Origin of the sequence: Paracraurococcus ruber (assembly GCF_004353985.1) — a bacterium.
Classification (GTDB): domain Bacteria; phylum Pseudomonadota; class Alphaproteobacteria; order Acetobacterales; family Acetobacteraceae; genus Paracraurococcus; species Paracraurococcus ruber.
Map to the genome: position 1 here is coordinate 1 of NZ_SMOA01000002.1, position 109917 is coordinate 109917.

At 72.5% G+C, this 109917-nt stretch carries 113 protein-coding genes and 1 tRNA gene (1 of these 114 only partly in view); 61 read left to right on the top strand and 53 right to left on the bottom strand.

Going from position 1 to position 109917, the window contains the following annotated elements; translation table 11 throughout:
• The 4 genes from E2C05_RS00800 to E2C05_RS00815 all read right to left on the bottom strand — a co-directional run.
• A partial coding sequence (locus E2C05_RS00800) for an NAD(P)/FAD-dependent oxidoreductase (RefSeq protein ID WP_133217695.1) occupies positions 1-594 on the bottom strand: 594 nt, incomplete at its 3' end.
• On the bottom strand, positions 591-854 hold the full coding sequence (locus E2C05_RS00805; protein WP_408901608.1) for a 2Fe-2S iron-sulfur cluster-binding protein: 264 nt from the start codon (positions 852-854) through the stop codon (positions 591-593). The genes E2C05_RS00805 and E2C05_RS00800, both read right to left, overlap by 4 nt.
• 46 nt (positions 855-900) lie before the next feature.
• Entirely contained in the window at positions 901-2022 is a 1122-nt protein-coding gene (locus E2C05_RS00810; protein WP_133217697.1) for an NAD(P)/FAD-dependent oxidoreductase, read from the bottom strand.
• 177 nt (positions 2023-2199) lie between these two features.
• Positions 2200-2799, bottom strand: a complete 600-nt coding sequence (locus E2C05_RS00815; protein WP_133217698.1) for a DNA-3-methyladenine glycosylase I — start codon at positions 2797-2799, stop codon at positions 2200-2202.
• Between the two features lie 85 nt (positions 2800-2884).
• Between E2C05_RS00815 and E2C05_RS00820 the strand changes: the two genes are divergently transcribed.
• On the top strand, positions 2885-4216 hold the full coding sequence (locus E2C05_RS00820) for an aspartate aminotransferase family protein (protein ID WP_133217699.1): 1332 nt from the start codon (positions 2885-2887) through the stop codon (positions 4214-4216).
• 148 nt (positions 4217-4364) lie between these two features.
• On the top strand, positions 4365-5144 hold the full coding sequence (locus E2C05_RS00825) for an SDR family NAD(P)-dependent oxidoreductase (protein ID WP_133217700.1): 780 nt from the start codon (positions 4365-4367) through the stop codon (positions 5142-5144).
• 71 nt (positions 5145-5215) lie between these two features.
• Here the strand turns inward: E2C05_RS00825 and E2C05_RS00830 are convergent, their stop codons facing one another.
• Positions 5216-5953 carry an SDR family oxidoreductase gene (locus E2C05_RS00830; protein WP_133217701.1) on the bottom strand — a complete coding sequence of 246 codons (738 nt, stop codon included), beginning with the start codon at positions 5951-5953 and terminating at the stop codon, positions 5216-5218.
• Between the two features lie 61 nt (positions 5954-6014).
• On the opposite strand from E2C05_RS00830, the gene E2C05_RS00835 reads away from it, so the two are divergent.
• From E2C05_RS00835 to E2C05_RS00845, 3 genes are all read left to right on the top strand, one after another.
• The gene (locus E2C05_RS00835; RefSeq protein WP_133217702.1) at positions 6015-6878 is read left to right on the top strand and encodes an SDR family oxidoreductase; all 864 of its coding nucleotides are present in this window, start codon (positions 6015-6017) and stop codon (positions 6876-6878) included.
• Between the two features lie 236 nt (positions 6879-7114).
• Entirely contained in the window at positions 7115-8260 is a 1146-nt protein-coding gene (locus tag E2C05_RS00840) for an iron-containing alcohol dehydrogenase (RefSeq protein WP_158291856.1), read from the top strand.
• 247 nt (positions 8261-8507) lie between these two features.
• The gene (locus E2C05_RS00845) at positions 8508-9623 is read left to right on the top strand and encodes an LLM class flavin-dependent oxidoreductase (protein ID WP_133217704.1); all 1116 of its coding nucleotides are present in this window, start codon (positions 8508-8510) and stop codon (positions 9621-9623) included.
• A 112-nt stretch (positions 9624-9735) separates the two neighbouring features.
• On the opposite strand, the gene E2C05_RS00850 is transcribed toward E2C05_RS00845, so the two are convergent.
• Positions 9736-10236 carry a DUF4188 domain-containing protein gene (locus E2C05_RS00850; RefSeq protein ID WP_133217705.1) on the bottom strand — a complete coding sequence of 167 codons (501 nt, stop codon included), beginning with the start codon at positions 10234-10236 and terminating at the stop codon, positions 9736-9738.
• Positions 10237-10422: 186 nt separating this feature from the next.
• Between E2C05_RS00850 and E2C05_RS00855 the strand changes: the two genes are divergently transcribed.
• On the top strand, positions 10423-10623 hold the full coding sequence (locus E2C05_RS00855; protein ID WP_133217706.1) for a hypothetical protein: 201 nt from the start codon (positions 10423-10425) through the stop codon (positions 10621-10623).
• Positions 10624-10741: 118 nt separating this feature from the next.
• On the opposite strand, the gene E2C05_RS00860 is transcribed toward E2C05_RS00855, so the two are convergent.
• On the bottom strand, positions 10742-12049 hold the full coding sequence (locus E2C05_RS00860; RefSeq protein ID WP_133217707.1) for an NAD(P)/FAD-dependent oxidoreductase: 1308 nt from the start codon (positions 12047-12049) through the stop codon (positions 10742-10744).
• Entirely contained in the window at positions 12007-12972 is a 966-nt protein-coding gene (locus E2C05_RS00865) for a Bug family tripartite tricarboxylate transporter substrate binding protein (protein WP_133217708.1), read from the bottom strand. Before E2C05_RS00865 ends, E2C05_RS00860 begins: the two co-directional genes overlap by 43 nt.
• Before the next feature lie 107 nt (positions 12973-13079).
• On the opposite strand from E2C05_RS00865, the gene E2C05_RS00870 reads away from it, so the two are divergent.
• The 4 genes from E2C05_RS00870 (at position 13080) to E2C05_RS00885 (ending at position 17136) form a co-directional block, all read left to right on the top strand.
• Complete coding sequence (locus E2C05_RS00870) at positions 13080-13961, top strand: TauD/TfdA dioxygenase family protein (RefSeq protein ID WP_133217709.1); 882 nt, start codon at positions 13080-13082, stop codon at positions 13959-13961.
• 1 nt (position 13962) lies between these two features.
• Positions 13963-14874, top strand: coding sequence for a fumarylacetoacetate hydrolase family protein (locus E2C05_RS00875; RefSeq protein ID WP_133217710.1), 912 nt, complete (start codon positions 13963-13965; stop codon positions 14872-14874).
• Complete coding sequence (locus tag E2C05_RS00880; protein WP_133217711.1) at positions 14871-15851, top strand: Bug family tripartite tricarboxylate transporter substrate binding protein; 981 nt, start codon at positions 14871-14873, stop codon at positions 15849-15851. Before E2C05_RS00875 ends, E2C05_RS00880 begins: the two co-directional genes overlap by 4 nt.
• A gap of 169 nt (positions 15852-16020) precedes the next feature.
• The gene (locus E2C05_RS00885) at positions 16021-17136 is read left to right on the top strand and encodes an Ldh family oxidoreductase (protein WP_133217712.1); all 1116 of its coding nucleotides are present in this window, start codon (positions 16021-16023) and stop codon (positions 17134-17136) included.
• Positions 17137-17152: 16 nt separating this feature from the next.
• On the opposite strand, the gene E2C05_RS00890 is transcribed toward E2C05_RS00885, so the two are convergent.
• From E2C05_RS00890 to E2C05_RS00910, 5 genes are all read right to left on the bottom strand, one after another.
• On the bottom strand, positions 17153-18751 hold the full coding sequence (locus E2C05_RS00890; RefSeq protein ID WP_133217713.1) for an ABC transporter substrate-binding protein: 1599 nt from the start codon (positions 18749-18751) through the stop codon (positions 17153-17155).
• Between the two features lie 89 nt (positions 18752-18840).
• Positions 18841-20499: a flavin-containing monooxygenase gene (locus E2C05_RS00895; protein ID WP_133217714.1), complete on the bottom strand. Its 1659-nt coding sequence runs from the start codon at positions 20497-20499 to the stop codon at positions 18841-18843.
• 90 nt (positions 20500-20589) lie between these two features.
• Positions 20590-21336, bottom strand: coding sequence for an SDR family NAD(P)-dependent oxidoreductase (locus E2C05_RS00900; RefSeq protein WP_133217715.1), 747 nt, complete (start codon positions 21334-21336; stop codon positions 20590-20592).
• Positions 21333-22304 carry a Bug family tripartite tricarboxylate transporter substrate binding protein gene (locus E2C05_RS00905; RefSeq protein ID WP_158291857.1) on the bottom strand — a complete coding sequence of 324 codons (972 nt, stop codon included), beginning with the start codon at positions 22302-22304 and terminating at the stop codon, positions 21333-21335. The genes E2C05_RS00900 and E2C05_RS00905 overlap by 4 nt, the downstream gene beginning before the upstream one ends.
• Entirely contained in the window at positions 22301-23086 is a 786-nt protein-coding gene (locus E2C05_RS00910) for an alpha/beta fold hydrolase (RefSeq protein ID WP_158291858.1), read from the bottom strand. The genes E2C05_RS00905 and E2C05_RS00910 overlap by 4 nt, the downstream gene beginning before the upstream one ends.
• A 182-nt stretch (positions 23087-23268) precedes the next feature.
• Between E2C05_RS00910 and E2C05_RS00915 the strand changes: the two genes are divergently transcribed.
• Both E2C05_RS00915 and E2C05_RS00920 read left to right on the top strand, forming a co-directional pair.
• Positions 23269-24258 (top strand): LLM class flavin-dependent oxidoreductase, encoded by a 990-nt coding sequence (locus tag E2C05_RS00915; protein ID WP_133217718.1) that lies wholly within the window; start codon positions 23269-23271, stop codon positions 24256-24258.
• Between the two features lie 71 nt (positions 24259-24329).
• Positions 24330-24878 carry a carboxymuconolactone decarboxylase family protein gene (locus tag E2C05_RS00920; protein ID WP_133217719.1) on the top strand — a complete coding sequence of 183 codons (549 nt, stop codon included), beginning with the start codon at positions 24330-24332 and terminating at the stop codon, positions 24876-24878.
• A 9-nt stretch (positions 24879-24887) separates the two neighbouring features.
• On the opposite strand, the gene trhA is transcribed toward E2C05_RS00920, so the two are convergent.
• The 3 genes from trhA to E2C05_RS00935 all read right to left on the bottom strand — a co-directional run bounded on the left by trhA (position 24888) and on the right by E2C05_RS00935 (position 27033).
• Positions 24888-25601: a PAQR family membrane homeostasis protein TrhA gene (gene trhA, locus E2C05_RS00925; protein ID WP_240046500.1), complete on the bottom strand. Its 714-nt coding sequence runs from the start codon at positions 25599-25601 to the stop codon at positions 24888-24890.
• A gap of 264 nt (positions 25602-25865) precedes the next feature.
• Positions 25866-26780 carry an alpha/beta fold hydrolase gene (locus tag E2C05_RS00930; RefSeq protein ID WP_240046501.1) on the bottom strand — a complete coding sequence of 305 codons (915 nt, stop codon included), beginning with the start codon at positions 26778-26780 and terminating at the stop codon, positions 25866-25868.
• Between the two features lie 177 nt (positions 26781-26957).
• A tRNA-Ile gene (locus E2C05_RS00935) sits at positions 26958-27033 on the bottom strand.
• A 164-nt stretch (positions 27034-27197) separates the two neighbouring features.
• Between E2C05_RS00935 and E2C05_RS00940 the strand changes: the two genes are divergently transcribed.
• From E2C05_RS00940 to E2C05_RS00970, 7 genes are all read left to right on the top strand, one after another.
• Positions 27198-27944, top strand: a complete 747-nt coding sequence (locus tag E2C05_RS00940; protein WP_133217721.1) for a maleate cis-trans isomerase family protein — start codon at positions 27198-27200, stop codon at positions 27942-27944.
• Positions 27945-28002: 58 nt separating this feature from the next.
• Positions 28003-28422, top strand: a complete 420-nt coding sequence (locus E2C05_RS00945) for a CoA-binding protein (protein WP_133217722.1) — start codon at positions 28003-28005, stop codon at positions 28420-28422.
• Between the two features lie 129 nt (positions 28423-28551).
• Positions 28552-29328 carry a DUF2076 domain-containing protein gene (locus E2C05_RS00950; protein WP_133217723.1) on the top strand — a complete coding sequence of 259 codons (777 nt, stop codon included), beginning with the start codon at positions 28552-28554 and terminating at the stop codon, positions 29326-29328.
• A gap of 70 nt (positions 29329-29398) precedes the next feature.
• Positions 29399-30268: a LysR family transcriptional regulator gene (locus tag E2C05_RS00955; RefSeq protein WP_133217724.1), complete on the top strand. Its 870-nt coding sequence runs from the start codon at positions 29399-29401 to the stop codon at positions 30266-30268.
• A 125-nt stretch (positions 30269-30393) separates the two neighbouring features.
• Positions 30394-30648 (top strand): DUF29 family protein, encoded by a 255-nt coding sequence (locus tag E2C05_RS00960; RefSeq protein ID WP_133217725.1) that lies wholly within the window; start codon positions 30394-30396, stop codon positions 30646-30648.
• Between the two features lie 263 nt (positions 30649-30911).
• Complete coding sequence (locus E2C05_RS00965) at positions 30912-32102, top strand: MFS transporter (protein WP_240046502.1); 1191 nt, start codon at positions 30912-30914, stop codon at positions 32100-32102.
• A gap of 31 nt (positions 32103-32133) precedes the next feature.
• Positions 32134-32775 (top strand): trimeric intracellular cation channel family protein, encoded by a 642-nt coding sequence (locus E2C05_RS00970; RefSeq protein WP_133217727.1) that lies wholly within the window; start codon positions 32134-32136, stop codon positions 32773-32775.
• 73 nt (positions 32776-32848) lie between these two features.
• Here E2C05_RS00970 and E2C05_RS00975 read toward each other — a convergent pair whose 3' ends face one another.
• Together E2C05_RS00975 and E2C05_RS00980 are read right to left on the bottom strand one after the other, a co-directional pair.
• Positions 32849-34240 carry an aminotransferase gene (locus E2C05_RS00975; protein ID WP_133217728.1) on the bottom strand — a complete coding sequence of 464 codons (1392 nt, stop codon included), beginning with the start codon at positions 34238-34240 and terminating at the stop codon, positions 32849-32851.
• Positions 34241-34290: 50 nt separating this feature from the next.
• Positions 34291-35700: an amidase gene (locus tag E2C05_RS00980; RefSeq protein ID WP_133217729.1), complete on the bottom strand. Its 1410-nt coding sequence runs from the start codon at positions 35698-35700 to the stop codon at positions 34291-34293.
• 254 nt (positions 35701-35954) lie between these two features.
• Between E2C05_RS00980 and E2C05_RS00985 the strand changes: the two genes are divergently transcribed.
• The 4 genes from E2C05_RS00985 (at position 35955) to E2C05_RS01000 (ending at position 40397) form a co-directional block, all read left to right on the top strand.
• A complete protein-coding gene (locus tag E2C05_RS00985) occupies positions 35955-36956 on the top strand; it encodes a tripartite tricarboxylate transporter substrate binding protein (RefSeq protein ID WP_158291859.1) in 1002 nt (333 codons plus the stop codon).
• Positions 36957-37154: 198 nt separating this feature from the next.
• Positions 37155-38135: a Bug family tripartite tricarboxylate transporter substrate binding protein gene (locus E2C05_RS00990; protein WP_205082671.1), complete on the top strand. Its 981-nt coding sequence runs from the start codon at positions 37155-37157 to the stop codon at positions 38133-38135.
• Between the two features lie 113 nt (positions 38136-38248).
• Positions 38249-39232, top strand: a complete 984-nt coding sequence (locus tag E2C05_RS00995; RefSeq protein WP_133217732.1) for a Bug family tripartite tricarboxylate transporter substrate binding protein — start codon at positions 38249-38251, stop codon at positions 39230-39232.
• A gap of 196 nt (positions 39233-39428) precedes the next feature.
• The gene (locus E2C05_RS01000) at positions 39429-40397 is read left to right on the top strand and encodes a Bug family tripartite tricarboxylate transporter substrate binding protein (protein ID WP_133217733.1); all 969 of its coding nucleotides are present in this window, start codon (positions 39429-39431) and stop codon (positions 40395-40397) included.
• A gap of 317 nt (positions 40398-40714) precedes the next feature.
• On the opposite strand, the gene E2C05_RS01005 is transcribed toward E2C05_RS01000, so the two are convergent.
• From E2C05_RS01005 to E2C05_RS01015, 3 genes are read right to left on the bottom strand one after another with little or no spacing between them, the layout of a single operon-like run.
• Entirely contained in the window at positions 40715-41554 is an 840-nt protein-coding gene (locus E2C05_RS01005; protein WP_133217734.1) for a heterodisulfide reductase-related iron-sulfur binding cluster, read from the bottom strand.
• Positions 41545-41952 carry a hypothetical protein gene (locus tag E2C05_RS01010; RefSeq protein ID WP_133217735.1) on the bottom strand — a complete coding sequence of 136 codons (408 nt, stop codon included), beginning with the start codon at positions 41950-41952 and terminating at the stop codon, positions 41545-41547. The genes E2C05_RS01005 and E2C05_RS01010 overlap by 10 nt, the downstream gene beginning before the upstream one ends.
• Positions 41953-41960: 8 nt before the next feature.
• Positions 41961-42338 carry a RidA family protein gene (locus E2C05_RS01015; protein ID WP_158291861.1) on the bottom strand — a complete coding sequence of 126 codons (378 nt, stop codon included), beginning with the start codon at positions 42336-42338 and terminating at the stop codon, positions 41961-41963.
• Between the two features lie 123 nt (positions 42339-42461).
• On the opposite strand from E2C05_RS01015, the gene E2C05_RS01020 reads away from it, so the two are divergent.
• Entirely contained in the window at positions 42462-42827 is a 366-nt protein-coding gene (locus tag E2C05_RS01020) for a GFA family protein (RefSeq protein WP_338118892.1), read from the top strand.
• 73 nt (positions 42828-42900) lie between these two features.
• Here E2C05_RS01020 and E2C05_RS01025 read toward each other — a convergent pair whose 3' ends face one another.
• From E2C05_RS01025 to E2C05_RS01040, 4 genes are all read right to left on the bottom strand, one after another.
• The gene (locus E2C05_RS01025) at positions 42901-44208 is read right to left on the bottom strand and encodes a dicarboxylate/amino acid:cation symporter (protein WP_133217738.1); all 1308 of its coding nucleotides are present in this window, start codon (positions 44206-44208) and stop codon (positions 42901-42903) included.
• Positions 44209-44288: 80 nt separating this feature from the next.
• Entirely contained in the window at positions 44289-45395 is a 1107-nt protein-coding gene (locus E2C05_RS01030) for an alanine racemase (RefSeq protein ID WP_133217739.1), read from the bottom strand.
• A complete protein-coding gene (locus E2C05_RS01035) occupies positions 45382-46914 on the bottom strand; it encodes a M81 family metallopeptidase (RefSeq protein ID WP_133217740.1) in 1533 nt (510 codons plus the stop codon). Before E2C05_RS01035 ends, E2C05_RS01030 begins: the two co-directional genes overlap by 14 nt.
• Positions 46911-48035 carry a threonine synthase gene (locus tag E2C05_RS01040; protein ID WP_133217741.1) on the bottom strand — a complete coding sequence of 375 codons (1125 nt, stop codon included), beginning with the start codon at positions 48033-48035 and terminating at the stop codon, positions 46911-46913. Before E2C05_RS01040 ends, E2C05_RS01035 begins: the two co-directional genes overlap by 4 nt.
• Before the next feature lie 47 nt (positions 48036-48082).
• Here E2C05_RS01040 and E2C05_RS01045 point away from each other — a divergent pair, with 47 nt between their 5' ends.
• Positions 48083-49183, top strand: coding sequence for a M20/M25/M40 family metallo-hydrolase (locus E2C05_RS01045; protein ID WP_133217742.1), 1101 nt, complete (start codon positions 48083-48085; stop codon positions 49181-49183).
• Between the two features lie 116 nt (positions 49184-49299).
• On the top strand, positions 49300-49890 hold the full coding sequence (locus tag E2C05_RS01050) for a glycine zipper family protein (RefSeq protein ID WP_133217743.1): 591 nt from the start codon (positions 49300-49302) through the stop codon (positions 49888-49890).
• Between the two features lie 18 nt (positions 49891-49908).
• Here the strand turns inward: E2C05_RS01050 and E2C05_RS01055 are convergent, their stop codons facing one another.
• Together E2C05_RS01055 and E2C05_RS01060 are read right to left on the bottom strand one after the other, a co-directional pair.
• Positions 49909-50916 carry a Bug family tripartite tricarboxylate transporter substrate binding protein gene (locus tag E2C05_RS01055; RefSeq protein ID WP_158291862.1) on the bottom strand — a complete coding sequence of 336 codons (1008 nt, stop codon included), beginning with the start codon at positions 50914-50916 and terminating at the stop codon, positions 49909-49911.
• Between the two features lie 79 nt (positions 50917-50995).
• A complete protein-coding gene (locus tag E2C05_RS01060; RefSeq protein ID WP_133217745.1) occupies positions 50996-51727 on the bottom strand; it encodes an SDR family NAD(P)-dependent oxidoreductase in 732 nt (243 codons plus the stop codon).
• A 187-nt stretch (positions 51728-51914) separates the two neighbouring features.
• On the opposite strand from E2C05_RS01060, the gene E2C05_RS01065 reads away from it, so the two are divergent.
• The 6 genes from E2C05_RS01065 (at position 51915) to E2C05_RS01090 (ending at position 55497) form a co-directional block, all read left to right on the top strand.
• A complete protein-coding gene (locus E2C05_RS01065) occupies positions 51915-52247 on the top strand; it encodes a c-type cytochrome (RefSeq protein WP_133217746.1) in 333 nt (110 codons plus the stop codon).
• Positions 52248-52518: 271 nt separating this feature from the next.
• Positions 52519-53241: an acetoacetyl-CoA reductase gene (phbB, locus tag E2C05_RS01070; RefSeq protein ID WP_133217747.1), complete on the top strand. Its 723-nt coding sequence runs from the start codon at positions 52519-52521 to the stop codon at positions 53239-53241.
• Positions 53242-53384: 143 nt separating this feature from the next.
• Positions 53385-53771 (top strand): hypothetical protein, encoded by a 387-nt coding sequence (locus E2C05_RS01075; RefSeq protein ID WP_133217748.1) that lies wholly within the window; start codon positions 53385-53387, stop codon positions 53769-53771.
• A gap of 81 nt (positions 53772-53852) precedes the next feature.
• Positions 53853-54503 (top strand): YciI family protein, encoded by a 651-nt coding sequence (locus tag E2C05_RS01080; protein ID WP_158291863.1) that lies wholly within the window; start codon positions 53853-53855, stop codon positions 54501-54503.
• Positions 54503-54892 carry a carboxymuconolactone decarboxylase family protein gene (locus tag E2C05_RS01085; protein WP_192912402.1) on the top strand — a complete coding sequence of 130 codons (390 nt, stop codon included), beginning with the start codon at positions 54503-54505 and terminating at the stop codon, positions 54890-54892. Before E2C05_RS01080 ends, E2C05_RS01085 begins: the two co-directional genes overlap by 1 nt.
• A complete protein-coding gene (locus tag E2C05_RS01090; RefSeq protein ID WP_133217750.1) occupies positions 54889-55497 on the top strand; it encodes a GDSL-type esterase/lipase family protein in 609 nt (202 codons plus the stop codon). Before E2C05_RS01085 ends, E2C05_RS01090 begins: the two co-directional genes overlap by 4 nt.
• A 67-nt stretch (positions 55498-55564) precedes the next feature.
• Here E2C05_RS01090 and E2C05_RS01095 read toward each other — a convergent pair whose 3' ends face one another.
• The gene (locus tag E2C05_RS01095; RefSeq protein ID WP_133217751.1) at positions 55565-55912 is read right to left on the bottom strand and encodes a phage holin family protein; all 348 of its coding nucleotides are present in this window, start codon (positions 55910-55912) and stop codon (positions 55565-55567) included.
• Between the two features lie 68 nt (positions 55913-55980).
• Between E2C05_RS01095 and E2C05_RS01100 the strand changes: the two genes are divergently transcribed.
• A complete protein-coding gene (locus E2C05_RS01100; protein ID WP_133217752.1) occupies positions 55981-56829 on the top strand; it encodes an EamA family transporter in 849 nt (282 codons plus the stop codon).
• A 155-nt stretch (positions 56830-56984) separates the two neighbouring features.
• Here the strand turns inward: E2C05_RS01100 and E2C05_RS01105 are convergent, their stop codons facing one another.
• The 4 genes from E2C05_RS01105 to E2C05_RS01120 form a co-directional block, all read right to left on the bottom strand.
• Positions 56985-57416 carry a DoxX family protein gene (locus tag E2C05_RS01105; protein WP_240046503.1) on the bottom strand — a complete coding sequence of 144 codons (432 nt, stop codon included), beginning with the start codon at positions 57414-57416 and terminating at the stop codon, positions 56985-56987.
• Between the two features lie 420 nt (positions 57417-57836).
• The gene (locus E2C05_RS01110; protein WP_133217754.1) at positions 57837-58130 is read right to left on the bottom strand and encodes a hypothetical protein; all 294 of its coding nucleotides are present in this window, start codon (positions 58128-58130) and stop codon (positions 57837-57839) included.
• A 100-nt stretch (positions 58131-58230) separates the two neighbouring features.
• Positions 58231-59520 (bottom strand): adenylosuccinate synthase, encoded by a 1290-nt coding sequence (locus E2C05_RS01115; protein WP_133217755.1) that lies wholly within the window; start codon positions 59518-59520, stop codon positions 58231-58233.
• Positions 59521-59524: 4 nt separating this feature from the next.
• A complete protein-coding gene (locus E2C05_RS01120; protein ID WP_133217756.1) occupies positions 59525-60742 on the bottom strand; it encodes an ATP phosphoribosyltransferase regulatory subunit in 1218 nt (405 codons plus the stop codon).
• A gap of 122 nt (positions 60743-60864) precedes the next feature.
• On the opposite strand from E2C05_RS01120, the gene E2C05_RS01125 reads away from it, so the two are divergent.
• Complete coding sequence (locus E2C05_RS01125) at positions 60865-61491, top strand: HAD hydrolase-like protein (RefSeq protein ID WP_240046504.1); 627 nt, start codon at positions 60865-60867, stop codon at positions 61489-61491.
• 230 nt (positions 61492-61721) lie between these two features.
• On the opposite strand, the gene E2C05_RS01130 is transcribed toward E2C05_RS01125, so the two are convergent.
• Positions 61722-62432, bottom strand: a complete 711-nt coding sequence (locus E2C05_RS01130) for a DUF1194 domain-containing protein (RefSeq protein WP_133217758.1) — start codon at positions 62430-62432, stop codon at positions 61722-61724.
• Positions 62433-62546: 114 nt separating this feature from the next.
• Between E2C05_RS01130 and E2C05_RS01135 the strand changes: the two genes are divergently transcribed.
• The 4 genes from E2C05_RS01135 to E2C05_RS01150 all read left to right on the top strand — a co-directional run bounded on the left by E2C05_RS01135 (position 62547) and on the right by E2C05_RS01150 (position 66772).
• Complete coding sequence (locus E2C05_RS01135) at positions 62547-63350, top strand: alpha/beta fold hydrolase (RefSeq protein WP_133217759.1); 804 nt, start codon at positions 62547-62549, stop codon at positions 63348-63350.
• Between the two features lie 81 nt (positions 63351-63431).
• On the top strand, positions 63432-65498 hold the full coding sequence (locus tag E2C05_RS01140) for a carbon starvation CstA family protein (RefSeq protein WP_133217760.1): 2067 nt from the start codon (positions 63432-63434) through the stop codon (positions 65496-65498).
• Between the two features lie 53 nt (positions 65499-65551).
• Positions 65552-65740, top strand: coding sequence for a YbdD/YjiX family protein (locus tag E2C05_RS01145; protein ID WP_133217761.1), 189 nt, complete (start codon positions 65552-65554; stop codon positions 65738-65740).
• Positions 65741-65926: 186 nt separating this feature from the next.
• On the top strand, positions 65927-66772 hold the full coding sequence (locus E2C05_RS01150; RefSeq protein ID WP_158291864.1) for an SDR family NAD(P)-dependent oxidoreductase: 846 nt from the start codon (positions 65927-65929) through the stop codon (positions 66770-66772).
• Between the two features lie 166 nt (positions 66773-66938).
• Here the strand turns inward: E2C05_RS01150 and E2C05_RS01155 are convergent, their stop codons facing one another.
• From E2C05_RS01155 to E2C05_RS01170, 4 genes are all read right to left on the bottom strand, one after another.
• Positions 66939-67907 (bottom strand): Bug family tripartite tricarboxylate transporter substrate binding protein, encoded by a 969-nt coding sequence (locus tag E2C05_RS01155; protein WP_133217763.1) that lies wholly within the window; start codon positions 67905-67907, stop codon positions 66939-66941.
• Between the two features lie 132 nt (positions 67908-68039).
• Positions 68040-68792 (bottom strand): choice-of-anchor W domain-containing protein, encoded by a 753-nt coding sequence (locus tag E2C05_RS01160; protein WP_133217764.1) that lies wholly within the window; start codon positions 68790-68792, stop codon positions 68040-68042.
• 458 nt (positions 68793-69250) lie between these two features.
• Entirely contained in the window at positions 69251-69847 is a 597-nt protein-coding gene (locus E2C05_RS01165; RefSeq protein WP_133217765.1) for a glutathione S-transferase N-terminal domain-containing protein, read from the bottom strand.
• A gap of 79 nt (positions 69848-69926) precedes the next feature.
• Entirely contained in the window at positions 69927-71642 is a 1716-nt protein-coding gene (locus tag E2C05_RS01170) for an N-acyl-D-amino-acid deacylase family protein (RefSeq protein WP_133217766.1), read from the bottom strand.
• A 190-nt stretch (positions 71643-71832) separates the two neighbouring features.
• On the opposite strand from E2C05_RS01170, the gene E2C05_RS01175 reads away from it, so the two are divergent.
• Positions 71833-72486: a DUF924 family protein gene (locus tag E2C05_RS01175; protein WP_158291865.1), complete on the top strand. Its 654-nt coding sequence runs from the start codon at positions 71833-71835 to the stop codon at positions 72484-72486.
• Here E2C05_RS01175 and E2C05_RS01180 read toward each other — a convergent pair.
• Positions 72468-74168 carry a gamma-glutamyltransferase family protein gene (locus E2C05_RS01180; RefSeq protein ID WP_133217768.1) on the bottom strand — a complete coding sequence of 567 codons (1701 nt, stop codon included), beginning with the start codon at positions 74166-74168 and terminating at the stop codon, positions 72468-72470. The two genes, E2C05_RS01175 and E2C05_RS01180, sit on opposite strands and share 19 nt — an antisense overlap.
• A gap of 99 nt (positions 74169-74267) precedes the next feature.
• Here E2C05_RS01180 and E2C05_RS01185 point away from each other — a divergent pair, with 99 nt between their 5' ends.
• The 7 genes from E2C05_RS01185 to phoB all read left to right on the top strand — a co-directional run bounded on the left by E2C05_RS01185 (position 74268) and on the right by phoB (position 80708).
• A complete protein-coding gene (locus E2C05_RS01185) occupies positions 74268-75080 on the top strand; it encodes an enoyl-CoA hydratase-related protein (RefSeq protein ID WP_133217769.1) in 813 nt (270 codons plus the stop codon).
• Positions 75081-75283: 203 nt separating this feature from the next.
• Positions 75284-76339, top strand: coding sequence for a phosphate ABC transporter substrate-binding protein PstS (pstS, locus tag E2C05_RS01190; protein WP_133217770.1), 1056 nt, complete (start codon positions 75284-75286; stop codon positions 76337-76339).
• Positions 76340-76503: 164 nt separating this feature from the next.
• Positions 76504-77466, top strand: a complete 963-nt coding sequence (gene pstC / locus E2C05_RS01195; protein WP_133217771.1) for a phosphate ABC transporter permease subunit PstC — start codon at positions 76504-76506, stop codon at positions 77464-77466.
• 4 nt (positions 77467-77470) lie between these two features.
• A complete protein-coding gene (gene pstA / locus E2C05_RS01200) occupies positions 77471-78376 on the top strand; it encodes a phosphate ABC transporter permease PstA (protein WP_200305722.1) in 906 nt (301 codons plus the stop codon).
• 74 nt (positions 78377-78450) lie between these two features.
• Positions 78451-79236, top strand: a complete 786-nt coding sequence (pstB, locus tag E2C05_RS01205) for a phosphate ABC transporter ATP-binding protein PstB (protein ID WP_133217808.1) — start codon at positions 78451-78453, stop codon at positions 79234-79236.
• A gap of 16 nt (positions 79237-79252) precedes the next feature.
• On the top strand, positions 79253-79972 hold the full coding sequence (gene phoU, locus E2C05_RS01210) for a phosphate signaling complex protein PhoU (RefSeq protein ID WP_133217772.1): 720 nt from the start codon (positions 79253-79255) through the stop codon (positions 79970-79972).
• Between the two features lie 19 nt (positions 79973-79991).
• Positions 79992-80708 carry a phosphate regulon transcriptional regulator PhoB gene (gene phoB, locus E2C05_RS01215; protein WP_133217773.1) on the top strand — a complete coding sequence of 239 codons (717 nt, stop codon included), beginning with the start codon at positions 79992-79994 and terminating at the stop codon, positions 80706-80708.
• Here phoB and E2C05_RS01220 read toward each other — a convergent pair.
• Positions 80681-81274 carry a nucleoside 2-deoxyribosyltransferase gene (locus E2C05_RS01220; RefSeq protein ID WP_133217774.1) on the bottom strand — a complete coding sequence of 198 codons (594 nt, stop codon included), beginning with the start codon at positions 81272-81274 and terminating at the stop codon, positions 80681-80683. The two genes, phoB and E2C05_RS01220, sit on opposite strands and share 28 nt — an antisense overlap.
• Positions 81275-81387: 113 nt before the next feature.
• On the opposite strand from E2C05_RS01220, the gene E2C05_RS01225 reads away from it, so the two are divergent.
• The 7 genes from E2C05_RS01225 (at position 81388) to E2C05_RS01255 (ending at position 87292) form a co-directional block, all read left to right on the top strand.
• Positions 81388-82197 (top strand): alpha/beta hydrolase, encoded by an 810-nt coding sequence (locus E2C05_RS01225; protein WP_133217775.1) that lies wholly within the window; start codon positions 81388-81390, stop codon positions 82195-82197.
• Positions 82198-82243: 46 nt separating this feature from the next.
• Positions 82244-83422 carry an ABC transporter substrate-binding protein gene (locus E2C05_RS01230; protein ID WP_133217776.1) on the top strand — a complete coding sequence of 393 codons (1179 nt, stop codon included), beginning with the start codon at positions 82244-82246 and terminating at the stop codon, positions 83420-83422.
• 7 nt (positions 83423-83429) lie between these two features.
• Positions 83430-84353, top strand: coding sequence for a branched-chain amino acid ABC transporter permease (locus E2C05_RS01235; RefSeq protein WP_133217777.1), 924 nt, complete (start codon positions 83430-83432; stop codon positions 84351-84353).
• Between the two features lie 2 nt (positions 84354-84355).
• Complete coding sequence (locus tag E2C05_RS01240; protein WP_133217778.1) at positions 84356-85300, top strand: branched-chain amino acid ABC transporter permease; 945 nt, start codon at positions 84356-84358, stop codon at positions 85298-85300.
• Positions 85293-86045, top strand: a complete 753-nt coding sequence (locus tag E2C05_RS01245) for an ABC transporter ATP-binding protein (RefSeq protein ID WP_133217779.1) — start codon at positions 85293-85295, stop codon at positions 86043-86045. The genes E2C05_RS01240 and E2C05_RS01245 overlap by 8 nt, the downstream gene beginning before the upstream one ends.
• Positions 86045-86761, top strand: coding sequence for an ABC transporter ATP-binding protein (locus E2C05_RS01250; protein ID WP_133217780.1), 717 nt, complete (start codon positions 86045-86047; stop codon positions 86759-86761). The genes E2C05_RS01245 and E2C05_RS01250 overlap by 1 nt, the downstream gene beginning before the upstream one ends.
• A gap of 78 nt (positions 86762-86839) precedes the next feature.
• Positions 86840-87292, top strand: coding sequence for a cupin domain-containing protein (locus E2C05_RS01255; protein ID WP_133217781.1), 453 nt, complete (start codon positions 86840-86842; stop codon positions 87290-87292).
• A gap of 46 nt (positions 87293-87338) precedes the next feature.
• On the opposite strand, the gene E2C05_RS01260 is transcribed toward E2C05_RS01255, so the two are convergent.
• Both E2C05_RS01260 and E2C05_RS01265 read right to left on the bottom strand, forming a co-directional pair.
• A complete protein-coding gene (locus E2C05_RS01260) occupies positions 87339-88574 on the bottom strand; it encodes a flavin-dependent oxidoreductase (protein ID WP_133217782.1) in 1236 nt (411 codons plus the stop codon).
• Positions 88575-88609: 35 nt separating this feature from the next.
• The gene (locus E2C05_RS01265) at positions 88610-90946 is read right to left on the bottom strand and encodes a bifunctional salicylyl-CoA 5-hydroxylase/oxidoreductase (RefSeq protein WP_133217783.1); all 2337 of its coding nucleotides are present in this window, start codon (positions 90944-90946) and stop codon (positions 88610-88612) included.
• A gap of 116 nt (positions 90947-91062) precedes the next feature.
• Here E2C05_RS01265 and E2C05_RS01270 point away from each other — a divergent pair, with 116 nt between their 5' ends.
• The 5 genes from E2C05_RS01270 to E2C05_RS01290 are packed head-to-tail and all read left to right on the top strand — an operon-like array spanning position 91063 to position 95235.
• A complete protein-coding gene (locus tag E2C05_RS01270) occupies positions 91063-91827 on the top strand; it encodes an SDR family NAD(P)-dependent oxidoreductase (protein WP_240046505.1) in 765 nt (254 codons plus the stop codon).
• On the top strand, positions 91827-92336 hold the full coding sequence (locus E2C05_RS01275; RefSeq protein WP_133217784.1) for a MarR family winged helix-turn-helix transcriptional regulator: 510 nt from the start codon (positions 91827-91829) through the stop codon (positions 92334-92336). Before E2C05_RS01270 ends, E2C05_RS01275 begins: the two co-directional genes overlap by 1 nt.
• Entirely contained in the window at positions 92333-93154 is an 822-nt protein-coding gene (locus E2C05_RS01280) for an enoyl-CoA hydratase family protein (protein ID WP_133217785.1), read from the top strand. The genes E2C05_RS01275 and E2C05_RS01280 overlap by 4 nt, the downstream gene beginning before the upstream one ends.
• 39 nt (positions 93155-93193) lie before the next feature.
• Positions 93194-94843, top strand: coding sequence for a benzoate-CoA ligase family protein (locus tag E2C05_RS01285; RefSeq protein WP_133217786.1), 1650 nt, complete (start codon positions 93194-93196; stop codon positions 94841-94843).
• Positions 94840-95235: a RidA family protein gene (locus tag E2C05_RS01290; RefSeq protein ID WP_133217787.1), complete on the top strand. Its 396-nt coding sequence runs from the start codon at positions 94840-94842 to the stop codon at positions 95233-95235. The genes E2C05_RS01285 and E2C05_RS01290 overlap by 4 nt, the downstream gene beginning before the upstream one ends.
• A 42-nt stretch (positions 95236-95277) precedes the next feature.
• On the opposite strand, the gene E2C05_RS01295 is transcribed toward E2C05_RS01290, so the two are convergent.
• Positions 95278-96669, bottom strand: coding sequence for a cytochrome P450 (locus tag E2C05_RS01295; RefSeq protein WP_158291867.1), 1392 nt, complete (start codon positions 96667-96669; stop codon positions 95278-95280).
• Between the two features lie 158 nt (positions 96670-96827).
• Between E2C05_RS01295 and E2C05_RS01300 the strand changes: the two genes are divergently transcribed.
• Positions 96828-97253, top strand: coding sequence for a septal ring lytic transglycosylase RlpA family protein (locus E2C05_RS01300; RefSeq protein WP_133217789.1), 426 nt, complete (start codon positions 96828-96830; stop codon positions 97251-97253).
• A gap of 121 nt (positions 97254-97374) precedes the next feature.
• On the opposite strand, the gene bfr is transcribed toward E2C05_RS01300, so the two are convergent.
• The 11 genes from bfr to E2C05_RS01360 all read right to left on the bottom strand — a co-directional run bounded on the left by bfr (position 97375) and on the right by E2C05_RS01360 (position 106803).
• Positions 97375-97881: a bacterioferritin gene (gene bfr / locus E2C05_RS01305; protein WP_133217790.1), complete on the bottom strand. Its 507-nt coding sequence runs from the start codon at positions 97879-97881 to the stop codon at positions 97375-97377.
• A 67-nt stretch (positions 97882-97948) separates the two neighbouring features.
• Positions 97949-98143, bottom strand: a complete 195-nt coding sequence (locus E2C05_RS01310; RefSeq protein WP_240046506.1) for a (2Fe-2S)-binding protein — start codon at positions 98141-98143, stop codon at positions 97949-97951.
• Positions 98144-98162: 19 nt separating this feature from the next.
• Complete coding sequence (locus E2C05_RS01315; RefSeq protein WP_133217792.1) at positions 98163-99203, bottom strand: extracellular solute-binding protein; 1041 nt, start codon at positions 99201-99203, stop codon at positions 98163-98165.
• A 520-nt stretch (positions 99204-99723) separates the two neighbouring features.
• Positions 99724-101292, bottom strand: a complete 1569-nt coding sequence (locus E2C05_RS01325) for a GMC family oxidoreductase (protein ID WP_133217793.1) — start codon at positions 101290-101292, stop codon at positions 99724-99726.
• 4 nt (positions 101293-101296) lie between these two features.
• Positions 101297-101848 (bottom strand): gluconate 2-dehydrogenase subunit 3 family protein, encoded by a 552-nt coding sequence (locus E2C05_RS01330; RefSeq protein ID WP_133217794.1) that lies wholly within the window; start codon positions 101846-101848, stop codon positions 101297-101299.
• Positions 101849-101877: 29 nt separating this feature from the next.
• Positions 101878-102273, bottom strand: a complete 396-nt coding sequence (locus E2C05_RS01335; RefSeq protein WP_133217795.1) for a VOC family protein — start codon at positions 102271-102273, stop codon at positions 101878-101880.
• A gap of 80 nt (positions 102274-102353) precedes the next feature.
• On the bottom strand, positions 102354-102659 hold the full coding sequence (locus E2C05_RS01340; protein ID WP_133217796.1) for a ribbon-helix-helix domain-containing protein: 306 nt from the start codon (positions 102657-102659) through the stop codon (positions 102354-102356).
• 66 nt (positions 102660-102725) lie between these two features.
• Positions 102726-103517 (bottom strand): HpcH/HpaI aldolase family protein, encoded by a 792-nt coding sequence (locus E2C05_RS01345; protein ID WP_133217797.1) that lies wholly within the window; start codon positions 103515-103517, stop codon positions 102726-102728.
• Positions 103518-103574: 57 nt separating this feature from the next.
• A complete protein-coding gene (locus E2C05_RS01350) occupies positions 103575-103937 on the bottom strand; it encodes a hypothetical protein (protein ID WP_133217798.1) in 363 nt (120 codons plus the stop codon).
• 74 nt (positions 103938-104011) lie between these two features.
• Complete coding sequence (locus E2C05_RS01355; protein ID WP_133217799.1) at positions 104012-105688, bottom strand: cisplatin damage response ATP-dependent DNA ligase; 1677 nt, start codon at positions 105686-105688, stop codon at positions 104012-104014.
• Positions 105685-106803: a ligase-associated DNA damage response exonuclease gene (locus E2C05_RS01360; protein WP_133217800.1), complete on the bottom strand. Its 1119-nt coding sequence runs from the start codon at positions 106801-106803 to the stop codon at positions 105685-105687. The genes E2C05_RS01355 and E2C05_RS01360 overlap by 4 nt, the downstream gene beginning before the upstream one ends.
• Positions 106804-106977: 174 nt before the next feature.
• On the opposite strand from E2C05_RS01360, the gene E2C05_RS32700 reads away from it, so the two are divergent.
• On the top strand, positions 106978-107982 hold the full coding sequence (locus tag E2C05_RS32700) for a sensor histidine kinase (protein WP_200305822.1): 1005 nt from the start codon (positions 106978-106980) through the stop codon (positions 107980-107982).
• Between the two features lie 132 nt (positions 107983-108114).
• A protein-coding gene (locus tag E2C05_RS01370) for a ligase-associated DNA damage response DEXH box helicase (RefSeq protein WP_133217801.1) crosses the window boundary here: on the top strand, positions 108115-109917 show its 5' portion. It continues 753 nt past the right edge of the window; only the first 1803 of its 2556 coding nucleotides appear in the window; it begins with the start codon at positions 108115-108117; its stop codon lies off the right edge, out of view.

Genomic DNA, 109917 nt, shown 5'->3' on the forward strand with positions numbered 1-109917 from the left:
CGGCGCGCCGGCCAGCAGGCCGCCCGCCCGCAGCGCCGCGCGCCGCCGGCCGCGCGGCGTCGTCTCCAGGATCAACGCCGGCGGCGCCCCGGCGCGGCGCAACTGCGCCGCCAGCAGCCAAAGCAGCGGCCCCTGCCCCGCCAGCACCACCCGCCCGCGTGGCACCGCATCCGCGGTCTTCAGCAGGATCTGCGCCGCACCCGCCGTCATCACGCCGGGCAGCGTCCAGCCGGGGATCGGCACCGGCCGTTCCTGCGCCCCGGTCGCCAGCAGCACGCGCTGCGCCCGCAATTCGGCGGTACGGCCGCCGGCCGCGAGGGACAGCGCCCCCTCCTCCGGGTCCAGGTGCCAGAGCGTGGTCGCCGGCCGCCAGTCCAGCCGCGCGGCGCGGAAGGCGCGGGCCAGCGGCAGGCCGGCGGCGTAGTCGGTGCCGAAGACGGGATCGTGCCCGGCGCGCTCCACCGCGCGGAAGACCTGGCCGCCCGGCGCCGGGTTCTCGTCCACCACCGCGACCGAGAGGCCGAGATCCACCGCCTCCACCGCCGCCGCCATCCCGGCCGGGCCGGCGCCGATGATCGCCAAGTCCACGCTCATCCCGCGAAGGCCACCCGGGCGCCACGCTGCGTGGCGATGCGCATGCCGGGCACGACCTGCACCAGGCAGGCCTGGCGGTTGGCGACTCCGTCGATCTCCGCCAGGCAGTCGAAGCAGATGCCCATCAGGCAATAGGGCAGGCGCGGCGCGCCGGAGGCCGGCGTCTCCCGGATCAGCGCCGCGCCGGCCAGCAGCACCGCCGCGGCGGCGGAGGCGCCTTCGGGCACGCGCAGCGCGACGTCATCGACGAAGACCTCCACGCGCGCCGCGGGCGCCGCCTGCCGCCGCGCCCCGCGGCCGGTGCGATCAGGACGCGGCGCGAACATCGAAGCGGCCGGCGGTGAAGCGGTCGAGCATCGGGTCCAGCCGGCCGGCGGCGATCATCGGCGCCAGCAGCCGGGCATGCGCGCCGGCCAGCGTCACGCCGGAATGGCAATTGGCGGTGAACGCGCCCGGGAAACGGGCGGATTCGTCGTACACCGGCAGCCCGTCCGGCGCCATGACACGCAGCGCCGACCAGGCGCGGACGATGGCAAGCCGGCCGATCCAGGGGAAGCATCGCACGGCGCGCCCGGCGATCTGCCGCATCACGTCCGGCGTCTGGCGGATGTCGAACCCCACCTCCTCCATGCTGTCGCCCAGCATCAGGCTGCCTTCCTGGGTCTGGCGGATGGTGGTTGTGGGCATCGGCAGCACCTCCGCCGCGCGCTCCGTCACCAGCACCTGGCCGCGCTGCGGCCGCACCGGCGCCGAGAGGCCGAAGCGCGGCGCCAGATCCGCATTGCCCAGCCCGGCCGCCAGCACGATGCGCGGCGCGGCGAAGCGCCGGCCGCCGGCGGTGACGGCGAAGTCGCGCGGCGCCGCCTGTCCCTCGCCCACCCGCGCCTCCGGCACATAGGTGCCGCCGGCGCCGGCGAAGGCCGTGTGCAGGGCATGCAGCAGGCGCAGCGGGTTGGCATGCCCGTCATAAGGGGTCCAGGACGCACCCACGACCTCCGGGCCGAGGCCGGGCAGCATCTGCCGCAGCTCCGGCGCCGCGATCATCCGGTACTCGTAGGGCTGGTTGCCCGCCTCCTGCCGCATTCGCGCCATCCGGGCCTCGCGGTCCGCCATCTCCCGGTCGGAGAGGCAGAGATGCACACCGCCCGGCTGCCGCAGCCCCAAATCCTCCCCGGTGCGGGCGCCAAGCTCCGCGGCGAGGGCCGGCCATTCGGCGGCGGAGGCGCGGGTCCAGCGCTGGTACCACGGCGCACCCAGCCCCTTCGACTGCACCCAGACCAGGCCGAAATTGCCGCGGCTGGCGCGGAAGGCGGTGTCGCCCTCGTCCAGCAGCACCGTGGCGAGGCCCTGCCGCTGCAGTCCCCAGGCGATGGCGGCGCCGACCAGGCCGCCGCCCACCACGATCGCGTCGAAGGGTTCGGAGCGCATGCGAGCAAGAGGACGGCGTCGCGGCGATGGCGTCAAGGAAGCGGCGGGGAGGGGGCGTCCTCCCCGCACCCCAGCTCTGTTTCCGGGGGTCTCGCACCCGCCGCGCGGCGGCGGCCGACTCCCGGAAAGCAATGCAGGGGTTTGGGGAGGAAATGCCTTTTCCTCCCCAACCTTCTTTCACCCCGGCCGCCGGAACGCCGCCCGCGCCGCCATGGCCTCGGCCCGGATGGCGCAGCCCTCGGCATGGTCGTTGATCAGCCCCATGGCCTGCAGGAAGGCATGCATGGTGGTCGGGCCGACGAAGCCCCAGCCGCGCCGCTTGAGGTCCTTCGACAGGGCGATGGAGGTCTCGGAGGTCGCGGCGCCCGCGGGCGGCGGCGCCGCGGGCTCGTGCCGCCAGACATAGGCCGCCAGCGAGCCTTCCTCCCGCACCAGAGCCTGGGCGCGGCGGGCATTGTTGATCACGGCCTCGATCTTGCCCCGGTGGCGCACGATGCCGGCATCGCCCAGCAGCCGCTGCACATCCGCCGCGTCGAAGGCGGCGACGCGGTCGATGGCGAAGCCGTGGAAGGCGCCGCGGAAATTCTCCCGCTTCGCCAGGATGGTCCGCCAGCTCAGGCCGGACTGGAAGCCTTCCAGGCACAGCTTCTCGAACAGCCTGGTGTCGTCGGCGACCGGGAAGCCCCATTCGCGGTCGTGATAGGCGACGTAGTCCGCCGTCGCCACGCACCAGTGGCAGCGCGGGCGGCCATCCGGGCCGGGCAGCGTCCTGCTCATCGCCTGTCCTTTCCCTGCACCGGGCGTGTTGACCCCGCCCCCCCGGCCGCGCGAGCCTCGGCCGCCCCCCGGGAAGGATCGTTGCATGAGCCCGCTGGATACCGCCGCCACCCTGCCGCGCAACAGCGATATCGAGGCCGCGCTGGCCGAGGCGCGGGAGGCCTATGCCGCCGCGCGCCCGCGCAGCGCCGCCCTGCACGCGAAGGCGCGGGAGGTGATGCCGGGCGGCAATACCCGCACCGTGCTGTTCTACACCCCCTTCCCCACCGCCATGGTGCGCGGCGAGGGCTGCCGGCTCTGGGATGCCGATGGCCGGGAATATCTCGACCTGCTGGGCGAGTACTCCGCCGGCCTGTTCGGCCATTCTGAGCAGCGGATCCTGGCGGCGGTGAAGGCGGCGCTCGATGCCGGCATCAACCTGGCCGCGGTGGGGGAGAAGGAGGGGCAGCTCGCCCATCTGATCGCCGGCCGCTTCCCCTCCATCGAGATGGTGCGCTTCACCAACAGCGGCACCGAGGCGAACCTGATGGCGCTGGCTGCCGCCCGCGGCTTCACCGGCCGGGTGAAGACCATGGTGATGCGCGGCGGCTACCATGGCGGCGTGCTGACCTTCGGCACCGAGCACAGCGCGGTGAACGTGCCCATTCCGCTGGCCTTCACCGACTACAACGACCCGGCGGCCGCGACACGCGACATCCTGGCGGAAGGCGAGCAGCTCGCCGCCGTGCTCGTGGAGCCGATGCTGGGCTCCGGCGGCTGCATCCCGGCGAGCGTCGAATTCCTCCAGGCGCTGCGCGACGCCACCCGCAAGACCGGCGCGGTGCTGATCTTCGACGAGGTGATGACCAGCCGCCACGGTCCCGGCGGCCTGCAGCAGATGACCGGCGTGACGCCCGACATGACCACGCTGGGCAAGTACATGGCGGGCGGGATGAGCTTCGGCGCCTTCGGCGGCCGCGCCGACATCATGGCGGTGTTCGACGGCCACAGGCCCGGCACGCTGCCGCATGCCGGCACCTTCAACAACAATGTCTGGTCCATGGCCGCCGGCTGCGTCGCCATGGGCGAGATCTTCGATGCGGCGGCGGCCGAGGCGCTCTATGCCCGGGGCGAAGGACTGCGCGAGGCGCTGAACGCCGCCTGCGCCCGGGCGGGCGTCGCCATGCAGTTCACCGGCCGCGGCTCCATGCTCAGCGTGCATTTCCGCCCCGGCCCGGTGACCGCGCCCTACAAGCCCGGCCCGGCCGAGGAGAAGCTGCGCGAGCTGTTCTTCTTCGACATGCTGGCCGCCGGGATCTACATCGCCCGGCGCGGGATGGTCGCCCTCTCCCTCCCCGTCACCGAGGCGGATTGTGGCCGGTACGTTGCGGCAGTGGAGGAGTTCATCGCCGCGCGGCGTCCGCTGCTGGCAGTCTGAGCCCGGGGGGGCTAGCCTTGCCGCCACCGGCCCGAGGGCGTGCCCGCGGCGGGTCCCGGCCAGGCGGCTTCGCCCGGGGTGGGCCCGCCCGGTCGCGCGGCCACCCGCCGCCCCCGTCGCCGACCCGCCGAAGCCCCAGGAGAGCACCATGCCCACGTCCAATGCCGGGGATCGCCGCCTGTCCAACCAGGCGCGCCGGGTCATGCTGCTCACCGGCGCCTCGCGCGGGATCGGCCATGCGACCGTGAAGGTCTTCTCCGCCGCCGGCTGGCGCGTGCTGACCATCTCCCGCCAGTCCTTCCCGGAGGAATGCCCCTGGGCGATGGGGCCGGAGGACCATGTGCAGTGCGACCTGTCCTCGCCCGAGGACACGCTGCGCGGCATCGGGGAGATCCGCCAGCGGCTGGAGGCGGAGGGCGGCAGGCTGGACGCGCTGGTGAACAATGCCGGCATCTCGCCGAAAGGCCCGGGCGGGGCACGCATGGGCGCGATCCAGACCTCGCTCGAGGACTGGCTCTGGGTGTTCCAGGTGAACCTCTTCTCCTCCATCATGCTGGCGCGCGGGCTGATCGAGGAGTTGCAGCGCGCCCAGGGCGCGGTGGTGAACGTGACCTCCATCGCCGGCAGCCGGGTGCATCCCTTCGCCGGGGCCGCCTATGCGACCTCCAAGGCGGCGCTGATGGCGCTGACGCGGGAGATGGCGCATGACTTCGGCCCGCTCGGCATCCGGGTGAACGCGATCTCGCCCGGGGAGATCGACACCTCCATCCTCTCCCCGGGGACGGAGAAGATCGTCGAGGAGCAGATCCCGATGCGCCGCCTGGGCAAGCCGGCCGAGGTGGCGAAGGCGATCTACTTCCTCTGCACCGACGCCTCATCCTACGTGAACGGGGCGGAGATCCATGTGAACGGCGGCCAGCACGTGTAGCCGGCCATCCAGGGGGATGCCGCCCGCCTGCCCTGGGCCAAAGGGGCCCCGGGCTCCTCGGGTACGCCGCCTCAGCGGCCGCCGCTGACCGGCAGCAGCGCGCCGGTGACATAGCTGGCGGCATCCGAGAGCAGCCAGAGCACCGCCTCCGCCGCTTCCTCCGGCTGGCCGCCGCGCGCCATGGGGATGCTGCCGACAAGCCGCGACAACCGGTCCGGCATGCCGGCGGCCGCATGCAATTCCGTCTCGATCAGGCCCGGGTTCACCGCGTTGACGCGCACGCCCTGCGCCGCCGCCTCCTTCGCCAGGCCGATGGTCAGCGTATCCACCGCGCCCTTGCTGGCGGCGTAATGCACCCATTCGCCGGCGCCGCCGATCGCCGCCGCGCGGGAGGACACGTTCACGATCGCCCCGCCCGGCGGCAGCACCGCCAGCGCCGCCCGGCAGCAGGCCGCGAGGCCGAAGACATTGGTGCGGAACACCGTCTCCCACATCGCATCCGTGCTCTCGCGCAGCGTCGATGTGGGGCCGGTGATGCCGGCATTGTTCACCAGCGCATCGAGCCGCCCGAAGCGGTCCCGCACCTGCGCGAAGGTGGCGGCGACCGCCTGCGGGTCGCCGACATCGGCCTGGATCGCCAGCGCCCGGGCGCCGGCCGCCTCGGCCGCCGCCGCCGTCTCCGCCGCCCGCGCGGCATTGCCGGCATAGGTGAGTACCACGTCCCAGCCGCGCGCCGCCGCCAGCCGCACCACCGCCGCGCCGATGCCGCGCCCGCCGCCGGTCACCAGCAACACCTTGCGATCCGCCATGGCCCTCCCCCTCCATCCGCTTTGCCGGCAGCATAGGCCGGGAGACGTCAGGGAGGGAGCGATGTTCAGGCCAGATCTGTTCGCCGGCCAGCGCGTGCTGATCACCGGCGGCGGCAGCGGCCTCGGCCGGATGATGGCGGAACGCCTGGTCGGCCTCGGCGCCGCCGTGGAACTCTGGGGCCGCCGCGGGCCGGTGCTGGCCGAAGCGGCGGCAGCGCTGGGCGCGCAGGCCACCTGGCAGGTGGTGGACATCAAGGACGCGGAGGCGGTGGAGCGCGCGGCGGACGCGATGTGGCAGGCGGGGCGCCCCGCCACCCACCTGATCAACAACGCCGCCGGCAATTTCGTCAGCCGCACGGAGGATCTCTCGCCCCGCGGCATCCGCGCCATCACCGACATCGTCTTCCACGGCACGCTGCAGGTGACGCAGGCGCTTGGCAAGCGCTGGATCGCGGCGGGGAAAGGCGGTCATGCGGTGCTGTCCATCACCACCACCTGGGGGCGGACCGGCGCGCCCTTCGTCATCCCCTCGGCGATGTCGAAGGCGGCGGTGGATGCGATGACGAAGTCGCTGGCGGTGGAATGGGGCCGCTACGGCATCCGGCTGAACGCCATCGCCCCCGGCACCATCCCGACCGACGGGATGTATGCCCGGCTCCGCCCCGGCGACAACGACCCGACCGCGAAGGCGGCGGCCGCGAACCCCATGCGGCGGGTCGGCACGGCCGGGGATATCGGCGACCTCGCCGCCTTCCTTCTCGCCCCGTCCTGGATCAATGGCGAGACGATCGCCCTCGATGGCGGCAACTGGATGCAGAGCGGCGGCGGCTTCAAGGATTTCTTCGCCTGGGGCGACGCCGAATGGGCCGAGGCGCGGGACCGCATCCGCGCCCGCAACGCCGCCGACAAGGCGCAGCGGGGATAGGGCGGATCGCGCCGGGCGACTCCGCGCGCCGGGCGGGAGGCTGCGACCAAGCCGCGTCCCGGCCCGGCACGCGAAACGCGGCGGCTCGACGACGGATGGGCGCCGGGGCTGACCGGCCCCGCGCCGCCGGGCATCCGCCCGCCGCCGCGATCGCGGCCGGGCCAGGGCCGATTTCCCGCCCCGTCGCGGCGCCGGGATGCCATGCTGCAGCGGGGAGAGAGACGGAGCTTCGCGCCATGCCGCAGACCATCCATCGCTGGCCCGCGCAGCAGCGGGTGCGTACCGGCCCGGTGGCGGAGACCCTGCCGCCGGAGATCGAGGATTGCGGCCGGGTGCTGCTGGCGACCACCCGGTCCCTGGTCCGCAGCGACATCGCCCGGACGGTGCGCGCCGCCCTCGGCAGCCGCCTGGCCGCCGAGCACGCGACCATGCGCGCCCATTCGCCGTTGGAGGACGTGCTCGACCTCGCCGCCATGATCGCCGACAGCGGCGCCGAGCGGGTGGTGACGCTGGGCGGCGGCAGCGTGATCGACGGCGCCAAGGTCGCCTGCCGCGCCGCCTGGGAAGGCGTGACGGATGCGGAGGGGCTGGTCGGCCTCGCCGTCTCCCGCGGCGCCGAGCCGGAGGAGTGGGAGAGGGTGGAGCCCCTGCCCCGCATCGTCGCGGTGCCGACCACGCTCTCGGCCGCCGAATTCGCCCCGCATGCAGGCTACACGGATCTCGCGGCTGGGCGGAAGATGCGCGCGGTGTCGCCGGCGCAGGTGCCGCGCGCCGTGCTGCTGGATCCCGCGGCGACGCTCGAGACGCCAGCCGAGCTGCTGCTCTCCTCCGGCATCCGGGCGGTGGACCATGCGGCGGAACGGCTCTGTGCCCGGGACCGCGCGCCCTTCTCCGACGCCGTGTCCCGCCAGGCCCTGGTGATGCTGGCCCGTGCCCTGCCGGCCATCCGCCGCACCGCCGCCGACCTGGCCGCGCGGTCCGAGGCGCAGCAGGCCATGTGGCTGTCCGTCATGGGCGGCTGGTCCGGCGTGCCGGTCGGCGCCAGCCACGGCATCGGCTACATCCTGGGCGGGGCGCGCGGCGTACCGCACGGCATCACCTCCTGCCTCGGCCTGCCGGCGGTGATGCAATGGAACGAGCCGGTGAACCGCGACCGGCAGGCGGAGATCGCGCATCTCTTCGGCGGCGCCACCGGCCATGCAGCGCTGCGCCGCTTCATCCGCGACCTCGGCCTGCCGACGACGCTGGCCGAGGTGGGCATCGGGGAGAGCGAGATCGAGCCCCTGGCGGCGCGCTGGGATGGCGGCCCGCCGATCGCCACCAACCCGCGCCCGGTCCGCAGCCATGCCGATGTGGCGGAGATCCTGCGGCTGATGCGCTGACCCGGTTCGCGGCGGCGTGGCCGGCGCCGCCGCGACGCGGGCCGCGCCGGGCTTGCAGGCGGGCAAGGTGGGCGGCGGCGCGGCTTCCGCCGAGGGCAGCGTCCTGCGCAGGTGCGGTCCGGCGGGCGGCGGCCGCGCCGCCGCCCGCCCCCGCCCAACTGCCCCCTTGCATCGCGGCCGCAACCGGCGCGAGCATCCCCCTGCAACCGGGGACGAACCCGGGCACCCCGACAGGAGGATGTCCACCATGGAATTCGGCTATTTCTCCATGCCCTCCCACCCGCCGGAGCGCGGCCTGAAGGAAGGGCATGACTGGGATCTCCAGACCATCCGCTGGCTGGACGAGCTCGGCTTCTCCGAGGTCTGGATCGGCGAGCACCACACGGCGCCGTGGGAGCCGCATCCGGCCCCCGACCTGCTGCTGGCCCAGGCGATGCTGCAGACCAGCCGCATCCGCCTCGGCCCCGGCGGCTTCCTGCTGCCCTACCATCACCCCGCGGAGCTGGCGAACCGCGTCGCCATGCTCGACCACATGTCGAACGGGCGGCTGAATTTCGGCATCGCCGCCAGCGGCCTGCCGTCCGACTGGGCGATGTTCAACGTGGACGGCATGTCCGGCAGCAACCGCGAGATGACGCGGGAAGCGCTCGACATCATCCTGAAGATGTGGTCGTCGGAGGAGCCCTTCCACTACCAGGGCAAGTACTGGCAGGTGGACAAGCCGGACACGATGTTCGGCTTCCTCAAGCCGCACCTGAAGCCGCTGCAGGCGCCGCACCCGCCGATCGGCGTCGCCGGCCTGTCGAAGAACTCCGACACGCTGAAGATGGCCGGCGAGCACGGCTTCCTGCCGATGTCGCTGAACCTCAACCCGGGCTACGTGAAGAGCCACTGGGAGAGCGTGGAGGCCGGCGCGCGCAAGGGCGGCCGTACCGCGGACCGCAAGGACTGGCGCCTGGTGCGGGAGATCTTCGTCGCCGAGACGGATGAGGAAGCCTGGCGGCTGTCGGTCGGGTCCATGATGGGCCGGATGATGGGCGAGTATTTCCTGCCGCTGCTGTCGAATTTCGGCTTCAAGGAATACCTCAAGCACAGCCCGGAGGTGCCGGACAGCGACGTCACCGTGGAGTATTGCGCGAAGCGGAACTGGCTGATCGGGTCGCCGAAGACGGTCGCCGAGAAGCTGGAGCAGATCTACGAGGATGTCGGCGGCTTCGGCCAGCTTCTGGTCTTCGGCTTCGACTACCAGGACAATCCGGGGGCCTGGCATAACTCGCTCCGCCTGATCCAGGAGGAAGTGGCGCCGCGGGTGAAGCACCTGGTGCCGAAGGCGCCCGCCCCGGCCCTGGCGGCGGCGCAGTAGCCGGGACGGAGCGGATCGCCCCGGGACCGGAAGGGCCCGGGGCGTGACGCCGCCCCAGGCGGGGAGGCCTGCGGCGGCGCGGCGTTCGGTCCTGAACCGCAACCGCCCCAGGTCATGCCGCCGGGCCGGGCGGCCCGGCGGTGGCCGCCAGCCGGCCTTCGCCGGTTGCCCGGCTGCCGACCGCGTCGCGCAGGGCGCCGGCGCGGCCCAGGCCGAAGGGGGGCATGTTCACATAGACGCTCTCGAACCGGCCGGGCCCGACCAGGTAGGTCTCGTGCCAGATGCCGACGTCGCCATTGGTGCCGACGGCGCGGTTGAAGGCATGCCAGGCCGGCAGATGCGCCCGGTTCCGCGCCGTCGCATAGGCCTGCAGCAGCGCATGGCTGCGCCAGTACTGCACCACCAGCGCGGAGCGCAGGCCGCCATGCAGGCGGTGGTGCAGCAGGCCAAGCTCCGGCCGCGCCGCAAGCTCCGCCAGCATGCGCGGCATGGCGCGCAGCACCGGCCACCAGCGATGGATCTTCCAGGGTCGGTTCAGCCGGGCCCCGATCAGAAACAGCACGAACTCGCCTTCGACCTCGGCGCAGACGCGGTGGGGGATGATTCCGACCATGGGGTGGGCTCCGCAGATCGCGGCCCAGCCTACAGCGGCCCGCGCCCGGTCCCGAATGCCGTGCCGGGCCCGCACCCCGGGGCGGACCCCCAGGCTCGGCGACGGTCAGGCCGCTTCGGCCGTGGTAGGCGGGGACGCGGCGCCGCTGCCGGCGTTGTCGCCACGCCACAATCGATGGAGACGAGGATGCGCGCGACCAGCCTGGCCCTGCTGTTCCTGCTGGCGGCCTGTGGGCCCGGCGGCCTGCGGGCCGGCGGGCAATATTCCGGCGTGCCGGACACCCGCACCGGCGACTGGCAGAACAACCGCCAGACCGGCAGCATCAGCACGGACGGCACGGTCCATTCGCGCCAGCAGGGCTACCTGACCACGCCGCGCGGCTGGTAGCCGACCGCGCGGCACGCCGAAGGACGCCACGTCGATGCCGCGCGGCGGCCGCGCCTGAGCGCTTCCGCCGGACGGGTCGGTCGGCGCGCCGCGTCGAGGCGCATGCCTCCGCCGCCGCTCAGGCGAACCGCTCGACGCCGAAGGGCGTCAGGTCCAGGTTCGGGACCGGGCCGAGCATCGCCTGCGCCAGCAGCGCACCGGTGGGGGCGGAGCCGGTCAGGCCCAGATGCCCATGGCCGAAGGCGCACCACAGGCCGGGCCAGGCCTTCACCGGCCCGATCACCGGCAGGCTGTCCGGCAGGCAGGGGCGGTGGCCCATCCAGAAACCTTCCGCCCCCTCGGTACGCGCCTGCGGGAAGGCGTTCCGCAGGTCCTGCAGCAGCAGCTCGGCCCGGCGCGGGGTCGGCGGCGCCTCCAGCCCGCCGAACTCCACCGTGCCGGCCACGCGCAGCCCGCCCTCCATGGGGGAGATGAAGGCCTTGCGGTCCGCCGGCACCACCGGCCGCTGCAGGGCAATCCCGGCTTCCGGCAGCATCACGTGGTAGCCGCGCTGCGTCTCCAGCGGGACATGCAGGCCAAGCGGCGCCAGCAGCCGCGCCGACCAGGCGCCGGCCGCCAGCACCACATGCTCGGCGGGGATCATCCCCTCGGCCGTCGCTGCGCCGGCGACGCGGCCGCCCTCGGTCGCCAGGGCCCGGACCGCGGCGCGGCGGATGGATCCGCCCAGCCGTTCCACCCCGCGGGCCACCACCTGGGCCTGGCGCAGCGGGTTCACGCTGCTGCCCTGGTCCGGGATGAACAGGCCGAGGTCGTAGTCGCCGCGCATGTCGGGCTCCAGGGCCCGGATCGCGTCGCGGCCTTCGAGGAACTCCACCCGCATCCCGTGCTGCCGGCGCAGGTCCCAGCCGCCGGCATCCTTCGCGTAATGCGCGCGGTCCCGGTAGAGGTAGAGCTGCCCGGTCTCGCGGATCAGGTCGAGCGCGCCTTCCGCCGCCAGGATCTGCCGGTGCTGTTCCATGGCATTGCCCAGCAGGCCCGACAGCGCCTCGGCGATCCGCGCGACGCGCGCCGGCCGCGCGCTGGCCACGAAGCGCATCAGCCAGGGGGCGGCGCGCAGGGCATAGCGCGGCGGGATGTGCAGCGCGCCGGCAGGGTCCAGCAGCATGCCCGGCACCTGCTTCAGCACGCCCGGCATGGCCAGCGGCGCGACCGCGCCGCCGCTGATTGCCCCGGCATTGCCCGAGGAGGCGCCGCTGCCCGGCGCCTCTCCATCCAGCACCGTGACGGCGGCGCCGGCCCGCGCCAGGTGCCAGGCCACGCAGAGCCCGACGATGCCGGCGCCGATGACGACGACCCGTGGCCCGGCGGCGGCGCCGGCCGGGCCTAGTCCACCTGCACGCCCGCCCGGGTCGCGATCTGCTGCCACTTCGCCTGCTCCGCCGCGATGAAGGCCCGCGCCGCCGCGGCACCGCCGCCCACGGGTTCCAGCCCGCGCTCGCGGAACGCGTCCGTCAGCGCCTCCCGCATCGCCGTCTGCACCGCGGAATCGATGCGCGCAAGCGCCGGCCCCGGCGTCCGGGCGGGCGCGACCAGGGTGGCCCAGGTGCTGCCGACCAGGAAGGGGAAGCCCGCCTCCGCGGTGGTCGGCACGTCCGGCAGCACGGCGCTGCGCGTGCCGCGGCACAGCGCCAGCGCCCGCACCCGGCCGGATTGCAGATGCGGCAGGGCGGAGGGGATGACGTCCAGCAGCAGCGGCACCTGCCCGCCGGCCAGGTCGGTCATCGCCGGGCCGCCGCCGCGATAGGGGATGTGGGTCAGCGCGATGCCGGTCTCCAGCCGCAGCAGCTCGGCCAGCAGATGGTTCGCGGTGCCGATGCCGTGCGAGGCATAGTCCAGCCCCGCCTTCTCCCGCGCCAGCGCCACCAGCTCCGCCAAGTTGCGCACCGGCAGCGCGGCGTTGACCAGCACCAGGAAGGGCTGCTCGGTCAGCCAGGCGACCGGGGCGAAATCCTCCGGCTGGTAGGGCAGGCCGCGCATGACGGCGCGGGCGATCGCCATCTCGGCCGAGGCGCCGACCAGCAGCGTGTGCCCATCCGGCGCCGCCTTGGCGACGAGGTCGGCGCCGAGGGTGCCGGAGGCACCGGCGCGGTTCTCCACCGTGACCGGCTGGCCCCAGGCGCGGGCCAGGCGCTCCGCCAGCAACCGCGCCACCAGGTCGGTGCTGCCGCCCGGCGGGTAGCCCACCACCAGCCGCACCGGCCGCGCGGGGAAGCCTTCCGCCAGGGCCGGCGCCGACAGCGCCAGGCCGATCGGGGCGCCCAGCAGGGCGCGTCGCCGGATCGCGCGCATCCATCCCTCCCCCTCGTCGTTGCGGCGATGCTGCGGCGTGCCCGGCGGCCGCGCAAGCTTGACCGCGGGCGGGGGCTGACGGACCCTCCGCGGCCGGAGGACACGCCATGCGCATCACGCCGAACAATGCCGGCCTCGGCGCGCGGGTCGAGGGCATCGACCTCGCCCGGCCGCTGACCGACCCGGATTTCCGCACCCTCCTCCGCGCCCTCGGGCAGTACGGCGTGCTCTGCCTGCCGGGGCAGGAGATGGAAGCGCGGCACCTTTCGGAATTCGGCTCCCGCTTCGGCGACCTGGAGGTGAACGTCGCCAACCTGTTCCATGCCCCGGATCATCCGGAAGTGATGATCCTGTCCAACATGCGCGACGATGCGGGCAAGCCGGTGGGCCTGCACGATGCCGGCCAGGGCTGGCACACCGACATGTCCTATTCCGCCGAGATCGCGCTGGCCAATGTGCTGCACGCGAAGCAGGTGCCGCTGCGCGACGGCCGGCCGCTGGGCGACACGCAGTTCCGCAACATGCACGCGGCCTATGACGACCTGCCGGCCGAGGTGGTGCGGCGACTGGAAGGCCGCGTCGCCATCCACGACTTCGAGAAATTCTGGGAGGTGATGCGCACCCGGCCCGGCAGCATCCGCAAGCCGCTGACCGCGGAGCAGCGCGCGAAGAAGCCGCCGGTGGCGCAGCCGATCTTCCGGGTGCATCCCATCACCGGCCGCCGCGTGCTGTACTGCAACCCCGGCTATGCCATGCGGATCGAGGGGCTGGAACCGGCCGAGAGCGACGCGCTGCTGGAATACCTGTTCCGCCATCAGGCACAGGAGAAATATCTCTACAGCCACGCCTGGACGCCGGGCGACCTGCTGATGTGGGACAATATCGGCACGGTGCACAATGCCGTCGCCGATTACGGGCCGGAGGAGCCGCGCTACATCCTGCGGGTGCAGGTGATGGCGACGCGCGACTACGCCGCCCTGGCCGCCTGACATGCGGCTGGTCACCTACGAGGCTGCCAACGCCGTCCATGTCGGCGCCGTGCTGGGCGATGGCGTCGTCGCCTTGCAGCCCGCGCTGGACGCAGCGCGGCGGGAGGCCGGGGAGGCGCCGCTGGCTTTGCCCGCCGATATGCGCGGCCTGCTCGGCGCGGGGGAGGCGGCGCTGGTCGAGGCCGCCCGCGCCCTGGCCTACGCCGCCCGACCGGAAAACGCCGCGCTGCGCACGCCGCTTGCCGGCCTGCGCCTGCGCGCCCCGCTGATGCCCGGCAAGATCCTGGGCGTCGGGCGAAACTATGCCGACCATGCGAAGGAGGTCGGCGGGCCGAAGCTCGCGGCGCCGCGCATCTTCCTGAAGCCCACCTCCTCGGTCAGCGGTCCCGGCGACACGGTGCGCATCTCGCGCGCCGCGCTGAAGCCGGACTGGGAGGTCGAGCTCGCGGTGGTCATCGGCAGGACGGCCTGGCAGGTGAGCGAGGGCCAGGCGCTGGACCATGTCGCCGGCTACACCGTGCTGAACGACCTGACCGACCGCGCCCTGCAGTTCGACCATCCCATCGGCATGACCAGCTTCGGCAAGGGGCTCGACGGCTTCTGCCCCATGGGTCCCTGGATCGCCACGCCGGAGGAGGTGGGAGAGCCCTGGGCGCTCGACCTGCACTGCCACCTGAACGGCGAGGAGGTGCAGCACGGCAATACGCGCGACCTGATCTTCCCGGTCGCCACGCTGATCGCCTTTCTGTCCCGCTTCGTCACGCTGCAGCCGGGCGACGTCATCGCCACCGGCACGCCGGCGGGCGTCGGGCATTTCCGCGACCCGCCGCGCTACCTGAAGCCGGGCGACACGCTGCGGCTGGAGGTGGAGAAGGTCGGCGTGCTGGAGCATTCCATGGGAGGCGACGCGTGATCGCCCGGATCGTCGGGCTGCTGCTTGCATTGGCCGGCACGGCGGCGGCGCAGCCGCGCGCGCCCGGAACGGACTACCCGAACCGCCCGGTGCGCATCGTCGTCGCGCTGGCGCCGGGCGGCAATGCCGACCTGAATGCGCGGCTGGTGGCGACGCAGCTTTCGGCGCAGACCGGGCAGCAATTCGTGGTGGAGAACCGCCCGAGCGGCGGCGGCACCGTGGCCTTCGAGACGGTCGCGGCCACCCCGCCCGACGGCTACACGCTGCTGGTCGGCGCGCTGGGCAGCCATGCGCTGAATGTCGGCCTGTATGGCGAGCGGCTGCGGGTGCATCCGCTGACCGGCGTGGACCATGTGACGATCAGCAGCCATTCCGCCATCGCGGTCGCCGTGCACCCCTCGCTCGGCGTCCGCACCCTGGCGGAGTTCCGCGCGCTGCTCGCCGCCAATCCGGGGAAATACGACTACGGCTCCTCCGGCAACGGCACCACGGGGCATATCGCCGGGGCGATGCTGGTGCATCTGCTGGGCGTGCAGGCGCAGCACGTCCCCTATCGCGGCTCGGCCGCCGCCTTCACCGACCTGGCGGCGGGGCGAACGCAGTTCCAGGCGGACACCATCTCCTTCCTGTCGGAGCACCTGCGGGCCGGCACGGTGCGCGGCATCGTCATCGCCACGCCCGAACGCTCGCCCATGGCGCCGGAGGTGCCGACCAGCGCCGAGGCCGGGCTGCCGGACTACCAGGCGACCACCTGGACGCCCTGGAGCACGACGCTCGGCACGCCGCTGGCCATCCGGCAGTTCCTGTACGAGCAGATCGCCGAGGCGCTGCGCGCGCCGGCCGTCCGCAGCCGGCTGATCGAACTGGGCAACACCATCCCCGAGGGCATGACGCCCGAGCGCACCCGCGCCTTCATCGCCAGCGAGATCGAGCGCTGGACACCCGTGGTCCGCGCCACCGGGGCGCGGGTGGACTGACACAACAAGGCAAGGCCGGGGAGGAAGTATCCTCCCCGAACCCCTCCTTTGTTTCCGTGAGTTTTTGCGAGTCGGTTGCCGCAGGCCAACTCATAGAAAGCAAAGGCGGGGTTTGGGGAGGAAATGCTTTTTCCTCCCCAAGCTTATTTTCCAATCACGAGGAACCAGCATGGCCAAGAACGTCACTTCCGGCCGCCCCGTCCCCGCCGAGGCCGTGCGCGCCCAGATCCACGCCATCCTCACCGCCTGGGGGATGCCGGAGAACCACGCCGCGACCACCGCCGAGGTCATGGTCGAGACCGACCTGATGGGCGTCGACAGCCATGGCCTGTCCATGCTGATGACCTATGAGCAGGGCGTGCAGGCTGGCCGCCTCAAGCTCTCGGCGCAGCCGCGCATCGCCCGCGACACCGGCCCGACCGCGCTGGTGGATGCGGGAGATGGCCTCGGGCACCCGGTCTCGGCCTTCGCCATGAATCTCGCTGTCGACAAGGCCAAGCAGCACGGCATCGGCGTGGTCGGCGTGGTGCGCAGCCACCATTTCGGCGCCGCCGGCGCCTATGCCCGCATCGCCGCGGCGCGCGGCGTCATCGGCATGGTCACCAGCACGGCGCAGGGCATCGCCATGGTGCCGACGCGGGCCGCCATGCCGGTGCTGGGGACCAATCCCCTCGCCTTCGCCGCACCGGCCGGGCGCAACAAGCCCTTCGTGCTCGACATGGCAACCACCACCGTCGCCGCCGGCAAGGTGAAGGTGCACCACCTGAACGACGCGGCCCTGCCCGAAGGCTGGGTGGTGGACGGCAAGGGCGGCACCATCACCGACCCGCATGAGGGCAACGCCTTCGTCTTCCAGCGCCCGGAAGGCGGCATCACCCCGCTCGGCGGGCGGGAGGACCAGGGCAGCGCCAAGGGCTATGGCCTGGCGATGATGGTGCACATCCTGGCCGGCGCGCTGACCGGGGCGTCCTTCTCGCCCATCCTGAAGCGCAGCTGGACGCCGGATCAGCCGCAGAATATCGGCCATCTCTTCCTCGCCCTCGACCCGAAGGCGTTCCGCGAGGAGGGCGAATTCGAAGGCGAGCTCGACAGCATCCTCGACGTGCTGCACGCCACGCCGCCAGCCAATCCGGAGGAGCCGGTGCTGGTGCCGGGCGAGCCGGAGGACATCATGCGGGCGAAGCGCCTGGCGGAGGGCGTGCCGGTGCCCGACACGCTGGACACGCTGGTCCGCGAGATCTGCGAACGCTGCGGCGCGCCCTACCTGCTCAGGCCCAACGCCTGACCGGCAGGTCCGCGCCTCAGCCCTTCCGCACGCCCCAGAAGATGGCGAAGCCGCCGGGCACCTCCGTCACCTCCCGGCGATGGGCGAAGCGCGGCAGGATCTGCCCGACGGGGATATAGGGCAGGTCCTCGAAGGCGCGGGCCTGCATGGCACGGGCGATGCGGGCGCGCTCCGCCTCACCCTCCGCCGCCAGCCAGCCCTCCCGCAGCCGCTCCAGCTCCGGGCTGCTGGGCCAGCCGCTGCGGCCGGCCCGGCCGGTGCCGCGGAGATACTGGTGGATGGCGGGGTCGAGCATGTCGAGCCCGGACCAGAAGGTGTGGAAGGCGCTCCAGCCGCCGGCCTCCACCGGTTCCATGCTCGCCAGGCGCTGCACCATCGTGCCCCAGTCCATCGCCTGGTAATCGACGTTGAAGCCGATGCGCTTGAGCAGGTCGGCGCCGATATCGGCCATCGCCTTCAGGGTGGGGAAGTCGGAGGGGCCGAGGACGACCACCCGCTCCCCCTTGTAGCCGGCGGCCGAGAGGGCGCGGCGCGACGCCGCCAGGTCGCGCGGCCCAGTCAGCGCCGCCATGCCCTCCCCGCTCGCCATCGGCGTGCCCGGCGCGAAGAAGCCGACGCCCTGCGACCAGTGGCCCGGGACGTCGCCGGCCACCGCCGTCATGTAGTCCGCCTGCGACAGCGCCGGCAGCACGGCACGGCGGATGGCCGGGTTGTCGAAGGGCGGGTGCAGCTGGTTGAAGCGCAGGCAGCCGATGAAGCCCAGCGGGTCCTGCACCGCCAGCACCAGGCGGCGGTCGCGGGACAGCAGCGGCAGCAGGTCGAAGGCCGGGTTCTCCCACCAGTCCACCTCCCCCGCCCGCAGCGCCGCGGCGGCGGTGGAGGGATCGGGCATGACGATCCATTCCACGCGGTCCAGATGGACGCGCTTCGGCCCGGCGGTGAAGCTGGCATCGCCGCCGGGGCGCGGGACGTAGTCCGGGTTGCGGGCATAGGCGACGCGGGCGCCGGAGACGCGCTCATTCGCCAGGAAGCGGAAGGGTCCGCTGCCGACCATCTCCGTCACCTGCCGGAAGGGATCGGTCTGCGCCAGGCGTTCGGGCATGACGACGCAGGCGGGTGAGCCGGGCTTGCCGAGCGCATGGGCCAGCAGCGGGAAGCGGTCCTTCAGGCGGAAGCGGAGCGTGCGGTCATCCGGCGCGGCCAGTTCCTCGGTCGCCGCCAGCAGGGACTGGCCAAGGCCGTCGCGTGCCCCCCAGCGGCGGATGCTGGCCACCGCATCCCGCGCCAGCACCGGCGTGCCGTCATGGAAGCGCAGCCCCTCCCGCAGGCGGATGGTCCAGGCCAGCCCGTCATCGGACACCGCGTGGCCTTCGGCCATCTGGGGCTGGATGCGGTACTCGGCATCCATGCCGTAGAGCGTGTCGAAGACCATCAGCGCGTGGTTGCGCGTGACATAGGCCGAGGACCAGATCGGATCGAGCACCGCCAGGTCGGACTGCGGCACGAAGCGCAGCACCCGCGCGGCCTGCGCGGCGGCCAGCCGCGGGGCAGCCAAGGGGGCAGCCAGGGCGGCGCCCAGGGCGGGCAGGGTGCGGCGGGGGATGGGGGCGGTCATGCGCGGCCTCCGGCAAGGTCGGGCCGCGACTCAAGCGGGATGCGGGCGGCGGCGGCAAGGGGCCTCGCAGCCGCCGCCCGCCCCCGCGTTCAGGCGGTCGCCGCCTCGCGCGCCTCCAGCCGGAAGCCCTCATAGCCCTTCTCCGCCACCTCGGCGCAGAGGCGGCGGTAGCGGCCCATGCCGCCGGCATAGGGCATGAAGACCCGCGGCTTGCCCGGGACATTGGCGCCCAGGTACCAGGAATGCCCGGCCTGCGGCAGCAGGGTGGCGTTCGCCGCCTCGTTCACATGCGTCACCCAGCGCTCGACCGCCGCCGGGTCCGGCTCCATCCGGGCGATGCCCTTGGCGCGCAGATGCGCGATGCAGTCGGCGATCCAGTCGGCATGCTGCTCGATGCAGATCGGCATGTTGCAGAGCACCGAAGGGCTGCCCGGGCCGGTGATGGTGAAGAAATTGGGGAAGCCCACGACCTGCAGGCCGAGATAGGTGCGCGGCCCTTCCGCCCAGGCGTCGCCCAGCGCCAGCCCGTCGCGGCCGGTGACGTTCAGCCGCAGCAGCGGGCCGGTCATGGCATCGAAGCCGGTGGCGAAGACGATGATGTCGAGCGGGTGCTCGGTGCCGTCGCGCAGCCGCAGGCCGGTCGGCGTGATGCGCTCGATCGGGTTGGACCGCACATCCACCAGGGAGACGTTCGGGCGGTTGTAGGTCTCGAAGTAGTTGGTGTCGATCGGCGGGCGCTTGGCGGCATAGGGATGGTCGATATCGGCCAGCTTCGCCGCCGTCTCCGGGTCCTTGACGATCTCGCGGATCTTGGCCTTGAGAAAGTCCGCGGCGGTGTCGTTGGCCGCCTTGTCCATCAGCAGGTCGCGGAAATTGGCGCGGAACTGCAGCCCGCCCTTTTCCCAGGCGGCCTCGTAGATCCGCTTCCGCTCCTCATCCGTCACGTCCCAGCAGGACCGTTCGAGGATGCGGAAGGGATGGCCGTTCGGCGTCTCCAGCATCGTCGCGCGGATGTCGGCGTAGTTGTCCCGCACCCAGGCCTTGAATTCCTCCGACAGCGGGCCGTTGCGCGCCGGCACGCTGTAGTTGGCGGTGCGCTGGAAGACCGTGAGGTGCTGCGCCTGCTCGGCGATGACCGGCACGGCCTGGATGCCGGTGGAGCCGGTGCCGATCTGCCCGACGCGGGACCCGGAGAAATCCACGCCCTCATGCGGCCATTGCCCGGTGTGGTACCAGCGGCCCTGGAAATCCTCGAGCCCCGGGATCTTCGGGACGTTGGCGGTGGACAGGCACCCGACCGCGGCGATCAGGTAGGTTGCCGTCAGGGTCTCGCCCGCCTCGGTCGTCACGCGCCACAGGTTGGCGGCGGCGTCGTAGGTGCAGGCGGTGACGCGGGTGTCGAAGCGGATGTCGCGCTTCAGGTCCAGCCGGTCGGCGACCCAGTTCAGGTAGCGCAGGATCTCCGGCTGCTCCGGGTAGCGCTCCGTCCACTCCCATTCCTTGTAAAGCTCTTCCGAGAAGGAATAGCAGTAGGAATGGCTCTCGGAATCGCAGCGCGCGCCGGGGTAGCGGTTCCAGTACCAGGTGCCGCCGACGCCGCCGCCCTGCTCCAGCACCCGGACCTTGAGGCCGAGCCGGTCGCGCAGCAGATGGAGCTGGTACATGCCGGCGAAGCCGGCACCGATGACGATCGCGTCCAGGTCGCCGGCGCGGGCCGGCGAGGCTTCGCGCAGCAGGGTATCGGGCATGGGGTCGCTGCCTCCGTCGTGATTGGGTCGGAGGGTAGCAAAGCCAGGGGCGGGTGACACCCCCTGGACGGTCGCCCGACCATCGGTGCCTCAGACGATGGTGTAGCCCCCGTCCACCACAAGGTCGTGGCCCTGGATGAAGCCGCCCTCGCAGGTCGCCAGGAAGGCGATCGCCTCGGCGATCTCCGCCGGCCTTCCCAGCCGACCGACCGGCAACCGCCCCTCCAGCTGCTCGACCCGGCCGGGGATGCGGCCATAGCTGTCGATGTTGAACTGGGTGGCGATCGGGCCGGGGCTGACGGAGTTCACCTGGATGCCGTCCTTCGCCAGCTCGAAGGCCATGTTCCTGGTCAGCTGGATCAGCGCCGCCTTCATCGGGCCGTAGAGGCTGTTCTCCTCCATCGCCACGCGCCCGGTCTGGCTGGCGACATGGATGATGCGGCCGCCGCCCTGCGCCCGCATGGCCGGCAGCACCGCCTGGCTGGCGAAGAAGGCGGCGGCGAAATTCACCCCGATCAGCCCGTCGAACTCGGCGCGCGTGAAGGTCCCGAAGGGCTTGCGGCAGCGGATGCCGGCGTTGTTGACCAGCACATCCACCCGGCCGAAGCGGGAAAGCGCCGCCTGCACCATGGCCTCCGGCGCCGCCGGGTCGGCCAGGTCGAAGACTGCCCGCGCCGCGTCCGGGGCGCCGCCGGCCCGGCAGTCCGCGACGGCGCCGTCGAGCTCCGCCTCCGTCCCCTCCGCCACCAGGAACAGCGCCAGGCCGCGGGCCGCGAGCGCCAGCGCCGTCTCCCGCCCGATGCCGCGCGAGGCGCCGGTGAGCAGCGCCACCCTCATTCCACCGTCACTCCCGTCTCCTTCACGATGGCCACCCAGGCGCGGCGATCCTCCAGCCAGTATTCCTGCATGGCCTCGGGCGTGCCTTCCAGGCTGTCATGCCCCGCCTCCTCCATCCGGCGGCGGGTGTCGGGGGACCGCAGCCAGCGATTGGCCTCGGCATTGATCCGCTCGACGAAGCCCCGCGGCAATCCGGCATGGCCCCAGAGGCCGAACCAGACATCCTCGTTCATGCCGGGAAAGCCCTCCTCGGCCAGGGTCGGCACCTCCGGCATCGGGCGCGGGCGGGTGCGGCCGGTGGCGGCCAGGCCGCGCAGCCGTCCCTCCCGCATCAGCGCGCCGGAATTGCCGATATTGTCGAAGATGTAGTCGCTCTCGCCCTGGCTGACCGCCAGCACGGCGGAAGGGCCGCCGCGATAGGGGATGTGTTCCCGCCGGAAGCCGGCGCGCAGGTGGAAGCGTTCCGCCATCATGTGCCCGACGCTGCCGATGCCGACGCTGGCCATGTTCACGCCCTGGGGCCGCGCCTTCGCCCAGGCGACGAATTCCGCCGTGCTGCGGGCGGGGATGCGCGGGTTGACGATCAGCAGCATGGGGTAGTGGTACAGCCCGGCGATGGCCACGAAATCCTTCACCGGGTCGTAGGGCAGGCCGCGCAACACCAGCGGCGCCACGACATGCGAGGTGTTGGAGGTGAACAGCAACGTCCAGCCATCCGGCGCCGCCCGCGCCACCTCCGCCGTGCCGATGGTGCCGGTGCCGCCGACCCGGTTCTCCACCACGAAGGTGCCGCCGAAGGCGCGGGAGAAATGCTCGGCCATAAGCCTGGCATAGACATCGGCCGGGCTGCCGGCCTGGCTGGGCTGGATGAGGCGCACGGGGCGGCTGCCGGGCCATGCCTCCTGCGCCCGCGCCAGGGCCGGCGCCGCCAGCGCCAGCCCCGCGAGGATGCCGCGACGCGGGATCACGACAGGAAGTCGCGGAATTGCCGGATGCAGAATTCCGGGCGCTCCCGCACCGAGGCATGGCCGGCGACCGGCACCTCCACCACGCCGCGGCTGCCCGGGATGTTGGCATGCATCCATTGCGCCGCCTCCTTGAAGGCCGCCCGCTCCTCCGAGCCCAGCATGACGAGGGTGGGCGCCCGGATCCGCTTCGCCTCCTCCCGCGCATCCACCATGGCCAGCCATTCGCAGGCCAGCGCATAGCCCTCGCCGCTGCAGGCCTCGAAGGTCGTGCGGACATGCCGGACGTTGGGCCCATCCTCGGCGATGCTGCCGGGCGTGAAGAAGATCGGCAGCAGCATGGGGATCAGCGCCGCCACGCCCTTCTCCCGCGCGATGCCGGCGCGGACCGGCCAGTTGGCGCGGCTCTCCTCGTTGTACAGCGGCGTGCAGTCGCAGAGGATGAGCTTCTCCACCATGTCAGGATGAGTGCCGGCGAAGTGGCAGGCCAGGCTGCCGCCCATGGAGATCCCGGCGATATGGGCGCGCGCGATCCCCTCCCGCTCCATCAGCGCCTTCAATTGCGCCGTGGTGGCATCCTGGTCGTACTGGCCGGCCGGCAGCGGCGTGTCGCCATGGCCGGGCAGCGAATAGGCGATCAGTTCGAACCGGTCCTCGAGCGGCGCCAGCACGTCCCAGAAGGTGGCGCTCTGGCCGAGGCAGTGGATCAGCACCAGGGGCTGGCCGCGGCCGCGACGCTGCACCCGCACGTCCTCGATGCCCAGCGGCTTCGGGTTCCAGTCCATGGATGTCTCCCCCTTGATATTGCAGGGAAGCATGCGACAGCCCCGGCCGGCCGTCACCACCCAGGGGCGGCCGCATTTCGGACAACCCTTCAGCTCAGAATTGCCGATTGCGGCCTTTCCATCCGGGCCGGGCGGCCCCACCATCCCCGGTCAGCACGGCATCGGATCCGGGGAGCCAGGGCATGCAATTCGGACTGTTCGGGGGCGCCCGGACCAAGCGCAGCGTCGGCATCGAGGACAGCCAGGGCTATCAGAGCTTCATCGACTACGTGATGGAGGCCGACCGGCTCGGCTTCCGCCACATGTTCATGGTGGAGCATCACTCGACCGGGCAGGGGCAGGTCTCCGCCTCCATGACCCTGCTGGCCTACCTCGCCGCGAAGACCACGCAGATCCGGCTGGGCACGGCAGTAGTGGTGCTGCCCTGGCACAACCCGGTGCTGGTCGCGGAGCAGGCGGCGACGCTCGACCTGCTGAGCGGCGGCCGCTTCGACTTCGGCGTCGGCAAGGGCTACCGCAAGGCCGAGTTCGACGCCTTCTGCATCCCGCTCGAGGAAGCGACCGAGCGCTTCGACGAGGCGATCGAGGTCATCCGCCGCGCCTGGACCTCGGACGAGCGCTTCTCCCATCACGGCAAGCGCTGGCACTACGAGAACATGCTGGTGGAGCCGGCGCCGTTGCAGCGGCCGCACCCGCCGCTCTGGCTCGCGGCCGGCAGCCCCGACAGCATCCGCCGCGCGGCGCGGGACGGCTTCAACCTGCTGCTCGATCAGCTTGCCAGCGTGGAGCAGATCGGCGAGCGCATCGCCCTCTACCGGGCGGAATGCGAGGCGGTGGGGCGGGAATACCGCCCGACCATGGTCGGCACGGCGCGCGCCCTGCAGATGATCCAGTCGGAGGCCGAGCGCGCTGCCGCCTATGAAACGCGCAAGCGCGTGGTCGGCGTCATCGGCGACCTCGCCCGCGGCAAGCTGGCCGACCGGGTGGAGGACGACACCGCGCCGCTGCTGGGCACGCCGGCCGAGGTCGTCGCCCGCCTGAAGGCGCTGGAAGCAGTGGGCGCGACCAACATTCTGCTAGTGGACCCCAATGCCTCGGTCGGCAATCTCCGCGCCTTCGCGCGCGACGTGATGCCGAGCTTCGTCCCCGGGCTGCAGGCCGCCGCGGAATAGGCGCCGCGGCTGGACAGGGCGCGGCCCGCACCGCAGGGTGCGGGCCGTTCGTGTTTCAGGGGGAGGAACGCATGGGCCGGCTGGCTCCGAAGACGCGCGAGACGCTGGACGACGCGCAGAAGGTCGTCTGGGACCGCATCGCCGGCGGCGCCCGCGGCGGCGTGGGCGGTCCCTTCACCACGCTGCTGACCAGCGCCGAGCTCTGCGCCCGCGTCGAGCAGCTGGGCGTCTTCATCCGCTACGATTGCAGCGTGCCGATGCGGCTGCGGGAGATCGCCATCCTCTGCGTCGGGCAGCACTGGAAGGCGGCCTATGAATGGTATGCGCATGCGCCGATCGCGGCGAAGCAGGGCGTGCCGGAGGCGGTGATCGAGGCCATCGGCACCGGCGCCGCGAGCATCCCCTTCGATGCCGAGCCCGACCGCGTGGTGGTCGGCTTCGTGCGGGAGGTGCTGCGCACCGGCCAGGCCGGCGACGCGACCTATGCCGCCGCGCTGGCGCTGCTGGGCGAGAAGGGCGTGGTCGAGCTGACCGGGCTGGTCGGCTACTACAGCCTGCTGGCGCTGCAGCTGAACGTCTTCCAGGTGGCGCCGCCCGATCCCTTCAAGGCGCCCTGGTAGGCCCCCCCCTCACCCGGCGCCGCGCGCCAGGTCCAGCACCACCAGGTAGTGGCAGGCGGCCGCCGTCACCACGCAGCCATGCCACATGGCGTAGTGGTAGGGCAGCCGCTCCGCCAGATGGAACAGCACGCCCAGGCTGTAGATCAGCCCGCCGGTCAGCAGCATGGCGAGGTCCCAGCTGGACAGCGCCCGCAGCAGCGGGTCGAAGGCGGCGATGCCGGCCCAGCCGAGCAGCAGGTAGAACAGCAGGGAGACGCGTTCGGCCCGGGCAGGCGCCCAGATCCGCAGCGCCGCGCCGCCCAGCGCCCCGGTCCAGACCACGCCAAGCAGGCCAAGGCCCCAGGTGCCGCCGATGCCGAGGCCGGCAACCGGCGTATAGGTCCCGGCGATCATGGTGAAGATGGCGGAATGGTCCAGCTTCTGCAGCAACGCCCGCCGCTCCGCCACGCTGGACATGTTGTAGATCGCCGAGCAGCCGAGCATGGCCAGCAGGCCGAGCCCATAGATCAGCAGCGCCAGCATGGTGCCGGCGCCGGCGCCGCGCGGCACGGTCATGGCCAGCACGCCGCAGGCGATGACGGCGGCCAGCAGACCCAGCATGTGCACGGCGGCATCGGCGATGCGCTCGGGCCGCGTCTCGCCCGGGATGGCGGCCAGGAAGCCGGGCCCCGGTGCGGCCGCGCGCGGCGGGCGGGATAACGCTGGGCTGGGCGGCATCGGCATGGGCGAAGCCTCCTCGGTCAGGGGACCGGCGCATCGGAACGCGCGGGTTACCATGACAACGCCGGCGCGGCTTTGCCAGCATGGCGGTGCCGTCATCTTGACCATCGCGGCCGGTCTGTGCGGCGCGTCACGGTTGCCATGGCCCGGATCGCTGCGCGCCGGCCGCGCCATCCTGCCCGGCCGCGACCATACCGCAGCGCGGCATGCGCGCCGGGGCGGGCCTGCCACCCTTTCCGCCTCAGCCGCGGCGGATGCCGCCCCGCGTCATTGTTCGAGGAAGCGGCGCAGCGCCGCCGCCGACACGGCCGGCGCCTCCTCCATCGGCACATGCCCGACGCCCGGCAGGACCACCGCGCGCGCATCCTGCAGCGCGCGCAGGTAGTCGGCGGCATGCGTGGCCGGAATGGCGCGGTCCTGCTCGCCCCAGAGCAGCAGCACCGGCATGCGGATGGTGGCGAGGATCGGCTCGGGCGGCTGCAGCACGGTCTGCGGCAGCCGCGCCAGGATGGCGCCGCGAACGCCGGGCGCCAGCAGCATGTCGCGGGTGCGGTCCAGCACCGCCTCGGTCAGCACGCCCGGCACGGCATAGGCGTTGGCCGTGGCCCGGCGCAGCAGCGGCCGGGGCAGGGTCCAGCGCAGCGCGCGCATCAGCACCGGGGCGCGCGGCGCCTCCCCATAGCCGCGGCCGGGGCTGGCGAAGCCGTCCGGCGCCATCAGCACCAGCTTCGTCACGCGGTCCGGCCGCGCCGCGGCGAAGCGCCAGGCGATCCGCCCGCCCATGGAACTGCCGACCACGGCGGCGCGGGCGATGCCCAGCCGGTCCAGCAGCGCCGCCAGCACGGCAGTCGCGCGTTCGTCGCTGTAGTCGCCGGTCGGGTCCGGGCCGGTCAGGCCGAAGCCCGGCAGGTCCAGCCGCACCAGGCGGAACCGGTCCGCCAGCAGGGGGTCCCAGCCTTCCCAGGTGTGCAGGCTGGACGCGAATCCATGGATGAGCAGCACCGCCGGTGCGTCGCGTGGCCCTGTGTCGCGGACATGCAGGCGCAGGCCCAGCACGTCGAGGAACCGGGACGGCGGCGGGGCCCAGCGCGCCTCCAGCGCCGCACGCGGCCGGTCGGGGTCGTATAGCGCCCAGGCGAGGCCAGCGAGCAGCACCAGCAGGGCGAGGAGCGCGAAGGTCATGCGGCGCCGCATGGGGCCGGACGGGAGAGGGAATTCATGCCCGGCTGACTTGGCCGGTGCCACAGGAAGGGCAACCACCGCCGCATCGCCGGCGGCCCGTCCCGCGGGAAGATGACGACCCGGGCCACAGGCCGGCCGTCCTGCCGCGCGCGGCCAGGCCACTCGGCGCATGCGGGATGGTGGGCCCGGCAGGACTCGAACCTGCAACCAAACCGTTATGAGCGGTCCGCTCTGACCATTGAGCTACAGGCCCCCGCGGCAGTGATGGCGGGCCGGCGCGGCGGAGGCAAGCCCGCCGCCGGGGCCAGGGCATCTGGGCCGGCGCACCGGGAGGATGCGCACCGGGGGATGCGCATCGGGCCCTGCGCCTCGGACGCGGCCGTGGCAGCATGCAGCGGTGTGGGACAGGGGCGGGCGATGCGCGACGTGCTGGGCTGGCGAAGGGTGTTCGGCGTCATGGCCCCCTCCACCAACACGGTGGTGCAGCCGGATTTCGACGACCTGCGGCCGCCGGGCGTGACCAACCACATCGCCCGCATCTTCACGCCGGACGCCGATGCGGTCAGCGATGACAGCTTCCGCGCCGGCATTGCGACGATCGGCGGCAATGTGCTGGATGCGGTCCGCAGCGTCGTGACCTGCCGGCCGGACCACCTGATCATGGGCATGTCGGCGGTCACCTTCCTCGACGGCGTGGCGGGGGCCGAGGCCTTCATCCGGCAGGTGCGCGACGCCTCCGGCCTGGATGTCACCATCGGCAGCCATGCCTGCGCCGCGGCGCTGGAGGCCCATGGCGGGGTGCGGCGCGTCGCCGTGCTCTCGCCCTACTGGCCGGTGATGAATGCCGGCGTCGCTCGCTACCTCGGCGAACGCGGCCACACAGTGGTGCGCGACCTGGCGCTGCGCTGCCCGTCCTGGACCGGAATCGCCCGGGTGACGCCGGCGGAGTGCCGCGCCGCCCTCCTGCGCCTGGATGGCGACGACGTGGACGCCATCCTCCAGGTCGGCACCAACCTGTCCATGCTGCGCCTGGCCGCGGCGGCGGAGCTCTTCCTGGGCAAGCCGGTCATCGCCATCAATGCCGCGACCTACTGGCATGCGCTGCGCAGCACCGGCATCACGGACAGGGTGGCCGGCTTCGGCCGGCTGCTGGAGGAATTCTGAGCATCGCCCGCCGCCGCGCCGCGTTGCCGCGGGGGGCACAGCACCGGGAGACCGCCGCATGACCGATGCCGAGATCCGCGACATCCTGCTGTCCACCCGCCGCGTCGCGGTGGTCGGCGCCTCCGACCGGCCGTCCCGCCCGAGCTTCGGCGTCACGCAGTTCCTGGTGGCGCGCGGCTATGCCGTTGCGCCGGTGAATCCCGGCATCGCCGGGCGGGACCTGCATGGCGCGCCGGTGGTGGCGCGGCTGTCGGACGCCGGGCCGCTCGACATGGTGGACGTCTTCCGCCGCAGCGAGGAGGCCGGGGCGGTGGTGGAGGAGGCGATCCGCCTCGGCGCCCGGACCGTCTGGCTGCAGCTTGGCGTCATCGACGACGCGGCGGGCGAGCGGGCCCGCGCCGCCGGGCTGCGCTTCGTACAGGACCGATGCCCCGTCATCGAATGGCACCGCCTCGGCTTGCCCGCGAAGATTGCATGACGTTCATTTTTACCGGACCATCTGCTTGAAAGCCCCGGCCAGCCGGGCCACCTCCTGCCCCGCAGAGCCCGCCTGCGGACTCGCAACGCTGCTTTCCGCCGGGACGGGCCCACGGGAGACGAAGGACCCATGAACGACGAAGAGCGCCGGATCATCACGCAGTATGTTGAGCGGGTCGCCGGTGCGGCCCCCGCTCAGACGGCGCCGAGCAGCCCCTGGGGCGGCATGGGCGGCAGCGTACCGCAGACCCAGGCGCGGCCCAACCTGCCGCCGGTGGACCGGGACGCCGATGCGCTGATCAGCGACCTGTTCGCCCGCTACCCCGAGGCGCGGTACCGCATCACCCAGACCGCCTTCGTGCAGGAAGCGGCGCTGGTCGAGGCGCAGAACCGCATCCGCCAGCTGGAGTGGGAGGTCGAGAACGCCCGCGGCCAGGCGCAGGCGGCGCAGCAGCAGAAGGGCGGGCTGTTCGGCGGCATGTTCGGCGGCGGCGCTCGCCCGCAGCCCCGCATGGCCCCGCCGCCGCAGCCGGTCTATCCGCCGGGCTACAACCCGGGGATGCTGCAGCAGGGCCGCGGCGGCTCCGGCTTCCTCGGCACCGCGGTGATGACCGCGGCCGGCGTCGCCGGCGGCATGGTGCTGGGCAACATGCTGATGAACGCCTTCTCTGGCCATGGCGGCGCCGCCCAGGCGGCGTCCTTCGATGGCGGCGCGGGCGGCTTCGGCCAGGAAGCGGTGCCGACCTCCTCTCCCTGGACCGATCCCGGCACCGCGGCGGCCGACCAGGGCTGGGGCGGCGGCGGCCAGGATGCCACCGGCAGCTACGACCAGGCCTCGGGCTACGACTCCGGTGCCGCCGGCTATGACGATGCCGGTGGCGGCGGCTACGACGACGAGGATGTCTGATCCATAGCCGCCGCTCATCGACGCGGCGGCTCCGATTGAAAGCGCGCATGGCATGGGCCACCCTCATGCCATGCGCATCCCCGACCTCGACCTCGACCTGCTTCGCTGCTTCGTGACGGTGGCGGAGCGCGGCGGATTCACCGCCGCCGGCCAGGCACTGGGCCTGACGCAATCCGCCATCAGCCTGAAGGTGAAGCGGCTGGAGGACCTGCTGCAGCGCCGGGTGTTCGAGCGCACCAGCCGCAGCATCGCCCTGACCCGCGATGGCGAGACCCTGCTGGCCTATGCCCGCCGCATCCTGGCCCTGAACGACGAGGCGGTGCGGCGGCTGGTTGCCCCGCCGGTCGCCGGCCGCTTCCGGCTGGGCGTCGCCGACCATTTCGTGCCGCGCAACCTCGCCCCCCTGCTGGCCCGCTTCGCCCGCACCTGGCCGGAGGTGCGGCTGGAGGTGGAGGTGGGCCGCAGCCATGAATTGCGCGCGGCGCAGGAGCGCGGGGCGCTGGACCTCGTTCTGGGCAAGCGCCGGGATGGGGAGACCGAGGGCAGGCCGATCTGGACCGAGGGCGTGATCTGGGTGGCCTCCCCCGACTGGCAGGTGCCGGACGGCCGGCCCCTGCCGCTGGCCATGCTGCCGCCGGGCTGCATGTTCCGCGACCGCGCCCTGGCGGCGCTGGCCCGGGCCGGGCTGGGGTTTGAGGTGGTCTATACCTCCGCCAGCCTCCTCGGCGTCGCCGCCGCGGCGCAGGCCGGTTTCGCCCTGACCGTGCTTGGCCGTGGCGGGCTGCCGCCGGGCCTCGTCGAGGTGACCGGCCTGCCGCCGCTCGGCAGCGTGGAGATGTGCCTGTTCGGCGATGCCGAGGGCCGCAGCCCGCTGGCCGAGCCGCTGATGCGCTTCCTGCGGGAGAGTCTGGCCGACCCCGGCTTGGCCGCGGCGGCGTGAGCGTGGGAACCGGGCCCGGCAACCATTATCCTCGCGCCATGTCCGGGGCCGCGGACCTCTACGACCGGGATTTCTAGGCCGGGACCCAGGCCCAGGCGGCGCTGCTGCGCGCCTAGCCGGAGGCGCTGCGGCCGAATGCCCTCGACATCGCCAACCTCGCCGAGGGGATCGAGGGGTTCGGCGAGTCCCAGCGCCAGGCGGTCGAGAGCCTTGTCTTCCGGACCGTCCTGCACCTGCTGAAACTGCGCTGCCATCCGGACCAGTCGGCGCGGCGCGGCTGGCAGAAGGAGGTGGACGGCTTCCGCGACCAGCTCGATGTCCTGTTCCGGGACAACCCGTCCCTGCGTGCCCACCGGGCGGCCATCGCCGGCGAGACCTGACGCCGGGCGGGTCCGTCGCTTCCAGCGGGACCTGGAGAGCATGACGGCCTCGACGCCCGCGCCGCCCTTGACTGTCTGCCCGACCCGGGCACGCCCTGTTTCGACCGGACGGGGAAGTCCTCGCCGAGGGCTGGTATCCGCCTACGCCCGCCGCGGATTAACCGCGCGCGAATTGACCGGGGGCCACCCTGGGCGCAGTTTGCTGCACCGCCCAGCCAGGAGCCCCGTCCGGCATGCCGCCTGAGCCCTCCGCCGGCCGAGACATGCGCATCTGCGCGCTGATCGGCACCGGCCATTTCCTCTCGCATTTCTACATGCTCTGCTTGGCGCCGCTGTTCCTCACTTGGCGGCAGGAATTCGGCGTCTCCTACGCCGTCCTCGGCCTTTCGGTCGCGCTGATGAGCGCGACCACCGCCGCGCTGCAGACCCCCGTGGGTTTCTGGGTGGACCGCTACGGCGCGCGCCCCTTCCTGGTTGGCGGCACCCTGCTGATGGCGCTGTCCATCTCCGCCATGGCCTTCGCGCCGAGCTTCTGGGTGATCCTGCCGCTGGCGGTGCTGTCCGGCGTCGGCAACAGCGTCATCCACCCGGCCGACTACGCCATCATGGCCGGATCCATCAGCAAGGGCTTCATGGGCCGCGCCTTCGCGCTGCACACCTTCACCGGCAATCTGGGCTTCGCCCTCGCCCCGCCGGTCATCGCCCTGCTGCTGACCTTCATGGACTGGCGGCATGCGCTGCTGACCGTCGGGCTGCTCGGCCTTCCCGTCGTCGCCGCCATCCTGCTGCAGAGCCGGGTGCTGCGTGACCAGGCCAAGCCGAAGCAGAAGGAAGCCGGGCCGGGCGGCCGCGAACTCCTGCTCAGCCGGCCGATGCTGCTGTTCTTCGCCTTCTTCCTGCTGTCCTCCATGGCCGGCTCCGGCGTGCAGGCCTGGCTGGTGACGGTGCTGGGCAAGCTCTGGGGCACGCCGGTGCTGGCGGCCTCGGCGGCGCTGACCGGCTACATGGTGGGGGCCACCGGCGGCACCCTGGTCGGCGGCTGGATCGCGGACAAGAGCAAGCGCAACCTCCTCGGCATGGTCACCGTGCTGACGCTGGTCGCCATGGCGCTGCTGCTGGTGCTGGGCATGGTCCCGCTGCCGGAGGTGGTGCTGCCGCTCGTCGCGGCGCTGGGCGGCCTCGCGCTCGGCACCTCCCGCACCCCGCGCGACGTGATGCTGAAGGATGCCTGCCCGACGGGGCAGATCGGCAAGGTCTTCGGCTTCGTCTCGGCCGGCCTGCCGCTCGGCTCCGCCATCACCCCCGTGCCGCTCGGCTTCCTGATCGACATGGGCTATCCCTGGCTGGTGCTGCCGGTCGTCGCCGGCTTCCTCGGCCTGTCGCTGCTCTGTGCCGGGAGCGCCCAGGGTTCCGCGCGGGCCGCGCGGCCGCCGCAGGCGGTGCCGGCGGAATAGCGCGGCTGGCCTGGCCGGGGAGCGCTGCCGGGTGACGGCGCTCGACACCCTTCTGCTCTGGCTGGACATCGCCGGCATCGCGGTCTTCGCTGCCTCCGGCGCGCTCGTCGCCTCCCGCAAGCAGATGGACGCGGTCGGGTTCATCCTGATCGCCGCCGTCACCGCCTTCGGCGGCGGCACGCTGCGCGACGTGCTGCTGGGCCGCGTGCCGCCCTTCTGGCTGCGCGACCCCGCCTGGCTGGCAGTGGCCAGCAGCGTCGCCGTGCTGGTCTTCTTCACCGCGCATCGCGTCGAAAGCCGCTTCCGCGCGCTGCTCTGGGCCGATGCGGTCGGCCTTGCGCTCTTCGCCGTGCTGGGGGCGGAGATCGCCCTGCTGGCCGGTGCGAAACCCTGGGCCGCCGTGCTGCTGGGCGTCGCCACCGCCACCTTCGGCGGCGCGGCGCGCGACGTGATCTGCAACGAGATCCCGCTGCTGCTGCGCAAGGAGATCTATGCCCTGGCGGCGCTCGCCGGCGCCGCGGTCTTCGTCGCGCTGCGGGTGAACGGGGTATGGCGGGACCCCGCCTTGCTGGCCGGCATGGCGGTAGCCTTCGGCATCCGCGCCATCGCCATCCTGCGGGGATGGTCGCTGCCGGCCTACAAGCCAAGGCCCGGGCGCGACTACCCCAACTGAGGGAGGCGCTGCCCCCTCAGGCTCCCCCGCCGAAGGCCGAAGGGCCTTCGGAAACCACGAGCCTGCCCGCCGGTCAGGCGCGCTTTGCGGCGGCGGCGCCGATCGCCTTGTCCAGCACCTCGATCAGCGTGTCGCATTCGCCGCGGGTGATCACCAGCGGCGGCGACAGCACGATGGTGTTGGAATGCCGCGCGCCGCCGCCGGAGCGCCCGACGATCACGCCCTCCGCCTTGCAGTGGTCCAGCACGCCCTGCACCAACGCGCCGTCGAGTTGCACCTTGCTCTCGCGGTCGGTGACGAGTTCGATCCCGATCAGCAGCCCCTTGCCGCGGATGTCGCCGGTGATGCCGTGGCGGAACAGCCGGTCCTTCAGCCCGTCCATCAGGTAGGCGCCCATGCTGGCGGCGCGCTCGGGCAGCTTCTCCTCCAGCATGATCTCGATGTTGCGCACCGCGACCGCGGCGGCGGCGGGATGGCCGCCATAGGTATTCACCTGCATCACCTGCCGCGCCTCCGCGACCTCGCCGAGGAAGCTCTCGAACACATGGTTCTTCACGACGGTGGCGGCGATCGGCAGGTAGGCGGAGACGATGCCCTTGGCGACGGCCATGATGTCCGGGCTGATGCCGTAATGCTGGTGGCCGAACATCTTCCCGGTGCGGCCGAAGCCGTTGATCACTTCGTCCACGTGCAGCAGCACGTCGTATTTCCGGCAGATCTCCTCGACCATCGGCAGGTATTCGTCGGGCGGCACGGCGATGCCGACGCCGGACATGATCGGCTCGACGATCACCTCGGCGACGGTCTGCGGCCCCTCCCCCAGGATGGTGGTCTCGATCGCCTTCGCGCAGGCCACCTTGCAGGACGGGTATTCCAGGCCGAGCGGGCAGCGGTAGCAGGTCGGCGCCGGGACATGCACGAACTCTCCGGCATAGGGCTCGAACTTGGTCTTGCGGTCGCCCATGCCGCCGGCGGCCAGCGTCGCCAGCGTGGTGCCGTGATAGGCGTAGTAGCGGCTGATGGTCTTGAAGCGGAATTCGCCGGGGAATTCGTGCTTGGCGTATTGCCGGGCGATCTTGAAGCCGGCCTCGTTCGCCTCGGACCCCGAATTGACGAAATAGGTGTGGTAGCCGCCGCCCATCAGGCCGTTCACCTGCTCGGCCAGCTGCGCGGCCGGCAGGTTCATGGCGGTGTGCGGGTAGTAGGCCATGGCCTGCATCTGCTCGGCCGCGATCTGCGCCAGCTCCGTCCGGCCATAGCCGATATTGACGCACCAGAGGCCGGCCATGGCGTCGAGGTAGGTGGTGCCGTCGGCATCGACGATGGTGGACCCCTGCGCCCCCGTCACCACCATCTGCTTCTGCTCCAGCGCCTTGTGCTGGACCAGCGGGTGCATGACGTTCTGCAGGTCCTGCGCGACGACGCGCGCACGGGCCTCGGGGTCGGGCTGGTTGGTCAGGGACATGCGGGCCTCGCGTATGGATGCCGAAGGCTAGGGCCGTTGCGGGGGCGCTGTCACGCCGCCACGGGGTCGATCGGCAGGATGGGACCCTCGGCCGCCTCGATCACCTCGGCGGCGTCGAGGCAGAGATCCTCGCGGAACCGCCCGGCCATGATCTGCACGCCGGGCCGCAGCCTGCCATGGTGGCCGACCGGCACGGCGCAGCCGGGCAGGCCGAGCAGCGGCGCCACGAAGGCGGCGCGGATGCTCTCCAGCACCGCCCGCTGGCCATCCAGCGTGACGTCCAGCCGCTGCGGCGGCGGCAGGCCGGCCAGGGTCGGCAGCACCACCAGCGGCGTGTCCAGCAGGAAGGCCATCCAGCGCTGCAGCAGCAGGTCGCGCTCCGCCAGCGCGGCGAGGAATTCCGCCAGGCCGCGCGGCGGCGACAATTCCATCCAGGTGCGCATGGCAGCCTGGCCATCCGGGTCGCCCAGGCGCTCCATCAGCGGCCAGAGCGCGGGGAAGAGTTCCGTGCTGCCCAGCACATGCCAAAGCTCGACCGCGGTCTCGATGGAAGGCGGCAAGGCCTCCTCCACCACATACCCGGCCGCGGCGAGGTGGCGGCCGGCCTGCCGCACCGCCTCGGCCTGGGCCGGATGCGTGCTGCCGCCCGGCACCTCCGGCACCAATGCGACACGGATTGGCCGCTTCGGCGGCGGGCCGACCAGCGGCGCATCCGCCCAGCGGGTGTCGCGCGCATCGCCGCGCGCCATGACCGCGAGCGCGAGGCGCAGGTCGCGCACGCTGCGCGCCAGCGGCCCCTGGGTGGACATGATCTGCGACGACAGCGGCCGGCCGACCATTCCCTGGGTGGAGAAGGCGGCGACCCGGCCGAAGCCGGTGCGCAGCCCCACCACGCCGCAGCAATAGGCGGGGATGCGCACGGACCCGCCGATATCGTTGCCATGCGCGATGGGCCCGATGCCCGCCGCCACCGCCGCGCCCGCCCCGCCGGAGGACCCGCCCGGCGTGATGGCGGGGTCGCGCGGGTTCAGCGTGCGGCCATGCACGGCGTTGTCGGTCATCAGCCGCATGGAGAAGGCCGGCGCATTGGTCCGGCCGATGATGATGGCGCCGGCGGCCCGCAGGTTGGCGACCACCGGGCTGTCCTCGGCCGCGATCTTGTCCTGGAAGGCCGCGACCCCGTTGGTTGTGGCGTGGCCGCGCTGGTCCACATTGACCTTGATGGTGACGGGCACGCCGTGCAGCGGGCCGAGCGCCTCGCCGCGCGCCTGCGCCGCATCGGCCGCGGCGGCTTCGGCCAGCGCCTCCTCCGGCATCTCCTGCACGACGGCGTTGATCGCTGGGTTCACCGCGGCCAGCCGGTCGAGGCAGGCGCGCGTGGCCTCGGTGGCCGAGGCCCGGCCGGCGCGGATCAGCCGCGCCAGGTCGGTTGCGTCCAGTTGCCAGAGTTCGCTGCCCATCGCCGCCCCGCCGGTTGCCCGCGGCAGCACACCCGAATTCCGCGAGCCACGCCAGCAGGGCAGGCCCGGGGCCGGGCGCGGCAGGCGGCTGCGATCCATGGCCCGGTACGGTGCGCTGGGTCGGATCACCGGGCGATATGCCCGAGCCCTTGCAACCGATGCGCGTCTGGACCACCTGCGGGAAAGGCAGGGCCGGCCAACGGCCCGCCAGCCGGGGCTTACCCGGCGAGGAAAACCGTCTGGGAGTGCATCACATGCAGCGTCGTCATCTCCTCGGCCTCACGGCCGGGGCCATCGCCACGCCTGCGCTCGTCCGCGCGCAGGGCAGCGGCATCGGCACCTGGCCGGACCGGCCGGTGCGCTGGGTGGTCCCCTTCCCCGCCGGCGGCGGCACCGACACCTGGGCCCGCATGATCCAGGGCCCGGTGCAGGAACTGCTCGGCCAGCCCATCGTCATCGAGAACCGCGCCGGCGGCGGCGGCATCGTCGGCGCGCAGGCCGCGCTGCAGGCGCCGGCCGATGGCTACACCTGGTTCTACACCATCGAGGCCTTCGTCACCGTCCCGATCACCCAGCGCATCAACCCCTATGACGCCATCCGCGACTTCGCGCCGATCGGGCGGCTGGGCCATACCTCCCTGTCCTTTACCGTGGGGCCGGCGGTGCCGGCCAGCGTGACCACCTTCAACCAGTATCTCGACTGGGCGCGGCGGCAGCCGAGCCAGCCGATCGGCAACTGGTCGGCCGGCGGATCGGGCCACGCCATGTCGGTGGTGATGGAGCGGGAGACGAAGCTGCCGGAGGTGAAGCACGTTGCCTATCGCGGCGAGGCGCCGATGATGCAGGACAACCTCGCCGGCGTCTTCCATGGCGGCTTCCACGCCATGGTGGTGGTTGGGGAGACGGTGCGAGCCGGCAGGCTACGGCCCCTGGCGACGGCCGGCGTGGATCGCGTGCCGTCGCTGGCCGACCGCGTGCCGACCTTCGCCGAACTCGGCGGCTATTCCGAGCGGTTCAACTTCCGCGGCTTCACCGGGCTGATGGGCAATGCCCGCATCCCGGCGCCGATCCAGGAACGCATGGCCGACATCTTCCGCCGCGGCACCCAGACGCCGGAGGTCCATGCCAAGCTGCGCGCCATGGACACGGTGCCGAGCTACGAGGACCCGCCCACCTTCGCGCAATCCATCCGCCGCGTGCAGCTGCAATGGGCGGAGCTGACGGAGGAACTGGACCTGTACCAGAGCGCGGGGTGATCCCCGCCGTCGCATGACCACCGGGCGCGCCGCGGCACTGGCCTTCGCGTCCACCGGTGCCGTCGCCCGTGCCGGGCGCATTCGATCGGCGACCGAAGCGGGGTCGCAAGCCGCTGCATGACGCCGGTCGGATCGCCGGATCCGCCGGCGTGCCCGCCTTCGCCTGCCGACCCAAACCGCGGTAGCCTGCCGGCAACCATGTCGGGAGGCTCCGTCACCATGCACCGCCGCCACCTGCCCGGCCTCGCCGCCGCCCTCTTCGCCGCACCCGCCCTCGCACAGGATCGCTACCCGAACCGCCCCATCCGCATGATCGTCCCGCTCCCCGCCGGCGGCGCCACCGATATCTGGGCGCGGCTGGTGGCGGAGCCGCTGGCCGCCATCCTGGGCCAGCCCGTCGTCATCGAGAATCGCGGCGGCGCCGGCGGCCTGGTGGGCACCGAAGCGGCGAAGAACGCCCCGCCGGACGGCTATACCATCCTCTTCCACATCGCGAATTTCGTGCAGACGCCGGTGGTGCTGCGCCGCTGGCCCTACACCCCGGACGACTTCGCCCCCATCGGGAAATTCGGCACCACGCCGCTGCCCTTCTGCGTCCGCGCCGACATCCCGGCGACCACGCTGCAGGAGTTCATCGCCTGGGCGAAGGGGAAGCAGCTGCCCTACGGCACCTATTCCCCGGGCACCTCGGGCCACGCCTTCGCCCAGGCGCTCTCGGACCTCGAGACGCTCGACATGACCGCGGTGCATTACCGCGGCGAAGCGCCGATGCTGCAGGACGTGCTGGGCGGCCGCATCCCCTGCGCTTTCCATTCCATGACCGGCTCGGGCGAGCATATCCGCAACGGCCGGCTGCGGCCGCTGGCGACGCTGGGCCGCGCCGGCATCCCCAGCCTGCCGCAGGTGCCGACCTTCGTCTCGCTCGGCTACCCCGATTGGTTCGGCAACTCCGGCTTCGTCGGCCTCTGGGCGCCGGTGCGGACGCCGGAGCCGATCCAGGCGGCGCTGGTGGACGCCTTCCGCCAGGTGATGCAGCGCCCCGACGTGCTCCGGCGGATGGCCGAGACCGACACCATCCCGCAATACCTGCCCCCAGCCGAATTCCGCGCCGACATCGCCGCCTACCAGCAATTCTGGCAGGGGCTGGTGGACCGGCTGGGCCTGACCGCCGAGGGTTGAGGGCGGGGCCCGGCGCCGCGTCGTTTTCGCGTGCATCCCGGCCCCGCGGCGCGGCATGACTCGACCAGCCGCAGCCCGCCACGGAGAGCGGGCGCGACAGGGAGGATCCGCGCATGCATCGCCGCCCGCTGCTGGGCCTTGCCGCCCAGGCCCTTGCCATCCCCGCGCTCGCCCAGGCCCAGGGCGTGCTGCGCTATCCGGACCGGCCGATCCGCTTCATCGTGCCCTTCCCGCCCGGCGGCGGCACCGATGTCTGGGCGCGGATGGTGGCGGAGCCGCTGCAGGCCGAGCTCGGCCAGCCGATCCTGATCGAGAACCGCGCCGGCGGCGGCGGCATGGTCGGGGCGGAAGCGGCGGCGAAGGCGGTGCCGGACGGCTACACCCTGCTCTACAACATCACCACCCATGTGCAGGCGCCGGTGACCTTCCGCCGCTTCCCCTACGACCCCGTGCGGGACTTCTTCCCGGTGGGACGCCTGGGTACCACCGCCATCACCTTCTGCGTCGGGCCCTCGGTCCCCGCTTCCGTCACCACCCTGGCCGAGTTCGTCGCCTGGGGCCGCGGCCGGGACCTGGCCTTCGGCAATTACGGCCAGGGCTCCACCGGCCATGCCTATGCGCTGCTGCTGGCGCTGGAAGCCGGGCTGCAGGTGACGCAGGTCGCCTATCGGGGGGAAGCGCCGATGCTGCAGGACCTGCTGGCCGGCAGCTTCCATGGCGGCTTCCACAGCATGACCGCGTCGGGCGAGATGATCCGCACCCGGCGCATCCGGCCGCTGGCGACCGGCGGGCCGGACCGCGTGCCATCCCTGGCGGCGGAGGTGCCGACGCTGATCGAGCTCGGCTATTCCCGCCGCTTCGACTTCACCGGCTTCACCGGCCTGTTCGCCCCGGCGCGGGTGCCGCCGCCGATCCTGGAGCGGCTGACGGAGGCCTTCCGCACGGTGGCCACCAGCCCCGAGATGATCCGCCGCCTGCGCGCCATCGACACGGTGCCGGGCTATGAGGCGCCGATGGCGTTCCGCGCCTCGGTCGAGCGCACGCTGCGGCAGTGGGAAGAACTGGCGCAGAGCCTCGACCTCTACGCGACCGGTTGAGGGCGCCGGGCATCCGGCGGCACGGCGGGCCGAGGCACGCCCGGCGTCCACCTGTCTGCGTGCCGCTGGCATCGCGGCACGGGGTGCCTGCGGCGCGACGGCGTGAACCCGCCCGCCCTTGAGCTGCCAGCGCGCCGGCCGCACGCTGCGCCCGGCGGCCGCGCAGACGGCCCGCCGCCTGCCAGGGGAAACCGCCATGAACCGTCGTCACCTGCTCGGCCTCGCCGCCGCCGGGCTTGCCCTGCCCGCCCGCGCGCAGACCGCCTTTCCGGACCGGCCCATCCGCTTCATCGTCCCCTTCCCGCCCGGCGGCGGCACCGATACCTGGGCGCGCATCGCGGCGGAGGGGATGCAGCCGGAACTCGGCCAGACCATCGTCATCGAGAATCGCGGCGGCGCCGGCGGCCTGGTCGGCACCGAGGCGGCGGCGAAGGCCCCGCCGGATGGCTACACCCTGCTCTTCACCATCACCACCCATGTGCAGACGCCGGTGGTGATGCGCCGCTTTCCTTATGACCCGGTGGCCGATTTCGCGCCCATCGGCCGGCTCGGCACGACCTCCATCAGCTTCTGCGTCGGGCCGAAGGTCCCGCCGGAGATTCGCACCTGGCCGGAATTCGCCGCCTGGGCGAAGGGCCGCGACCTCTCGCTCGGCTCCTACGCGCCGGGCTCGACGGGGCATGCCTTCGCGCTGCTGGTCGCCGAGGAAGCCCGGCTGACGATGGAGCATGTCTCCTACCGCGGTGAGACGCCGATGCTGCAGGACATGCTGGCCGGGCAGATCCATGGCGGTTTCCATTCCATGGCCGCGGCGGGGGAGATGCTGCGGGCCGGGCGCCTCCGCGCGCTGATGACGGCGGGCGAGCGTCGCATCCCCGCGCTCGGCGAGGTGCCGCTGATGAAGGAGGTGGGATTTTCCGACCGCTTCTCCTTCAGCGGCTTCTCCGGCCTGCTGGCGCCGGCGCGCACGCCGGCGGCGGTGCTGGACCGGCTGACGGAGGCCTTCCGCATCGCCGCCGCCAAGCCGGAGACGCATCGCCGCCTGCTGGCCGTGGACACGGTGCCGAGCTACCAGGACCCGGCCACCTTCCGCGCCCAGGTCGCCCGCAACCTCCGCGAATGGACCGAGATCGCGGAGCGGCTGAACCTGACCGTCGACGGCTAGAGCGGTTTCCGTTCGCCACGGCTCACGGCAACCGCTCTAGCCATAGAATCTACGAGCATCTTCACCCGCTCGGATGAGTCCGCCTTAGCGGGATCTGCTTCGGTGTTCCGAATCCGAAGTTCGCCGCCGCTGGCGGCGCCCTTCGGTTCGGACCACTCGCCTGTGTTTGCAGTGTCCTGCCCGCTGCGTTCGCAGCCGGTTGCTGCGAACGCAGCGGGCAGGACACTAGGCCGGGCTGCGGGACGGCGCGGAGCGACCTGCCGGCGGAAGCCCGAAGCGGCCAGGGCGTTCGGGCGGACCCTTCGGGGCCGCCGCGGTCAGAGCACCGGCGGCTTGCGCAGTTCCGGCTCCACCAACCGGGCGAAGGCGACATCGCCCGCTGCCTCGATCCGCGCCTCGCCGATCGTGGCGCGCGGATCGGCGGCGTTGCGCCAGGCCTTGTACTCGTCCTCGGCCGGGATACCCATGCTCTCGGCCAGCAGGTGGATCCAGTTGCGCACGGGCAGCCCGGGCCGTTCCAGCGTCACCGCCTCCCGGTGGCAGGAATGGAAGATCGTCACCAGCGTATCGGCGCCGGTCGCCGCCGCGGCGTCCAGCGTCGCCCGCTGCGCATCCTCCAGCGCGCCCGGCACGCCGGCGAGCGCGGAGCACATATGGCCCGGCGCACGATACGGGTGGTCCAGCACCGCCAGGCCGGGGACCAGCCGCAGCAGCCCCGGCACCAGGTCGTTCACCGGCACGCGGCCCTGGAAGCCGTGATGCGCATGCAGCAGCACCCGCGCCGTCACCGGCCGCACCAGCAACGGCGCCAGGCGGTCACGCCTCGCCCACAGCGCCTCGGTCACGTGCAGCGTCTCGAAATTCGTGGGCGTCACCGGCGCCATGCTGTCCTGCATGTTCATGTGGCAGGACGGGCACCAGGTGACCACCGCCTCCCGCCCGCTGGCATTGAAGGCCTGCACGGTGCGGCGCGCCATGCCTTCCGCGATGCGGGCACTGGCGTCCTTCGGGCTGCCGCAGCAATGCGCCGGGCCGCCGGCCGGCGCCGCCTCGATCCCTACCGCCTCCAGCATGGCGGCGGTGGCGCGCACCAATTCGCCATGGCGCGTCATGTTGCAGCCATACCAGAAGACCGCGCGGTCCTGGATCACAGCCATCGGGCCTGCTCCTCCTCGGTCAGCGTCAGCCGGGCGAAGGCCTTCACCCGCGCGGAAAGCTGCGCATCCTCCTTCACCGGGATGCGCGGCGCCTCCCCCAGCGCGCCCTTGGCCCGCCACTGCGCCAGGCGCAGCATGAAGGCGGCGGGCAGCCCTTCCGGGCAGGCGGGCGTGCAGATGCCGCTGCGGGTGCAGGCGCCGATCCAGGCGAGCGCCGCCGGCGTCCCAGGCCCGTCGCGCAGCACGTCCCGCATGCCGGCAGCGACCGCCTCCGCCCCCGCTTCCGCCACGCCGGCGGCATAGGGCGTCATCGGGCAGGCGCGGACGCAGCCGCCGCAGGCGGTGCAGAGCGCGGCCAGGCGCGCGCTCTCGCCACGGATATGCTCGGCCAGGGTCATGCCGGGACTCATGCCGGGCCCGGCAGCACGGCGATCGCCTCCACCTCGATGCAGGTGTCGGGCGTGGTGAATTGCGCCCCGCCGACGCAGGTGCTGGCCGGCAGCTCCGCCAGACCGGCGAAGGCGGTGCGCCGCACCTCGTTGAAGCCGTCATACAGCCGCATGTCGGACAGCCAGACGGTGGTCTTCAGCAGGTTGGCGAAACTGGCACCCTCGGCCGCCAGCACTTTCTCCAGCCGTGCAAGGCATTCGCGCGCCTGATCCTGCACGCTGCCGCCGGCGGCGGCGCTGCCCCGCGCGGTGATGCCGGAACAGAAGACCAGCTTCGCCCCGCCACCCAGCGGAACGCTGCGCGCCGGCGGAAAGAGCGGCCTCGCCTGGGTCATCGGGACATGGTCTCCTGCGCGGTGCGGGACGCAGCCTCGCCCGGACCGGCGGGCGGCGGCAAGCCCGGCGGGAGGCCAGGGGAGGAATGGCGATGCTGACGGGCGGCTGCCTCCTGCGGCGCGGTGCGGTACGAAGCGGGCGGGGAGCCCTTCCACCAGACCATCTGCCATTGCGGCATGTGCCGCAGGGCGGCGGGGGCGCCGATGGTCGCCTGGTTCTCCGTGCCACGGGCCGGGTACCGCGTGGTGCGGGGCGCGCCGGCGCGCTACGCGTCCAGCGACCGCGCCAACCGGACCTTCTGCGGGACCTGCGGCACCACCCTGACCTTCGAGGACAAGTCCCACCCGCAGGAGATCGACATCACCACCGCCAGCCTCGATGACCCGGAGGCGATGCCGCCGCAGGACCACACGCGGGCGGCGGACCGGCTGTCCTGGGTCAAGCTGGCGGACGGGCTGCCGGAATATCCCGAACTCCGAACGCGGTGACCGGGGAGGGCGCTGCCCTCCCCAGACCCCACCCGCCAGGCCGGCACCCGGCCTGGACCGGTCTGAGGTTTCCCTACTCCGCCGGGCGGCCCAGCGGCGCGATGTCCTCCGCATCATGGCTGCGGGGGCCCTGCGCCAGTTCCTGCCGCAGCCGGGTCCGGTCCAGCTCCCCTTCCCAGGCGCTGACCGCGACACAGGCCACGCCATTGCCGACCAGGTTGGTCAGGGCCCGGCACTCGCTCATGAACTTGTCGATGCCCACCAGCACCGCCAGCGCTTGGATCGGGATGTCGGGGATGACCGAGAGCGTCGCCGCCAGCGTCACGAAGCCCGCGCCGGTGACGCCCGAGGCGCCTTTCGAGGTCAGCATGGCGACCAGCAGGATGGTCAGCTCCTGCCCCAGGGTCAGCTCCGTGTTCGTGGCATAGGCCAGGAACATCGTCGCCAGCGTCATGTAGATGTTGGTGCCGTCCAGGTTGAAGCTGTAGCCCAGCGGCACCGTCAGCCCCACCACCTGCGGCGCGCAGCCCAGCCGCTGCAGCTTGCGCATGATCTGCGGCAGCACGCTCTCGCTGCTCGACGTGCCGAGGACGATCAGCAATTCCTCGCGGATATAGGCGATGAAGCGGAGGATCGAGAAGCCGCAGAGCCGGGCGATGGTCCCCAGCACGATCAGCACGAAGGCGATCGAGGTCAGGTAGAAGGTCGCCACCAGCTCCCCCAGCTTCAGCAGGGACCCGATGCCATAGGCGCCGATGGTGAAGGCCATGGCGCCGAAGGCGCCGATGGGCGCCGCCTTCACCACGATCTTGACCACGCCGAAGAAGATCTCGGCCAGCCCGTCCACCACATGGCTCGCCGCCAGCCGCCCCTTCTCCGGCAGGGCGTTGATGGCGAAGCCGGTCAGCACCGCCAGCAGCAGCACCTGCAGCAGATCGCCATTGGCGAAGGCGCCGATGAAGGTGTTCGGGATGATGGCCATGAAATGGCCGACCACGCTGTCCTGCTGCGCCCGTTGCGCATAGGACGCGATGGCCTTGGCATCCAGCTGCGCCACATCGATGTTGAAGCCGCTGCCGGTCTGGAAGACCTTCGCCACGATCAGGCCGATGGCAAGCGCGAAGGTCGAGACCACCTCGAAATACAGCAGCGCCTTCAGCCCGACGCGGCCGACCTTGCTGGCATCCCGCACCGAGGAGATGCCGTGCACCACGGTGCAGAACACCACCGGGGCGATGATCATCTTGATCAGCTTGATGAAGCCGTCGCCCAGCGGCTTCAGCGCGGCGCCGGTTTCCGGCCAGATCGCGCCCAGGGCGACGCCGATCGCGATGGCAATGAGCACCTGGACATAAAGCAGCGAGAGCCAGCGCCGGGCCATGGCGGTCTTCCCCAAACGACCTCGGAGCGGGCCGTGGGGTCCCATGGAACGCCCGGGATCACACCGGCGTTGCGCCCCGGTTACCAGCCATTCACCCGGTCCCAGACCGCGACGACCTCCCGCCCGTCATCCACGACATGGTAGCGGTCATGCGCCGCCGCGGTCAGGCAGGAATGGTTCGGCAGCACGCGCAGCCTTGCGCCGACCGGCAGGCGGTCGAAGGGCAGCGGCGCATCGGCCTGGACCTCGCCATGCTCCTGGTAGGCGCGGGCGACCAGCGCCTCCCCCGGCAGCGGCGCGCCGTCCAGGTCCAGCACCCTGCCGAAACCCCAGTCGCGCGGCGCCGCCTGGGTGCTGCGGTCCTTGGACAGCGCCAGCGCCCCGGCATCCAGCAGCAGCGTGTTCCGCTCCGGCCGCCGCCCGATGACGGAAGCGAGGACGGTGACGGCGATGTCCTCGGCGGGGTGTGTCGCAAGCTGCGCCTGGAACAGGTCGCCGAACATGTAGACGCCGGCCCGCACCTCCGTGACGCCGTCCATGCGTTCGGCATGCAGGGCGGTGGGGGAGGATCCCAGCGAGACGACGGGCACCGCATGGCCCGCCGCGCGCAGGCGTTCGGCCGCGGTCACGATGCCGCGACGCTCGCTCTCGGCGATGGCCGCCATGTCCGCGACGCTGCGGCCAGAATAGCTGTGCCCGGAATGGGACAGCACGCCGGCGAGGCGCGGGCCCAACATCGCAGCAATCGCTGGCAAGGCGGGGCTGTCCGGCGCGACGCCGCCGCGCGCCTCGCCCACATCCACCTCCACCAGCGCCGTGACCGGGCCGGGATGGGCGGCGATGGCGCGCGCCGCCTCCACATCGTCGGTGATGACCTTCACCGCCGCGCCGGCCGCGTTCAGCGCCGCCACCGCATCCAATTTCGCCGGTGTGATGCCGACGGCATAGATCTGGTCGCGCCAGCCGCCCTCGGCGAAGTAGCGCGCCTCGGCCAAGGTGCTGACGGTGATGGGGCCATGGCCGGGCGCGGCCAGTTCCGCCACCGCACGGCTCTTCGCGGTCTTCAGGTGCGGCCGCAGCCGCAGCCCGGGGAAGCGCGCGACAGCGGCCTCCATCATCGCCAGGTTGCGCCTCAGCACGCCCAGGTCGAGGACGAGGCAGGGCGTCGGCAGGTCATCGAGGGTCATGCGGGCTCCAGCGGGCCTCCGGGTCCAGCGGCAGGACCGGGCGCGGCAACTTCGTCCAGTGGAAGCGCGACAGGATGGGTGAGGTCAGGCCGGGCGCGTCCACCTCGACGATCCGGTCGCCGGTGAAGAACTCGTCGAAGCCGCCGCGGAAATGCCCGCGGGACTTCACCACGACGCAGCGCGCCGCGCCGATATCGAGGCCGAGATGCTCGAGGAAGGCCGGATCGGCGCATTGCGTGCGGATCGAGATGACGACCACCGTGATCCCGCCGAGGCGGAGCGCCGCGGTCGGACCCAGCGTCATGGCCGTGCCGGCGAAGATGCCGCGGCGGCCGGTGACGCGGCCGTCCGACAGCGCCACCACCTCGGCCTCGGCCGCGAAGGGATGGCTGAACTCGTCCTCCGCGCTCAGCGTGCCCTGCGGCCGGTTGAACTGCGCCGTGAAGCGCGCGCCGATGCCTAGCCGGTGCGCCTCCTCCGCCAGCAGCGGATCGTGGATGACGCCCATCAGGCAGCCCTCGACACCCGCCTCGTGGAAGGCTTCCAGGATATGCATGGTGTTGCCGCGGCCGCCGCCGCCCGGATTGTCCGCCACATCGGCGAAGGCCAGCGGCACCTTGGTGCCCTTCGCCCGCGCCACCGCCACGTCCAGCGGCGTCAGGTCCGCCACGAAGCGGTCGCGCCTGGCCCAGGCGGCGCGGGCCAGGCGTTCCGCCATGCTGTCGGCCGAGTCCCGGTCGCTGGCCGTCACCACTACCGCCATGCCGTTGAAGGGCGTGTCGCCATAGGCGAAGCCGCCCATGACCGAGACATTCCAGATGGCGGGGTCCAGCGGCGCCAATTCCTGCCCCAGGTCGATCACCTCGGCATAGGGGCCGGCGGCCGTCAGCATCGAGACGGTGGGCGCCACGATCGGCAGGCGGATCAGCGCGCGATGCGCCCGCTCCCCGGCCAGCAGGCGCCGCAGCAATTGCGCGCTTTCCGCCCCACGCTCCCGCATATCCAGGTGCGGGTTGGTGCGATAGCCCACGAAGGCGTCGCAGTCTCGCACCATGCCGTCCGAGACATTGGCATGGAGGTCATAGCTGCAGACGAAGGGGACGGGCCCCAGCACCTCCCGCACCAGGGACTGCACCGCGCCTTCGGGGTCGTCCAGCTCCGTTGTCAGGCCGGCGCCGTGCAGCACGGCATAGACGCCTTCCGCCTGCCCCCGCAGCGCTTCCAGCCCGGCGCGCCAGCGCGCCATCATGGCCTCGAAGGCGGCGTGCTCCACCGGGCCGTTCGGTTCCGCCATGGCCAGCAGGATGGGGCGCGGCTGCCAGGGGCCGGCGGCGTCCATGTCGGCGACGAAGCCCGGCATCTCGCCCAGCGCCCTCGGTGCCGGGCCGCGGGCATCCGTGACGATGGCTTCGCCCTCCAGCCAGCAGCGCGTCTCGAAGTCGCGCTGCGTCGCGGGCGGGGCGAAGCGGTTGCACTCGATGGAGAAGCCCAGCAGGGCGATGCGCGGGCCGCCGGTCACAGCGGCAGCCCCAGCAATTCGGCGATGCGCGGCGTGGCTTTCAGCCCGCTGCCGGTCAGCACCACCACCGTCGTCTCGTCCGGGTTGATCGTGCCCAGCTTCAGCAGCTTGCCGAAGGCGGCGGCGGCCTGGGCGCAGGTGGGTTCCACGTAGATGCCGCTGCGGGCGAGGCCGAGGCAGGCCTGGCCGATCTCGGCCTCGCTCAGCATCACCGCGCCGCCCTGGGTCAGCCGCAGCACGCCGATGCATTCCCGCAGCCGGATCGGCTGGGCAATGGCCGTGCCCTCCGCGATGGTCGGCTGGGGCGGCACAGCGTCCAGTTCCAGGAATTCCCGCGCGATCGGCGCGCAGTTCGCCGGTTGCGCGGCGAAGATGCGCGGCAGCCGGTCGATCTGCCCGGCCCGCAGCAGCTCGGAAAACCCGATGCTGCACCCCAGCACGTTGGACCCGGCGCCGCAGGGGACGATGACATTGTCCGGCGCGCGGAAGCCCAGATCCTCCCACAGCTCATAGGCCAGGGTCTTGGTGCCCTGCAGGAAGAAGGGGTGCCAGTTGTGGCTGGCGTAGAAGGTGCTGGTGGCCTCGCGCAGCGCGGCATCGGCGCAGTCCTGCCGGCTGCCGGGAACCAGCTCGATCTCCGCGCCGGATGCGCGGCTCTGCACCGTCTTCGCCGGGGAGGTGCTGGCCGGCACCATGATCTTCGCCCGCATCCCGCCCGCCGCGGCATAGGCGGCGATGGCGGCGCCGCCATTGCCGCTGCTGTCCTCCAGCACCGCCTCCACCCCCTGCGCCCGCAGCAGGGAGAGCATGACGGATGCCCCGCGATCCTTGAAGCTGCCGGTCGGCATGAACCATTCGCATTTCAGCAGGGCGGTCGCGCCGCCGAACTGGCGCGCCACCAGGGGCGTGCAGCCCTCTCCCATGGTGATGGGCTCGCCCGCCAGCGGCGGCAGGGCGGCGCGGTAGCGCCACAGGCTGCGGGTGCCGCGCTCCACCTGGTCCGGCGCGATGCCGGGCAGGTCGGTCAGCAGGAGCGGTTCCTGTCCGTCCCCGCACCAGCGGGGGATGTCCAGCGGCCAGGTGCGGCCGCTGCGGGGGTCGAGATAGGCGAGCGGGTCCATGCCGCCGAGACTTGCCCTTTCCCCCCGGCCCGGCAAGCTGCCGCGCCATGGAACACCCCGATGCCGTGGCCCGGCTGGCGGCCGACCTGGTCCGGCTGGACAGCCGCTCCTCCCTCTCCAACCTGGCGGTCGCCGAGCGGATCGAGGCCGAGCTGGCCGGCTTCGAGATCGAGCGGCTGGACTATGTCGACCCCGCCGGCGTGGCGAAGCGCGCGCTGGTCGCGCATCGCGGCCCGCCCGGCGGCCATGCCCTGTCCGGCCATATGGACACGGTGCCCGACACCGGCTGGCAGCAGGATCCCTGGAGCGGGCGCGTCGCTGATGGCGTGCTGCACGGCCTCGGGAGCGTGGACATGAAGGGCGCCGTCGCCGCCTGCATCCTGGCGGCGAAAGCGGTCCCGGCCGATGTGCCCGCGACGCTGCTGATCACGACGGACGAGGAGACCACGAAGGCCGGCGCCCGGGCGGTTGCCGGCAGCGCGCTGGCCCGCTCGCTCGGGCTCAAGGGGATCGTGGTGGCGGAGCCGACCGGCCTCGTCCCCGTGCGGGGCCATCGGTCCTCGGCCAACATCATCGCCACCGCCAGCGGGGTGCAGGCGCATTCCTCGACCGGCCAGGGGATCAATGCGAACTGGGCGCTGATCCCCTTCCTGGCGGAAATGCGGGACGTCGCGCAGCGGTTGCGGGATGACCCCGCGCTGCAGGATCCCGCCTATGACCCGCCCTTCTGCGACTTCAACCTGGTGCTCGACAACCACGGGACGGCGGTGAACGTGACGCCGGCCAAGGCCACCGCCCGCATCAAGTTCCGCGCCAGCCGCGGCCTGGACCGCGGGCCGGTCCTGGATGCGGTGCGGGCGGCGGCGGCGCGGGCCGGCATCGCCCTGGCCATCGCCGAGGAAGGCCCGCCGCCGGAGCTGGCCGCCGACCATCCGCTGATCCGCCTTGCCTGCGACCTCACCGGGCAGGCGCCGCGAACCGCGCCCTATGGGACCGATGCCTCGGAACTGCAGGGGCTGGCGCCCTGCGTCATCCTCGGCCCCGGCACGATCGAGACGGCGCATACGCCACACGAATGCGTGGCGCTCCGCGACCTCGTCGCGGCGGTGCCGTTGTTCGCCCGCATTCTTGCCGCAGCCGTCAGCTAGCAGCGATGCGGCTGCAACGCTTCGCCATGTAACGAAAGGGGTGAACCGCCCCGCCCGGCCCCATATTGGCGCGGAAAGGCTGGCCGGGGCCGATGACCGGCAGGAAGACCAGGACCATGACCACCGCACGCACCGCCCTCGCCCTGCTGCTGCCGCTTTCCATGGCCGCCTGTGCGGTGGCGCCGCCCAGCGGCCCCTCCGTCCTCGCCCTGCCCGCCAAGGGAAAGGACCTGGGCCAATTCCAGGCGGAGGACGCGCAATGCCGCACCTACGCCCAGGCGCAGATCGGCATCTCCCCCGGCCAGGCGGCGAACCAGTCGGCGATCGGCAGCGCCGCCATCGGCACCGGCCTCGGCGCCGCCGCCGGCGCGCTGCTGGGCTCGGCCGGCGGGGCGATGGGCGCGGGCGCGGCGATCGGCGCCGGGGCGGGGCTGCTGGCCGGCAGCGCCATCGGTGCCGGCAATGCCCAGGCCTCGTCCGGGGCGCTGCAGCAGCGCTACGACAATGCCTATACCCAGTGCATCGCCAGCACCGGCAACAGCGTGCAGGCGCCGCCGCCGCTGGTGACCGCGGTGCCGGTGGCGCCGGCCTATGCCTACCCCTACCCGGCCTATGGCTACCCCTACCCCTATCCCTATTACGGGCCGAACGTCTCGCTCGGCTTCGGCTTTTACCGCGGCTATGGCTGGCATGGCCGGCGCTGGTAGCGCCGTCCGAACGCCGCGCTATTCGAGCTTGAGGTCGAGCTCCTTCACCTTCCGCCCCCAATAGGCGCTTTCCTGCGCCACCGCGGCGGCGAAGGCGCTGCGCGGGCGCTCCGGCGCCGGCTCCAGCCCGTCATGCGCCAGACGGTCCAGGAAGCGCGGGGTCGCGGCCGCCTTGCGCGCCGCCGCCTCCATCGCGGCCATCTGCTCCGCCGGCACGCCGACCGGGGCGAAGATGCCGTGCCAGCCGGTGATGACGGTGTTGGGCAGCCCGGCCTCGGCCAGCGTCGGCACCTCGGGGATGGCGGCGATCCGCTTCGCCCCGGTCACCGCGATGGCGCGCAGGCGGCCTTCCCGCACCAGGGCCAGCGCCGGCGGCGGGGAGGAGAAATTCATCGATACCCGCCCCGCCACCACGTCCAGCAGCGCCGGGCCGGTGCCGCGATAGGGCACATGTTCCATCTGCAGCCCGGCGGCTTCCGAGAACAGCACCCCCGCGAGGTGGTTGGCATTGCCGACCCCGCCGGAGGAATAGGTGACGTCGCCGGCCTTCTGCCGCTTCACCCAGGCGATCAGCTCCGCCAGGGTCCGCGCCGGCACGTCCGGATGCACCACCAGGACATACTGGTAGGAGGAGACCTGCGCCACCGGCTGCAGCGCCGCCGCCAGGTCCAGCCGGTCGGCGGTCTGCAGATGCGGGTTGACCACGATGTTGGTGGAGACGGCGAAGAGCAGCGTCGCGCCGTCCGGCCGCGACCGCGCCACCTGAACGCTGCCGACATGCCCGGCCGCGCCGCCGCGGTTGTCCACCACAACGGTGCGCGCCATCGCCTCGGCGAACAGGGGCGCGAATTCCCGCGCGACGATGTCGGTCCCGCCGCCCGCGGCATAGGGCACCACCATGGTGACGGGCCGCGCCGCCTGGGCCCGGGCCGGGCCGGCGGCGAGGGCACCGACGCCGACGCCGGCGCCGAAGCCGGCGCCGAGCCCGGCGAGCGCGCCGCGGCGGGTGAGGGTCGGGGCGGTCATGCAGGATCTCCCGGCTGGTTGCTGCGGGAGTGCCGCAGCCCGGGGGGCGAAGGCAAGCCCGCCCGCCCCGGCGCCATCCCTACAGGGACGCGCCGCCATCCACCGACAGCTCGGCCCCGGTCATGTAGGCACTGTCGTCCGAAAGCAGGAACAGCACCGCCCGCGCCACATCCTCGGCCAGGCCGATCCGGCCCATCGGGATCTGGGCGAGGCGCACCGCCCGCTGCTCGTTGCTCCAGACTTTGACCATGTCGGTCTCGATCGGGCCGGGATGGATGCTGTTCACCCGGATGCCCTTCGGCGCCAGGTCCACCGCGGCGGCCTTGGTCATGCCGCGCAGCGCCCATTTCGTCGCGCTGTAGGCGAGGGCGCCGGGCGATCCGCGCAGCCCCGCGGTCGAGGAGATGTTGACGATGGAGCCGCCGCCGGCCCGCTCCATCGCCGGCACCACCGCCTGCATGCCGAGGAAGCAGCCGAGCTGGTTGACGCGCATGTGCCGCTCGAACAGCTCGGCATCCGTCTGCATCAGCGGCTTCGGGACATAGATCCCGGCGTTGTTCACCATGCCGGTCAGGCCACCCATCGCCTCGGCCGCCGCGACCGCCTCCTGCCAGTCCTCCAGCCGCGTCACGTCCTGGCGGACGAAGCGGGCGGCGGCGCCGAGTTCGGCAGCGAGCGCCCTCCCCTGCTCCTCAAGCACGTCGCCGATCACCACCCGGCCGCCCTCCGCGACCAGCATCCGGGCCTCGGCCGCGCCCTGGCCGCGCGCGCCGCCCGAGATCAGCACGACCTTGTCCGTGAACCGCGCCATGTTGTCCCCCCGTCGTGGTTGTGGCGGTGCCGAGCCTAGGACCGATCGCCCGGGGATGCGACCGAAGGCCGGGCCAGGGCGGCGCGACCGCCCGGGGCGTGCCGTGCCGCTGTGCCAGATCAAGGGCGGGCGGCGCGGATCCGCGCAGGCTGCCGGGTGCGGCCATCGGCCGCGACGGAGGACCATCATGCGACGACGCCTGTTGCTGGCTGCCTTGATCCTGCTCGCCGCCCTCCCTGCCCTCGCCCAGCGCCGCGCGCTGGAGCAGGAGCGGCTGGCCTATGGCCGCGCGGTGGCGGAGAACTGGTGCGCCAACTGCCATCTGGTGGGGCCGCAGGCGCGCGGCCCGGCCGGCGATGCCGCACCGCCCTTCGCCGCCATCGCCGCCATGCCCGGCACGACCGCCATGGCGCTGCGCGCCTTCCTGCAGACGCCGCACGACCGCATGCCGGACTACCGGCTGAGCCAGGCGGAGCTGGACGGGGTGGTGGCGTACATCCTCGGGCTGCAGCCGCGCTGACGGCAGGAAAATGGCCCGGCGGGGTCGCCGCCGGGCCCGAGGCGAGGGAGGATCGTCAGTCAAAAGCCGGGGCGCGAGGCGCGCCGGCGGGGCCACGTTTACGTGAACCGGGACCGGCCGGCCTTGATCCTGCGCAATGACAGGCCGGGGCATTCCCGCTTGATCCGGCCGGGCTTCCGGGCTGTCCTGCCCGGGCCGGCGCCGCGCGACCCATCGCCCGGCACGGTGCCGGGGCGCAAGATGCAGGGCACAGGACAGGGAGACGGGGCATATGGCAAGAGTCGCACTGGTGACGGGCGGGCAACGCGGCATCGGCGCCGCGATCAGCGAGGGGTTGAAGGCCGCCGGGCGGACGGTGGTGGCCAGCTATGCCGGCAATGACGAGGCGGCGCGCGCCTTCACCGAGCGCACCGGCATCCCCTGCTACAAGTTCGACGTCGCGGATTACGACGCCTGCGCCGCGGCGGTGCAGAAGATCCAGGCCGAGGTCGGCCCGATCGAGATCCTGGTGAACAACGCCGGCATCACCCGCGACGCGACGATGAAGCGCCTGTCCCGCCAGATGTGGGAGGACGTGATCGATACCAACCTCGGCTCCTGCTACAACATGTGCAAGCTCGTCTGGGACGGGATGACGGAGCGGAAATTCGGCCGCATCGTCAATATCGGCTCGATCAACGGGCAGGCGGGGCAGTACGGCCAGGTGAATTACGCCGCCGCCAAGTCCGGCATCCATGGCTTCACCAAGGCGCTGGCGCAGGAAGGCGCCCGCGCCTCCATCACCGTGAACGCCATCGCGCCCGGCTATGTGGACACGGAGATGGTCCGCGCCGTGCCGCCCGACGTGCTTGAGAAGATCATCGCCAAGATCCCCCGTGGCCGCCTGGGCACCGCCCAGGACATCGCCCGCGGCGTGGCCTTCCTGACCGCGGACGACGCCGATTTCATCACGGGATCGACCCTGTCGATCAACGGCGGCCAGCACATGTACTGAGGCGTGGGACGGGGCGGCGGGTGCCGCCCCGGACCGCAGCGCCTGCGCCGGCATCCGCCCGGCGGCGTCCTTCCACCGGCCGCCGCGCGGGAACACCCCAGCGCCGGCGGCCGTTTCCTGTCCCGTCCAGCACGGGACGGTGCATGGCCGGCAGCAAGCATCCGCGCGGGCCGGAGGATCGCAAGGGCGGCCTCGGCGCCGATAAGCCGCGGCCGCCGGACGACCTCGAGCGCAATCCGGGCATCGGCGCCAGCAAGGGCACGCAGGCCTCGACCGGCACCGACCCGGAGGAGATAGAGGCGACGAACACGAGCGAGGGCGATGTCCTCAACGACGCCGACCGCACCGGCGGCGTGAAGCCGGACCAGCGCGGCTGCACCAACCGCTATGGTCGATCGCGCCGTCGCCGCAACGCGCCATCGGCTCCGGGCCGTTCCGCGCAGGGCAGGATCATGCGTCCGGGCCTTCGCCGTCCCCCGCTGCGGTGCCGGGCGCGCGGCGGCAGGCTGCCAGGCTGCGCTGCCGGGTAGCCGGGGTCTGCGGCAGGGGCCGGTGGCGCCCGCCGCGCCGGCGCGGCATCCTCCGCGCCCTGGATGCGGGAGGATCACGCGATGGGCCATGCGGTGCTCGCCTTCGATGGCGAGGATGAGGGGGCGCCGGCGCGGCGGCAGGCGGCGCGGGAGCGGCACCTGCAGGTGCTGGCAGCCTGGGCCGGCGATGGCCGCCTGGCCTTCGGCACGCCGCTGCTGGCGCCGGATGGCCGCGCCATGGGGTCCCTGATGATCCTCGGCGCGCCCGGCGAGGATGCGCTGCGCGCCTATCTGGCGGAGGAGCCCTTCAACCAGGAAGGCGTGTGGCAGCGCGTCGAGACCTTCCCCTTCCGCATCGCCTCGCTGCCCTATCGGCCGCTGCCGCAGCCCGGCGCGCCGATCGCGCCCGGGCGGACCCATACCGTGATCCTCGCCCGCGACGGCACCGATGCGGAGGCGCCGCAGCGCCGCCTGGCGGTGCGGGAGCAGCACATGGCCCGGGTGAAGCCGATGGCGGCGGATGGCACGCTGGCGATCGGCGGCGCCATCCTGGACGCGCCGGGCGGCCGCATGCTCGGGTCCGTCGCCGTCATCGCCCGCGACACGGATGCGGGCGCGCGGGACTGGATGGCGGAGGATCCCTATGTCACCGGCCAAGTCTGGCAGCAGGTGACGCTGTGGGGCACGCGCTTCGCGCCGCTGCCCTGGCAGCCCCTGCCGGGCGCCGCCTGATGCCGCGGCTGGTCGACTACGCCGGGGCGCCGCCGGAGGTCCGCGCGGTCTTCGACGCGATCAAGGCGGCACGCGGCGTGCCGGACGTGAACAATTTCTGGAAGGCGCTGGCGGTGGACCCGCCGACGCTGAAGCGCACCTGGGAAAGCCTGTCGCAGGTGATGGCGCCCGGCGCGCTGGATGTACGGACGAAGGAGATGCTCTACCTCGCCGTCTCCATGGCTGCCGGCTGCGCCTATTGCACCGCCAGCCATGGCGCCGCCGCCCGCCGCGCCGGGATGGACGACGCGATGTTCGGCGAATTGCTGGCGGTGGTCGGCATGGCGGCCGAGACCAACCGCCTGGCCGAGGCGCTGCGGGTGCCGGTGGACCCGGCCTTCGAGGCATGATCCGCGACCTGCGCATCTGCTTCGTCGGCGACAGCTTCGTCGCCGGCGCCGGCGACGAGACGGCGCTGGGCTGGGTCGGCCGCGTGACGGCCGCCGCCTGGCAGCGCGGCGTGGCGCTCACCGCCTACAATCTCGGCGTCCGGCGGGACACCAGCGCCGACCTGCGGCGGCGGGCGGAGCCGGAGGTGCTGGCCCGGCTGCTCGGCGCCGGCGATGCGAAGGCCGTGGTGTTCGGCTTCGGCGCCAATGACTGCACGCTGGAGGATGACATGCCGCGCGTTCCGCCGGAGGCGAGCGTGGAGAATGCCGTCGCGCTGCTGGCCTGGGCGGCGGCGCGCTGGCCGGTGCTGATGCTTGGCCCGCCGCCGCTGGCGCATGATGCGGCGCATGATGCGCGCGCGGCGGCGCTCTCCAGCCGATTCGCCGCGGTGTGCGAGGGCATGGATATCCCCTTCCTCGACACGCATGGGCCTCTGTCGGGGATCGCTGCCTGGCGCAATGGCGCGCTGCGTGGCGATGGTGTGCATCCCGACGGCGCCGGATATGCGGCGCTGGCCGCCCTGGTGGAGCAATGGCCCGCCTGGCGCAACCTCACGCGCCCCTGATCCGCGGGGTCCAGGGGCCGTTCGACCCTTGGCGGGGTGAGCGCCGGAGGCGCGGCGCCCCTCTCGCCTAGGCCACCCGCGGCGCGAACAGCCGGGTCGCCGCCCAGCTCATCACCGAGACCACGATCGCTCCCCACAGCGCCGGCCAGAAGCCGTCCACCCGCAGGCCCGGCAGCAGCCAGGCGGTCAGGCCCAGCATGGCGGCGTTGATCACCAGCAGGAACAGGCCGAGCGTGAGCAGCGTGACGGGCAGGGCGAGGAAGGCCAGCACCGGCCGCACCACCGCATTCACCAGGCCGAAGACCAGCGCCGCCAGCAGCAGGCTGCCGAGGCCGCGGAGCTCGATGCCCGGGACGAGTTGCGTCGCCGCCCAGAGGGCGAAGGCGGTGATGAAGGTGCGGGCCAGGAAGCCCATGGCGGTGTCTCCGCAGATGCGTCCCGCCGTCCTAAGCTGCGGCACCCTCCCCGTCCCGTGGAAAGATCGTGACCCCAGCGACCCTCGCCGGCTGCGCCGCCCTGCTGCTCTGGGCCTTCCTCGCCCTGCTCGCCCGCCTCGCGCAGCCGCTGCCGCCGCTGCTGCTCACCGGCCTGGCCTTTGCCGTGGGCGGCGCGCTGGGTGTCGCGGTGGTGGCGGCGCGCGGCCGGCTCGGGGCGCTGCGGCAGCCCGCCATCGTCTGGCTGCACGGCGTCGGCGGGCTGGCGGGCTACCATGCGCTGTATTTCGCTGCGCTGGCCCTGGCACCACCGGTCGAGGCCAACCTGCTGAACTACACCTGGCCGCTGCTGATCGTGCTGCTGGCCGGGCCGCTCCGCGGCCTGCGCCTGGGGCCGCGGCGGCTGGCGGGCGTGGCATTGGGCGCGGCCGGCGCCGTATTGCTGCTGGCCGCCGGGGCACAGGGCTTCGGTGGCGGCAGCCCGGCCGGCTATGCCGCCGCCGCGGGCGCGGCCGTCACCTGGGCATTCTATTCCGTGCTGGCCGGCACGCCGCGGCTGTCGGGCGTGCCGACCGAGGCGGTGGCCGGCTTCTGCCTCGCCTCCGCCGCCCTGGCGCTGCTGGGGCATTGGGCCTTCGAGCCGGCGGCCTCGCCGGCGGTGGGGCAATGGCCGGCGATCCTCCTGCTGGGGGCGGGACCGGTGGGCGCGGCCTTCTTCCTCTGGGATGTCGGGATGAAGCGGGGTGACCCGCGGCTGCTGGGGACGCTGGCCTATGCGACCCCCGTTGCCTCCACCCTGCTGCTGGTCCTGGCGGGGGAAGGCGCGCTCAGTCCCGCGGTGCTGCTGGCGGCGGCGCTGGTGGTGGGGGGTGGCGCGCTGGCCGCAACCGCGCGGTAGCGGGCCGTCGCGGTCGCCCGCGCGCCGGTGTCCGGGGCGATCAAGGCCCCGGGGCCGTCCGTGGCGGATGCGGCCCGCGCAAGCGGCGGACCAAGCGAGTTGCTCCGCGCCCCTGGCGGCAGCGCCGGGCGGACCGCGTCCGGCGCCGGCGGCGGTCAGCCCTGGCGCCGCGGCACCACCGCATCCCGAGCCGCGGGGACCGGAACCGGCTCCGCCTCCCGCCGCCGGGCGATGTCGAGCGCCCAGGCGCCCGGACCTGCGGCGACGAAATAGAGGAAGACGAAGCAGTAGAGGATGGCCGCGTCGCCGCCGTTCAGCGTCGGGAAGAGGTTGCGCGGGGCGTGGAACATCCAATAGGCGAAAGCCATCTCGCCGGCGAGGACGAAGGCCACCGGCCGGGTGAACAGGCCGAGCATCAGCAACAACCCGCCGACCAGTTCCAGCACCCCGCCGACCCAGAGCAGCGAAAAGGCCGCCGGCCCGGTGCCGCCCATGGGCGGCGGGAAACCGAACAGCTTCTGCGTCCCGTGCAGGAGGAAGATCAGCGCGGCGACGATCCGCAGGATGGCGCGCATGCGCGGCGCCATCACCGCCATGTCCCAAAGGCCCTGTCCCATTGCTCAGCGCCCCGGCAGGCCGTCGGCGGATCGGGCGCCTGCGGCGGCGAAGGTCGTCATGGTCATTCCGCTGGTTCCTGCCTGTCCGGTGTCGTGCCGGACAACGTGCCGGACCCGCCCGGGCTGCCACGCCGCTCGCGGAATGGTCGCCGTGCTCGGCAGGTCAGGGCGGTTCGCGGCGCGGCACGAAGGCCGGGCTGCGGCGGGACGCGCGGCACCGGATGGCCTGGACCGGTTCCTGCGGTCCGCTGACCCCGCAAGCCGCCCTTGCCGCGCGGCACCGCGTCCGGCGCCGGCCCCGGTTCGAGCCGCGCCCGGTGCGAACGCTGCGGCCGGAGCGGTCGTCACCGGCCGAGGCTGCCGGGCACCGCCGGATGCGGCGCCGCGACGTCAGGGCTTCGTGTAGGTGGTGCCGAAGCGCGCGACGAAATCGTTGAAAGCGTAGCGGTCCACCCGGGCCAGGCAGGGCTCCGGGTCGCCATGCCGGAACTCGTAGATCAGCACCTCGGCGCCCGAGAGCGCGATGCGGCAGAAGCCGTCCTCGGGCTTCACCGCGCCGCCGGGGCACGCATCCAGGTCGAGATGCGGCACCTTCTCCTCGAACCCGGCATAACTCAGGAAGCAGGCCTTCTCGGCGAAGGCCGGCGCGGCGCCAAGCAGCAGCAGCGCGAGCAGGATGCGCATGAGGGTTGCTCCATGATCCCCGTTGCACGATCGCCGGGCCCCGCCCGGCGCGCCACGCGGCCCGTGGCGACGCCGCGCGCCGTCCGAACCCGCCGTCCCGTCAGCCCGCGAAGGGGTCGCGCAGCGTGATCGTGTCGTCGCGGTCGGGGCTTGTCGAGAGCAGCACGACCGGCGCCTCCACCAGCTCCTCGATCCGCCGGACATACTTCACCGCCGCGGCGGGAAGCTGGGCGTAGCTGCGGGCGCCGGCGGTGCTGCCGGACCAACCCTCCATCACCTCATAGACCGGCTCGGCCGCCGCCTGCGCCGACATGGCGAAGGGCAGCCGGCGCATCGCCTCCCCGTTCACCCGGTAGCCGGTGCAGATCTTCAGCTCAGCCAGCCCGTCCAGCACGTCCAGCTTGGTCAGCGCCAGGCCCTGGATGCCGCCGATCTTCACCGCCTGGCGGACCATGCAGGCATCGAACCAGCCGCAGCGCCGGCGCCGCCCCGTCACCGTGCCGAATTCCCGGCCGCGGTCGCCCAGGCGCTGGCCGATCGCGTCATGCAGTTCCGTCGGGAAGGGCCCGCTGCCGACGCGGGTGGAATAGGCCTTGGCGATGCCGAGCACCATGCCGACCGCATCCGGCCCGATGCCCGACCCCGCCGCGGCATTGCCGGCGACGGTGTTGGAGGAGGTGACATAGGGATAGGTGCCGTGGTCCACGTCCAGCATCACCGCCTGCGCGCCCTCGAACAGCACGCGCTTGCCGCTGCGGCGGGCCTCGTCCAGCCGTTCCCAGACCGGCTCGGCGAAGGGCAGCAGCTGCGGCGCCCAGCCCATGATCTGGTCCAGCAGCCCCTGCTTCTCGAATTCGGGGGCGCCCAGGCCGCGCAGCAGCGAGTTGTGGTGCAGCAGCAGCTCGTCGAGCTTCTTCGAGACGGTCTCGGGCTCCGCCAGGTCGCACAGGCGGATGGAGCGGCGCCCCACCTTGTCCTCATAGGCCGGGCCGATGCCGCGGCCGGTGGTGCCGATCTTGTCGCCGCCACGCGCCGCTTCCCGCGCCCGGTCCAGCGCCGGGTGCAGCGGCAGGATCAGCGGCGTGTTCTCGGCGATGCGCAGATTGTCCGGCCCGACCGTCAGCCCCTGCGCGGCGACCTTGGCGATCTCGTCCAGCAGCGCCTGAGGGTCCAGCACCACGCCGTTGCCGATGACGCCGATCTTGCCGCGTACCACGCCGGAGGGCAGCAGGGAGAGCTTGTAGGTCTGCTCCCCCACCACCAGCGTGTGGCCGGCATTGTGGCCGCCCTGGAAGCGCACGACCAGGTCGGCGCGGCTGGCCAGCCAGTCCACCACCTTGCCCTTGCCCTCGTCGCCCCACTGGGCGCCGATCACGGCGACATTGGCCATCGGCCTAACCTTCTTCCTGCGTGACGGGGACGGGGCTGCCGTCCCGGAGGATGTGGCTGCAGCGCAGCGCCCGCGGCGCATCGGCCGCCGAGAGGGCGCGCACCGTGGCGTAGCCCTGGGCGCGCAACGCGGCGAGCGTTGCCTCGGCCGTGCCGAGCGGGGCAAAAAGGCGGCGCGGCGCCGCCGGCGGCGGGGCGGCGCGCTGCACCGCATCGGGGTAGAGGCTCATGCCCGTCGCCGGCTCCTCGTTCAGCGACAGGTAGCGGCCGCCCCGGCCGAGCTCCCCGGTCGCGCCAGGGCCGAAGACGGTGAAGGCGACGCCGGTATGGTAGGGGAAGCCCCGGAACTCCATCGGGTCCAGCGTCATCCGCAGGTCCGGGTCGCGCGCCCGGATGGCGGCCACCACCTCGGCGGCGTTGTCGGCGATGCGCCGCGCGGCCGTCGGCAGGTCCATCGCCGCCAGCGCGGCCAGCGCCGCCTCCGCAGGTCCTGCCGCGCGCAGCAGGCGCGGCAGCAGATCGGCCAGGTCCACCGCAAGCGGCGCCGCGCGCTCCGCCACCGTCAGCACCGCCACCGGGTCCTTGCGGTCGATGCCGAGCCGGAGCGCCGCGACCATGTCCTGCGCCGGCTTCCGCCTGACGCCGCGCGCCTCCAGCGCCGGCACGGTCAGCCCGGCCGCCTCCAGCAGGGTGCCAGCCATGGTCGGCAGGCTGATGTCGAGGGTGGCGCCGGCGACCCCGGCGCGGGCCAGCGCCTCGGCCGCCGCCACCGCCACCTCGGCATCCGCGGCCGCCGCATCGCTGCCGATCAACTCCACGCCGACCTGCGGCAGCTGCCGTTCCGGGGCGATCTGGGTGCCGCGCACCCGCAGCACCTGCCCGGCATAGCACAGGCGCAGCGGCCGGGCCTGCAGGCCGAGCCGCGTGGCAGCGATGCGCGCCACCTGCGGCGTGGTATCGGCGCGCAGCCCCATCATCCGCTGGGAGACGGGGTCCATCAGCCGGAAGGTCTGCTCGGCCACCGCGGCGCCGGAGCCTGCGAGCAGGCTGTCCTCGAACTCCAGCAGCGGCGGCTTGACCCGCTCATAGCCATGCGCGCCGAAGGCGGCCATCAGGGTCTCGACGAGGGCGGCCTCCCGCTCGGCCTCGGGCGGCAGCAGGTCGATCAGCCCCGCGGGCAGCAGGCCCGGGGGAGGATGATCATGGGGCGCGTCGTCGGTCATGACCGGCCGGGTGTGGCAGGGGGGGGCCGGCGGCGCAAGGGCCGCGGCCCGGGCCGGGGATCCTGCCATGGCCACGGGCCGGGCCGGTTCCCGCCGCCGCTGGAATGGCCTATCGCCGCCGCATGCCGCCCCGCCTGGTGATCTTCGACTTCGACGGGACGCTGGCCGACAGCTTTCCCTGGTTCCTGGCCGCCCTGCCGGCCGTCGCCGACCGGCATGGCCTTCGGCCCCTGGGCAGCGAGGAGGTGGCGGCGCTGCGCCGCCTGCCGACGCGGGAGGTGCTGCGGGCGCTGCGCGTGCCGCCCTGCAAGCTGCCGGCGATCACCCGCGACCTGCGGGCGATGAAGGCGGCGGCGGCCGGCGGCATCCCGCTGTTTCCCGGCGTGCCGGCGATGCTGGCCGGGCTGGCGGCGGGCGGGATCCGGCTGGCCATCGCCAGTTCGGATTCCGAGGCGAGCATCCGGCGCACGCTGGGGCCGGCGGCGGCGGCGGTCGGGCCGATCGCCGGCGGCGCCTCGCTGTTCGGCAAGGCGGCGCGGCTGCGCCAGGTGCTGCGGCTGACCGGCGAGACGGCCGCGGCCGCGCTCTATGTCGGCGACGAGACCCGCGATGCCGAGGCGGCGGCGCAGGCGGGCATGGGCTTCGGCGCGGTGACCTGGGGCTTCACCGCGGCGGAGACGCTCCTGGCCGGCCGCCCAGGCCGGGTCTTCCGCCAGCCGGTGGAGGTGCTGGAGGTGCTGCGCGGCTGACGCGGCCAGGCCCCTGCGGGTCCCGCTTGGCCCGACGGCCGCGGCGGCCTGGCGGCGCCATGGCCCCCCCTGGCACGGCGGCGGTGCCCGCCCCTGCCCGGGTGGTCATCGGCCGGCCGCGGCGGCCGGCGGCGCCCCCCCGGGCGGGAGCGGCCTGCGCGGTCATCCGGCCCGCCAAGCCGCCCCGGAGCATCGAACGCGGCGCCGCGCCGCCCGTCGGGCCTCCCCCGTCAGGCGATCTCCCGGATCAGCTTCGCCCGCAACGCCCGGGCGATGTCGCGCCGGTCTTCCGCCGTCACCACGAAGCTGCCGGGGCCGCCGATCACCTCCCGCCGATAGGTTTCCGCGAGTGGCTCGCCCATCCGGGTTACCTGCCCCGCGGCCGCCACCGCCAGGGCGTTGACCTGGATGCCCGCGGCCACCGCATCATCCCGCGCCACGGTCGCCGGGCGCAGGCTGCGCAGGTCGGGCCCGTCGCCCGAGAGGTCGATGACCTTCTCCGTCGCGCGGAAGGGCGCGGCCAGCAGCATCCGCGCGCAATGGTCCAGCGCGTCGCCGATCGCGTTCCAGCTCTGCGGGCTGCGCGGCGCGGCCAGCACCGCCTCGGCCAGGATCCGGGCGCTGGCGGGGTCGGCGACGCGCAGGAAATCCACAACCGTGGCGGCGCCGCCGGGCGAGCCCCATTCCACCATGGCGACCGCGACCGCGCCCCGCGGGCGGCTGGCGATGGCGGAGAGCACCGCCGGATGCGTCAGCGCCTCGGCATAGCCTTCGCGCTGCAGCCGGAACTCGTCGGCATCGATGGAGCCGGAGGCATCGACGGCCAGGACCAGCAGCGTGTCCACCTCCGGCACCAGGGGGGTGGCGGTAGGGGTGGCGGTGGCCGCGGCGGGCAGGGCGGCGAGGGCGCCCGGAAGCGCGAGGATGCGGCGACGCTGCATGGGACCCCCGTGTCGTTCCGCAACAGGTGGCCCCGGGCGCGGCCGGCGCCAAGGCTTGGCGGTCCGCCGCGCCGGGCGCATCGTCCCGGACGGAAGACCGCAGGGGGAAATGCCATGCCGACCATGACCGTGGACGGCCATGACCTGAGCTATGCCGAAAGCGGCGCCGGCGAACCGCTGGTGCTGGTGCATGGCACGCTGGGCGACCAGCGGAGCTGGGCGGCGCAGATGCAGCCGCTCGGGACGCAGTACCACGTGCTGGCCCTATCCATGCGGCATTGCTGGCCGGGCCGCTGGGAGGATGATGGCGACTTCACCATCGACCGGCACGTCGCCGATGTCGCGGGCTTCATCCGCGGGCTCGGCGCCGGCCCGGTGCGGCTGGTCGGGCATTCCCGCGGCGGGCACATCGCCTTCCGCGTGGCCGAGCGCCATCCCGACCTGATCCGCGCCCTGATCCTGGCCGAGCCGGGCGGCGAGCTGGATGAGAGCCTGGGCGGCAAGCCCGCCGCCGGGCAGCAGGCCGGCGCCTTCGCCCAGGGCGCGGCGCTGGTCGAGGCCGGCGACATCGAAGGCGGCCTCCGGCGGATCGCCGAGCATACCGGCGGGCCGGGTGCCTGGGAGCGGCGGCCGGAGGAGCGCAGGCTGATCAGCCGCGACAATGCCCGCACCCTGCTCGGCCAGCGGGACGAGAAGCGGAAACCCTATTCCCGCGCCGCGGCGGCGGCGATCCGCGCCCCGACGCTGCTGGTGGTGGGCGCGCGGACGCTGCCGAATTTCGTCGCCAATGCCGATGCGCTGGAACGGCACATCAGGGGCTGCCAGCGGGTTTCCATCCCCGACGCGGCGCATTCGATGAACTACGACAACCCGGCGGCCTTCAACGCCGCGGTGCTGGCCTTCCTCGAGCGGCACTGAGGCCGGGCGCCCCCGCCTGGGGGCAACCCGCTGCCGGTCCGCGCGCTCTGGCGCGAGGAGCCGGAACGGCGGGAGGGGCGCATGAACGGAACGCTCGGGAGGCACCTGCCCTGGGTCCTGGTTGGCCTGGTCGGGGCCGGGGCGCTGGCCATGATCGCCGCGGGCCGCGGGGAGCCGGTCGGGGCGGTCTGGATCCTCTGCGTCGCCGTCGCGGTCTATCTCATCGCCTATCGCTACTACGCCCGCTTCATCGCCAGGCGGGTGATGCAGCTGGACCTGGCGCGGCCGACGCCGGCGGTGCGGCACAATGACGGGCTGGACTACGTCCCCACCGACCGCACCGTGCTGTTCGGGCATCATTTCGCCGCCATCGCCGGTGCCGGGCCGCTGGTCGGGCCCGTCCTCGCCGCGCAGATGGGCTACCTGCCGGGCATGCTGTGGATCCTGGCCGGGGTGGTGCTGGCCGGCGCGGTGCAGGACGCCATGGTGCTGTTCGTGTCCATGCGGCGGGACGGGCGGTCGCTCGGCGAACTCGTGCGGGCCGAGATGGGGCCGGTGCCCGGCGTCATCGCGCTGTTCGGCACCTTCATGATCATGGTCATCATCCTGGCGGTGCTGGCGCTGATCGTGGTGAAGGCGCTGGCCGAGAGCCCCTGGGGCAGCTTCACCGTCGCCGCCACCATCCCGATCGCGCTGCTGATGGGCGTCTATCTGCGCTTCATCCGGCCGGGCGCGATCGGCGAGGTCTCGGTCATCGGCTTCGTGCTGCTGATGCTGGCGATCCTGGGCGGGCAATGGGTGGCGGAGGATCCGGGATGGGCGGCCGCCTTCACCTTCACCGGCACGCAGCTGTGCTGGCTGCTGATCGGCTATGGCTTCGTCGCCGCCATCCTGCCGGTCTGGCTGCTGCTGGCGCCGCGCGACTACCTCTCGACCTTCCTCAAGGTCGGCACGATCCTCGGCCTCGCCCTCGGCATCGTCTTCGTCCTGCCCGAACTCCGCATGCCGGCGGTGACGCGCTTCGTCGACGGCAGCGGGCCGGTCTGGTCCGGCAGCCTGTTCCCCTTCCTGTTCATCACCATCGCCTGCGGCGCCGTCTCCGGCTTCCATGCCCTGATCGCCTCCGGCACCACGCCGAAGCTGATCGACAACGAGCGGAACGTGCCGCTGATCGGCTATGGCGGCATGCTGATGGAAAGCTTCGTCGCCATCATGGCGCTGATCGCCGCCAGCGTGATCGAGCCGGGCATCTACTTCACCATGAACAGCCCCGGCGCCGTCATCGGCGCGACGCCCGAGAGCGCGGCGGCGGCGGTGACCGCCATGGGCTTCCCGGTGACGGCGTCCGAGATCGCCCAGGCCGCCAGCGACGTGGGCGAGACCAGCATCATCTCCCGCGCCGGCGGCGCCCCCACCCTGGCGGTCGGCATGGCGCATATCTTCCACCAGGTGATCGGCGGCAAGGCCATGATGGCCTTCTGGTACCACTTCGCCATCCTGTTCGAGGCGCTGTTCATCCTGACCGCGGTGGATGCCGGCACCCGCGCCGGCCGCTTCATGCTGCAGGACCTGCTGGGCCTGTTCGTGCCCGCGATGAAGGATACCTCAAACTGGGTGGCCGGCGTGCTGGCGACCGGGCTCTGCGTCGCCGCCTGGGGCTTCTTCCTCTACCAGGGCGTGACCGACCCGTTGGGCGGGGTGAACACGCTCTGGCCGCTCTTCGGCGTCGCCAACCAGATGCTGGCCGCCGTCGCGCTGACGCTCTGCACCGTCGTCATCTTCCGCATGAAGCGGCAGCGCCATGCCTGGGTGACGATCCTGCCGACCCTCTGGCTGGTGGCCTGCACGCTGACGGCGGGGCTGCAGAAGATCCTCTCCGCCGATCCGCGCATCGGCTTCCTGGAGCATGCCGCGCGCTTCCAGGCGGCGCTGGACCAGGGGCAGGTGCTGGCGCCGGCGAAGACCCCCGAGCAGATGGCGCAGATCGTGTTCAACGACCGCGTGGATGCGGCGCTGGCCGCGCTCTTCGTCGGGGTCGTCGTCGCCATCCTGGCCTTCGGCGTGAAGACCTGCATCGAGGCCTGGCGGGCGGATCGCTGGACGGCGCGGGAAGTGGGCGGGCCGGCCGGCCGCGTGGCGGCGGAATGACCCGGCGCCCCGAAGGCTCGGCTCGACCCGCGAGGACGCCGGGGACGTCGCCCATGCGCGCCTGGCTGCGCTGCCTCTGCGACACGGCGCGGCTGATGGTGGGCCAGCCGAGCTACGAGGCCTATGTCGCGCATGTCGCGCGCACCCATCCCGGCACGGAGCCGATGACACCGGCGGCGTTCTTCCGGAACCGCGAGGCGGCGCGCTATGGCGGCGGAGGCGGTGGCTTCCGCTGTTGCTGACGCCGCGCCCCGGCTGCGCCGGCCGGGCACGCCGACGCTGCCGCCCATCGCCACCCACCGCGCCCCGCGAAGCCGCAGGCGACGCCGCGGGTCCGGCCCGCGTCCATGCGATGGCAGACATTCGCGGTTTGCGCCGGGCTCGTCCGGGCGCAGGATCGCTCCCAGGGCATGAGGGGGAAACGACGGATGCGCATGCAGGGCAAGGTCGCCGTCATCACGGGCGCCGCCTCCGGCATCGGCCGGCGCACGGCGGAACGCGTCGTCGAGGAAGGCGGCCGCGTCATCCTCGCCGATATCCAGGACGCGGCCGGCCAGCGCCTGGCGGAGACGCTGGGCGAGGCCACGCGCTTCATCCGCTGCGACGTGACGCGGGAAGCCGACATCGCCGCCGCCGTCGCCCTGGCGGAGCGCATCTGGGGTCGCCTCGACCTCATGTTCAACAATGCCGGCCGTCCCGGCGTGCCCGACCCGATCGAGAGCATGCCGGCCGAGGGCTGGGACGAGGCCATGGCGGTGCTGCTGCGCTCCGTCATGCTCGGCATCAAGCATGCCGCGCCCGTCATGACGCGCCAGGGCGGCGGCGCCATCGTCAACACGGCGAGCGTCGCCGGGCTGATCCCGGGTTCCACCGCCACCGCCTATTCGGTGGCGAAGTCGGCGGTGATCCAGTTGACGAAATGCGCCGCGCTGGAACTGGCCGGGCAAGGCGTGCGGGTGAACTGCATCTGCCCCGGCGTGATCGCCACGCCGATCTTCGGCCGCTCGGCCGGCCTGCCGACGCAGCTGGACGCCAAGGTGGCGGAGGAGGCCGCGCGGACCGCCGCCGGCATGCACCCGCTGGGCCGCGAGGGCCGGGCCGACGACATCGCCGATGGTGTGCTCTACCTGGCCGATGATCGTGCCGGCTTCGTCACCGGGATCGCCCTGACGATCGATGGCGGCCTGGCCGCCGGCATGACGCCGGCGCAGCGCGGCGCGCTCTGGGCGCCGCTGCGCAGCGCGGTGAATGCGCTGGCGGACGACGCGAGGTAGGGCGGATCAAGGCGCGGCGCGATCCCCCGGGCGCCGGCCTGCGCTTTCCCGACAGGGACTTGGCGCGGCAGGACGGTGCTGGCCAGGCCTGCGGATCGCCGAGCCGCGCGGGGAGTGTGCCAGGTCATGCCGCCCGGCCTGCCGCGGCGCCGCCGCGGCCCGGCGGCTAGCGCCCCGTCGGCACCCCCGCCTCGGCGATCACCTTCGCCCATTTCGGGATGTCGGCGGCGATGCGGTCGCGCATGCCCTCGGGCGTCGAGGGCGTGATGTCGAGGCCCATCTGGGCGAAGCGGGCGCGCTGGTCGCCATCCGCCAGCACCCGCATCGCCTCGGCATTCACCTTCTCGACGATGGCGCGCGGCGTGCCGGCCGGCGCCATCAGCCCGAAGAAGGACGTCGCCTCGAAGCCGGGAAAGCCGAGTTCCGCCACCGTCGGGATCTCCGGCGCATTGGCGGACCGCTCGAGCGTGGTCACCGCCAGCCCCCTCACCCGCCCGTTCCGCACCAGCGGGATGGCGGCGCCGGCATTCTGCACGCCGAGCGGCAGCACGCCGCTCATCACATCCGTCAGGTTGGCGCCGCGATAGGGGATGTGTTCCATGCGGATGCCGGCGCGCTGGCAGAGCATCTCGGCGGCGATGTGCTGCGGCGTGCCGACGCCCGGCGTGCCGTAGGACAGCCTGCCGGGATTGGCCCGCGCATGGGCCAGAAGCTCCGGCAGGCTGCGGAAGGGCTGGTCATTGCCGGCGACGAAGACCGACGCCATGGACAGGGTCATGCCGATCGAGACCAGGTCCTTCAGCGGGTCGAAGGGCAGGTTCTGCATGGCCGGCAGCACGGTGATGGCGGCATTGCCGCTCCACATCAGCGTGTAGCCATCAGGCGCGGATTTCGCCACGCGGTCGACGCCGATGGCGCCGGAGTTGCCGCTGATGTTCTCGACCACCACGGGCTGGCCCCAGGCCTGGCCGAAGGCCTGGGCGAAGATGCGGCCCGTCAGGTCGGTGGCGCTGCCAGCGGTGAAGCCGACCACCATGCGCACCGGACGACTGGGCCAGCTTGCCTGCGCGCGGGCCGGCGCGGCAAGCAGGACGGCCGCCGCGGCCAGGCCGCGGCGCGTCGGCGCAGGGGTCATGACGCTCTCTCCCGCATGCTATCCTTGCCCGCGCCAGGCGCAGGGAACGGGAGCGTAGCGAAGCCGCCGCGCGGCTGTCCATGGCGGCGGGGCGCGCGCGGCTGGCGCCGGCGCCCCGCGCCGGACCGTACCCTACGGACGCTGCGCCGCCGGGCCGCGGCGCAGCATCGTCACGCCGGCAAGGCCGAGGAGGCCGGTCAGCAGCAGCCCCAGGGCGGCGGGGGTCGGCACCGCGGCGGGATAGCCCTCCAGCCCCTTGATCTGCACCGCCAGGCGGGAGCGCGTCGGGAAGGCGCCGGTCCAGGCCAGGGTGACATCGCCCGTCAGGCTGAAGACATCCGGCAGATCGGCAACGACGGCCAACGCGGGCGAAGGCGCGGTGGCGGTGAGGCCGAGGGGGTTGCCGTTCCAGCTCAGCGTGACGCCGTCGAATTTCAGGTTGGTCAGCGCCGCGCTGGCGGCGGTGGTGCCGGTGCCCAGCAGGGCGCCGACCCGCAGCCCCAGCGCGTGCAGGGCGGGGGCTGCGTAGCTGGCCGCGTAGCCGGCCATGGTGAAGGTCACCACCCCAGCCGCGTTGCGCGCCAGGGTGAAGGGCACGGCGGTGCCGGAAACCCAGTTGAGCTGCCCGGCGGTGCCGAGCGGCGCGGCGCTGGTGAAGCCTGGCGGGATGTGCAGGCCGATCTCGTAGTCGCTGCTGCCTGGCACGCCGCCACGCGCCTGCGCCACGAACAGCTCATCGGTCGCCAGCGACACGCCCTTTCCGGCGAGGAAGCCGAGGAAGTCGGAGTCGCTCGAGAACACGCCGGCGACGCTGGGCGCGGCCTGCGCTGGCGCGGCCAGGGCGAGGGCTATGGCGACGGATGCGGCGAAGAGTGACTTGACCATGGTGGCCTCCCGGCTGGGTTCGACCGCTGGTTAAGGCAAGCAAATGGTTAATTTCAAGAAATATCTCATTTTCCGCACACACTCACTATCGCGACGGTTGAGCGACCGGATGGGACGACGGCATCGCAGGGCATGATGTTGCCGCGCCACCGAAGCGCAGCGCCGGCGCCGCGTCTGCCATGGATCGAAAGCCCGGAACGGCGGGCCGCGACGCGGTGGGAAGGCCAACCCGACGGGCACCCGGCCTGCAGGTTCGGGGCAAGGCAGGGAGGAGGGTTCCGGGCTGGAGCGCAGCGGCCGCGCAGTGCATCCCGGCGCGGCGGGACGCTACCAGGGCGTGACGCCCCGTGCGATCGACGATCCGGAGCGGTCCGCGCGGCCGGATGGCCGAACCGCCCCGGCAGGATGCGGCCTGGGGCGACGGAAGCGTCGTGCCGTCGCCTCAGGCCACGCGGTGGTCAGCCCGGCGGGGCGGTGCGGGCCATCGGCGGCAAGCCGGCGACCTTGCCGTACCAGGCCTCCAGGGCCGGGTGGCCGGGGCGCCAGGGCTCGTGCGGGTAGCGGAAGTCGAGGTAGCCGAGGGCACAGGCGATGGCGATCTCGCCGATGGTGGTCAGGTCGCCGAGGCTCCCCGCCTCGCGCTCCAGCACCTCCAGCGCGCGGGTGACCTTCGCCTGCTGGGTGGCGATGTAGTCCTTGCGCCCGTCGTCCTGCGGCAACGCCACCTCGCGCCGGCGCGGCTGCGTCGCGTCCAGGATGCCGTCGGCCAGCGCTTCCTGCCGCAGCGCCGTCCAGCGCGCCGGGCCGGGCGCCGGGAAGAGCGGCGGGGCGTCGCCGATGCTGTCGAGGTATTCGCAGATCACCGGACTGTCGTAGAGCGCCGCGCCGTCATCGGTGACCAGCGTCGGCACCTTGGCCAGCGGGTTGACCGCGGCCAGCGCCGGATCGGTGGTGCCGATGGTCCAGAGTTCGATCCGGCCATCGATGCCGCGCGCTATGGCGCTGGCCAGGCATTTCCGGACATAGGGACTATTCGGCGAGTAGGCGAGCTTCAAGGGGTCGGACTCCTGGTTTCCAAAGGCCCTGTGGCCTTTGGCGGTTGGGGTCCGGGAAAGGCGGAGCCTCCCCCGGCGGCTACTCGGCGCGCACCAGCTTGCCCGGTCTGGCCCCCGTCTCCTCGCCCCGCTCGAAGATCGGCGTGCCGCTGACCATGGTCATCTCGTAGCCGTCCACCCGCTGGATCAGGCGCCGCCCGCCGGCCGGCAGGTCATAGGCCATCTCCGGGTGGTGCGCCCGCAGCGCGCCGAAGTCGATGACGTTGAGGTCGGCCTTCTTGCCCGGCGCCAGGCGGCCGCGGTCGTGGAAGCCGAAGAAATCCGCCGTCTCGCTGGTCAGGCGCTTCACCGCGAATTCCAGGCCCAGGCGCTCGCCGCGCTGACGGTCGCGCACCCAGTGGGTCAGCATGGTGGTGGGCAGGGAAGCGTCGCAGATCACGCCGCAATGCGCCCCGCCATCGGACAGGCCGAGGACGGTGTGCGGGTCCGTCACCATCTCCCGCACCACTTCCAGGTCGCCATGGACGTAGTTGGTGACCGGGAAGTACAGCATCCGGCCGCCATCGCCGCCCACCAGGTAGTCGTAGCAATACTCCTGCGGGCTGACGCCTTCCCTGGCGGCCAGGGCGGCGATGCTGCGCTCCGGCGGCGGCTCGTAATCCGGGGTCTCGCCCAGGATGTACATGCGGTCCCAGCGCGTGGCGATCTGCCGCGACAGCGGCGGCAGCACCTCCATCAGCCGCGGCGAGGCCTCCTGCGCCAGGATGTCGGCGCGCACCCGCGGGTCGCGCAGCCGCGCCAGCTGCTCCTTCGGCGTCAGGCGGGCCAGTTCCGAAAAACCCTCGCGCAGGGCGAAGGGGTTGAGCGAGGTGGTGAGGCCGAGGATGAGGCCCACCGGCCGGCCCGCCACCTGGGCGCTCAGCGCCAGCCCGTCCTTGCGCGCCGACCGCACGCCGTCCATCAGCCGGCGCCAGCGCTGCGGGTCGTAGCTGCGGTCGGTCAGCAGGAACCAGACCGGGCGGCCGCTATCCTTCGCCACCTGGCGCAGCCAGCCGAACTCGGCCGCCTCGTCCTCGAAGTCGGACAGCATGCCGAAGGCGCCGCGACCGGCGCGGCCCATGGCCTGGCCGATGGCGATCAGCTCCTCATGTTCCGCGTACCGGCCCGGGACCAGCTCGCCGCTCGGCGTCTTGTGCTGGTCGGTGCGGCTGGTGGTGAAGCCGAAGGCGCCGGCCTTCAGCGCCTCCTCGGTCAGCCGGGCCATCAGCGCGATGTCGTCGGCCGTCGCCATCTCCCGGTTGATGGCGCGCTCCCCCATCGCATAGACGCGCAGCGGGTGGTGCGCGACCTGGGCGGCGACGTCGATGGTGCGCGGCAGGCGGGCCAGGGCGTCGAGATAGCTCGGGAAGCCCTCCCAGTCCCATTTCAGGCCTTCGGCCAGGGCGATGCCGGGGATGTCCTCGACGCCTTCCATCAGGTCGATCAGCGCCTGGTGATGCGCCGGCTTCACGGGCGCGAAGCCGACGCCGCAATTGCCGAACATGATGGTGGTGACGCCATGCCAGGAGGAGGGCGCGAGCACCGGATCCCAGGTCGCCTGGCCGTCGTAATGGGTGTGCACATCCACCCAGCCCGGGGTGACCAGCCGCCCCTCGGCCTGGATATCGCGCTTCGCGGGGCCGGCCTTGCCGCCCGCCTGCACGATGCGGTCGCCATCGATGGCGACATCGCCGGCGAAGGCCGGCGCCCCGGTGCCATCCACGATGGTGCCGCCCCGGATCACGACGTCATGCATGGCCCGCTTGCCCCTTCCCGGTCTGTTGGTCGGACGACCGAGTGTGCCGGGACCGGACCCCTGCGTCCATGGGGGCCGCGCGCAGTGTGCGTTGGCGCAAAGACAGCCTTAAGCGCTTGTGTGCAATCTGCAGCCTGGAGGGTCCTGCGGACGGGGGAGTCGTATGGCGGTCGGGGCACCATGGCAGGAGGTGATCGGAACCTGGTTCCCGCCGGGCCTGCCCCAGGCGGATGCCGAGCGGCACCACTGGATGTTCGAGCAATGGTTCGGCGGTGGCCTCGCCCTGCCGGACTGGGCGCCGCGGCTGGCGCGGGCCGCCCTGGCCGGCCACCTGGATGGCTGGGCAGCGACCGCCGCGGGACGGCTTGCCCTGATCCTGCTGCTGGACCAGGCGCCGCGCTGCCTGCATGGCGGGGCGCCGCTGGCCTATGCCGGCGACCAGGATGCGCTGCGCCTGGCCGAGGACGGCCTGCGCAACGGCCAGTATGACGACCTGCAGCACCCCTGGGAGAAGACCTTCTTCTTCCTGCCGCTCGCGCATGCCGAGGGGCCTGATCACCGCCAGCGCCTGATACGCGTGGTGGCGATGGCGGAGGCGGTGGCCTGGTCGGCCCCCGACCACCTGCAGCCGCTCTACCGCTTCTCGGCCGAGCAGGCGCGCGGCCACCAGGCGGTCATCGCCCGCTTCGGCCGCTACCCGCACCGCAACGCCATCCTCGGCCGCCGCTCGACGCCCGAGGAGCGGGACTACCTGAAGACCGGCGACCTGGTGCACAAGCGCCGGCCGCCGGCCGCCGCCGCCACCTCCAACGTGGTGCCGCTGCGCTACCCGGCGATGGCATAGGCCGGCCGGCGCGGATCGGCGCCGGCGGCCAGCATCCCGGTCGCGGGATCGGACTTCACCACCTCCACCGTCCCGGCCAGCCAGGTCTTGGCCGGCCACTCCTTGATGTCGTGGCCCTTGGCGGCCAGGGCGTCGCGCGTCGCCTGCGGGATCGCCGCCTCCACCGCCAGGCGGCCGGGGAAGAAGTCGAAGGGCGCGAAGCTGGACGGGAAGGAATAGGACGCGACGCGCGGCGCCTCGATCGCCTCCTGCACCTCCATCCCGTGCTGCAGGATGTTCAGCATCACCTGCAGCATGGCCTGGATCTGCACATCGCCGCCCGGGGTGCCGAAGGGCATCACGCCGCCCTCCGCCGTCACCACCATGGCCGGGTTCGGCGTCAGGCGCGGCCGCTTGCCGGGCGCGACGCCGCAGGGATGCTTCGGGTCCGGCCGGCTCTGGCTGCCGCGGTTGGAGGGGATAATGCCGAGGCCCGGCACCACCGGCGAGTTCCAGGACCCGTCCGAAGGCGTCGCCGAGAAAGCGTTGCCCCAGCGGTCCACCACGCAGCAATAGGACGTATCGGCCTCCACCAGCGGCGCGGCGCGGTCGGCGGCGCCGGGCAGCGCGGTGCCATGGTTCAGCCGCGGGCCGGGCATGCCGGGCAGCGCCCGGTCGGGGTCGATCTCGGCCAGGCGCGCCGCGAGATGCGCGTCCGACAGCAGCGAATCGATCGGGACATCCAGAAAGGCCGGGTCGCCGAAATGGTATTCCCGGTCCGCCATCGCCGCCTTCACGCTTTCGGTGAACAAATGGAGGTAGTCCGGGCTGTTGTGCGCCATGCCGCCGATGCCGCCGCGCTCCATCAGCAGCAGCGCCTCCAGCAGGGCCGGGCCCTGGCACCAGGGGCCGCAGGTGATGACCTCATGCCCGCGCCAGCGCCGCCGCACCGCGGGTTCGAGCTTCGAACGATAGCCGGCGAGGTCGGCCATGCTCAGATAGCCGCCCTCCCGCCCCATGAAGGCGACGATCTCCCGCGCGATGTCGCCGCGGTAGAAGGCGGCATGCGCGGCGGCCAGGCCCGCCAGCCGCCCCTTGCCGGCAACCGCCTTCTCCTCATCGGCCATGTACTGCAGCGTGCGGGCCAGGTCGGACTGGACGAATTTCTCGCCCACCTGCGGCCGCTTCCCGCCCGGCAGGAAGATGGCGGCATTGCCGGGCCAGCGGGCGTATTCGGCCTCATGGTCGCGGATGTTGTCGGCAAGCAGCGGATAGACCGCGAAGCCGTCGCGGGCGTAGCGGATGGCATGTTGCGCCACGTCCCCGAAGCCCATGGTGCCGTGGCGTTCCAGCGCGGTGATCCAGGCATCCGGCGCCGCCGGCACCACGGTGCGCAGCACGCCGTTCGGGATCGTCCCGCCATGCTCGCGCATGAACAGGTCGGCCGGGATGCCGCGCGGCCAGTGGCCGAGGCCGGCGATGGTCTCCACCGTGCCATCCGCCTTGCGGATCAGGATGGGCGCGACGCCCGCCACATTCACCAAGTCCGGCAGCAGGACGCCCAGGGCGATGCCGGCGGCGCAGCCGGCATCCACGGCATTCCCCCCGGCCTCGAGCACCGAGAAGCCGGCGGCGGCCGCCAGGTAGTGCCCGGCCGAGACGGCGTGGCGGGTGCCATAGAGGGTGGGACGGGTGGCGTGCATGGGCGGCGTCCTCCGGATGCGGCAGCCTCGGCCCAGGGCGCGGCACGAGTCAATTCGCCCGGCGAGCCCGCCCCGCCTGCCCTAGCCTGCACCATCCACATGCCAGACGAGTCCGAGATGCCCGAGGAACCGCCCATCCTGCTCGCCCGCGACCCGCGCGGCGTCGTCACCGTCACGCTCAACCGCCCGGCGCGCGGCAATGCCTATAACGAGGCGCTGCTGCGGGCGCTGATCGCCGGGCTGGAGGCGCTGGCGGGCGACGCGGGCGTGCGCGCCCTGGTGATCCGCGGCGCCGGCCGGCACTTCGCCGCCGGCGCCGACATCCACTGGCTGGCCGAGGTGGCGGGCTACCCGCCGGAGCAGGCCTTCCAGGCCTCGCTCGCCACCACCCTGGCCATGCAGCGCCTGAACGAGTTCCCCCGCCCGACCTTCGCCGTCATCCAGGGCGCGTGCTTCGGCGGCGGCGCCGGCATCGCCTGCTGCGTGGATGTGGCGCTGGCTACCCCGGCGGCGCTGTTCGGCCTGACCGAAGTGCGGGTCGGCGTCGCCCCCACGCCCATCTCCACCCACATGGTCCATGCCATGGGCCTGCGCCACGCCCGCCGCTACGCCGTGACGGGGGAACGCTTCGGGCCGGAGGAGGCGCTGCGGATCGGCCTGGTGCACGAGGTCGTGCCGAAGGCGGCGATGGAGTCGCGGCTGGCGGCGATCCTGGAGGAGGCGCTGCTGGCTGCCCCGGGGGCCGTGGCGGTGACCAAGGACAGCCTGCTTGGCGCCAACGGCCTCAAGCTCGATGCGCGGCAGATGGCGCTGCTGGCGCATGAGGGCTGGATGCAGCGCGCCTCCGCCGAAGGGCGGGAGGGGTTGGCCGCCTTCCGCGAGAAGCGGCGCCCGGCCTGGGCCCCGGGGTGACGCGGCCCGCAAGCCAGGCGGCGCGGCCGGAGCGGCCGGCCGGCCAAAAACCCATGGCCGAATAGATAACCGCTTCAGTCATCCGGGCCGGTGTCATCGAAGCTTCATCGAATTGCAATCGTCCTGACGTCCGGTGCGCCTAGGTAGGCGCCACCTAACCCGGGCGGTGCCTGCCCGGGCCCAAATCTCGCGGAGAGAGACGCGTGAATCGTCGCACCCTGCTCATCGCTTCCGGCCTGGCGGCGTCCGCGCCGCTGCTCGGCCGCCCCGCCTTCGCGCAGCAGGCCCAGATCACCGGCGCCGGCGCCAGCTTCCCCCGCCCGGTCTATGAACGCTGGGGCCAGCAGGCGCGCGAGGCCATCGGGCTGCAGCTCAACTACCAGTCCATCGGCTCCGGCGGCGGGGTGAACCAGATCACCAACCGGACGGTGGATTTCGGCGCGTCCGACGCGCCGCTGCCGGCCGCGCAGCTGGCCGAGCGCAGCCTGCTGCAGTTCCCGACCGTCATGGGCTCGGTCGTGCTGATCGTGAACCTGCCGGGCGTGGCCGACAATGCGCTGCGGCTGACGCCGGAGGTCCTGGCCGACCTGTTCCTGGGCAAGATCGCCCGCTGGAACGATGCCCGGGTGGCGGAGCTGAACAAGGACCTGCGCCTGCCGAACCTGCCGGTGGCGCCGGTCTATCGCGCCGATGCCTCCGGCACGACCTTCGTCTTCACCACCTATCTTTCCCGCGTGTCGGAGGCCTGGAAGGCCGGCCCCGGCGCCGCCACCAGCGTACAATGGCCGGGCGGCCAGGGCGCCCGCGGCAATGAGGGCGTGGCGAACACCGTCCGCAACACCCCGGGCGCCATCGGCTACACCGAGAATGCCTATGCCACGGTGAACCGGCTGATCACCACGCAGCTGCGCAACAAGTCCGGCAATTTCGTGAAGCCGGAGATGCCGAATTTCCTCGCCGCCGCCGGCGCGGCGGACTGGACGGCGGCGAATTTCGCGGCCGACATCATCGACCTGGCGGGCGCCGAGGTCTGGCCGATCGTCGCCCCGACCTTCATCCTGCTGCCGACCAACCCGACCGCCGAGCGGGTGGAGGCCAGCCGCAACGTGATGAAGTTCTTCGACTGGGCCTATCGCAGCGGGACCGAGGCGGCACGCCGCCTGGAATACATCCCGGTGCCGGAGCCGGTGCAGAACGCCGTCCGCAGCGCCTGGCGCAACGTGAAGGCCCCGGGCGGCAGCGCCGTCTGGACCGCCTGAGCGGCGCGGGGACGGCCTGGCCTGGGCCTTCCCCCGCACCGCCCCCACACCGCCATGCCGGGCCGGCCCGCACCCCGCGGCCGGGCCTGGACCGCCGGCGCGGCCCCCCGGCCCCCGGCCCCTTCCGCGAAGCCCGCCGGAGCCCGCCCTTGTCGCACGCCGCCATGCTCGAGGCGCCTGCCCCCCCCACCCGCCGCCCGGTGGGGGGCGCGGGCGACCGCGTCTTCGAATGGCTCTGCCGCGGAGCCGGGATCCTGGTGCTGCTGCTGCTGGGCGCCATCATCCTGACGCTGTTCCTGGGCGGGCTGCCGGCCTTCCGCGAGTTCGGCGCAGGCTTCCTGACCAGCACCGCCTGGAACCCGGTGGAGGGGCGGGAGAATTACGGCGCCCTGGTGCCCATGCTGGGCACGGTGATCTCCGCCATCCTCGCCATCCTGCTGGCCGTGCCGGTCGCCTTCGGCATCGCCTTCTTCCTGACCGAGCTGGCGCCGCCCTGGCTGCGCCGCCCGGTCGGCACGGCGATCGAGCTGCTGGCCGCCATTCCCTCCATCATCTACGGCATGTGGGGCCTGTTCGTGCTGGTCCCGATCGTGCAGCAATACATCCAGATGACGCTCGGCGAGGCTCTGGGCGGGCTGCCGCTGATCGGCTTCCTGCTGGCCAGCAACAGCTTCACCGGCACATCGATCTTCACCGCCTCCCTCGTCCTGGCGATCATGATCCTGCCCTTCATCGCCGCCACGATGCGCGACGTGTTCGAGCAGGTGCCGCCCGTCTACAAGGAAAGCGCCTACGGCCTCGGCTCCACGCGGTGGGAGGTGATGCGGGGCGTGGTGCTGCCCTACACCCGGGTCTCGGTCGTCGGCGGTATCATGCTCGGCCTCGGCCGCGCGCTGGGGGAAACCATGGCGGTCACCTTCGTGATCGGCAACGCCAACCGCATGCCGACCAGCCTGTTCGACCCGTCGACCACCATCGCCTCCATCGTCGCCATGGAGTTCCCGGAGAGCCTGATGGGCAGCCTGAAGCAGTCCTCGCTGCTCGCCCTCGGCTTCCTGCTCTTCGTGATCTCCTTCATCGTGCTGGCGATCTCCCGCTTCCTCCTGCGGTCCCGGTTGAAGGCCTAAGCCGATGAGCACGACCACCCTCCCCGCCCTGTCGCCGGTCAAGGACATGGCGACGGCGCGCGCCCTCGGCCGCCGGCGGAAGCGCGCCGATGCGCTGCTGCGCTGGTTCTGCCTGGCCGCCACGGCGCTCGGCCTCATCTTCCTCGCCTCCATCCTGGCGACGCTGCTCTGGCGCGGTCTCGGCGCGCTCGACTGGGCGGTGTTCACCAGGGAGTTCGAGCCGACCACCTATGGCGACCCGGACGCGCCGAGGGGCGGCCTGGCGCATGCCATCGTCGGGTCGCTGATCCAGACCGCGCTCGGCACGCTGATCGGCACGCCGATCGGGCTGCTGGTCGGCACCTACCTGGCGGAATATGCCCGCGGCACCGCGCTCGGCAACGCGGTGCGGTTCGTGTCGGACGTGCTGCTCTCGGCCCCCTCCATTCTCATCGGCCTCTTCGTCTACCAGTCCGTCGTGCTGCCGATGGGCGGCTTCTCCGGCTGGGCCGGCGCGCTGGCGCTCGCCATCATCGTCATCCCCGTGGTGGTGCGGACCACGGAGGACATGCTGACCCTGATCCCGAACACGCTGCGGGAAGCGGTAGTGGGCCTCGGGGCGCCGCGCTGGAAGATGATCACGCTGGTCGCCTACCGCGCGGCGCTGCCCGGCATCGTCACCGGCGTGCTGCTGGCCATCGCCCGCATCACCGGGGAGACGGCGCCGCTGCTGCTGACCAGCTTCGGCAACAGCGTGCTGTCGACCGATCTCGGGCGGTCCATGGCCAGCCTGCCCATCGCCATCTACCAGCAGGCCAATAGCGGCTTCCCCGACCTGATCGCGATCGCCTGGGCGGGCGCGCTGATCATCACCTTCGGGGTGCTCGCCATCAATGTCGTTGCGCGGCTGGTGCTGCGCGCCAGGCTGTGAGCCAGGAGAGCGGACCGATGAGCTCCACCACCGAATCCCGGGCCGCGGCCCAGCCGGCGGCCAGCTTCGGCGGCATGCAGGCCCGCTCCTCGGCGGCGCTGAACGACACCGTCCGCGTCGCGGTCCGCAACCTCGACTTCTTCTACGGGTCGAACAAGGCGCTGAAGGGGATCAATTTCGACCTGCCGGACAAGCAGGTGACCGGCATGATCGGCCCGTCCGGCTGCGGCAAGTCCACCCTGCTGCGGGTGCTGAACCGCATGTACAGCCTCTATCCCGGCCAGAAGGCGGTGGGGGAGGTGGTGATGGACGGCAAGAACATCCTCGACCCCGATGTCGACATCAACGAGCTGCGGGCCCGGGTCGGCATGGTGTTCCAGAAGCCGACCCCCTTCCCCATGACCATCTACGAGAACATCAGCTTCGGCGTGAAGCTGCATGAGCGGCTGTCGAAGCCGCAGATGGACGAGCGGGTGGAATGGGCGCTGTCCCGCGCCGCCCTGTGGGGAGAGGTCAAGGACCGGCTGAACACCAGCGCCATGGGCCTGTCGGGCGGGCAGCAGCAGCGGCTGTGCATCGCCCGCACCATCGCGGTGCGGCCCGAGGTGATCCTGTTCGACGAGCCGACCTCGGCGCTCGACCCCATCAGCACCCTCAAGATCGAGGAGCTGATCGACGAGCTGAAGCGCGACTTCACCATCGCCATCGTCACCCACAACATGCAGCAGGCGGCGCGCTGCGCCGACCAGGTGGCCTTCTTCTACCTGGGCGAGCTTATCGAGGTGGCGCCGGCCGCGCAGCTCTTCACCGCGCCGAAGCATCAGCGCACCCAGGAATACATCACCGGCCGGTTCGGCTGAGCGGGAGCATCGCCGAATGGACAAGACGCCGGAACACACCGTCCGCGCCTATGGCGAGGAGCTGCGGCGGCTGCGCGAGCTGGTGGCGCGCATGGGCGGCCTGGCGGAGCGGCAGGTGGCGGATGCGGTCGCCGCGCTGATCCGCCGCGACGCCGAGATGGCGACGGAGGTGATGAGCCGCGACGCCGAGATCGACGCGCTGGAGCGGGAGATCGAGAATTTCTGCATCCGGCTGCTGGCGCTGCGCCAGCCGGTCGGCCAGGACCTGCGGCTGGTCATCGCCGCCCTCAAGATCAGCCATGCGGTGGAGCGGATCGGCGACTATGCCCGCAACGCCGCCAAGCGCAGCATCGTGCTGGCGCAGCAGCCCACCCTCGGCAGCCTCAATGGCTTCCAGCGCATGGCGGTACTGGTGCAGGAGGAGCTGAAGGGCGCCATGGACGCCCTGGTGAACGACGACGCCGCCCGCGCCAGCGAGGTCTGGGCCAGCGACCAGTCGGTGGACGAGGTCTACAACGGCATCTTCCGGGAGATGCTGACCTTCATGATGGAGGATCCGCGGCACATCACCGCCGCCACCCATCTTCTGTTCGTCGCCAAGAACCTGGAACGCATCGGCGACCACGCCACCAACATCGCCGAGACGGTGTACTACGCCGTCAGCGGCACGCCGCTGACCGAGGAGCGGCCGAAGGCCGACAGCTCGGCCTTCGCGGTCGTCCGCCCGCCGGCCTGAGCGAGGAAAGGAGCCGCGCATGCCCGACACGTTGCCCGCCGGCGGCCGCCCGACCATCCTGGTGGTGGAGGACGAGATCCCGCTGCTGACCCTGCTGCGCTACAACCTGGAGAAGCAGGGCTTCCGGGTGGAGGAAGCCGCGGACGGGCAGGAAGCGCTGCTCCGCGTCGCCGAGGCAAAGCCCGATCTGGTGCTGCTGGACTGGATGCTGCCGCAGCTCTCCGGCCTCGAGGTCTGCCGCCAGCTTCGCCGTCGGCCGGCGACGCGCGACCTGCCGATCATCATGGTCACGGCGCGGACCGAGCAGCAGGACACCGTCCGCGCGCTCGACACCGGCGCCGACGACTACATCAGCAAGCCCTTTGCCATGGACGGGCTGCTGGCGCGCATCCGCGCCTTGCTGCGCCGGTCCGGCAGCCTGGCCACCCGCGGCACGCTGGTCTTCCGCGACCTGAGCATGGACCAGGATGCCCACCGCGTCGCCCGCAACGGCCGCGCCCTGCATCTAGGCCCCACCGAGTACCGGCTGCTGGAATTCCTGATGCAGCACCCCGGCCGCGTCTTCAGCCGCGAGCAGCTTTTGGACGCAGTCTGGGGCCGCGACATCCATGTCGAGCCGCGGACGGTCGACGTGCATATCCGCCGGCTGCGCAAGGCGATCAACGGCGAGGGGGAGCTGGACGTGATCCGCACCGTCCGCTCCGCCGGCTACGCGCTGGACGTCGAGGAGGCCTGAGGCACGCCCAGCGCCTGCGCCGCCGCGGCGACGCAGCGGGCGAAGGCCGAGAGGTCGTGCCAGCGCGCCTCAGGCGGCATTTCCGCCGCCTCGAAGCTGCCGCCCGCCGCGGCGATCCCGCCTTCCAGCATCAGGTTGTCGTGCCGGTCGAACTCCTCGACCGCCATGCCCTCTCCGTCCTCCCAGGCGCCGTCGGCCCGGCGGCGGGCATGGCCGCCCAGCGCCGCCAGCGTCCGCTGGGCGAAGCGTTGCGCGATATTGCTGTAGCCGAAGACCGGCCGGCCCAGCGCCCGCATGAAGCCTAGCTCATAGACCGTGCCGGCATCGGCCGAGGGGCCGCGGAAGGGGGTCAGGTTGGCGATCAGCGCGTCGCAGCCGCGGATATGTGCCTCATTCGCCCAATAGATCCGCAGCCAGTCCGGCAGGGCCGGGTCGGGCGCCGCCGGCGGCGGGTCCAGCGGGAAGACGCCAATCAGGCCATGCGCGGCGCAGATGGCGCGCTTGGCGGCGGCGATGGCGGCGGCATCGGCCAGGAAGACCTCGGGACCGGCCAGGTAGATTCGCATTCTGTTCTCATAAACCAGCTTGCCCGCCGGCGGAAACGCCCGATGCCGTGACCCGGCGCGGAAATCGTGCCGCCCCGGCTTGCCGGGCGCCGCGCACCGGGCAGGATGCCGCCATGGACCTCGAGGCCGAGTACAACAACCGTGCGCGAGTGGCCGACAGCGCCGCGCGGATCGCCGCCTGGGCGCGCGACGCCGCCGCCTTCCGCGAGGCCTGGGCCGAAGCGGATCATGCCCTGCCCTATGGTGCGGGGGAGCGGGAGCGGCTGGACCTGTTCCGCCCTGGCCCAGGGCAGGCCTGGCCGATCGCGCTCTTCCTGCATGGCGGCTACTGGCAGGCCCTGGACCGGTCCTTCTTCAGCCATGCCGCGCGCGGCTTGCTGGCGGAGGGCGTGGCGGTGGCCATCGCCTCCTACGACCTCTGCCCCGCGGTGCCGCTGGCCCGCATCGTGGACCAGGCGCGGGGGGCGGCGGCGATGCTGCACCGGCGGACCGGGCGGCGAATCGTGGCCACCGGCCATTCCGCCGGCGGCCACCTGACGGCGATGCTGATGGCGACCGACTGGCGCGCGCTGGACCCTGCCCTGCCGGCGGACCTCGTCCCGGCCGGCCTGCCCATCTCCGGCGTTTTCGAACTCGCGCCGCTGCTCGGCACGAGCATCGCCACCGCGCTGCAACTATCGCGGGCGGAGGCCGAGGCGCTCTCGCCCCGCAACCTCCCCCCGCCCGGCGGCGCGCTGCATCTTGTGGTGGGCGGCGCCGAGTCTGACGAGTTCCTGCGCCAGTCCCGCGACTTCGCCGTGCATTGGGGCGGCACGTTCGAGGCGCTGCCCGGCCTGAACCACTTCACGGTGCTGGATCCGCTGGGGGCGCCGGGCGGCGTGCTGGCCCGCCGCGCCGCGGCCATGGCCCTTGCGGTGGCGTGATGCTTCCTGTTCAAGACGGGCAAGGGATGTGCTGGGGGATGACGGAATGAATGGCTTCGGGCGGCGCACCGCGCTGGCGGGCGCGGCGGGTCTGCTGGCGGCGCCGGCTTTGGTGCGGGCGCAGGCGGCGGGCGTGAAGGTCGGGCTGGTGGCGGTGCTGACCGGGCCGCAGGCCGCGCTCGGCACCCAGCTCCGTGACGGCTTCCTGCAGGGCGTGAAGCACCTGGACGGCCGCCTGGGCGGGCTGCCGGCCGAGGTGCTGGTCATCGACGACGAGCTCCGGCCCGAGGTCGCGGTCACCAAGGTCCGCGCGGCGATCGAGCGCGACAAGGTGGATGTCGTGGTGGGCGTCGTCTTCTCCAACATCCTCGCCGCCATCATGCGGCCGGTGACGGAGGCGAACACCTTCCTCATCTCGACCAATGCCGGCCCGTCCACCTTCGCCGGCCGCGGCTGCAACCCCTTCTTCTTCACGACGTCCTACAACAACGACCAGGTCCATTCGGTGATGGGCCAGGCGGCGCAGGATGCGGGGTACAAGCGCGCCTTCCTGATGACACCGAACTACCAGGCCGGCCGCGACGCCATGGCCGGCTTCAAGAGCCGCTTCAAGGGCGAGGTGCTTGACGAGATCTACGTCCCGCTGAACCAGCTGGATTTCTCGGCGGAGCTGGCGAAGATCGCGGCGGCGAAGCCGGATGCGCTGTTCACCTTCATGCCCGGCGGGCTCGGCGTGAACCTGGTGCGGCAGTACCGACAGGCCGGGCTCGCGAACATCCCCTTCCTGTCCACCTTCACGGTGGATGAGGCGACGCTGCCGGCGCAGCAGGATGCGGCGCTGGGCTTCTATTCCGCCGCCCCCTGGGCGCCCAACATGGACAACCCGCAGAACCGGCGCTTCGTCACGGAGTTCGAGGCAGCCTACAACTACGTCCCCGGCAGCTATGCGGCGCAGAGCTACGATTCCGCCATGCTGCTGGACAGCGCCATCCGCCGGGTCGGCGGGCGGCTGGCCGACAAGGATGCGCTGCGCACCGCCATCCGCGCCGCGGATTTCCGCAGCGTGCGCGGCAACTTCAAATTCGGCGCCAACCACTACCCAGTGCAGGATTTCTGGCTCTGCCAGGTGGCGAAGCGGCCAGACGGCAAGTTCCAGACCGAGACGGTGCGCAAGGTGCTGGAGAACGACACGGATCCCTACGCCGCCGAATGCCGCATGCGCTGAACCGCGCATGAGCACGCAGCTTCTGCTCGTGCAGGCGCTCAACGGCCTGCAATTCGGCGTGCTGCTCTTCCTGGTGGCGGCAGGGCTGACGCTGGTCTTCGGCGTCATGGACTTCATCAACCTGGCGCATGGCGTGCAGTACATGCTGGGTGCCTATCTCGGCGCCAGCTTCGCCGCCTGGACCGGCAGCTTCTGGCCGGGCCTGCTGCTGGCGCTGCCCGCAGCGCTGGCCTGCGGGCTGCTGCTGGAATGGCTGGTCTTCCGGCATCTCTACGACCGCGACCACCTGTCGCAGGTGCTGGCGACCTTCGGCGTCATCCTCTTCCTGAACCAGGCGGTGAAGCTGGTCTGGGGCACGGCGCCGCTGCAGGTGCCGGTGCCCTCCCTGCTGGAGGGCGGCATCGCGCTGATGCCCGGCCTGCAATACCCGGTCTATCGCCTGGCGATCCTGGCCGCCGGCATCGCCACCGCGCTGCTGCTCTGGCTGCTGGTGGAGCGCACGCGGGCCGGCGCGCTGGTGCGCGCGGGGGCCAGCAACCGGCCGATGCTGGCGGCGCTGGGCGTGGATACTGGCCGGCTCTTCATGCTGGTCTTCGGCTGCGGCGCCATGCTGGCCGGCTTCGCCGGCATCATGGCGGCGCCCATCCTGTCGGTCGAGCCGGGGATGGGCGACAGCGTCCTCATCCTGGCCTTCGTCGTCATCGTCATCGGCGGCATCGGCAGCGTGCGCGGCGCCTTCGTTGCCGCCCTGCTGGTCGGGCTGATCGAGACGCTCGGGCGGTCCCTGATGCCGGACCTGATGCGGCTGTTCCTGGCGCCCTCGCCGGCGCGGCAGGCAGGCGCCGCGCTCGCCTCCATGCTGGTCTATGTGGCCATGGCGCTGATCCTGGCGGCAAGGCCGCGCGGGCTGTTCCCGGCCCGGGCCGGCTGACGATGGGCCGGCTGCGCGGGGCGCTGCTGCCGCTGGCGGTCTTCGCGCTGCTGGCGGCGGCGCCCTTCCTCGGCCTCGGTGCCGGCTACATGCTGAACCTGCTGGCGCGCGGGATGATCCTGGGCATCGCCGCCCTCTCGCTCTGGCTGCTGGTGGGCGGCGGCGGGCTGGTCAGCCTGGGCCATGCCGCCATGCTGGGGGTCGGCGCCTATGCCGTGGTGGTGCTCGATGCGGCCGGCGTGACGGAGGCGCTGGTGGTCCTGCCGGCCGCCGTGCTGGTAGCGGCGCTCTTCGCCCTGCTGACCGGCGCGGTCGCGATCGGCACCAGCGGCGTGCATTTCATCATGATCACCCTGGCCTTCGGGCAGATGGCCTTCTTCACCGCCGGCGCGCTCTCCGCCTATGGCGGCGATGACGGCTACACGCTGTATGGCCGCACCACCGTGCTGGGCGCCCGCTGGCCGGAGGACCGGTTGGCCTTCCACTACCTGTGCCTGGGCCTGCTGGCGGCCACGCTGGGCCTGGTGCAGGTCCTGCTGGCGTCCCGCTTCGGCCGGGTGCTGCGGGCGGCGAAGGAGAATCCGCAGCGCGCCCAGGCCCTGGGCTTCAACCCCTACCCCTATCGCCTGGCGGCCTATGCGATCGCCGGCGGCATCGCCGGCCTGGCGGGGCTGCTGCTGGCCAACGCCACCGAATTCGTCGCGCCCTCCTACCTCGCCTGGCAGCGATCGGGCGACCTGCTGTTCATGGTCATCCTGGGCGGCCTCGGCGCGCCGCATGGCGCGGTGCTGGGCGCGCTGGCCATCGTGCTGCTGGAGGAATGGCTGGCCGAATGGACGGAGCATTGGCGGCTGATCTTCGGCCCGCTGCTGGTGCTGGCCGTGCTGTTCCTGCGCGGCGGCCTCGCGGGCCTGCCGGCGCAGCTGCGGGCGCTGCGCCGTGGCTGAGCCCATCCTGCGCCTGGACGGGTTGCGCAAGCGCTTCGGCGGGCTGGCGGTGACGGATGACGTGACGCTGTTGGTCGCGCCGCGCGGGCTGCATGCCGTCATCGGCCCGAACGGCGCCGGCAAGACCACGCTGATCCACCAGGTCAGCGGCACGCTGCGGCCGGATGCCGGGCGCATCTGGTTCGAAGGGCGGGACGTCACCGCCCTGCCGATGCATCGCCGCGCCCGGCTGGGCCTGGCGCGCAGCTTCCAGATCACCTCCGTGCTGCCGGGCTTCTCCGTGCTGGAGAATGTCGCGCTGGCGGTGCAGGCGCGCCAGGGCTCCTCCTTCCGCTTCATGCGCCCGGCGGCGTCGGAGGCGCGGCTGAACGCCGCCGCCCTGGCGGCGCTGGAGCGCATGGGGCTGGCGGCGCGCGCCGCGGTGCCGGCCGGCGCGCTTTCCCATGGCGAGAAGCGGCAGCTGGAACTGGCCATCGCCCTGGCGCTGGAACCCCGCCTGCTGCTGCTGGACGAACCGCTGGCCGGGACGGGGCCGGAGGAAGCGGAACGGCTGATCGGCATCCTCTCCACGCTCAAGCGCGACCATGCCATCCTGCTGGTCGAGCACGACATGCAGGCGGTCTTCGCCCTGGCCGACGTCATCTCCGTGCTGGTCTATGGCAAGGTGATCGCGACCGGCGCGCCGGATGCGATCCGCGCCGACCCGCAGGTGCGCGCGGCCTATCTGGGCGAGGACGCGGCCTGATGCTGGCGGTGGAGGATCTCTCGGCCGGCTATGGCGGCGCGCAGGTGCTGGCGGGGGTGACGCTGGCGGTCGGCGCGGGCGAGGTGGTCACGCTGCTCGGCCGCAACGGCATGGGCAAGACGACGACGGTGCGCGCGGTGATGGGGCTGCTGCCCGCGGTCGGCGGGCGCGTGCTGGGCGGGCGCATCGGCTTCGGCGAACAGGCGATCCTCGGCTGGCCGCCGCACCGCGTGGGCCAGCTTGGCCTGGGCCTGGTGCCGGAGGGGCGGCAGGTCTTCCCGACCCTGACGGTGGAGGAGAACCTGACCGCCACCGCCGCCAACCGCGCCGGGGGCGCGCCGCGCTGGACCCTGGCGACGGTGTATCGCCTGTTCCCCCGCCTGCAGGAACGCCGCCGCAACACCGGCGCGCAGCTTTCGGGCGGGGAGCAGCAGATGCTGGCCATCGGCCGCGCGCTGATGACGAACCCGCGGCTGCTGATACTGGATGAGGCGACCGAGGGCCTGGCGCCGCTGATCCGCGCCGAGATCTGGGCGGTGCTGGCGCGGCTGAAGGCGGAGGGCCAGGCGATCCTGCTGATCGACAAGACCCTGTCCGAGGTCATGCGCCTGGCCGACCGCCATGTGGTGCTGGAGAAGGGCCGCACGGTCTGGACCGGCAGCAGCGAGGCCCTGGCGGCTTCGCCCAAGGTGCGCGAGACTTACCTGCATGTGTAGTGTTCGGCGGGGCGGAGTCGCGCCTTCGGGCCCTTCGGCCCCACGGCGATCCGACCCGCTTGCAAGGAGGCGCTTACCATGACGGCAGAGATTCCCGGCATCACCCGCGCCGGCACCGGCTTCGACGGCGTGGACGGCACGGTCTGGAACATCCTGGGCCAGACCTACTATCCCAAGCAGTCCTGCGAAGCGTCCTTCGCCTTCGAGGCGGTGAGCCCGCCCGGCACCTTCGTGCCGCCGCATATCCACCCGACGCAGGACGAATACATCCTGATGCTGGAAGGCACCTGGAAGCTGGTGCTGGACGGGCAGGAGCATCATGCCAAGGCCGGCGACCTGGTGCGCATGCCGCGCGGCATCATGCATGGCTATTTCAACGAGAGCGGGGCGCCGGCCCGCGCCTTCTTCTGGGTCACGCCGGGCCGCAAGCTGCACGACCTGTTCAGGGCGCTGCACAACCTGGCCGATGTGGACGAGGTGGTCCGGCTGTCCAAGCTGCACGAGGTGGACTTCCTGCCGCCGCCGGCCTGAGCGACCGCCAGAGCGGGTTGCGTGTTCGGACGAACGCGCAACCGCGCTAGGCAGTGGCCCGCTGCATGGGGGCGGCGAAGCCGGCCAGTTGCGCATAGCCCTTGACGATGGCCTCGATCTCGGCGGGCGGGATCACATCCTCGATGCGGGCGAAGCCCTTCGGGGCAAGCTGGCCGAAGACGTCGAGCACGCGCTCGGGCCCGCCCTTGCGGTTGCTGGCGCAGATCGCGGCCGTCTTCGGCAGGCGCTCGGCCTCGTAGGCCTTCAGCGCCTCCTCCGGCGCATGCGCGGCCAGGGCATCGGCCAGCGCCCGCGCATCCAGCACCGCCTGCGACGCGCCGTTGGACCCCACCGGATACATCGGGTGCGCGGCATCGCCCAGCAGCGTGATTCGCCCCTGGCTCCACCAGGGCAGCGGGTCGCGGTCGCACATCGGGTATTCTAGCCGCTGCGGCGAGGCGCGGACCAGCGCCTCCGAGTCCAGGAAGGGCAGCCTGATCCGGCGTGCCAGCGGCAGCACGTCCTTCAGCCGGCCGCGGCGCGACCAGTCCTCCCGCCGGGGCGGAGGCTCCTCGCCGGTCTCGACCTTGGCGTAGACCGCCCAGTTCGTCAGGCGGCGGTCCGGCGTGCTGCCAGGGCCGATGGGGTAGAAGACAAGCTTCGCCTTCAGGTCGCCGGCGATGACCATGACGTCGCCGGTCTCGTAGGCCGGCCAGTCCACGGCGCCACGCCACATCAGGATGCCCTGCCAGCGAATGCCGCCATCATCCGGGTGCAGCAGGGCGCGCAGCGCCGAATGGATGCCATCGGCGCCCACCAGCACGTCGCCGCGGACCTCCTGCTCGCCTTTCGGCGTGCTGAACCGCGCTGTCACGCCGCCGGGATCCTGCGAAACGCTCTCCAAACGGTGGCCCGTGCGAAGTGAACCTGGCGGCAGCCGCGCCTCCGCCGCCCGCCACAGCATCCCGTGCAGGCGGCCGCGATGGATGGAGAATTGCGGCACGGCATGGCCGGCGAACAGCCCGCGCGGCTCCGCCCACAGGGTCTGGCCAAGATGGTTCAGGTAGCGCAGTTCGCGCGTGCGGATGGCGACGCGGTCCAGCTCCTCCAGCAGGCCCAGCTCCGCCCATTCCGCCACGCAATGCGGCAGGTTGTTGATGCCGACGCCAAGCTCCCGCACCTCCGGCGCCGCTTCCAGCACCGTGCAGCCGATGCCGCGCCTGTGGAGCATGAGGGCCAACGTCAGCCCGCCCACCCCGCCGCCCGCGATCAGCACCTGCATGCTGCCTCTCCCCGTCGCCGGGGTGAAGGTTACCGCTACTCCGCCGCGCGCGGCAGGGGGCCATGGGCCGGGGCAGCCGCCGGGGCGTGGCTGCGCGGCCTGGCCTTCAGCCGCAACTCCCGCAAATCCGCCTGCTCACGCGCCGCATTGCGCAGCAGCGCATCCTTGCCCCAGGCATATTGCGGCGGGCAGGCGATGTCCCGCACGCCGTACTGCGCCGCGGCGCGCAGGGTGAAGCTGGCATCGGTCAGATGCGGCCGCGCCAGCGCCACCAGGTCGGCCCGCCCGGCGGCGAGGATGGTATTGATCTGGTCGGCGGTGGTGATGTTGCCGACGCACATGGTGGCCACGCCGGCCTCCTGCCGGATCATGTCGGACCAGGGCACCTGGAACATGCGGCCATAGACCGGCGCGGCATCGTGCACGGTCTGGCCGGTGGAGACATCCACCAGGTCGCAGCCCGCCGCGGCGAAGGCGCGGGCGATGGCGAGCGTGTCGTCGTCCGAGATGCCGCCATCCGCCCAGTCCGTGGCCGAGAGCCGCACGGACATCGGCTTGTCCGCCGGCCAGACATCGCGCAGCGCCAGGAAGACCTCCAGCGGGAAGCGCAGCCGGTTCTCCAGCGGGCCGCCATAGTCATCGGTACGGCGGTTGGTCAGCGGCGAGAGGAAGCTGGCCAGCAAGTAGCCATGGGCGCAGTGCAGTTCCAGCATGTCGAAGCCGCAGCGCAGGCCGCGCCGCGCCGCTGCCAGGAATTCCTCCCGCACCCGGTCCATGTCGGCGCGCGTCATCTCACGCGGCACGGGGCTGTCCGGGAAATAGGGGATGGCGCTGGCCGAGAGAATGGGCCAGCGCTCCGCCGCCGGCAGAGGGCGGTCGATGCCCTCCCACATCAGCTTCGTCGCCCCCTTGCGGCCGGCATGGCCAAGCTGCAGGGCAATCCTGGCATCGCCATGGCCATGGACAAACTGCACGATGCGGGTCCAGGCCGCCTCCTGCGCGTCATTCCACAGGCCCGCGCAGCCGGGGGTGATGCGGGCATCCGGCGCGGGGCAGGTCATCTCGGTGAAGATCAGCCCGGCGCCGCCCATGGCCCGGGCGCCGTAATGCACCAGGTGGAAATCGCCCGGCACGCCCTCCTCGGCCGAGTACATGCACATGGGGGAGACGACGACGCGGTTCGGCACCGCCATCCCGCGCAGCCGCAGCGGCTGAAACATGGGCGGCCGGGCGGGGTCGGCCTTCTCCTCCAGGGCAAAGGCCGCCTGCGTCTCGGCGACGAACTCCGGCGCGCGCAGCGCCAGGTTGTCCCAGGTGATCGCCTTGCTGCGGGTCATCAGCCCGAAGGCAAAGCGCGTCGGATGCATGCGCCAGAAGCGCCGCACGTGTTCGAACCACACCAGCGACACATCGGCGGCGTGCTGGGTCTTCTCGACATCCTCGCGGCGATCCGTCTCGTAGCGCGCCAGGCAGGCCAACACGTCGCCGCCGGCACGGAATGCCGCGTGCAGGGCGATGGCGTCCTCCATGGCCAGCTTGGTGCCGCTGCCGATGGAGAAATGCGCGCTAGCCTTGGCATCGCCGATCAGGACGATGTTGTCCTTGACCCAGCGCGCGCATTTGATCTGCGGGAAGCGCCGCCAGAGCGAGCGGTTGGTCTGAAGCCGATGGCCCTGCAATTCCTCGGCGAAGACGGCTTCGAGGAAACGGGCGCTTTCCGCCTCGCCCATGTCCTCGAGGCCCGCGCGGGCGAAGGTCTCGGGGTCCGTCTCCAGCACCCAGGTGCTGGCGCCCGGCGCATACTGGTAGCAATGGGCGATGAAGATGCCCTCGGGCCGTTCCTTGAAGAAGAAGGTGAAGGCGTCGAAGGGCCGCGTGCTCCCCATCCAGGCGAAGCGGTTGGGCCGCAGCGCGACTTCGGGCACGAAATGGTCGGCAAGGCGGGTGCGTATCGGGCTGTTGATTCCGTCGGCCGCCACGATGAGGTCGGCATCCGGGAAATCCTCGGGCGCCGCGTCCTCGCCGTAACGCAGTTCGACCCCAAGACCGCGGGCCCGATCCTGCAGCAGGCGCAGCAGGGTGGTGCGGGCGCAGCCGCAGAAGCCGTTGCCGCCGATGCGGTGCACCGCGCCCTTGGCATGCACCTCGATATCGTCCCAGTAGGCGAAGCTTTCGGCGATCGCCCGGTAGCTGCGCGGGTCGGCGGCGGCGAAGGCGTCCAGCGTCGCGTCGCTGAAGACCACGCCGAAGCCGAATGTGTCGTCCGGCCGGTTCCGCTCCACCACCGTGATCCGCGCGGCGGGAAAGTCCCGCCGCATGAGGATGGCGAAATAGAGTCCGGCGGGCCCGCCGCCGATCACCGCGATGCGCATCGGAACGCCTCCTGGCCTGTCGATGATTTAGGCTTCAAGCATCCGTGCGGCAACCGGAATCGGTCGTTGCATCCGGCCGCCCAGATGCTTTAGGCTTCAAGGATCGAGGACGACGGATGCCCCCTGCCCCCCAGCCCCGCGCGATGGATGGCGCCCTGCCCCTGGCGGGGCGGCGCGCCCTGGTCACCGGTGGCGGGACCGGCATCGGGCTGGCCTGCGCATGGGCCCTGACCAGGGCCGGCGCAGCGGTGACGGTGCTGGGACGGCGGGAGGCGCCGCTGCGCGCGGCAGTGGAGGCCGGCGCGGCCCGGTCCATGCTGGCCGCCGACATCGCCGCCCTGCCACCCCTGCCTGCCTGCGACCTTCTGGTGCATGCCGCCGGCGCGGCGGAAAGCGCGCCTTTCCTGAAGACCGATGCGGCCCTCTGGCAGCGCATGCTCTCGGCCAACCTGCTCGGCGCCGCCGCCGTCATGCAGGCGGTGCTGCCCGGCATGCTGACGGCGGGCGAGGGGCGGATCGTTGCCATCGCCTCCACCGCCGCGTTGAAGGGCTACGCCTACACCACGGCCTACACGGCGGCGAAGCACGGGCTGCTGGGCTTGGTGCGGGCCCTGGCGCAGGAAGTGGCCGGCCGCGGCGTCACGGTGAACGCCGTCTGCCCGGGATTCACCGACACGGCGATCGTCGCCGACAGCATCGCCCGCATCCAGGCCAAGACCCGCCGCAGCGAGGCGGAGGCGCGCGCCGAATTGACCCGCCAGAACCCGCAGGGAAGGCTGGTGCGGCCGGAGGAGGTGGCAGCCGCCGCCCTCTTCCTCTGCCTGCCCGGGGCCGCGGCGGTGAACGGCGCGGCCATCCCGGTGGCGGGCGGGGAGCCGTGATGCCGGACGACGTCTTCCATCCCGTGGATGCCGAGACGGCGCTGGCCGGCACCCCGCCCGGCCACAAGGACGAGTTGCGGCTCTGGCTGCGGCTGCTGACCTGCACCAACCTCATCGAGGCCGAGATCCGTCGCCGGCTGCGCACGGAATTCGACACGACGCTGCCGCGCTTCGACCTGCTGGCGCAGCTGGAACGTGCCCAGGGCGGGCTGACGCTCGGCGAGATCTCCCGCCGGATGATGGTGACGGGCGGCAATGTCACCGGCCTGGCGACGCGGCTGGAGGAGGAAGGGCTGGTCGAGCGTCGGCCCGACCCCTCGGATCGCCGCGTGCAGCGCCTGCGCCTGACCGCCCGCGGCCGGCGCGACTTCGCCCGGCAATCGGCGGCGCATGAGAGCTGGATCGCGGAACTGCTGGGCGGCCTGTCGGACCGCGACCGGGCCGCGCTGCACGCGCTGCTGGGCCGCGCCAAGGCGAGCGTCCGCACGGGACTGGAGGGATCGCCATGACCGTCACCGCACCGCTTGCAGCCTATTGCGCGCAGCATGTCCTGCTGCAGGTGGACGGGCCCGTCGCCGCTCTCACGCTCAACCGGCCGGAGCGCAAGAACCCGCTGACCTTCGACAGCTATGCCGAGCTGTCGGCCATCTTCCGCATCGCGGCGCAGGACGAGGCGGTGCGCGTATTCACCGTCACGGGCGCGGGGGGCAATTTCTGCTCCGGTGGCGACGTGCATGAGATCATCGGGCCCCTGCTGGACCGCGACACCAAGGGGCTGATGCAGTTCACCGCCATGACCGGCGAGCTGGTGAAGGCCATGCGCGCCTGCCCGCAGCCGATCATCGCGGCAGTGGACGGCGTGGCGGCGGGCGCCGGTGCCATCATCGCCATGGCGTCCGACCTGCGGCTCGGCACCCCGCGCGCGCGCACCGCCTTCCTGTTCAACCGGGTCGGCCTCGCCGGCTGCGACATGGGCGCCTGCGCCATCCTGCCGCGCCTCATCGGACAGGGCCGGGCGAGCGAGCTGCTCTTCCGCGGGCGCGCCATGACCGCCGAGGAAGGCTTGGCCTGGGGCTTCTTCAACAGCCTGCACGCATCTGAGGAATTGTCCGCCGCCGCCGCCGCGCTGGCGCGGGAGATCGCGGAAGGCCCTGCCTTCGCCCATGCCATGACCAAGCGGATGCTGCAGATGGAATGGGCGATGTCGGTCGACCAGGCGATCGAGGCCGAGGCGGTGGCCCAGGCGCTCTGCATGACCACGCAGGATTTCCGCCGGGCCTATGAGGCCTTCGCGGCGAAGCAGAAGCCCGTCTTCAAGGGCGATTGAGCGGGGGTTCACGCACGGCGCAGCCTAACGGAGGCGACGATGGACGGAATGGGGTTCGAGATCGGCGACACGCGCAGCGCACACCTGGACAGCTTCGCACGGGACAACCTGCCGCCGCGCGAGGCCTGGCCCGAGCTGCGCTTCACCCTGCCGCAGCTGCGCTATCCGGCGCGGCTTAACTGCGCCGTGGAACTGCTGGACCGCAACCTGGCGACCCGAGCGGGCCACCCGGCGGTCGTGACGGCGGCGGAGACCCTGACCTATGCCCAGCTGGCGGCGCGGGTGAACCGCATCGCGCATGTGTTGGTGCACCGCCAGGGGCTTGTCCCCGGGAACCGCGTGCTGCTGCGTGGGGCGAATACCGCCTGGATGGTGGCCGCCTATTTCGCCGTGCTGAAGGCGGGCGGGGTGGTGGTCGCCACCATGCCGCTGCTGCGGGCGAAGGAGATCGGGCAGATGCTGCGCAAGGCGCGCATCAGCCACGCGCTCTGCGATGCCCGCCTCGCGCCGGAACTGCGCCTCGCCGCCGCGGAGGCGCCTGACCTGCGGCATGTGCTGCACTGGGGCGACGGCGCGCTGGAAGCCCTCTGCGCCGAGGCGCCGCCCGACTTCCCCGCCTGCGACACGGCGGCGGAGGACGTCTGCCTCATCGGTTTCACCTCCGGCACCACCGGGGAGCCGAAGGGCACCATGCATTTCCATCGGGACATGCTGGCGATCTGCGATGCCTATGGGCGGGAGGTGCTGCGGCCAACCCCCGACGACATCTTCATCGGATCCCCGCCGCTGGCCTTCACCTTCGGGCTCGGCGGCCTGGTGCTGTTCCCCTTCCGCGTCGGCGCCACGGCGGTCCTGCTGGAGAAGCCGGCCCCCGAGGAGTTGCTGCCCGCCATCGCGCGCCACCGCGCCACCATCTGCTTCACCGCCCCGACCGCCTACCGCGCCATGGCGCTTGCCATCGCCGGCGGCGACCATGACGTCTCGTCGCTGCGGAAATGCGTCTCGGCGGGCGAGGCGCTGCCGAGGCCGGTCTTCGACCTCTGGCAGCGCACCACCGGCCTTCCCCTCATGGACGGCATCGGCGCGACGGAGATGCTGCACATCTTCATCGCGGCGCCCGAGCATGCCATCCGTCCCGGCGCCACCGGCCTGCCGGTGCCGGGCTACGAGGCGAAGGTGATCGGCCCGGATGGCGCGGAGGCGCCGCGCGACACGCCCGGGCGCCTCGCGGTGCGCGGTCCCACGGGCTGCCGCTACCTCGCCGACCCGCGCCAGGCGCAGTATGTGCAGGGCGGCTGGAACATCACCGGCGACACCTATGTCCAGGATGCCGACGGCTATTTCTGGTACCAGGCGCGCAGCGACGACATGATCATCTCCGCCGGCTACAACATCGCGGGGCCGGAGGTGGAGGCGGCGCTGCTGACGCACCCCACCGTCGCCGAATGCGGCGTGGTCGGCGCCCCGGACGAGGAACGCGGGCAGGTCGTGAAGGCCTTCATCGTGCTGAAGCCGGGCATCGCCGCCGACGCAGCGCTGGCGCGGGCGCTGCAGGACCATGTGAAGGCGGCGATCGCTCCCTACAAATATCCCCGCGCGGTGGCGTTCGTCGCCGCCCTGCCGCGCACCGAAACCGGCAAGCTGCAGCGCTTCGCGCTGCGCCGCCAGGCCCAAGGACCATCCGCGTGACACTGACCAGGCTGCAACCGCCGGACTGGCCCGCGCCCAAGGGCTATGCCAACGGCATGCTGGGACGCGGCCGCATGGTGCTGGTCGGCGGCCAGGTGGGCTGGGATGCCGCAGGCCGCTTCCCCGCCGGCTTCGTCGCCCAGACCGAGCAGGCGCTGCGCAACATCCTGGCCGTGCTGGCGGAAGCCGGGGCCGGGCCGGAACGGATCGGCCGCCTGACCTGGTATGTGACGGATATCGCGGAGTACCGCGACAGCCTCGCCGCCCTCGGCCCCGTCTATCGCGCGGTGATGGGACGGCATTATCCGGCGATGACGCTCGTGCAGGTCGCGGCGCTGGTCGAGCCCGAGGCGCGGGTGGAGATCGAGGCGACGGCGATCCTGCCGGATTAGCCCGGATCGCGGCGGGCTACGCATGGCCCGGCCGCCGCGGCGCTATGGCGACACGGCGTTCGGGGTCGCATGCCGGCCCTCGGCGCCGGCCCGCTCCACCCGCATCGGCAATCCGCCGGCGGGCTTCAGCGTGATCAGCAGCTCGGGCACCACCGGCGCGGCGGAGGCATGGCGCAGCGCCACCCGCGGCAGCAGCACGGCCAGCGCCACCAGCATCTCCGTCAGCGCGAAATGGTTGCCGATGCAGGTGCGCGGCCCGCCGCCGAAGGGGAACTGGCTGTAGGGCAAGGGCCGCATGCCGGGCGCGAAGCGCGCGGGGTCGAAGCGCAGCGGGTCGGGCCAGTAGCGTGGGTCGCGCTGCAGCAGCCAGGGGCTGAGCGCGAGGATTGACCCCGCAGGGATGTCGCACCCCGCGACCCGGTCCGGCCCCGCCGCCAGCCGCCCGAACCAGGCGGCCGCCGGAAAGAGCCGCAGCGTCTCCTCCACCACCGCTCGCACCAGGTCCAGGCGTTGCAGGTCCTCGGGCGCAGGCAGCCTGCGGTCGCCCAGCACCCCGGCGATCTCGGCGCGCATGGCCGCCGCCACCTCCGGGTGCTTCGCCAGGAGGTGCCAGCACCAGGCCAGCGTGCCGGCCGAGGTCTCGTGCCCTGCCAGCAGCATCGTCATCGCCTCGTCCCGCACCTGCCGCGCATCCAGGGCGGCGCCATCCGAGGCCTGCGCCGCCAGCAGCATGCCCAGCAGGTCGTCGCCGGTTTCCCCGGCCGCCAGCCGCGCCTGGATGATGCGGTCGACCAGGCCGTCCAGCGCGGCGCGGGCGCGGCGGAAGCGCCGGTTGCGCGGGGTCGGCAACCGCTCCGTCCAGTCCGGCGCCAGGGACCAGAAGCGGGCGGCGATCCAGTCCTGCGCCTCCTGCACCGCCTCGGCGATGGCGGCATCGCCGCCGCGTGGTTCCTGCCCGAACATGCAGCGCACCGCGATGTCGAGCGTCAGCGCCGACATCTCCTGCGAGACATCCAGCACCTCGCCCGCCGCCGCCTCCCACCGCGCCGCCATCGCCGCGGCGCTGTCGGCCATGGCGGCGACGAAGCGGCGGATGCGCTCCGCCCGGAAAGCCGGCTGCAGCAGGCGGCGCTGCTGCTGCCACAGCCCGCCATCGCTGGTCAGAAGCCCCTCTCCCAGCACCGCCTTCAGCCGGTCGTGGAACGGGGTGCGGCGGTAGTTGCGGGCATTCTCCTGCAGCACATGCCGCGTCGCCGCCGGGTCGGTCACCGCGAACAGCGGGTGGCGGCCGGGCACCGGCAGGCGCACCACCGGGCCGAGCGGACGGGCGCGGGCGAAGACCGCCAGCGGGTCGCGCCGCAGCGCCGGCAGCAGGCCGAGCACCGGCCAGCCGCCGCGCAACACCGGCGCCCCGCCGCCCGTTCCGTCCGGCATGTCCTTTCCCCCCCACCCCTGCCACCGCCGCAGGATATCCCATCCCGCCGCCATTCGCGGTCGCGCGCGCAACATTGCGCGAGACGACGCGCGCCGCGAACCGCCGCCTCGGCGCGGCGTCACATCCATCCAGGATCGCAGCGATCAGGAGGAAGGCGATGCGAGGGTTGACGATGCTTTGCGGCCTGGCGGTCGGGCTGGCAGCCTGTTCCGCCCCGCCGCCCCCCGCGCCACCGCCGCAGGCTGCCGCGCCGGCTGAGCGCGGCGAGGCATCCTATTACGGACCGGGCTTCGAGGGGCGGAAGACCGCGAGCGGCGAGCGCTTCGACCCGTCCTCCGACAGCGCGGCGCACCGGACGCTGCCGCTGGGCACGGTGGCGGAGGTAACGAACCTGCGGACCGGCCAGTCGCACCGCGTGGTGATCCGCGATCGCGGTCCCTATGTGCGCGGCCGCGTGGTCGACGTGACGCCGAAGGTTGCGGACCGCCTGGGCATGAAGCGCAGCGGCACCGCGCCCGTGGAGGTGCGGCCGGTCTCGGTACCGGGATCCGGCACCGAGGAGACGGCGACGGCGGCCCGCTGAGGCGGAGGCCCGCGGCGCCGCTCAGGCGTCGCGGCGGGATCCCGCTTGCGAAGCGACATCCCTGCAGCCGCCAGGGCCGAGCGGCGGGGTCGCCGGCCGAGCGGCGGTCCTTCCGCTGCGCTCAGCCGCCCTCGCCCGCATCGGCATGCTGCTCGGGCGCCGAGGCGCTGTTGAGCTGGATGTAGTTCTGGATGCCGATCAGCTTGATCAGGTCGAACTGCCGCTCGATGAAGTCGACATGCTCCTCCTCGTTGTCGAGGATGCGGCGGAACAGGTCGCGCGACACGTAGTCGCGCACGCTTTCCATGTAGGCGATGCCGTCGCGGAGATCGGCCATCGCCTTCTCCTCCAGCTTCAGGTCGCACTGCAGGACTTCCTCGACCGTCTGGCCGATCAGCACCTGGTTCAGGCGCTGCACGTTGGGCAGGCCGCCGAGGAACAGGATGCGCTCGATCAGCCAGTCGGCGTGCCGCATCTCCTCGATCGACTCGTCGTATTCGTGCTTGCCGAACTTGGTCACGCCCCAGTGGCGCAGGATCCGGGCATGCAGGAAGTACTGGTTGATGGCCGTCAACTCGTTGGTGAGCTGGGTGTTGAGATATTCGACGACCTTCGGATCGGACTTCATCCAGCGGCTCCCGGTTCGGCCCTTCTGGGCCAGGATTCACCGGGCCCTGCCGCCCGGCGCCGCACTATCAGGGCAGCCGGCCTTCCGCCGCAAGCGCGGCCGAACGGGTGTCGCGGATCATCGACACGATCATCTTCGTGCAGGTGCCGCACTGCGCTTTGCAGTCGCAGGCGGCATAGACATCGCGGGGGCGCGTCGCCCCCTGCGCGACCGCATCGGCCAGCTGGGCGTCGGTCAGCGCGTTGCAGAGGCAGACGATCACGGTCCCCGTTCTCCCAGGCTCAGCGCCAGCCGGAACGCTGCAGGATCTGCAGCGCCTGGGCGGCATTGGCGTTGGTCTTCTCGGCATCCACCGGCTCGGCCCGGAAGCGACCCATGGCTTCCAGCGCCGGATGCAGCGGCGCATCCGGCACCGCCGGGTATTCCATGTTGCCGAGCGCGATGACCTGCTGGGCGTGGTCGCCGGTCAGGTAGTCGAGCAGGCGGGCGGCATTGGCGCGGTTGGGCGCGGTGCGCACCAGCCCGGCACCCGAGATGTTCACATGCGTGCCGCGGTCGCCTTCCGCTTGGTTCGGAAAGATCACGCCGATGCGGCGGAACAGGGCCTGATCCTCCGGCCGGTGGGACGCTCCGAAGGCCGCGAGGTAGTAGGTGTTGGCCAGCGCCAGCGTGCATTGCCCGGCGGGGATGGCGCGGAACTGGTCGCGGTCGCCGCCCTGCGGCGGGCGGGCCAGGTTGGCCGAGACGCCCTTGGCCCAGGCCTCCGTCCGTTCAGGCCCGTCGGCCATCAGGATCGAGGCGACGAGGCTAATGTTGTAGGGGTGGTTGGAGGAGCGGACGCAGAGGCCGGCGCCGGCCGGGCCTCCCAGGTCCTCGTAGCGCTGCAGGCCGGCCGGCGCGCCCTTCTCCCTGTCGAACATGATGACACGGGCCCGCTGGCTGATCGCGAACCACAGCCCGTCCTTCGACCGCAGCGCGGCCGGGATGCGCTGTTCCACCGCCGCGGAGCGATAGGGCTGCAGGATGCCGGCATTGGCGGCGCGGGCCAGGCGGGCGGCATCCACGGTGATGAAGACGTCGGCCGGGCTGTTCGCGCCCTCGTTCCGGATGCGCTCGATGAGCTGGTCGGCATCGCCCTCGATCAGGCGGACCCGGATGCCGGTCTCCTTCGTGAAGGCCTCGTAGAGCGTCCGGTCGCTGTCGTAATGGCGCGAGGAATAGAGGTTGACCTCCTGCGCCCGGGCGGCGGGCGCGAGGCCGAGCGAGGCGAGGCCGGCGGCCAGCAGGCCGAGCAGGGCGCGCTTCGGTCGGGCGTCGGTCATGGAGTCACTCCAGGCGTTGCGATCCCGTTGATAGCGATAATGAGAACCATTCGCAAGTCCCCACCAGCGTCAGCCGGGACAGGGAGCTTGCGCATTGGCCGGCCGTTCCGCCTTGCGCTGGCGCAAGCCAAGGCCGGACCGGGGCCGGCCGCCCGCGATGCGCTGCCCGCGCAGCCAGGACGGGCGCTGCCATGCTGGCCATGATCGGGGGCGCGGGTCCGCGACGGCGCGATGGTCCGGGCCCATCGCCGCCGGCGGGAGGCCGGCCGCGATCCGGATGGCGGGGGTGCCGCCGATGCCGGCCGCTGCATCCAGGCGACGGCAGGGGGCGCCCGGCGCCCACCAGGACCGGATGCCGCGGCAGGCACGGCATCGGCGCGACCTTACCGGCGCGCCCTTCCCGGCGCGTCCACCGCGGAGGCGCCTGTGCCGCGCAGGGCGGAAAACCGCGCCCTGGTCATGCCGCACCAGGATGCGGGGCAATGGCGGCGGGCGGCGCGAGCCGCCCGCCGCGTCGGGGTCAGACCTCGCCGCGCGCCATGCGGCCGGCCAGGTGCTCCGCCTGGCGGATGGCCAGCGCCACGATGGTCAGCGTCGGGTTGCAGGCCGCGCCGGAGGTGAACTGGCTGCCGTCCGAGACATAGAGGTTGGGCAGGTCATGCGCCTTGCCCCACTTGTCCACCACGCCGTCGCGCGCATTCGCGCTCATGCGGTTGGTGCCCAGGTTGTGGGTGCTGGGATAGGGCGTCGTCTCGAAGGTGCGGGTGGCGCCCACCGCCTCGTACAGCGCACGGCCCTGCCCATAGGCATGGTCGCGCATGGCGATGTCGTTCCGGTGGTCGTCGAAATGCACCTTCGCCACCGGCAGCCCGTGCTTGTCCTTCGCCGTCGGGTCCAGGGTGACGCGGTTGTTCGCCTGCGGCATGTCCTCCCCGACGATCCACAGCCCGGCCATGTGGTCATAGGCATCCAGCGCGCTGGCGAAGCCGCGGCCCCAGGCCCCGGGCTCCAGGAACGCCGCCATGAAGGGCAGGCCGAGCGAGAGCGTCTCCAGCTCGTAGCCGCCGGCGAAGCCGCGCTTCGGGTCGTGATGCGCCTCGTCCCGCACGATGCCGGCCATGGTGGTGCCGCGGTACATGTGCACCGGCTTGTCGAAGATGGCGTAGACGCTGCCGGTGGTGTGGCGCATATAGTTGCGCCCGACCTGGCCGGAGGAATTCGCCATCCCGTTCGGGAACATCGCGGACGCGCTGTTCAGCAGCAGGCGGGGACTCTCGATGCTGTTGCCGGCGACGCAGACCACGCGGGCGCGCTGGCGCTGCTGCCGTCCCTCGGCATCGGCATAGACCACGCCGGTGGCGCGGCCGCGCGCGTCATGCTCGATCTTCAGCACCATGCTGTTCGGCCGGACTTCCAGCCGGCCGGTGGCCTCGCCCGCCGGGATCTCGGTGTAGAGGGTGCTCCACTTCGCCCCCATCTTGCAGCCCTGGAAGCAGAAGCCGAGCTGGTGGCAGGAGGTGCGCTCGGCCCGCGGCTCCGAGTTGATGGCCATGTTGCCGGTGTGGAAATCCTTGTAGCCCAGCTTCTTCGCGCCGGCGGCCAGCACCTTGTAGTTGTTGTTGCCGGGCAGGCGCGGGATGCCGTTGGTCCCGGTGACGCCCATCCGGTCCTCGGCCCGGGCGTAGAAGGGCTCCAGCTCGGCCAGGGTGACCGGCCAGTCCAGCAGGTTGGCGCCCTCGATGGCGCCGTAATGCGTGCGGGCGCGGAACTCATGGTCCTCGAACCGCAGCGACGCGCCGGCCCAATGGGTGGTGGTGCCGCCCACCGCCTTGACGATCCAGGCCGGCAGGTTCGGGAAATCCTTCGCCACCCGCCAGGACCCGCCGGTGGTGCGCACATCCGCCCAGGCGAGCTGCGAGAAGCTGGCCCATTCGTCGTTGACGAATTCCTCGATCTCGTGCCGGCCCCCGGCCTCGAGGATGACCACCTTGGCGCCCTTCTGCGCCAGCTCGTTGCCCAGCGTGCCGCCGCCGGCGCCGGAGCCGATGATGACGACGACGCTGTCGTCGGTCAGGTCGAATTTCGCCATGGGATCAGGTCTCCGGCAGCCAGTCGATGTCGTTGAAGCCGCGCTGGATGTAGCCGCCGTGCTCGTGGCTCGATCCCTCGTAGCCGAACTTCGCCCAGACCTCCTTCTGGTTGTAGAGCGAGACGACGAGGTCGCCGCGCAGCTTCTGGAAGAAGGCGGATTTCTCGACCGACTTCAGGATCTCGACCCGCTGCTCCTCGGCGGCGACGCGGATGTAGTCGCGGCCGAAGCGCTTCTTCGCCTCGGCATCCAGCTGCGCCGCGCCTTCCTCGAGCAGGGTGCGGAGCTGGGCATTGCCGGCGGCCATGTCGTCATAGGGGACGACGGCGGCGATATAGTAGCGGTCCGCCAGCCGGTCATGCGGGAAGATGTCGCGCGCCGCGCGCGCCAGCACCGTCATCGTCGCCGGCTTGATGTGGCGCAGGTCGGCCGCCCAGGCGGCATCCGGCCCGATGGTCAGCCCCGCCGCGGCCGCCGCGGCGGCGGCCGGCGCGGTGGCGGCGCCGCGCAGGAACACGCGGCGGCGCACCGTGGTGCGCTTGTCGATCTCTCGCATTCTTGGTTCCTCCCTCGCCCTGCGGGCGTTCAGTCGAAGCGGCCGAAGCGCTGCAGCACTTCCGTCTTGTACCCGTCCGGATCGGTCACGAAGAAGAAGCGCGCCATCGGCCTGCCGTCATGCGCCATGTCCCGGATCGGCCCGGCCTCGATGCCGGCCTTGGCCATGCGGGCATGCTCGGCGTCCAGGTCCTCGACCGACACCGCCAGGTGGCCATAGCCGTTGCCCAGCTCATAGGGCTCGGTGCGGCCGTGGTTCACCGTCAGCTCCAGCTCGAAGCTGTTCTCCGGCGTGCGCAGGTAGATCAGGGTGAAGCCGTCGAAGGCGAGGCGGTCCTTCACCTCCAGCCCGAAGGCGCGGCGGTAGAAGTCGAGCGAGCGCGCCTCGTCCAGCACGCGGATCATGGAATGGATGAGCTTGGCCATGCGGCGTCCCCGTCGTCTCGCGGGGACCCTGCCGTGGCCGCCCGGGGGGCGGGTAGTAGCCGGCTACTGCAACGGGAAATTCAGGCGGCCAGGCGGCGGCGGGCGGCCACTTCCTCGGCGTGGCGATCCTGGTTCTCCAGCCAATGGAGGCAGGTCACCCGCAGCAGGGATGCGAAATTGCCGATCTCCCCGCGCCGGGCCAGGACCTCGTCATGCAGGGTGGTGAGGAAGCGGCTGACCGAGGTGCCCTCGACCTCCGCGATGCGCTCCAGGATGCGCCAGAAGGCGGCTTCCAGCCGGATGCTGGTGCAATGGCCATGCAGGCGGATGGCGCGCGTCTCGCTGGCATAGGTGGACGGGTCCTGCGAGGCGAAGACGTTGCACATGGACGTTCTTCCCTTCGGGGGTTGGCCGCCGGCCCGGTGTGCGACCCGGGCCGGGGCGGGTAAGGGCTAACCCGCCGGCTGCAACCCGCGCAAGAACTTCGCGCGCGACGTCGCGCCCGTCATCAGGAAGGATTGGTCATTGCCCGAAAGGAGGAGGCGGGCGCCGATCCCGATATAGGTCCGGGCGTGCACCTCGTCGTACACCCCGCCCATGCCGAGGGTCTTGCCGTGCCGCTGGCAGGCGGCGCCGACCGCCGCATAGGCCGCCCGCACCTTCTCGTGCCCGATCTGGCCGCTGATGCCGAGGCTGGCGGTGAGGTCGCTGGTGCCGATCATCAGCGCATCGATCCCCGGCACTGCGGCGATGGCATCCGCCGCCTCCACGGCCTCCGGCGTCTCGATCATCACGGTGACCAGGATCTCCCGGTTCAGCTCCACCTGCGCCTCGGCGTTGGAGGGCGGCTGCATGGCATAGGCGAAGGGCGGGCCGCCCCAGCTCCGCGTGCCGACCGGCGGGAAGCGGTAGGCGGCGGCGACGGCGCGGGCTTCCTCGGCGCTGTCCACATGCGGCACCACCACGCCCATGGCGCCGTTGTCGAGGGCCCGCGTACCCTCGAACAGCGCATCCTTGCAGCAGCGGACGATGGGCGTGACGCCCTGGCTGAGCGCGGCGATGGCGATCTGCGTCGCCTCCTGCACGCTCATCGCGCCATGCTCCATGTCGATGAACAGCCAGTCATAGCCGGCGGCGGCGGCGATCATGCCGGTGGCGCTGGTGCGCAGGTGGTGCACGCCGAAGCCGAGCGCGAGCTCGCCGGCGGCAAGGCGCTGCTTTACCCGGTTGGCCGGTAGCGGCATGGTGCGTTTCCCCGATGGTTGCTTCGGGGGAAAGCGCACCATGCGCGGGGGCCCGGGTCAATCCGCCGGCGCCCGCCGCATCACGCCGTCCTTCAGCCAGACCACCAGGGGCGTCGTGCCGGTGGCGCTGCTCTCCACCGCCCCCCAGCGCCCGGCGCGGCAGAGCACGCCCCCGGCCAGCGGCACCGCCTCGAAGAGGGCGTAGTTCACGAAGACCTCGCCGGCCGGCGTGGTGGCGGTGAAGCGGGTGACGCAGCGGTCGCCGACCACCACCGGACGGTATTCGTCGATGATCACGCCGCCGCCGCCGGTGCTCTCGAAGCGCGGCGGCAGGACCGGCCAGGCGGCGGGATCCGGCATGGCCGGGGCGCCGGCCGGCAGCAGGACGGCCAGCACGGCGCAGGCGGGGCGAAGGGTCATGGTGGCGTCTCCCGGACGGGTGCGGGGACGTTACGGGCGGTGGCGGAGCATGGATGCAGCCGGGCGCGGGCGGCTCAGTCCGCGGCCTCCCCCTCCGGCGCCGCCCGCCGCTCGACGAAGGCCATCAGCATGTCCAGCCGGTCCGCCTCGCTCGCCGGCTTGTCCGTGCGGATGCGGGCGATGCGCGGGAAGCGCAGCGCGACGCCCGACTTGTGCCGGGTGGAGAGCTGCGCCGCGTCGAAGATCACCTCCAGCACCAGGTGCTTCTCCACCTCCCGCACCGGGCCGAAGCGGCCGGTGGTGTGGTTGCGGATCCAGCGGTCCAGCCAGGCCAATTCCTCGTCGGTGTAGCCGGAATAGGCCTTGCCCACCGGGACCAGCTCCTCGCCCCCCTCCCCGTCCGGCCGCCAGAGGCCGAAGGTGTAGTCGGAATAGAAGCTGCTGCGCTTGCCATGGCCGCGCTGCGCATACATCAGCACCGCGTCGATGCTCAGCGGCTCCCGCTTCCACTTCCACCACAGTCCCTTCTGCCGCCCGGCGACATAGGGGCTGTCGGCGCGCTTCAGCATCAGCCCTTCGATCGAGGCGGCCCGCGCCCCGTCGCGGATGCCGCCGAGCTGCGCGAGCGACGCGAAGGCGATCTGCGCCGAAAGGTCCATGCGCGGCGGCGACACCCGCGCCACCCAGTCCTCCAGCCGGGCCCGGCGGGCGTCGAAGGGCAGCGGCCGCAGGTCCTCCGTGCCTTCGAACAGCAGGTCATACAGGCGGACGCCGACGGGGAAGTCCCGCATCATCGTCGCCGTCACCTGCTTTCGGTTCAGCCGCTGCTGCAGGTCGGCGAAGGGCGCCACGGCCCCGTCGCGGATCACCAGCAGCTCGCCGTCCAGCACCGCGTGGAAGTCCATGGCCTCGACGATCTCGGGGAAGGCGCCGGTGATGTCCTCCCCGCCGCGGGACCACAGCCGCCGGCCGCCCGGCCCGGCGGTGAGCTGCACGCGGATGCCGTCCCATTTCCATTCGGCCCGCCAGGCCGGGGGGTCGAGCGCGGCGAGGTCGGCATCCTCCAGCGGATGCGCGAGCATCAGCGGGCGGAAGACCGGCGCCTCGCGCGGGTCGGGCTTCTCGTCGCGCCCTTCCAGCCAGCGGAACAGCGGCAGGTAGGGCGGCGCGACGCCGTGCCACACCTCCTCGATCGCGGCGACATCCTGGCCGGACCATTCGGCCAGGGCGACGCGCGCCAGCCGCCCGCTGACGCCGACGCGGAGCCCGCCGGTGATGAGCTTGATCAGCGCCAGCCGGCCGGAGGAATCGAGCGTATCCAGCCAGCCGCCGATCAGCGCCGGCAGCTCGGCCTTCGGCGTCAGCTCCAGCGCCTCCACCACCTCCGACAATGCGGGCGGCGGCGCATTGACGATGTATGTCTCGGCCTGCGCTTCATGTTCCCCGCCTGCGGCGCCCCGCGGCCGCAGGCCCCGCTGCGGCCAGATCAGCGCCACCGTCTCGGCGAAGTCGCCGACATAGTCGTGGCTCAGCGCCAGCAGCACCGGGTCGGTGCGCGCCGCCACCAGGTCGCGGATCAGCGAAGGCTTGGCGGTGGTGAAGACCAGCTCCTCGGTCAGCGCGGCCAGGCCGACGCCGCGGTCCGGGTCCGGCTGGGTGGCGAACCAGTCCCGCAGCAGGGCCAGCTTGGCATTGCGCCCGGGGGTGAAGACCAGCCGCTCCAACAGCGCGGCGAAGGCGGGGACGCTCATAGGCCTTCGCCGCGGCTCACGGCCGCCACATCGGTCCCAGCGGCAACCCCGCGAACCGCGGCTGCATCGCCTTCCCCTGTGGCGGGGGGCGCTTCCGTCCCGCCCTCATCCTCCTCGCCCAGCCCCACCAGGTGCAGCGCCCGCCCGCGGATGCCGCGCTGCCCCAGGGCATGCACCAGCGCATCGTCGCGGCCATGCGTCACCCAGACCTCGGGCGCGCCCACCTCGTCCACCGTGCGGTTCAGGTCGTCCCAGTCGGCATGGTCGGAGATGACCATGGGCAGTTCGACGCCCCGCAGCTTCGCCCGCTGCCGCACCCGCATCCAGCCGCTGGCCACCCCGACCACCGGCTCGGTCAGCCGGCGCGCCCAGCGGTCCTGCACGGCGGAGGGCGGCGCCAGCACGATGGCGCCCCGCAGCGCCGCCTTGTTGGCGACCGTCGCCGGCTCCAGCGGGCCGAGCGCCACGCCCAGCGATTCGTACAGCTTGCAAAGGGCGGCCAGCGCGCCGTGCAGGTGGATCGGCCGGTCCCAGCCGGCCTCCCGCAGCAGGCGGATCAGCCTCTGGCACTTCCCCAGCGCATAGCAGCCGACGACATGCGTGCGGTCCGGGAACAGCGCGAGGCTCTTCAGCAGCTTGGCCACCTCCCCCTCCGGCGGCGGGTGGCGGAAGACCGGCAGGGCGAAGGTCGCCTCGGTCACGAAGACGTCGCAGGGCACCGGCTGGAAGGGGGCGCAGGTGGGGTCGCGCTGGCGCTTGTAGTCGCCCGAGACCACGGCGCGGCTGCCCTGCCAGTCCAGCACCACCTGGGCGCTGCCCAGCACATGCCCGGCCGGCACCAGGCGGATGGCGACGCCGCCCTGCTCCAGCACCTCGCCCGGGCCGATCGGCTGCTGCACCGCGCCGGCGCCGCCCTCGCCCATGCGCGCCCGCATGACCGCGAGGGTCTCGACCGTTGCCAGCACCGCCTGGTGGCCGGGCCGGGCATGGTCGGCATGGCCATGGGTGATCACGGCGCGGTCCACCGGCCTGACCGGGTCGATGAAGAAGCCGCCCGGCTCGCAGTACAGCCCCTGCGGCGTCACGCGCAGCCAAGTCTCTGGATGCGGAGGCATGTATTACGCTGCGTCCCTTCTCCTGGGGCCCAAGGCAAAGCTGTGGTGGCGGCAACGCCCGGCAAGCAACACCGTGATTTGGGCGGAACCGCTCGGCCTGTCATGCGTCACTCGGGACCGGGTCCGCAACGGGACGGCACGGGGGTGGCGGTGGAGGAGGCAGGATCGGAGGGCTTGGACCCGCTCGACGACGAAGCGCGCTTCCGCGCGCTGGCCGATCATGCCCCGGTGATGATCTGGCGCACCGGCCTGACCATGGGCTGCGACTACTTCAACCGGCCCTGGCTGGACTTCACCGGCCGCAGCATGGACCAGGAACGCGGCGAGGGCTGGGCCGACGGGGTGCACCCGGAGGACCGCGAGCGCTGCCTGCGGAGCTTCGCCGAGGCCTTCGCGGCGCGCAGCGAGTTTAGCATGGAATACCGCCTGCGCAGGCATGACGGGGCGTGGCGCTGGGTGCTGGACAAGGGCCGCCCGGTCTACCGCGACGGCGCCTTCGCCGGCTTCATCGGCAGTTGCACCGACCAGACCGACAGCCGGCAGGCGCTGGAGGACCATCGCCGCGCGCTGGAGGAGCGCGAGACGCTGCTGGCGGAGCTGCACCATCGGGTGAAGAACAACGCCCAGGCGACCACCTCCTTCCTCGGCCTGCAGGCCAGCCGCGCCAGCGACCCCATGGTCGCCGCCGCCCTGCGCGGCGCGGCCACGCGTGTGATGCTGGCAACGCTGGTGCAGGACCGCATGTTCCGCGTGCCGCCCGACGCCGGGGTGGAGCTGGGCGCCGAGCTGGCGACCACCGCGCGGATGGCGCTGGAGATCACCGGCCGCCCCGGCATCACGCTGGACCTGCAGCTGGAGGATGCGCTGGACCTGCCGGTGTCGCAGGCGACCCCCCTGGCGCTGATCGTCAACGAGCTGGTGGTGAACGCCGCCCGCCATGCCTTCCCTGACGGGCGGGCCGGCCGCGTCGCCCTGTCGGTCCGCCGCGCCGGCCCCGGCCTGGGGGAGGTGGTGGTGGCGGATGACGGAATGGGCCTGGCGGAGCCGCCGCGGCGCAACACGCCGCAGGGCTGCCTCGGCCTGCACCTGGTTCCCCGCCTGGCGCGGCAGGCGCATGCCAGCCTGAAGCTGGACGGCAGCCAGGGCGTGCGCGCGACCATCCGCTTCGCCTGCCGGTAGCGGCCGCCGTCCCGCGAACCCGCCCGGGCGGATCGTCCGGGCCGCCCGGCCGCCCCGGTGCCGCGGCCCGGGCGGAGGATGCATCGGGGCCGGCTTCACGGAACTGCGCCCCGCCGCCATAGTGACGGCCGGATGCGAACATTGCCGGAACCTTTTGCCGCCTGGTTCGCCGGGCGGGGCTGGACGCCGCGGCCGCACCAGCTGGCGCTGCTGCGCGCGGCCGAGGCGGGGGAGAGCGCCCTGCTCATCGCGCCCACCGGGGGCGGCAAGACGCTGGCCGGCTTCCTGCCGAGCCTGATCGACCTTGCCCGCGCCCCGCGGGCGGGGCTCCACACCCTCTATGTCTCGCCGCTGAAGGCGCTGGCGGTGGACATCGCGCGGAACCTCACGGCGCCGGTCGAGGATCTCTCGCTGCCCATCCGCATCGAGACCCGCACCGGCGACACGCCGCAGAACCGCCGCGCCCGGCAGAAGGAGGATCCGCCCCACCTCCTGCTGACCACGCCGGAGAGCCTGGAGCTGCTGCTCTCCCAGCCCGCGGCCACAGAGTTCTTCGCCGGGCTGTCGGCGGTGGTGGTGGACGAGATCCATGCGCTGGCCGGCACCAAGCGCGGCGACCAGCTGGCGCTGGGCCTCTCGCGCCTCGGCACCCTGGCGCCTGCGGCGCGGCGGGTCGGGCTCTCGGCGACGGTGGCGCATCCCGAGCCGCTGCGCGCCTTCCTCTCGCCGACCGGGCAAGCGGCGGATGTGCGGCTTGTGCAGGTGCGCGGCGGCGCGGCGCCGAAGCTGACGGTGCAGCTGCCCGAGGGCCACCTGCCCTGGGGCGGCCATATGGGCCTGGCCAGCGCGCCCGAGATCTACCGGAAGATCCGCGAGGCCCGCGTCACCATCGTCTTCGTCAACACCCGGGCCCAGGCGGAGCTGGTCTTCCAGGCGCTGTGGAAGCTGAACGACGATGCGCTGGCGATCGCCCTGCATCACGGGAGCCTCACCGTGGAACAGCGCCGCAAGGTCGAGGCGGCGATGGCACTCGGAAAGCTGCGGGCGGTGGTCGCCACCGCCTCGCTCGACCTCGGCATCGACTGGGGCGACGTGGACCAGGTGATCCAGGTCGGCGCGCCGAAGGGCGTCGCGCGGCTGCTGCAGCGGGTGGGCCGCGCCAACCACCGGATGGACGAGCCCAGCCGCGCCGTCCTGGTCCCCGCCAACCGCTTCGAGGTCATCGAATGCGCCGCCGCGCTGGAGGCGGTGCGGCATGAGGAGCTGGACGGCGACCCGCCGCGGCCCGGCGGACTCGACGTGCTGGCGCAGCATGTGCTGGCCATGGCCTGCCACGCGCCCTTCGACCCGGATGCGCTGTACGCGGAAGTGACCCGCGCCGCGCCCTATGCCGGCCTGACCCGCCGCGACTTCGACGACGTGGTCCGCTTCGTCGAGGATGGCGGCTATGCGCTGCGGGTCTATGAGCGCTTCCGCAAGCTGTTCCGCGATTCGGAGGGGCTGGTCCATGTGCGGGACCAGCGGGTGGCGCGGCAGCTGCGGATGAATCTCGGCACCATCGTGGAGACGCCGATGGTGAAGGTCCGCTTGCGCGGCGGGCCCCTGCTGGGGGAGGTGGAGGAGTGGTTCGTCTCCACCCTGCTGCCCGGCGACGGCTTCATGTTCGCCGGGCAGGCCCTGCGCTTCGAGGCGCTGGACGGGATGAGCGCCATCGTCTCCCGCGGCGGCACCCGGGGGGAGCTGCGGGTGCCCGCCTATGCCGGCAGCCGCATGCCGCTGACCACCTGGCTGGCGGCGCGGGTGCGGGAGATCCTGCACGACCCGAAGAAGTGGCGCCTGCTGCCCGACCCGGTCCGCGACTGGCTGCGCCTGCAGCAGAAGCGCAGCATGCTGCCGGAGCAGGACGGGCTGCTCATCGAGACCTTCCCGCGCGGC

Coding starts and splice junctions, on each gene's coding strand:
- E2C05_RS01325 (WP_133217793.1), bottom strand. CDS start 101,292: ATGGCGAAATTCGACCTGACCGACGACAGCGTCGTCGTCATCATCGGC.
- E2C05_RS01130 (WP_133217758.1), bottom strand. CDS start 62,432: ATGCAGCGTCGCCGCATCCTCGCGCTTCCGGGCGCCCTCGCCGCCCTG.
- E2C05_RS01045 (WP_133217742.1), top strand. CDS start 48,083: ATGGAACACCCCGATGCCGTGGCCCGGCTGGCGGCCGACCTGGTCCGG.
- E2C05_RS01185 (WP_133217769.1), top strand. CDS start 74,268: ATGCCAGACGAGTCCGAGATGCCCGAGGAACCGCCCATCCTGCTCGCC.
- E2C05_RS01260 (WP_133217782.1), bottom strand. CDS start 88,574: ATGCAGGTGCTGATCGCGGGCGGCGGGGTGGGCGGGCTGACGTTGGCC.
- E2C05_RS00980 (WP_133217729.1), bottom strand. CDS start 35,700: ATGGGCAGCGAACTCTGGCAACTGGACGCAACCGACCTGGCGCGGCTG.
- E2C05_RS00825 (WP_133217700.1), top strand. CDS start 4,365: ATGCCCACGTCCAATGCCGGGGATCGCCGCCTGTCCAACCAGGCGCGC.
- E2C05_RS00850 (WP_133217705.1), bottom strand. CDS start 10,236: ATGGTCGGAATCATCCCCCACCGCGTCTGCGCCGAGGTCGAAGGCGAG.
- E2C05_RS01015 (WP_158291861.1), bottom strand. CDS start 42,338: ATGACCCAGGCGAGGCCGCTCTTTCCGCCGGCGCGCAGCGTTCCGCTG.
- phoU (WP_133217772.1), top strand. CDS start 79,253: ATGGACAAGACGCCGGAACACACCGTCCGCGCCTATGGCGAGGAGCTG.
- E2C05_RS00830 (WP_133217701.1), bottom strand. CDS start 5,953: ATGGCGGATCGCAAGGTGTTGCTGGTGACCGGCGGCGGGCGCGGCATC.
- E2C05_RS00870 (WP_133217709.1), top strand. CDS start 13,080: ATGCGCATCACGCCGAACAATGCCGGCCTCGGCGCGCGGGTCGAGGGC.
- E2C05_RS00855 (WP_133217706.1), top strand. CDS start 10,423: ATGCGCGCGACCAGCCTGGCCCTGCTGTTCCTGCTGGCGGCCTGTGGG.
- E2C05_RS01255 (WP_133217781.1), top strand. CDS start 86,840: ATGACGGCAGAGATTCCCGGCATCACCCGCGCCGGCACCGGCTTCGAC.
- E2C05_RS01360 (WP_133217800.1), bottom strand. CDS start 106,803: ATGCCTCCGCATCCAGAGACTTGGCTGCGCGTGACGCCGCAGGGGCTG.
- pstB (WP_133217808.1), top strand. CDS start 78,451: ATGCAGGCCCGCTCCTCGGCGGCGCTGAACGACACCGTCCGCGTCGCG.
- pstC (WP_133217771.1), top strand. CDS start 76,504: ATGCTCGAGGCGCCTGCCCCCCCCACCCGCCGCCCGGTGGGGGGCGCG.
- E2C05_RS00945 (WP_133217722.1), top strand. CDS start 28,003: ATGACCGATGCCGAGATCCGCGACATCCTGCTGTCCACCCGCCGCGTC.
- E2C05_RS01170 (WP_133217766.1), bottom strand. CDS start 71,642: ATGCATGACGTCGTGATCCGGGGCGGCACCATCGTGGATGGCACCGGG.
- E2C05_RS01075 (WP_133217748.1), top strand. CDS start 53,385: ATGGCCGGCAGCAAGCATCCGCGCGGGCCGGAGGATCGCAAGGGCGGC.
- E2C05_RS01180 (WP_133217768.1), bottom strand. CDS start 74,168: ATGCACGCCACCCGTCCCACCCTCTATGGCACCCGCCACGCCGTCTCG.
- E2C05_RS00990 (WP_205082671.1), top strand. CDS start 37,155: ATGTCGGGAGGCTCCGTCACCATGCACCGCCGCCACCTGCCCGGCCTC.
- E2C05_RS00865 (WP_133217708.1), bottom strand. CDS start 12,972: ATGCGCGCGATCCGGCGACGCGCCCTGCTGGGCGCCCCGATCGGCCTG.
- E2C05_RS00810 (WP_133217697.1), bottom strand. CDS start 2,022: ATGCGCTCCGAACCCTTCGACGCGATCGTGGTGGGCGGCGGCCTGGTC.
- E2C05_RS00840 (WP_158291856.1), top strand. CDS start 7,115: ATGCCGCAGACCATCCATCGCTGGCCCGCGCAGCAGCGGGTGCGTACC.
- E2C05_RS01050 (WP_133217743.1), top strand. CDS start 49,300: ATGACCACCGCACGCACCGCCCTCGCCCTGCTGCTGCCGCTTTCCATG.
- pstA (WP_200305722.1), top strand. CDS start 77,471: ATGAGCACGACCACCCTCCCCGCCCTGTCGCCGGTCAAGGACATGGCG.
- E2C05_RS01120 (WP_133217756.1), bottom strand. CDS start 60,742: ATGACCGACGACGCGCCCCATGATCATCCTCCCCCGGGCCTGCTGCCC.
- E2C05_RS01080 (WP_158291863.1), top strand. CDS start 53,853: ATGGGCCATGCGGTGCTCGCCTTCGATGGCGAGGATGAGGGGGCGCCG.
- E2C05_RS00890 (WP_133217713.1), bottom strand. CDS start 18,751: ATGACCGCCCCCATCCCCCGCCGCACCCTGCCCGCCCTGGGCGCCGCC.
- E2C05_RS00915 (WP_133217718.1), top strand. CDS start 23,269: ATGCAATTCGGACTGTTCGGGGGCGCCCGGACCAAGCGCAGCGTCGGC.
- E2C05_RS01105 (WP_240046503.1), bottom strand. CDS start 57,416: ATGGCGCCGCGCATGCGCGCCATCCTGCGGATCGTCGCCGCGCTGATC.
- E2C05_RS00955 (WP_133217724.1), top strand. CDS start 29,399: ATGCGCATCCCCGACCTCGACCTCGACCTGCTTCGCTGCTTCGTGACG.
- trhA (WP_240046500.1), bottom strand. CDS start 25,601: ATGCCGATGCCGCCCAGCCCAGCGTTATCCCGCCCGCCGCGCGCGGCC.
- E2C05_RS00910 (WP_158291858.1), bottom strand. CDS start 23,086: ATGGACTGGAACCCGAAGCCGCTGGGCATCGAGGACGTGCGGGTGCAG.
- E2C05_RS01345 (WP_133217797.1), bottom strand. CDS start 103,517: ATGCCGCTACCGGCCAACCGGGTAAAGCAGCGCCTTGCCGCCGGCGAG.
- E2C05_RS01110 (WP_133217754.1), bottom strand. CDS start 58,130: ATGCGCATCCTGCTCGCGCTGCTGCTGCTTGGCGCCGCGCCGGCCTTC.
- E2C05_RS01250 (WP_133217780.1), top strand. CDS start 86,045: ATGCTGGCGGTGGAGGATCTCTCGGCCGGCTATGGCGGCGCGCAGGTG.
- E2C05_RS00930 (WP_240046501.1), bottom strand. CDS start 26,780: ATGACCTTCGCGCTCCTCGCCCTGCTGGTGCTGCTCGCTGGCCTCGCC.
- E2C05_RS00940 (WP_133217721.1), top strand. CDS start 27,198: ATGCGCGACGTGCTGGGCTGGCGAAGGGTGTTCGGCGTCATGGCCCCC.
- E2C05_RS01000 (WP_133217733.1), top strand. CDS start 39,429: ATGAACCGTCGTCACCTGCTCGGCCTCGCCGCCGCCGGGCTTGCCCTG.
- E2C05_RS00820 (WP_133217699.1), top strand. CDS start 2,885: ATGAGCCCGCTGGATACCGCCGCCACCCTGCCGCGCAACAGCGATATC.
- E2C05_RS00975 (WP_133217728.1), bottom strand. CDS start 34,240: ATGTCCCTGACCAACCAGCCCGACCCCGAGGCCCGTGCGCGCGTCGTC.
- E2C05_RS01090 (WP_133217750.1), top strand. CDS start 54,889: ATGATCCGCGACCTGCGCATCTGCTTCGTCGGCGACAGCTTCGTCGCC.
- E2C05_RS01335 (WP_133217795.1), bottom strand. CDS start 102,273: ATGGCCAAGCTCATCCATTCCATGATCCGCGTGCTGGACGAGGCGCGC.
- E2C05_RS01160 (WP_133217764.1), bottom strand. CDS start 68,792: ATGGTCAAGTCACTCTTCGCCGCATCCGTCGCCATAGCCCTCGCCCTG.
- E2C05_RS01285 (WP_133217786.1), top strand. CDS start 93,194: ATGGACGGAATGGGGTTCGAGATCGGCGACACGCGCAGCGCACACCTG.
- phoB (WP_133217773.1), top strand. CDS start 79,992: ATGCCCGACACGTTGCCCGCCGGCGGCCGCCCGACCATCCTGGTGGTG.
- E2C05_RS01065 (WP_133217746.1), top strand. CDS start 51,915: ATGCGACGACGCCTGTTGCTGGCTGCCTTGATCCTGCTCGCCGCCCTC.
- E2C05_RS01010 (WP_133217735.1), bottom strand. CDS start 41,952: ATGACCCTGGCCGAGCATATCCGTGGCGAGAGCGCGCGCCTGGCCGCG.
- E2C05_RS01095 (WP_133217751.1), bottom strand. CDS start 55,912: ATGGGCTTCCTGGCCCGCACCTTCATCACCGCCTTCGCCCTCTGGGCG.
- E2C05_RS00965 (WP_240046502.1), top strand. CDS start 30,912: ATGCGCATCTGCGCGCTGATCGGCACCGGCCATTTCCTCTCGCATTTC.
- E2C05_RS01220 (WP_133217774.1), bottom strand. CDS start 81,274: ATGCGAATCTACCTGGCCGGTCCCGAGGTCTTCCTGGCCGATGCCGCC.
- E2C05_RS01125 (WP_240046504.1), top strand. CDS start 60,865: ATGCCGCCCCGCCTGGTGATCTTCGACTTCGACGGGACGCTGGCCGAC.
- E2C05_RS01240 (WP_133217778.1), top strand. CDS start 84,356: ATGGGCCGGCTGCGCGGGGCGCTGCTGCCGCTGGCGGTCTTCGCGCTG.
- E2C05_RS00985 (WP_158291859.1), top strand. CDS start 35,955: ATGCAGCGTCGTCATCTCCTCGGCCTCACGGCCGGGGCCATCGCCACG.
- E2C05_RS01135 (WP_133217759.1), top strand. CDS start 62,547: ATGCCGACCATGACCGTGGACGGCCATGACCTGAGCTATGCCGAAAGC.
- E2C05_RS00845 (WP_133217704.1), top strand. CDS start 8,508: ATGGAATTCGGCTATTTCTCCATGCCCTCCCACCCGCCGGAGCGCGGC.
- E2C05_RS00950 (WP_133217723.1), top strand. CDS start 28,552: ATGAACGACGAAGAGCGCCGGATCATCACGCAGTATGTTGAGCGGGTC.
- E2C05_RS01025 (WP_133217738.1), bottom strand. CDS start 44,208: ATGGCCCGGCGCTGGCTCTCGCTGCTTTATGTCCAGGTGCTCATTGCC.
- E2C05_RS01225 (WP_133217775.1), top strand. CDS start 81,388: ATGGACCTCGAGGCCGAGTACAACAACCGTGCGCGAGTGGCCGACAGC.
- E2C05_RS01275 (WP_133217784.1), top strand. CDS start 91,827: ATGCCGGACGACGTCTTCCATCCCGTGGATGCCGAGACGGCGCTGGCC.
- E2C05_RS01040 (WP_133217741.1), bottom strand. CDS start 48,035: ATGGACCCGCTCGCCTATCTCGACCCCCGCAGCGGCCGCACCTGGCCG.
- E2C05_RS00895 (WP_133217714.1), bottom strand. CDS start 20,499: ATGCCCGATACCCTGCTGCGCGAAGCCTCGCCGGCCCGCGCCGGCGAC.
- E2C05_RS01355 (WP_133217799.1), bottom strand. CDS start 105,688: ATGAGCGTCCCCGCCTTCGCCGCGCTGTTGGAGCGGCTGGTCTTCACC.
- E2C05_RS01340 (WP_133217796.1), bottom strand. CDS start 102,659: ATGTGCAACGTCTTCGCCTCGCAGGACCCGTCCACCTATGCCAGCGAG.
- E2C05_RS01005 (WP_133217734.1), bottom strand. CDS start 41,554: ATGGCTGTGATCCAGGACCGCGCGGTCTTCTGGTATGGCTGCAACATG.
- E2C05_RS01155 (WP_133217763.1), bottom strand. CDS start 67,907: ATGACCCCTGCGCCGACGCGCCGCGGCCTGGCCGCGGCGGCCGTCCTG.
- E2C05_RS01115 (WP_133217755.1), bottom strand. CDS start 59,520: ATGGCCAATGTCGCCGTGATCGGCGCCCAGTGGGGCGACGAGGGCAAG.
- E2C05_RS01230 (WP_133217776.1), top strand. CDS start 82,244: ATGAATGGCTTCGGGCGGCGCACCGCGCTGGCGGGCGCGGCGGGTCTG.
- E2C05_RS00885 (WP_133217712.1), top strand. CDS start 16,021: ATGGCCAAGAACGTCACTTCCGGCCGCCCCGTCCCCGCCGAGGCCGTG.
- E2C05_RS01150 (WP_158291864.1), top strand. CDS start 65,927: ATGCGCATGCAGGGCAAGGTCGCCGTCATCACGGGCGCCGCCTCCGGC.
- E2C05_RS01315 (WP_133217792.1), bottom strand. CDS start 99,203: ATGACCGACGCCCGACCGAAGCGCGCCCTGCTCGGCCTGCTGGCCGCC.
- phbB (WP_133217747.1), top strand. CDS start 52,519: ATGGCAAGAGTCGCACTGGTGACGGGCGGGCAACGCGGCATCGGCGCC.
- E2C05_RS01295 (WP_158291867.1), bottom strand. CDS start 96,669: ATGCCGGACGGAACGGGCGGCGGGGCGCCGGTGTTGCGCGGCGGCTGG.
- E2C05_RS01030 (WP_133217739.1), bottom strand. CDS start 45,395: ATGACCCTCGATGACCTGCCGACGCCCTGCCTCGTCCTCGACCTGGGC.
- E2C05_RS01060 (WP_133217745.1), bottom strand. CDS start 51,727: ATGGCGCGGTTCACGGACAAGGTCGTGCTGATCTCGGGCGGCGCGCGC.
- E2C05_RS01270 (WP_240046505.1), top strand. CDS start 91,063: ATGCCCCCTGCCCCCCAGCCCCGCGCGATGGATGGCGCCCTGCCCCTG.
- E2C05_RS01265 (WP_133217783.1), bottom strand. CDS start 90,946: ATGCGCATCGCGGTGATCGGCGGCGGGCCCGCCGGACTCTATTTCGCC.
- E2C05_RS00815 (WP_133217698.1), bottom strand. CDS start 2,799: ATGAGCAGGACGCTGCCCGGCCCGGATGGCCGCCCGCGCTGCCACTGG.
- E2C05_RS01300 (WP_133217789.1), top strand. CDS start 96,828: ATGCGAGGGTTGACGATGCTTTGCGGCCTGGCGGTCGGGCTGGCAGCC.
- E2C05_RS00920 (WP_133217719.1), top strand. CDS start 24,330: ATGGGCCGGCTGGCTCCGAAGACGCGCGAGACGCTGGACGACGCGCAG.
- E2C05_RS00995 (WP_133217732.1), top strand. CDS start 38,249: ATGCATCGCCGCCCGCTGCTGGGCCTTGCCGCCCAGGCCCTTGCCATC.
- E2C05_RS01330 (WP_133217794.1), bottom strand. CDS start 101,848: ATGCGAGAGATCGACAAGCGCACCACGGTGCGCCGCCGCGTGTTCCTG.
- E2C05_RS01235 (WP_133217777.1), top strand. CDS start 83,430: ATGAGCACGCAGCTTCTGCTCGTGCAGGCGCTCAACGGCCTGCAATTC.
- E2C05_RS01140 (WP_133217760.1), top strand. CDS start 63,432: ATGAACGGAACGCTCGGGAGGCACCTGCCCTGGGTCCTGGTTGGCCTG.
- E2C05_RS00900 (WP_133217715.1), bottom strand. CDS start 21,336: ATGAGGGTGGCGCTGCTCACCGGCGCCTCGCGCGGCATCGGGCGGGAG.
- E2C05_RS01350 (WP_133217798.1), bottom strand. CDS start 103,937: ATGACCCTTCGCCCCGCCTGCGCCGTGCTGGCCGTCCTGCTGCCGGCC.
- bfr (WP_133217790.1), bottom strand. CDS start 97,881: ATGAAGTCCGATCCGAAGGTCGTCGAATATCTCAACACCCAGCTCACC.
- E2C05_RS01085 (WP_192912402.1), top strand. CDS start 54,503: ATGCCGCGGCTGGTCGACTACGCCGGGGCGCCGCCGGAGGTCCGCGCG.
- E2C05_RS01055 (WP_158291862.1), bottom strand. CDS start 50,916: ATGACCGCCCCGACCCTCACCCGCCGCGGCGCGCTCGCCGGGCTCGGC.
- E2C05_RS01280 (WP_133217785.1), top strand. CDS start 92,333: ATGACCGTCACCGCACCGCTTGCAGCCTATTGCGCGCAGCATGTCCTG.
- E2C05_RS01145 (WP_133217761.1), top strand. CDS start 65,552: ATGCGCGCCTGGCTGCGCTGCCTCTGCGACACGGCGCGGCTGATGGTG.
- E2C05_RS00835 (WP_133217702.1), top strand. CDS start 6,015: ATGTTCAGGCCAGATCTGTTCGCCGGCCAGCGCGTGCTGATCACCGGC.
- E2C05_RS00875 (WP_133217710.1), top strand. CDS start 13,963: ATGCGGCTGGTCACCTACGAGGCTGCCAACGCCGTCCATGTCGGCGCC.